The following is a 113,040-nucleotide window of genomic DNA, read 5'->3' as shown; positions in this document are numbered from 1 at the left end:
ACCGACGCGATCGCGGTGACGTACCGCAACCCGGCGCTCGCCGGCATCCCGCTGCTCGCCGCCTTCCTCGCGGCCGCGACGAACACCTATGCCGGTCTCGCCGCCTGGTACCTGCTGCCCCCGGCCGTCCTCTGGCTGGCCCTCGTCGGGCGGCAGGGCGTGCGGACGCTGCGGGCGTGGGGCGGGCTGGCGGCCGAGGGCCACCGCGACGCCGACCCGGGGACCTCCTTCGCCACGACCGGGCGCGTCGTCGGGGCGCTGGCCCTCGCCGCCGCCGTCGTCGTGCCGGCCCTCGTCCCGCACCTGCCGACGACGTTCATCGCGGACGGCCTGGCCCGCGGGGACGGGGGTGGCAACGGCGGCGCCGTCCGGCTCTCGACGAGCATCGACATCGCCCGCGACCTCGCCGACCGCTCCACCGACCCCGTCATCACCTACCGGACCTCGGCCGACGAGCCGGAGCCGCTGCGCGTCGGCTTGCTCGACACCTACCGTCGGGGACGCTGGGTCGACACCGACGACCCGGCCTACGTCCCGCCGGACGGCCAGCTGCCGGGGTCGGGGGCCGCTCCGGACGTCAAGCGGACGACCGAGCGCATCGAGGTGCTCTCCTCGTCGGTCGCGCCGCCGCAGGTCGCCCTGCCGGCCAACCCGGTCGGGGCCCCGTTCGCCGCCGGGACGTGGCAGGTCACCTCGGGCGGCGTCGTGGAGCTGACCCAGCCGGTCGGCGAGTACACCGTCGAGTACACGAAGCTGGCGCCCGAGCCGGAGCAGTTCGGCACGACGGTCGAGGGGGCCGCCCCGAACCCCGAGGACCTCGTCGTCGACCAGCGGGCGCAGTCCGCCGTGCGCGAGGTGCTCGACCGCGTGACCGGCGACGGCGACACCCCGCTCGAGGTCGCGACGAGCATCCAGGACTACCTGCGCGGCCCGGACTTCACCTACTCCGAGGACCTCGCCGAGGACACCGCCCAGGGGGCGGCGGCCGAGGAGCCGCTCGTGCGCTTCCTGCAGACCAAGCGCGGCTACTGCGTGCAGTTCTCCAGCGCGATGATCATGATGGCGCGCGAGAGCGGCATCCCGGCGCGGATGGCCGTCGGCTTCCTCCCCGGCACACCCGACGGCAGCGAGCGGGTCGTGCGCGTCAACGACGCGCACGCGTGGCCCGAGCTGTGGTTCCCCGAGCTCGGGTGGGTGCGCTTCGAGCCGACGCCCGGTGTGCGCAGCGGCCTGCCCCCGACGTGGACCCGCGACCGGACCGACGCGACGAGCACGGCCGCCCCGTCGGCCTCGGCCGGCGCGTCCTCCACGCCGTCCACCTCGGCGGGCCCCTCGCGCGACGTCACGGCCGAGGACCCGCAGGACACGGGCTCGACGACCTCCGCGACCGGGCCGCTCGACCTCGTGAGCCGCCACCTGACGAGCCTGCTCGTCGTCCTCGGGGTGCTCCTGGCCGCGGCGCTGCTGCCGGCCGGCGCGTGGTGGGCGCGCCGTCGGGCCCGCGCCCGGGCCCGCGACGACGCCGAGCGGGTCGAGGCCGAGTGGCAGTCGCTGCTGCTGCGGCTCGGTGACGTGGGCCTCGTGCCGACCGACGGCGCGACCCCGCGCCAGGCCTCCCAGCAGCTGGGGCGCGCCGCCTACCTCACCCCGGAGGAGGACGCCGCCCTCGACCGGGTCGTCGACGCGCTGGAGCGGGCCCGTTACGCGCGGCCCGGCGCTCCCCTGCCCGACGTCACCGAGGACGCGCGCACGGTGTGGCGCGCGGCCCTCGGCCGCCGCCGGCGCGGTGACCGGCTGCGGGCGCTGCTGCTCCCGGCCGAGGGGCGCCGCCAGTGGGCGAACGCCCTGCGGCTGCCGGGGCGCCGTCGCGACGACGACTCCGCCACGCCCGACCGCGAGGACGAGCGCACGCCGGTCGGCTGAGCCGGCCCGACCCCTGCGCGCACGACGACGGGGCCGCCTCCCGGGTGGGAGGCGGCCCCGTCGTCGTGGTGCGGCGGACCTCAGTCGAGGTAGTCGCGCAGCGCCTGGCTGCGGCTCGGGTGGCGCAGCTTGCTCATCGTCTTGGACTCGATCTGGCGGATCCGCTCGCGCGTCACGCCGTAGACCTTGCCGATCTCGTCGAGGGTCTTCGGCTGGCCGTCGGTCAGGCCGAAGCGCATCGAGACGACACCGGCCTCACGCTCCGAGAGGGTGTCGAGGACGCTGTGCAGCTGCTCCTGGAGGAGGGTGAAGCTCACGGCGTCGGCCGGGACGACCGCCTCGGAGTCCTCGATGAGGTCACCGAACTCGCTGTCGCCGTCCTCGCCGAGCGGGGTGTGCAGCGAGATCGGCTCGCGGCCGTACTTCTGGACCTCGACGACCTTCTCGGGCGTCATGTCGAGCTCCTTGGCCAGCTCCTCCGGGGTGGGCTCGCGCCCGAGGTCCTGGAGCATCTGGCGCTGCACGCGGGCGAGCTTGTTGATGACCTCGACCATGTGCACCGGGATGCGGATGGTGCGCGCCTGGTCGGCCATCGCGCGGGTGATCGCCTGGCGGATCCACCACGTCGCGTAGGTCGAGAACTTGTAGCCCTTGGTGTAGTCGAACTTCTCGACCGCACGGATGAGGCCGAGGTTGCCCTCCTGGATGAGGTCGAGGAAGAGCATGCCGCGGCCGGTGTAGCGCTTGGCCAGGCTGACGACGAGACGGAGGTTGGCCTCGAGGAGGTGGTTCTTGGCCTTCTTGCCGTCCTGGGCGATCCACCACAGCTCGCGCTTGAGCTTCATGTCGATCTTGGCGCCGGAGTTCAGCTGCTCCTCGGCGAACAGGCCGGCCTCGATGCGCTTGGCGAGCTCGACCTCCTGCTCGGCGTTGAGGAGGGCGACCTTGCCGATCTGCTTGAGGTAGTCCTTGACCGGGTCGGCGGTCGCGCCGGCGGTGACGACCTGCTGCGCCGGGGCGTCGTCGTCGTCGTTGGTCATGACGAAGCCGGCGTCCTCGGTCTCGCCCTCGGGCTTGGCGGTCGTGGACTCGCCGGTCTCGTCGGCCGCCTCGTCCTCGGTGGCCAGCTCGTCCTCGAGGTCGACGGGCGCGTCCTGCGCGGGGGCCTCGGTGGCGGCGGCCTTCTTGGCCGTCGTCTTCTTCGCCGGGGCGGCCTTCTTCGCGGGCGACGCGGCGGCCGAGGCGGCCTTCTTCGTCGTCGACGCGGCGGCGGTCTTCTTGGCCGCGCCGTCGGTGGCGGCGGCCTTCTTGGCGGCCGGCTTCGCGGCGGCCTTCTTCGTCGTCGCCGTCGAGGTCTTCTTCGCGGTGCGGGTCGCGGCCGCGGCGACACCGGCGGTGTCGTCGTGGCGGACCTCGATGCCCTGGTCACCGAGGGCGCGTAGGACGACGCGGCCACGAGCCGGCGTGACATCGGCGGCGCGCATCGCCTCGGCGACCTGCGTCCCGCTCACCGACCCGTTGGTCCGCCCCGCACGCACGAGGTTCTGGAGCGCCTCGTGGGCGAACTCGGGGGGGAGGGTGCTCGGTTCGGAGGGCTTCGAGGACACAGGCGACACCGACTACCTTTCGTCGCGGAGAACCGCTGGACCGGGACACGAAGGAGCCGGTGCTGCGGTGGTGAGGGTCCGGGGAGTGGCGCTCCGGCTGATCGGTTCGACCCCATCCGGCCCGGTGCGCTCTACCATTATAACTTTGCTCGACCGCTTCGCCCACATCCACCCGGTCGCACGCCGGCACCACGCGCTGCCACAGCGCCCGTCGGGGCGCTGCGGCACAGCGGAACCGGGCCGGATCAGCCCTTGACGGCGAGCACCGCGCACGGCGCGTCGAGCAGGATGCGCTGCGCGTTGGAGCCGAGGATCAGCTTGCCGACGGGCGTGCGGCGCCGCAGGCCGATGACGATGAGGTCGGCGCCGGTCTCGTTCGCGACCGCGATGAGGTCCTCGGCGGGCTCGTTGCCACGCACGAGCTGACGCACCTCCATCTCGGCGCCGGCGGCCTTGATCTCGTCGGTGGCCCGGCGCAGCTCCTCCTCCGCGGAGCGCGCGGTCTCGTCGTCGAGGCCTCCTCGGTGGGAGTTGATGACGACGAGTCGGCTCCCCCGCCCCTTCGCCTCCTCGACCGCGCGAGCCAGAGCGGCCCGCCCCTCCTTCGTCGGGACGAAGCCAACGACGATCGTCACGATGTCCTCCTCGGCGCTGCTGCGGTCAGTCAGTCGACCGTACCGCAGGGCGCGTCGGGTTCAGCCGCAAGCACGGCGCGGATGAGCGCCCCGACCTGCGCGACCTCCGTGAGGAAGCCGTCGTGACCCTGGTCGGACTCGATCGTGCTCGACCGGGTGCCCGGCCGGGCCCGCACGATGTCCTCCGACAGGCGCACCGGGTAGAGGCGGTCGGTGCTGACGCCGGCGACGTGGAGCAGGCCCGGGAACGCGCGCAGGGCGGCCGCGACGCCACCGCGCCCACGACCGACGTCGTGGCTGTTCATCGCCTCCGACAGCACGAGGTAGCTGTTGGCGTCGAACCGGCGCGCCAGCTTGGTCGCGTGGTGGTCGAGGTAGCTCTCGACGTCGTAGCGCCCGCCGCCGCCGAGCGGGTCCTCCCCGGCCCGCGGCCGACGGCCGAACCGCGCGTCGAGCTCGCTCTCGTGCCGGTAGGTCGTGTGCGCGATGCGCCGGGCGATGCCGAGCCCGGTGACCGGCGCGCGTCCGGTGTCGTAGTAGTCGCCGTCCTGGTAGTCCGGGTCGTGGCGGATGGCGAGCAGCTGCGGCTGGCACCACGCCACCTGGTCGGCGGTGGCCGCGGCGGTCGAGGCGAGGACCAGGGCACGCCGTACCCGGGCGGGGAACGAGGTCGCCCACTCCAGTGCCCGCATCCCGCCCATCGAGCCGCCGAGCACGAGGGCCCAGGCGTCGATGCCGAGGTGGTCGGCCAGGGCCGCCTCCGCCGCGACCTGGTCACGGATCGTGAGGAACGGGAAGCGGCCGCCCCACGCTCGCCCGTCCGGTGCCGTCGAGGAGGGGCCGGTGCTCCCCTGGCAGCCGCCGACGACGTTGGCCGCCACGACGAACCAGCGGTCGGTGTCGAGCGGCGCCCCGGGACCGACGAGCCCCGGCCACCAGCCCTCGGTGGGCTGCCCCGGCCCGGACGGACCGACGACGTGGCTGTCGCCCGTCAGCGCGTGCTCGACGAGGACGGCGTTGTCACCCTCCGGCGACAGGGTCCCCCACGTCTCGTAGGCGAGGGTCACCCCGGGCAGGACGCCCCCTCGCTCGAGCGGCAGGTCGCCGACCGCCGCGAAGCGACGGTCGCCGACGGGGTCGCCGGGACGCCAGACGGCGCCCGTCGACCGGGTCGGGGTGGCAGTCATCGATGGGACTCCTCGGCACTCGCGCTTGCCGCGGGGGCTGTGCCGCGGCCGGGTCATCACCCGGGGCACCCCACCGCGAGGAGGGTTGCCGCCCAGCAAACCGGGGTTTGGCACTGGGACTCATGACCTGCCCCGATGGTACCGGGAGGCGCCGACGGGTACCGGTGTTCGTCCGACAGCCGAACACCGCTCCTCCACCGGCCCGGTGCGCGCTCACCCGGCCCGCCCGAGCCGTCCGGCGACCGTCGCGTCCCCACCGGCCCGCGTCAGGGTCTCGGGGCGCAGCCCGTGCTCGACGACCCCGGAGAGGAGCTGCGCGAGGCGGTAGCCCGGCTCCACCCGCAGGGCCCGCTCGAGGGCGGCGCGCGCCACGGCGCCGTCGCCGAGCTGCCAGGCGAGCTGCGCCGCCGTCGTGCACACCGCCGCCGCGTCGTCCGGCCGGTCGTCGGGGACCGCACGGGCGAGCGCCAGCAGGCGCTCGAGCAGCTCGTGACGGCCCTCGGTCCCCCGCGGGACGTGGACCCACGACCCCATCCCCGCCCAGCGCGGCAGGTGCCGCTCGAGCAGGGCGACCACCACCGCGTCGAGCAGGCCACGGGGCACCACCCCCGGTGCGACCCAGGCGATCAGCGCGTCGCGCAGGCCGATGTCGCGCAGTCCCTCGACCGCCCGCGCCAGGACCTCCGGCGGGGGCTCGAGGCGGGGACGGCCGACCGCGTCCGGCCGGGCGAGCACGAGCGCCCAGGCCCGCACCGCCTCGCGCCGCACGCGGGCGCTGCCCCGGCGGGACCGGCGGTCGAGCGCCGGGAGCGGGAGCCAGGCCCCGACCGCCGACGCGCGCTCCGCGTCCGGGGCGACGAGGCCGTCGACCGCCGCACGGTCGGGCAGGGGCGCGAGGCCGCGGGCGACCAGCTCGGCCACCGCCGGCACCGCGTGCGGGGCCGGCAGCACCACGCCCTCGCGGGGGCAGCAGGCCCGCTCGCAGACCGGCGAGTACCGCCGTCCCCCGCGCACGACCGCGACGTCGGCCACCTCGGCGCCGTGCGACTCGAGGGCCTCGAGGAGCGCGAGCAGCAGGGGGTCGCAGGCGTGCTCCTCGTCCTCGTAGCCGACGAGGAGGACCGGCCCCGCGAGCTCCCGCCGCAGCGGCCCGAGGACGGCCTCGACCGTGTCCCCGACGTGGTCCTCGGGTGGGAGGTCGACCCGGGCGACGAAGTGGACCCGGCGCCGGTGGTCGAGGGCGACCGCCACGACGCTGCGCGTCGGGTGGTAGCCGAGCTGGTAGGGCAGGACGGCGAGCAGCTCGTCGGGCCCGTGGACGGTCGTGGTGTCGCTCATGCGACCACGCTGCCGCCGCGGGAGGCCGGTGCGACAGGGGCCGCCGGCGATCTGTGGACGACGGACCTCCACGGCCCCGCCTGTGGACGGCCGGCCCCGTGCCGCTCAGGGGACCGTGCCGGTCACCGCGTCAGCGGACGACGTCCCCCGGCACCGTCTGCGGGCCGCGACCGGTCTCGCGCTCCCACTCGAGGAACTTCTCGGTCTCCTCGACGAGCGTCGTCGCGACCCAGCCGAGCACCATCGCGTCGTCGGCGAGGCCGAGCACGCCGAGGACCGCCTCGGGCAGCAGGTCGACGGGCGAGACGACGTACGCGGCGCCGGCCGCGACGAGGCCGAGCTTGCCCATCGAGGTGCCGGTGTACTCGCCGGAGCGGATCGCGGTCACCATCCGCGGGACGGCGGAGGCACGCTCCCCGAGCGAGGGGCCGCCGTCCTTCGTCGCGAGGCGGATGGCGCGCCCGAGGGCGCCGACGTAGGCGAGGGTGCGGGCCTTGGCCATGGGTTCCTCCTGGGGTCGCGGGGTCAGGCCGGGCCGATGCGCCCGGCGACCGCCGGGAACTCGCGCTTGGCGTCGCTGGCGAGGCGGCGGAGCAGGACGACGTCGACCCCCGCGCCGACGACGCCGCCGACGACGGGGACGCCACGCCCGAAGCGCGAGAGCACGCCCTTGCCCGAGCTCGCGACGAGCTTGAAGAACACGCCCTTCTTGACGACCATCGCGGCCGGGCCGGGCAGGCGCTGGGCGGCGAGGTTGGCGAAGCCGCCGACGGGGGCGGCGACCCCGGCCTTGGCGAGGAGGTCGTCGGCGTCGGCGCCCGCGAGGGTCAGCAGCACCGCGGCCCGCACCTGCGGCTGCGCGATGTCGTGGCCACGCACGCGGGCGATGGCCGCGGTCATCCGCGTGGCGAGGGCGTAGTACGCGACGACGTTGGCGGGCAGGGCGATCGGCAGCGTGACGAAGCCGCCGAGGCCGGTGACGAAGCCCTCGGCGCCGGCCAGCCTCAGGTGCGACCGAACGATGCCGTCGACCGCCTTCTCGACGTCGCCGCCGGCCGAGCGCAGCGCGGCGTCGGCGGTCTTCGCCGCGGAGTCGAAGGGGCCGCGGCCGTCGATGCCGACGTCGAGGATCTGGTCGACGACGCGGACCGCCTGGCGCCCGACGACACCGTCGTCGGCCTTCGGGTCGTTGGCGCGCTCGAGCGCGGAGCGGGTGTCGCTCACGGCGTCCTTGGTGGTGCGGCCTCGGTCGAGCAGTCCCACGCGTGGTCCTCCTGGTGCCCCGGGGCGGACCGTCGGGTCCGCGCGTGTCCGGCTGTCGTCATCCTGCCACGCAGGCCGCTGACCAGCGGCGTCCCGGTCCCCGTCATCGGTGACGGTGTCGGCCCGTACGCTCGGCGCCATGCTGACGGGCGAGGTGGCGGTGCTCGTGGCGGGCACGGGCGGTCGCGCGGTCGCCGTGCTCCATCGCGACCGCGTCGTCACGGTCCCGGCTGCGCAGGCCCCCGAGGTCGTCGGCCGGCTCGAGGCGGAGCACCACCCCCGGTGGGTGTGGTGGTCGGCCCGGGAGGCCGCCACCGGCGTCGTCGCGGCCCGCGTGCACCTGGCCCGCGCCTGGGACCTCGCCGAGGCCCACCGGCTACTCCACGGCGGGTGGGACGCCTCCCCCGCGCTCGTCTGGGCCGCCGCCCACGGGCTGTCCGCCGCTTCCGTCCCCGCGCCGCCCGGGGGCGACCTCTTCGACCTCGTCGGCGCCGCCGACCTCCCGGCGGACGACGTGCTCGTCGACACCGCGGGCCACCTGCGCGCCGACCACGAGCGCTGGCTCGAGGAGCCCGGCCACCTCGCCGCCTGGGCGCACGCCGCGCTCGACACGGCACGCCTCCAGCTGGACCAGATGGCCTCGGTCTCGGCCCGGCTGGCCGCGACGACGGCCTCCGAGTCCGCCGCGGCCCTGCTCTGCCTCGAGCTCGAGCGCGACGGCCTCCCGCTCGACCGCGCGACGACGGAGGGCCTCGTCGCCGGCGCGGCCGGGCCGCGCACCGTCGGCGACGCGGACGGCGTCGCGGCGCGCCGGGCCCGCGACGCCACCGTCCTGCGCCACGTGCCGGGCCGCGAGGGCACCGACCTGCGCAACCCGGTGGCCGTCAAGGAGATGCTCGCGGGCGTCGGCGTCGACGTGCCGAGCACCCGCAAGTGGGTCCTCGAGGCCTACCGCGAGGTCCATCCGGTCGTCGAGGCGCTGCTCGCGTGGCGGCGGGACGAGCGCATCACCACCACGTACGGCTACTGCTGGCTCGACACGCACGTCGGGCCCGACGACCGGCTGCGCGGCCGGTGGACCGCCTGCGACGGCGCGGCCGGCCGGATGACGGCCGAGAACGGCCTGCACAACCTCCCGGCCGCGCTGCGCCCGGGGGTCGCCGCCCACCCGGGCCACGTCCTCGTCCGCGCCGACCTCGGGCAGGTCGAGCCGCGGGTGCTCGCGGTCGTCAGCGGCGACACCGCGTTCGCGGCGGCCACCCGGGCGGACGACCTCTACGCCCCGGTCGCCCAGCGGCTGGGCTCCGAGCGGGCCGTCGCGAAGATCGCGGTGCTCGCGGCGATGTACGGGCAGCGGAGCGGCGCGGCCGGCGAGGCGCTCAAGGGCCTCGAGGCCGCCTACCCGGTGGCCATGGGGATGCTCGACCGCGCCTACGACGCCGGGCGCCGGGCCGCCCCACTGCGCACGTACGGCGGGCGGCTGGTGCCGACGGCCCGGTTCGTCGCCGGCCGGCCGCCGGGCGCGGACCCGCAGGTCGACGCGGCGCGGGGTCGCTTCGCGCGCAACGCCGTCATCCAGGGCTCGGCCGCCGAGCTCTTCAAGGCGTGGGCGGCCACGGTCCGCGCCTCCGTGCGCGACCTCGGGGCGAGCGTGGTCCTGTGCCTCCACGACGAGCTGCTGCTCCACGTGCCCGAGGCGGCGGCCGGGGAGGCCTCCCGTCGGGTCGACGACGCGCTGACCGACGCCGCGCGCCGGTGGTCGGGCGGGGCGCCGGTGCGCTTCGTCGCCGACACCTCCGTGGTGCGGCGCTGGTCGGAGGCCAAGCACTGAGGCCGCCGGCCGGACGGGTCAGGCCGTGGGGCCCTGCGGGTCGTCCTCGTCGTCCGACACCGAGCGCAGGAAGTCCTCGAACTCGGCGCCGAGCTCGTCGGCGGACGGGATCTGCGAGGTCTCGGTCGCGAGCAGGCTGGGGCGCTCCTGGCCCTCGACGAAGGCGTCGTACTGCTGCTCGAGGGCGGTGATGACCTGGCGCGCCTCGTCGCTGTTGGCGACCTCGGCGGCGATGGCCTGCTGGTTGACCCGGGCTCGCTCGACGAGCTCGTCGTTCGGGAGGTTGAGGCCGGTCGCGTCGGTGATGGCGTTGAGCGCGGCGAGCGCGCCCTCGGCCCACTCGGCGGTCGCGAGGTAGTGCGGCACGTGCACCGCGAACCCGAGCGCGTCCTGGCCGGCCTCGCCGAGGCGCAGCTCGAGGAGGGCGCCGATGGACGCCGGCACCTGGACCCGCCCGAAGGGCGAGCGGGCCTCGCCGATCAGCGCGTCGTCGGTGGCGTGCGCCGTCATCCCGACCGGGCGGGTGTGCGGCACACCCATGGGGATGCCGTGCGTCGTGACGACGAGAGAGACCCCGAGCATCGCGATGAGCTCGCGGATGGCCTCGACGGTGCGCTCCCACTGGTAGTCGGGCTCGGGCCCGGTCAGCACGTAGTAGGTCTGCCCGTCGCGGTCGGTGAGCCGGTGCAGGAGCATCGCCGGGTCGTCGTACTCCGTCCAGCGGCTGGTGTCGAAGACCATCATCGGACGGCGGCCGCGGTAGTCGAGGAGCTGGTCGACGTCGAAGGAGGCGACGATCTCGGGGTCGCCGGTCTCGAGGAGGTGCGAGCCGAGGGTCGCCTGGACCTGCCCGGCGTCGACGAAGCCGCCGAGCAGCACGAGGAGGACGCCCGGGCGGGGGGCGTCGACAGCGGTCTCGAGGCGGTACAGGGCGGACGGGTCCATCACGGGAGAAGCCTTTCACGGTGGTGCGTCGTGAGGGTGGAACGTCCGGCCGGGGCGACGGATTCCCCCGCCGGCGCCGGCCGGGTCACTCCGTGACGGCGGCGATGGCCCGGCGCACGCGCTTCTCGGAGACCGAGCCCTTCGTGCCGAGGCTCTGCGCGAAGAGGCTGACCCGCAGCTCCTCGACCATCCACCCGATGTCGGTGACCTCGGGAGCGGCGCGGCGGGCGGCGGGCAGCGACTCGAGGAGGTCGGCGTAGGCGGACTCGACCGCGTCGACCTGCTTCTGGAGCACGGGCTCGCGCGGGTTGCCGGCGGCGCGCTCGAGGCGGTGCTGGGCGGCGCGGAGGTAGCGCTGGAGGTCGGGCAGGCGGGCGACCCCGGTCGCGGCGACGAACCCCGGGCGGACCAGGCCGTCGAGCTGGGCGCGGACGTCGGCGCGGGCCGCCCGGGTGGCGGTGGACGCACCGCCCGCGGCGAGCGCGTCGAGGGTGCGCCGCACCTGCGCGGCGAGGACGAGCACCGGCTCGACCGCCTCGACGACGGCCAGGACGCGCGTGGCCGCGTGGGTCCGGACGGCCGCGAGCGCCGCCTCGAACGCCTCCGGGGAGCGGACCGGTCCGCGGACGTGCTCGGCGACGAGGTCGTCGACGGCGGCGTCGAGGCAGTCCTGGAGCAGCGCGGGCACCGACCCGTGCGGGTTGTCGGCGAGCGCGAGCTTCTGGGCGTTGCCGAGCCGGCCGAGCACCCGCTTCCACGGGGCCGTCGTGTTGAGCAGCAGCAGGCGCCGGACGCCCGCGCGGTGAGCCGCCGCGGCGGAGCCGGCGTCGGGGAGGACGCGCAGCCCGACGGAGGCCTCTTCGTCGACGAGCGCGGGAAAGCCGACGACGGTCAGCCGCCCGGCGCGCCCCTCGAAGGTCTCGGGGATGGTGCCGACGTCCCACGTCGTGAGGCCGGTGCGCTCGATCGAGGCGCCGGCGCGGGCCATCCCCTCGCGCACCGCTCCCCCGGCCTGCTCGCGCAGCGCGTCGAGGTCCTTGCCCGCGGCGACGACGCGGCCGCCCGGGCGCTCGACCGAGAAGGTGACGCGCAGGTGGTCGGGCACGCGGGCGAGGTCGAACTCGGCCGCCTCGACGCGGACCCGGGTGCGCTCGAACAGGACCCGCGCCAGCTCCTCGACCATCGAGCCGCGCGCGGGGTCCATCTCGCGCAGCGCCGCGGCGGCGTGGTCGGGCGCCGGGACGAAGTGCACGCGGGTCGCCTTCGGCAGCGAGCGGACGAGCGCGACCGCCAGCTCGTCGCGCAGCCCGGGCACCTGCCAGTCGAACCCGTCGGCCGTGACCCGGTTGAGGACGGCGACCGGGACGTGCACGGTCACGCCGTCGGCGGCCTGCCCGGGCGCGAACTGGTAGGTGACGTCGAGCGCGAGGTCGCCCTGGCGCCAGGTGCGCGGGTAGTCGCTCGCCGACACCGACTCCCCCGCGTCGGAGGTGAGCACGTCCTCGGTGAGGTCGAGCAGGTCGGGGCGGCGGCGACGCTCGCCGCGCCACCAGCGGTCGAAGTGCCGCTCGGTGACGACGTCCGGCGGGATCCGGCTGTCGTAGAACGCGAAGACGATCTCGTCGTCGACGACGATGTCGCGGCGGCGCGCCCGCTCCTCGAGCTCGGCGACCCGGGCGAGGGTGCGTTGGTTGCGCTTCCAGAAGTCGTGCACCGGCTCCCAGTCGCCCTCGACGAACGCCGACCGCACGAAGATCTCGCGTGCGGCCTCGGGGTCGATCCGGGCGTACTGGACGGTGCGGTCGGTGACGAGCGGCACCCCGAACAGCGTCACGCGCTCGGTCGCGACGGCGGCGCCGGCCTTGCGGCTCCAGCGCGGCTCGCTGACCGTGCGCGTGACGACGTGCCTGCCGGCCTCCTCGGCCCACTCGGGGTCGATGGTGGCGACGGTCCGCGCCCACAGCCGCGAGGTCTCGACGAGCTCGGCGGCCATGACGTACTCGGGCTTGCGGCGGAAGAGGGTCGAGCCGGGGCTGATGCCGAACCGGGCTCCGCGGGCGCCGAGGTACTCGCGCTTGACCTCGTCGCGTACCCCCACGTGCGAGAGCAGGCCGGCGAGCAGCGCCCTGTGCACGGTGTCCCAGTCGGGGTTCTCGCCCTTGGCGGCGGTCGCGAGCTCGGGGTCGATGCGGGTCTGCCGGGTCGCGCGCCGGAGCTGGGCGTGCAGGTCCTGCCACTCGCGGATGCGCAGGTAGTGCAGGTACTCGTTCTTGCACATCCGCCGGAACGCGCTGTGCGAGAGCTCCTTCTGCTGCGTCTTGAGGTAGGTCCAGAGGTTGAGCAGCGTGGCGAAGTCGGAGCGCTCGTCCTTGAAGCGCGCGTGCTGCTGGTCGGCCTGCGCCTCCTTGTCGACCGGCCGCTCGCGCGGGTCCTGGATCGACAGGGCGGCGACGAGCACGAGCACCTCGCGGGTGCAGCCGAGCCGGCCGGCCTCGACGACCATCCGGGCCAGGCGTGGGTCGAGGGGCATCCGGGCGAGGGTGCGGCCGGTGGCCGTGAGCCGGCGGGCGCGCCCGCGGTGCCGACCGGGGCCGCGCTCGTCGGTGGAGAACGCCCCGAGCTCCTCGAGCAGGCGCACGCCGTCGGCGACCTGGCGGGCGTCCGGCGGGTCGACGAACGGGAAGCGCGCGACGTCGCCGAGGCCGAGCGAGGTCATCTGGAGGATGACGGCCGCGAGCGAGGTGCGCTGGATCTCGGGCTCGGTGAACTCGTCGCGCGCCTCGAAGTCCTCCTCGGAGTACAGACGGATGCAGACGCCGGGCGCGACGCGGCCGCAGCGGCCCGCCCGCTGGGCGGCGCTGGCCCGGCTGACCGGCTCGATCGGCAGCCGCTGCACCTTGGTGCGCTGGCTGTAGCGGGAGATGCGGGCGGTGCCGGTGTCGACGACGTAGCCGATGCCGGGCACCGTGAGCGAGGTCTCGGCGACGTTGGTGGCGAGGACGATCCGGCGCCCTCCGCCGCGGCGGAAGACCCGGTGCTGCTCGGCCGACGACAGCCGGGCGAACAGGGGCAGCACCTCGGTGCCCGGCAGCTTCAGGGCGTTCAACGCGTCGGCGGCGTCGCGGATCTCGCGCTCCCCCGAGAAGAACACGAGGATGTCGGTCGCGTCCGGGGCGGGCGGCGCCTCCGTCCACAGCTCCTCGACTGCCTGCACGACCCCGGTCACCTGGTCGCGCTCCTCGACGACGTGCGTGCCGTCCGGGGTCGTCTCGACGAGCGGGCGGTAGCGGACCTCGACGGGGTAGGTGCGCCCGGACACCTCGAGCACCGGCACCTCGCGGACGACCTCGCCGCGCTCGTCGGTGCCGAAGTGCCGGGCGAAGCGCTCGGGGTCGATCGTCGCCGAGGTGACGACGACCTTGAGGTCGGGGCGCCGCGGCAGCAGCTGCTTGAGGTAGCCGAGGATGAAGTCGATGTTGAGGCTGCGCTCGTGCGCCTCGTCGATGATGATCGTGTCGTACCGGCGCAGGTCGCGGTCGCGCTGCATCTCACTGAGCAGGATGCCGTCGGTCATCACCTTGACCCGCGTCGCGTCGCTGCTGTGGTCGCCGAAGCGCACCTGGTAGCCGACGGTGCCGCCGAGTTCGACCTCCATCTCCTCGGCGATGCGCTCCGCGACCGACCGCGCCGCGATCCGCCGCGGCTGGGTGTGCCCGACCTGGCGGCCCCCCGCCCCGCGGCCGAGCTCGAGGCACATCTTCGGGAGCTGGGTCGTCTTGCCCGACCCGGTCTCGCCGGCGATGACGACGACCTGGTGGTCACGCAGGGCCGCGAGGATCTCCTCGCGCGCGGCGACGACGGGCAGGTGCTCGGGGTAGTGCAGCTCCGCCGCGGCGACCGCCTCGAGCGCGGTCTCGGTGCGGGCAGGCATGCCCGACAGGATAGGTCGCCCTCACCGCGGGCTCCGACCGGACGTCCCCTGCCGCTGGGGTGCGCGCTCCTGCGGGACGACGTGCGGCAGGGCCTTCAGGGTCGCGTGCAGGCTCACCCCGGCGGTGTAGAGCCCGACCGTCCGGGCCCCGCCCGCCCGCACGAGCCGCAGCTCGCGTCCCGCGGCGGCCACCTTCGCCCGGACCACCCGGACACCGGCGGCCCGCAGCCGCGCCGCGGCTCCCCCGACGACCACCGGCGCGGACGGTGCCGCGTGGGCGACGGTGGGAGGCGCCAGCATGAGCCGGACCCGGGCGTCCTGCAGCCGGGTCCGCGCCGTCTGGCCCGCCCCCATGAGGATGCGCTCCTGGGTGCCCAGCGTCCTGGCCACGGCCACGCCGTCCGGGCCCACGACCGTCCCGACCTTCGCCGCCGTGGTGAACGACTGCCCGGCGACGCCGAGGACCCACGCGCCGGCCGCGACCCCCACGTCCCGCGCGCTCCCCTCGTCGTACCCGACGAGCAGCACCCCGTCGGCGAGCGTCCCGACGCCCTCGCCGACCACCCCGGCGGCCGCCAGCGGCGGCGCGAACCGCGTCGGCAGCGCGGCGAGCATCCCGACCCCGTGGCCGGCCGAGCTCGCTCGCCGCAGGCCGCGGTAGAGGACCGAGTCGCCGATGTCGTCGTCGGCGAGCGCACCGAGCACGGCGGCGCAGCGGGCGTCGGCGGCGCGCAGCCGGTCGAGGGCCGCTGCGTGCGCGGCCTCGGCGCGCAGGACGGTGGCCATCACGTCCTGCTGCGCCTGCCGGACCGCGAGCAGCACCGGGTCGGCCTCCGTGGCACCCGCCTCGACGAGGGCGACGGCGCGCTGCTCGAGCAGCCGGTAGGCGTCCCACGCGTCACCGTGCGCCGTGACCGCGTGCTGCACCACCGCCTGCTCCTCCTCGAGCACCGTCGCGTAGGCGCGCAGCGGGGCCACCGCCCCGAGGTAGCGGTGGGCCGCGCGCTCGAGCACGGCCGGCGCCGTCTCGATCCGGGCGCCGAAGGCCTCGCCGGCGGGCCCGTCCCAGACCGCTCCGTCGCGCAGCCGGGCGAGGTCGGCCGCCGTGTCGGCGAGCCGCCGACCGGTCGCGTCGCACGTCGAGGCGACCGCCCGCACCCCCTCCGCCGACCCCTCGACCGGACCCAGCGACATCACCACGTCGGGCCACCCCGCAGGCCGCGCGAGACCCCCGCCTCGAGGTCGAGGTAGGCGCCCCCCGCCGTCCCGGCCGCCTCGCCGAGGACGGTCAGCGCGTCCGCCATCCGCAGCCGCGCGTGCCGCCACCCGCCGAGCAGATCCTCGAGCGCGGCGCCGCTGCAGCCGGGCCCGAACGCCCATCGGTCCGCCGCGGGGTCCCCCATGAGCGTGAGCGACTCGGCGAGGTCGAGCAGGCGCTCCCCCACCTCCAGCACGCTCGGTGCATCCACCCGGTACGTCGTCATGCCCCGACGCTAGGCGGGGGCGGCGTCCCGCCCGCCGGGTTTTCCACAGGCCCCGGCGGGCGGAGGGTCGCTCAGCCCTGCGTGGCCCCGACGAGCTCGGGCGCCGCGTCCCCGGAGCCGTCACCGGCCGCCGCGGCGAAGCCGGCGTCGAGGTCGGCGAGGATGTCGGCGACCGACTCAATGCCCACCGCGAGGCGCACGAGACCGGGCGTGACACCGGCGGCCAGCCGGTCCTCGTCCCCGCCCTGGCTGTGCGTCGTCGACGCCGGGTGGATGGCGAGCGAGCGCACGTCGCCCATGTTCGCGACGTGGCTGTGCAGCGACAGGCCCTCGACGAAGCGGCGCCCGGCCTCGATGCCACCGCGGATCTCGAACGCGAGCACCGCCCCGGCGCCCAGCGGCGCGTACTTGTCCGCGAGCGCCTTCCCCGGGCTGCTGTCGAGCGAGGCCCACCGCACCGACTCGACCTGGGGGTGCTGCTCCAGGTGCTCGGCGACCCGGCGGGCGTTCTCGAGGTGGCGCTCCAGGCGCAGGCTGAGGGTCTCGATGCCCTGCCCGATGAGGAAAGCGTTGAACGGCGAGACCGCGGCGCCGAGGTCGCGCAGCAGCTGCACTCGCGCCTTGAGGATGTACGAGAGGTTCGCGCCGAAGGGGCTGCCGACGCCGAGGTCCGGGCCGAAGCGCAGCCCGTGGTAGCTCTCGTCCGGGGTGTTGTAGTTGGGGAAGCGCTCCGGGTCCGTCGTGTAGTCGAAGGTGCCGCCGTCGACGATGACGCCGGCGATGGACGTGCCGTGCCCGCCGAGGTACTTGGTCGCCGAGTGGATGACGACGTCGGCGCCCCACTCCAGCGGCCGGATGACGTACGGCGTCGCGATGGTGTTGTCGACGACCAGCGGCACGCCGACCTCGTGGGCGACCGCGGCGACGGCCTCGATGTCGAGGACCTCGGCCTTGGGGTTGGCGATGGTCTCGCCGAAGAACGCCTTGGTGTTGGGGCGCACCGCGTCGCGCCAGGCCTGCGGGTCGGTGTGGTCCTCGACGAAGGTGACGTCGATGCCGAGCTTGCGGAAGGTGAACTTCAGCAGGTTGACCGTGCCGCCGTAGAGCGCCGCGCTGGAGACGATGTGGTCACCGGCCTCGGCGATGTTGAGCAGGCCGAGCGTCGTCGCGGCCTGCCCGGACGCCACGAGCAGCGCCCCGACCCCGCCCTCGAGCGCCGCGATGCGCTGCTCGACGGCGTCCTGCGTCGGGTTCATGATGCGCGTGTAGATGTTGCCGAACTCGCGCAGCGCGAAGAGGTTCTCGGCGTGCGCGGTGTCGTTGAAGACGTACGACGTCGTCTGGTAGATCGGCAGGGCCCGGGCGCCGGTGGCGCTGTCGGGCTGCTGGCCGGCGTGCACCTGGCGGGTCTCGAAACCCCACTGGGACGGGTCGGTCATCGGTTCGCTCCTGACTCGTGGGTGCGACCGACCGGCGGGCCGGGCGCACGCGGACGTGTGCTCGGCGGGGTGCCCAGGGGCTCCCGCGCTTGCGCGCGACGGGTGCCGCACGCCTGGTCCTCACCCGGGGCACCCCACCGCGGAGGAGGGTTGCCGGCCAGCGAGCCGGGGCTTGGCGCTGGCGCTCATGACCTGCCGTCAGGATACGCACGGGCCGGCCCGCGGTCAGCCCCCTCCCCCGCCCGTCTCACCCCGCGAACGGGGCAGGATGACCCCATGACCTTCCACGCCGACGAGTACAAGGCCGCCGCGGGCCGCTACCGCGCCGGGATGCCCTACCGACGCACCGGCCGCTCCGGCCTCGACCTCCCCGCGATCTCGCTGGGCCTCTGGCACAACTTCGGCGACGACGTGCCGCTGGAGCGCCAGCAGGCGATCCTGCGGCGCGCGTTCGACCGGGGCGTCACCCACTTCGACCTCGCGAACAACTACGGCCCGCCCTACGGCAGTGCCGAGCGCAACTTCGGGACCCTCTTCGCCCGCGACTTCCGCCCCTACCGCGACGAGCTCGTCATCAGCTCCAAGGCGGGCTACGACATGTGGCCCGGCCCCTACGGCCAGGGCGGCGGCTCGCGGAAGTACGTCACCGCCTCGGCCGACCAGTCGCTGCGGCGCACCGGCCTGGACCACTTCGACATCTTCTACAGCCACCGCTTCGACGAGACGACCCCGCTCGAGGAGACCTGCGGGGCGCTGGACTCCCTCGTGCGTGCCGGCAAGGCGCTCTACGTGGGCATCTCGTCCTACTCGGCGCAGCGCACCCGCGAGGCCGTCGAGATCCTCCGGGCGATGGGCACGCCGCTGCTCATCCACCAGCCGTCGTACTCGATGCTCAACCGCTGGATCGAGGAGGAGGGGCTGCTGGACGCCCTCGGCGAGACCGGCGTCGGCTGCATCGCGTTCTCCCCGCTGGCCCAGGGGATGCTGACGAACAAGTACCTCAAGGGCATCCCCGAGGGTTCGCGTGCGTCGCAGGGCAAGTCGCTCGACCCGGCGCTGCTCACCGACACCGCGCTCAAGCACATCCGCGCCCTGGACCGGCTGGCGAAGACCCGCGGCCAGACCCTCGCGCAGATGGCCCTCGCGTGGGCGCTGCGCGACCCGCGCGTCACGTCGGTGCTCGTCGGCGCGAGCTCGGTCGAGCAGCTCGACGACAGCCTCGACGCCGTCAAGAAGCTGCGCTTCACGAAGGACGAGCTCGCGAAGATCGACAAGCACGCCCAGGACACGGGCATCAACCTCTGGAAGACCTCGAGCGACAAGTGAGTTGAGAGAGAACATGAGCGACGACTACATCCCGTCCCCCTCCGACTGGGTGCGCGAGCAGGTCGAGAAGATCGACGAGACCGGCGACACCCGTTCGGTCAGCGTGATGGACCGCCCGGTCGTCATGCTGACGATGCGCGGCCGCAAGACCGGCGCGGTGCGCAAGGTCCCGCTGATGCGCGTCGAGCACGACGGCACGTACGCCGCCGTCGCGAGCAAGGGCGGCGCGCCGGAGCACCCCGTCTGGTACGGCAACCTCCTCGCCGACCCGAACCTCACCCTCCAGGACGGCACCGAGTCCTGGGAGGCCGTGGCCCGCGAGATCGACGGCGCCGAGCGCGAGGAGTGGTGGGAGCGCTGCGTCGCCGCCTACCCGCCGTACGCGGAGTACCAGACCAAGACCGACCGCCTCATCCCCGTCCTGCTGCTGGAGCGCAAGGACGCCTGAGGCGCCGACGTCGCCCCGGCCATCGGCTCAGTCGGAGGTCGGGGCGACGTCCTGCTCGTGGACGGCCGCGTCGGCCCGGGCGCCGCGCTCGACGCGGCGGAACCACAGCAGGCCGAGCACCGGCAGGACGAGCGGCACGAACCCGTAGCCCTGGCCGAAGTGCGACCAGACGGTCTTGTCGGGGAAGGCCGAGGGGTCGAGGTAGGACGCGAGCCCGACGAGCAGCACGCCGGCGAGCTCGACCGCGCACGCGACGATGCCGACGCGCACCCAGCGACCACCGCGGGCGAGGCACCACGTCGCGAGCAGGTAGACGACGGCCGCGAGTGCCGACAGGACGTAGGCCAGCGGGGCACGGTCGAAGTACTCCGAGATCTGGAGCACCGAGCGCCCGGTGGCGGCGAGCGCCAGCACGCCGTAGACGACGACGAGCAGCACGCCGGGGCCGCCGAGGGCCCGGCGGTCGCGCAGGACGGGGTCAGTCATAGGACATCCAGATCTGGGCGAGCCGGGCGGACATGACGCCGACGGCGAACGCGCCGACCGCGATCGAGCCCATGGCCCAGCGGGACTTCTCCTTGATGGCGAGGAACGCCGTGCCCGGCGGGATCACCGGCAGGCTCACGAGGTAGGCGATGAACGTCGCCCGCTCGGCCGAGTCGGTGACGTGCCCGCTGCCGACGAGCCCCCCGACGAGCACGACGAGCAGCGCGAGCTCGAGCAGCCCCGCGATCCCGAGGAGCAGGTCGTCGATGAGGCGGTCCCGGACGGCGTAGACGACCGCCGCGCCGCAGAGGACCACCGAGAGGCCCACGACGACGTACGTCAGCGCTGCGATCACCGGCTCATGCTAGACGGGCCGCCATCCACGACGGCGCGGGTGCCCGTGCCGGCGCCCGGGTCGGGGTGCGACACTGCGGACATGGCAACGGCGCAGCTCGGTGACGTGGAGATCGCCTACGAGGTCGACGGGCCCGACGACGGGGTGCCGATGCTCCTCGTCATGGGTCTCGGGACGCAGCTCGTGGGCTGGCCGCAGGACCTCGTCGACGGCCTCGTGGCGCGCGGCTTCCGGGTCGTGCGGCACGACAACCGCGACATCGGCCTGTCGAGCTTCACCCCGGGCCCTCCGCCGGCGCGCTCGGCGGTCGTCCGCAGCTTCCTGCGCCCGGGCTCCGGCGGGGCCGACTACCTGCTCGCCGACATGGCCGACGACGCGGCCGCGCTCCTCGACCACCTCGGCATCGCGGCGGCGCACGTCGTCGGCGCCTCGATGGGTGGGATGATCGCGCAGCAGCTGACGATCGACCACCCCGAGCGGGTCCTCAGCCTCACCTCGATCATGTCCAACACCGGCAGCCGCCGGCACGGGCGCGTCCACCCGCGGCTGCTGCCGACGATGGCGATGTCCTTCACGCAGCCGCGGCCCACGGACGAGGAGGAGGCGGTGCGCCTCGGGGTCGAGGGCTGGCGCGTCATCGCCGGGCCGCTGTTCGACGAGGAGGAGATGACGGCGCAGGTGCGGGCCGCGGTGCGGCGCAGCGTCAGCCCGATCGGCACGGTCCGCCAGCTGCTGGCCATCCTCGACAGTCCCGACCGCACCGAGCGCCTGCACGAGGTCGACGTGCCGACGCTCGTCGTCCACGGCCTCGCCGACCGCCTCGTGCAGCCGAGCGGCGGCATCGCGACCGCGCAGGCCGTGCCGGGCTCGCGGCTGCTTATGTTCCCCGACATGGGGCACGACCTGCCGCGCTCCCGCCGGGTCGAGATCGTCGACGCCATCGCGCAGAACGCGGCCCGGGCGGCCGAGGTGCGCGCCGGCTCCTGAGCCCGGGTCGGTGCTCTCGGCTCGGTCAGCCGAGGGAGGCGCCGACGGCCTCGACGAGCAGCTGCACCGCGTCCTCGGTGACGACGAGCGGCGGCGCGAGCCGGATGGTCGAGCCGTGCGTGTCCTTGGCGAGGACGCCGCGGGCCAGCAGCCGCTCGCACAGCTCGCGCCCGGAGGGGCCGCCCGGCGAGACGTCGAGCCCGGCCCACAGGCCGCGCACCCGCAGGCCGTCGAGGCCCCGGCCGACGAACGGGCGCAGGCCCTCCTCCAGGACCGCACCCAGCCGGGTTGCGCGCGACTGGAACTCCCCCTCGGCGAGCATGAGGCAGACCTCGTGCCCGATCGCCGCGCCCATCGGGTTGCCGCCGAAGGTCGAGCCGTGCGAGCCGGGGGTGACGACGTCGAGCACGGCGTGGTCGGCGGTGATCGCGGACACCGGGTAGAGGCCGCCGCCGAGCGCCTTGCCGAGGACGTAGACGTCGGGACGGACGTCCTCGTGCTCGCACGCGAAGGTGCGACCGGTGCGTGCGAGGCCGGACTGGACCTCGTCGGCCACCATGAGGGCGCTGGCGGTGTCGCAGACCTCGCGGACCGCGCGCAGGTACCCCTCCGGCGGGATGACGACGCCGCCCTCGCCCTGGATGGGCTCCAGGAGGACCGCGACCGTCGTGTCGTCGACGGCCGCGCGCAGGGCGTCGACGTCGCCGTACCGCACCGTGCGGAACCCCGGTGTGTAGGGGCCGTACTCGTCGCGCGCGACCTTGTCGTCCGAGAAGCTGACGATGGTCGTGGTGCGTCCGTGGAAGTTGCCCTCCATGACGACGATGCTCGCGGTGTCCTCGGGGACGCCCTTGACCCGGTAGCCCCACTTGCGCGCGACCTTGATCGCGGTCTCGACGGCCTCGGCGCCGGTGTTCATCGGCAGGACGACCTCGTGACCGGTCAGCGCCGCGAGCTCCTGTGCGAACGGCCCGAGCCGGTCGTTGAGGAAGGCCCGGCTGGTCAGCGTGAGCCGGTCGAGCTGGGCGTGGGCGCGGGCCCGCAGCCGGGGGTGGCCGTGGCCGAAGTTGAGCGCCGAGTAGCCGGCCAGGCAGTCGAGGTAGCGCCGGCCCTCCACGTCGGTCACCCAGGCCCCCTCGCCGTGGGCCAGCACGACGGGCAGCGGGTGGTAGTTGTGCGCGGCGTAGCGCTCGGTGAGGGCGATGTGCGCGCCCGAGTCGAGCGGGGTGCGGTCTGACGTCATCGTCGAACCTCCTTCACCCCGACCCTAGCGACGCCGCCGGGTGGGGGCCGGGAGGCGGGCGCGGACGTCGGCGGGCTCACACCGTCCCGGGCGCGACGACGAGGTAGACCGAGGCGGCCAGCGCGACGACGACGGCGGCGAGCTTGTCCGCGGGCAGCGAGGTGCCGAAGTGCAGCCGGTCGACGAGGAGGATGCCGACCTGGAGCAGGACGATCCAGCCCATCGTCACGACCGCGAGCTCGGCGTAGCGCAGCGACGAGGCGTAGACCCAGAAGAGGACGACGAAGGCGAGCACACCGCCGACGAGCGCGACGGCGCTGCCGTCCTCGGCCCAGTGCTTGGCGGCGACCGCCCCGAGCAGGTCGAGGCCGGCGAGCACGGCCATCGCGGCGAGCGCGACGACCGGCAGCGGCCACGAGTCGGGGACGGGGAGCAACGGGACGGAGCGGATCGTGGGCATGGCGGTCTCCGGGGCGTGGTGGGCGACCCGGGGTCGGTCGCCCCTCGCCGGTCAGGAGGCGCGCGGGGGCCGCGCTGATACCTCGCGCGTCGGCCGTGCCGCGCTCAGGCGTCCCAGACCTCGGCGATCCGCGGGGCGATGCGGGTCCCGTGGGCGCGGGCCGCCTCGAAGGTCTCGGCGCCGCGCGTCATGTCCAGCGGGTTGGCGCCCATCGCCCAGAGGTCACGGGCGTCGGGGACGACGATCGCGGTGCGGCTCTCGGCCTTGAGGGCGCGCAGCTGCATCCGCGGGAGGTCGCGCAGGTGCGGGCCGACCGGGTACGGCGAGAGGACGAGGATGCGCCGGTGCCCACGCGCGAGGTCGACGTTCGCGATGCTGCGCAGACCGCCGTCGACGTAGCGCCGTCCAGCGACCTCGACGGCCGGGAACACGCCGGGCACGGCGCAGCTCGCGGCGACGGCTCGCTCCAGCGGTACTCCCCCGCGGCCGTCGAAGACGACCGAGGTGCCGGTCTCGGCGTCGACCGCGGTGACGAGCAGCCGGCCCTCCGGCCAGTCCTGGCCGACGAGGCCCAGCCCGACGGTCCCGAGCCACTCCTCCTCGGTCGGGGTGGCGGCCTCGAGCGCGGCCCGGGCGACGACGGCCCGGCCGCTGCGGCGGTCGGTGCTCAGGGTGGAGCGGACGTAGCGTCCGGCGTCCGCCGGCCCGAGACGGCCGTAGCTCGTCAGCGGAGCGCCCTCCCGGATGCGGTCGAACGCGCTGTCCTCGTCGGTGCCGAGGCGCAGGTGCGCCGCGACGATCGACCCGGCCGACGTGCCGACCATCGTGTCGGCGGTGCGGACGTCGACGCCGCCGTCGCGCAGGCCCAGGACGATGCCGGCCTCCCACGCGATGCCGGTGGCGCCGCCGCCGGCGAGGACGAGCGCACGCTCGACGCCGTCGGCCGGGGGCGTCCACTCCTCGAAGCCCCCGGTCGTCGGGTCGGCGACCCGGTGCGTCCCCTCGAGGGCCGGCCGGGTCGTGTCGTCCGCGACGGGGTCCGGGCCCGGTCCCGGGTCCGGGTCAGGCCCGCTCGCGTCCTCGTGGGTGCTCACGCCGTCCATTGTCGGTGGTCGCCCCCGGCCGGACCACCTCCGCCCGCCATGAAGGTCGTCACCGGACGAATCCTGAGGTCAGGCGACCTGTCCGGACCGCAGCCGGCGCACGGCGTCGAGGGGCAGACCGACGAGCTCGTCGCCCACCCTCACCTGACAGCGCACCGCCCCGACCAGCTCGACCTCGCCGACCAGCCCGGCCCAGGGCCCGGTCGAGACCTCGACCTCGTCCCCGACCCGCGGCGGCTCGGCGACCACCCGGGGCGCGAGCGAGGCCCGGCGCAGCTCGGCGAGCTCGGCCGCGTACCGCGGGGGCATCGGGGCCGGCCGGCCGCGGTAGGTCCACGTGAAGAGGTGGGCCGCGTCGAAGGTGCGCGAGCAGCGACCGCAGGACATCACGCGGGTCGGGGCCCGGTGGCGGCTGCGCTCGTGGCCGGCCGGGCAGCGCCCGACCCAGTCACCCGGGACGCGCGGCGCGTCGGCGGGGACGCACCGCTCCCCCGAGCAGCCGATGCGCACGGCGGTCGCGCGCCACACCTCGTCGTGCCCGTGCTGCGGCCCGACGAGCGCGTGCGCGATCTCGTGCAGCAGCGTGTCGCGCACCTCCTCCTCCGAGTGCAGCCCGGTGAGGGGCGCGCTGATGCCGATCTGCCGACGGGCGAAGCGGCACACCCCGGCCCGCGTCTTCGCGCGGTCGGCGACGACGGTCCAGCCGTCCAGGCCGTGCTCGCGGACGAGCCGCCGCCCCATCGCCAGCGCCTGCTGCAGGTCCATCGCCACCTCCTCGGTCGATCTCGTCGGGACGAGCCTAGGCAGCGCCACCGACAGCATGGCCGCGCCACCCCGGGCGGACGTCGCTCCTGTGGACGACGCGCCCTCCCGGTGTGGCCTGTGGACGGTGACCGGATCGGTGCGTCGCTCCGGCCCCGGCCGCTCACGCGCCTGCCTAGTCTCGTCACCGGCGCGCCGAGGGGTCAGCGTCCGAGGCGCAACGTCGCGCCGGGAGTAGTGGAAGGGGTACCCATGTCCGCCACCACCACCGAGAGCAGGCCCTCCGGGTCCGGCCTGCTGTCGCTGCTCGACCGGCACCACACGGTCGCGCCCCGCGACTACAACCGCTGGCTCATCCCGCCGGCGGCGCTGGCCATCCACCTGTGCATCGGGCAGGTCTACGCGACGAGCGTCTACAAGGCGTCGATGGTCGCCCACTTCGACAGCTCGCTCACCGCGGTAGGGCTCGTCTTCTCCATCGCCATCGTCATGCTCGGGCTCTCGGCCGCGGTGCTCGGCACGTGGGTCGACCGGGTCGGGCCGCGCAAGGCGATGTTCGCCGCCGCCTGCGCCTGGGCGCTCGGCTTCCTCGTCGGCGCGGTCGGGATGGCCACCTCCCAGCTGTGGCTGGTCTACCTCGGCTACGGCGTCATCGGCGGGACCGGGCTGGGCATCGGGTACATCTCGCCGGTGTCGACGCTCATCAAGTGGTTCCCGGACCGCCCGGGCCTCGCGACCGGTATGGCGATCATGGGCTTCGGTGGCGGGGCCATGGTCGCGTCGCCCCTGTCCCGGCAGCTCATGTCGTTCTTCGACGCCGACTACGACCCGTCGGTCTCGGGGTCGCTCGCGAACGGCACCGCCCTCACGGGGCTCTTCGTCAGCCTGGCGGTCATCTACTTCCTCGTGATGATGATCGGCGTCACGAACGTCCGTGTGCCGGCACCGGGGTGGGCCCCCGAGGGCTTCGACCCGTCGACGCTGTCCAACAAGGGCGATCTCATCACCGACCGCAGCGTGTCGGCGGCCAACGCCATCAAGACGCCGCAGTTCTGGCTGCTGTGGGTCGTCCTCTTCTGCAACGTGACCGCCGGCATCGGCATCCTCGAGCAGGCCGCGCCGATGATCCAGGACTTCTTCCGTGGCTCCGACGGCACCTCGTCGGTGGCGGTCGCGGCGGCCGGCGGGTTCGTCGGGCTGCTGTCGCTCTTCAACATGGCCGGACGCTTCGTGTGGTCGACGACCTCCGACAAGATCGGTCGCAAGCCGATCTACATGGTCTACCTCGGCGTGGGCATCGTCCTCTACCTCGTTCTCGCGCTGATCGGTTCGACCGCGACGGCGATCTTCGTGCTCGTGGCGGCGATCATCATCAGCTTCTACGGCGGTGGCTTCGCGACGGTGCCGGCCTACCTGCGCGACCTCTTCGGCACCTTCCAGGTCGGCGCCATCCACGGGCGGCTGCTCACGGCGTGGTCGGCGGCCGGTGTCGCCGGTCCGCTCATCATCAACGGCTTCCTCGACGCCGCGGGCACGCCCGGCAAGCTGACGGCGGCGGACTACCGGCCCGCGCTCTTCACGATGGTCGGGGTGCTGGCGGTCGGGTTCCTCGCCAACCTCATGGTGCGCCCGGTGGCGTCGAAGTTCCACGAGCCGGAGGGCCGGACGGCCGCCGCAGCCGAGGACTTCGCCGGCGACGAGGCCGAGGGCTCGACCGCGCGCGGCGGCTCGCTGCGGGTGTACCTGTCGTGGGGTGTCGTGCTCGTGCTGCTCGCCTACGGCGTGGTCCAGACCCTCATCACGGCGGCCAAGCTCTTCGCCTGACCTCCCCTCCCCGCTCCTCCCCGCGATCTGCGGGGGTCCCCGTGCCACCGCACCCGGACCCCCGCAGATCGCCACGAGAAGCGGACGAGCCGGTGCCGACTCACGACGGGACGGACGCGGGCGTCGTCAGTTCGAGTAGAGGCGGGCCTTGGCCTCGCGCACGGTGAGGGTCACCGGCGTTCCTTGCAGCTCGACCGTGCCGGGGATGTCGATCCACCCGCTGCCCCCGACGCGGAACTGCCCCGAGTAGACGATGTCGGCGCGGACCTGCTGCTCGCCCGGTCGGGTGTAGGTCTGCACGACGGTGCCGTCGGGGTAGGGCCCACCGAGGTCCTTCGTCGGACCGACCGCCCGCTCCCCCAGGTGGTAGGTGATCGACTCCAGGCGTGGCCGGATCTCGACCTCGTGACCGAGCAGCGTCGCCGGGTCCGGACGGTCGACCTCGTCGGGCCCGAACCCTACTTCGGGGAACTGCACCTCGAAGAACGTCGGCAGGTTGACGAGGGTGACGTCACCCTCCGGCTGGATGTTGACCGTCGGCTTCGTGAAGTCGGTGTCCCGGAACGCCCTTTGGATCATCGCCATTGTCAGTGCAGGTGACGCCCCGGGCACCATTTGCGGCAGGCAGGTAACCCCCAGTGACTCCCACTGTGAGGCCGGCGATCCGTTCGCGGCCGCAGTACGTCGCCAGACGAACATTGCGGGGCCGGCGCCTACCTCCGGGTTAGTTTCGGAGCAGGCGATGAAGGATGCACCGCATAGGTTGTCCGACCCGTCAGCTCCTGGCTCCAACTGACCGCAGACAGAGGCGAGTCCGTACTCAAACTTTGGACCGTCCGAGCCAGGCAACTGCTGGCTTGCGATCCTCTCGAGGTCGGTCCGGAACAGGTTGACCCGAACATTCGTGTCTCCGGTCTGCCCACCCCAACCGTCCGCCGCCGAGGCAATGGGCACTGCCATTCCGGACATGGCCGCGGTAAGCGTGACTACTGCGATATGCCGTCGACGAGCCACCGCCCCTCCTGCCACACAACTCGAGCGGCCCTCTTCAGCGTTTCGGCCGCTTGCCGATCCACAACCGCGCCTGAGGCGTCGACGATGTCGGACGCTGGCTGCTCTAGGCGGAGCTCAAAAACGACTTGAGCGTCGCTCGCGCTGAGACGTTTGACTTGGACCAGCTTGATGGGGGGCGTTGTGTAGCGACGACCCTTCGCTTTCAAGTCCGCTGCCTCACTCTGAAGGTTCTGGCAGGTGACGCACTGTTTCGTGGCGAGTCCATCCAGAACCGCCGGGTCGGGCGTCATCCAGGCTGTACTTGAAGCATCTAGATAGTGACGCAGGAGCGCCTCGGCGCCGGCGGGGGTCTGCTCCCGCGCAGCGGCCGGGATCTCGGGACCACTCGCGCTGGGCGAGGGAGTGGGGCTCGACGACGGGGACGCGCTCGGGCTCGCCGACGTCGCGCTCGGCGTCGGCGAGGGCGACGGCTCGTCACCGCCGGAGGAGTCGCACCCCGCGAGCAGCACCGACCCAAGCGCCGCCCCCGCGACGACCCAGCGCGATCCCCTCGTCATGCCTGCCTCTCCGGGCGCCCCCTCGGCGACCTGACCACAAGGTACCGAGCATCGGCGCGGAGGGCACGCGGTCATCCACAGGCCCGCGACGGCCGGACTCAGCGCGTGCGCGCCACGATCCCCTCGGCCCGGGCCGCGACCCACCCGAGCAGGGGCACGAGGTGCCCGGCGAGCTCCTCCCCCATCGGCGTCAGGCTGTACTCGACCCGCGGCGGGATGACGGGGAACGCCTCGCGGTGCACGAACCCGTCGGTCTCGAGCGTCCGCAGCGTCTGCGCGAGCATCTTCTCGCTCACGCCGTCAGCGCGGCGTCGCAGCTCGCTCCAGCGCAGAGGACCCTCGGTCAGCGACACGAGGACGAGCAACCCCCACTTGCTCGTGACGTGGTCGAGGACCGTCCGGCTGGGGCACCCGGCGGCGATGACACCGTCCGGATAGATCGCCCGCAGATCGCTGACCTCGTTGCTCACCGTCACGCCAGTACCTTACTCGAAAGTGCGTACTGTCCCTCGGGAAGCGACCGCCGCACGCTCCGGTTGCACCTATTGACCCCGCACCACCCAGAGAGGACCACCCCATGACCATCGTCGTCACCGGCGCCACCGGCCAGCTCGGCCACCTCGTCGTCGAGTCGCTCCTGCGCCGCGGCGCCTCCCCCGCCGACGTCCTCGCCACCGGCCGTGACGCCGACCGCCTCCGCGCCCTGGCCGACCTCGGCGTCCGCACGGCCGTCGTCGACTACGCGGACCCGGCATCCCTCCGCGACGCCTTCGACGGCGCCGACCGCGTCCTCTTCGTCTCCGGCAGCGAGGTCGGGCAGCGCATCCCCCAGCACACCAACGTCGTCGAGGCCCTGCGGTCCGCGGGCGTCGGGCTCGTCGCGTACACGAGCATCGCCGGTGCCGACACGTCGACGATGCAGCTGGCCGCCGAGCACCAGGCGACCGAGCAGATGCTCCGCGACGCGGGACTCCCCCTCGTCCTCCTGCGCAACAGCTGGTACCTCGAGAACTACACGCCGCAGGTGCCGACCTACCTCGAGCACGGCGCCGTCGTGGGAGCGGCCGGCGACGGCAGGGTGAGTGCCGCCACCCGCGCCGACTACGCGGACGCCGCCGCGGCCGTGCTCCTCGACCCCGACGCCGCCCCCGGCACCGCCTACGAGCTCGGCGGCGAGGGCTTCACCCTGGCCGAGCTCGCAGCGGCCGTTGCCGAAGCGTCCGGACGCGAGGTCGTGTACCGCGACGTCACCGAGGACGAGCTCGCCGGCATCCTCGTCGGCGCCGGCCTCCCCGACCCCGTCGCGCGCGTCTTCGCCGACTCGGACCGCGGCATCGCCCGCGGCGAGCTGGAAGTGACGAGCGGCGACCTCGAGCGCCTCATCGGCCGTGCACCCACCTCGATGCGGCAGGCCGTCGCCGACGCCGTGGCGGCGCAGCCGTGACCCGGCCCATCATCGGCGTCACCGGCTCCACCGGAGCGGTCGGTGGGCTCGTCGCGCGTGACCTCGCCGCGCGCGGGCTCCCCCAGCGACTCATCGTCCGGGACGCCTCTCGCGCACCGCAGCTGGACGGCGCCGAGGTGGCCACGGCCTCCTACCGGGACGGCGACGCGATGCGCGCCGCGCTCGACGGTCTCGACGTCCTCCTGCTCGTCTCGGCGTCCGAGTCCGAGGACCGGATGACCGAGCACGCGACCGCCGTCCGCGCCGCCGCCGAGGCCGGCGTCCGCCACGTCGTCTACACCTCGTTCCTCGGCGCGGCGGCCGACTGCACGTTCACGCTCGGCCGCGACCACTGGGCGACGGAGAACCTGGTCCGCGACAGCGGGATGGCCTTCACGTTCCTGCGCGACAGCCTCTACCTGGACTTCCTGCCCCTCATGGCGGGCGAGGACGGCGTCATCCGCGGACCGGCCGGGGACGGCCGGCTCGGTGCCGTCGCACGCGAGGACGTCGCCCGCGTCGCGACTGCCGCGCTGCTCGACCCGGAAACGCACGCGGGTCGCACCTACGACCTCACCGGCCCAGAGGCGTTGTCCTTCAGTCAGATCGCCGCCACCATCAGCGAGGTGACAGGGCGGGAGGTCAGCTTCCACGACGAGACGGTCGAGGAGGCGTACGCCAGCCGCGCTCCCTACGAGGCACCCGACTGGCAGCTCGACGCGTGGGTGTCGACGTACACGGCCGTCCGGGCCGGCGAGCTCGACGTGGTCACCGACGACGTCCGGCAGGTCACCGGAAGGGCGCCGGTCTCGCTACGAGAGCTCCTCTCCTACAGCTGAACCGGCGCCCCATCCGACGAGTTCGGTTGCGCCTCAGGCCACGCGGGTCTGCGGTGCGTTCTTCTCGGTCATCGCCGGGTCGCGCACGACGGAGTCGCCGAGCGCGTCGTCGATGGCCTTCATCGCCGACGGCTCGAGGGTGACGCCCGCCGCCTTGACGTTGCTCTCGACCTGCTCGGGCCGCGACGCACCGACGAGCGCGGCGGAAACGTTGTCGTTCTGCAGCACCCATGCGATGGCCAGCTGCGCCATCGTCAGGCCCGCCTCGTCCGCGATCGGCTGGAGCTTCTGCACGCGGGTCAGCAGCTCGTCGTCCATGAAGCGCTTGATCATGTCGGCGCCGCCCTTGTCGTCGGTCGCGCGCGACCCGGCCGGAGGGGCCTCGCCGGGCTTGTACTTGCCGGTGAGCACCCCCTGCGCGATCGGGCTCCAGACGATCTGACCGATGCCGAGCTCCTCGCAGGCCGGGACGACCTCGGGCTCGATGACGCGCCACAGCATCGAGTACTGCGGCTGGCTCGAGATGAGCTGGATGCCGAGGTCCTTGGCGAGGGCGTGGCCCGCGCGGATCTGGTCGGCGGTCCACTCCGAGACACCGATGTAGAGGGCCTTGCCCTGCCGGACGACGTCGGCGAACGCCTGCATCGTCTCCTCGAGCGGCGTCTCCGTGTCGTAGCGGTGCGCCTGGTAGAGGTCGACGTAGTCGGTCTGCAGCCGCTGGAGCGAGCCGTTGATCGACTCCATGATGTGCTTGCGCGAGAGGCCGGTGTCGTTCTTCCCGCCGGGGCCGGTCGGCCAGTAGACCTTGGTGAAGATCTCGAGGCTCTCGCGCCGCTCGCCCTTGAGGGCCTCGCCGAGGACGCTCTCGGCCTTGGTGTTGGCGTAGACGTCGGCGGTGTCGAAGGTGCTGATGCCGTGGTCGAGGGCGGCGCGCACGCACGCGGTGGCCGCCTCGTTCTCGACCTGCGAGCCGTGGGTGAGCCAGTTGCCGTAGGTGATCTCGGAGATCTTGAGACCGCTGTTGCCGAGGTATCTGAAGTCCATCCACCCACAGTAGGAGGGGTCCGCCCGCGCGAGGCTCGACAGGTGCGGGCGGACCCCCTACTTCGACGGTGTCGTCGTCGGGGTGGCCGCGGGCGAGGACACCACGGTCCGGGCCGGAGCGGGTGGCTGGGCGTCCGCGGGGGCGGCCCCGCCTGCGCCCACGTAGAAGCCCAGCAGGCCGGTGACCAGGGCGAGGACGATGCCGAGCCCGGTGAACAGGCGCGGTCGGGTCCCGTAGAGACCGGCCGGTCCGGGGACCGCGACGCCGTAGTCGTTCTCCCAGAACTGCCAGCCCTTCGGCGCCGCGGGCCACTCGGGCTCGGGGCGCCATCCGGGGTCGGGCAGCCAGCCCTCGGGCATGGGCGGCCAGGTGGGGGGCGTGACGAAGCGCATGTCAGGCGGACGCGCGGCGCTCGGTGCAGCACAGCGCCGCGAGGCGCTCGGCCAGCCCGGGCACGACCTCGAGGGCGACCGGCTCCATCGCCTTGTCCGCCCCGGCGGCGCCGAGCACCGTGCCGCGGCCGATGCGCCCGAGCAGCGACACGGCGTCGAGCCCGAAGTCGGCCCGGTGCAGGTCCTCACGGGCGACCTCGGCGACGGCGAGCAGGCAGACGTCGTCGTAGGGGCCCGAGGCCGTCGAGCGCAGCACGTGGACGCGCACCGACCCCGCACCGGGCGAGGCCGCGAGGGCCCGCCGAGCGGTTGCCACGAGCAGACCGGCGACGTGCTGGCGGTAGAGCTCGGCGCGGTGGGCGGCCGAGGCGCGCCGGATGGTCAGCGCGCGGTCGGCAGCCATCCGCACCTCCTCCGCCGGGAGCACGTGCTCGCCGGGCGCGAGGACGGCGACCTCGAGGACGGACCCCTCGGCGCCGAGGGCCTTGGCCCGGGCGCCCGGCTCGCGGGAGAAGACGCCGTCGACGTGCTCGGTGACGGTCGCAGGGTCGTTGGCGCACAGCGCCTTCCACCAGGCGTCCAGACGGCGCTCCTCGGCGCGGACCCGCTCCTCGGCGGCGCGGCGCGCGACGTCGATGTCAGAGTGGGCCCGGCGGCGCGCAACCTGGGCGGCCTGCCGGCGCTTGGACAGGTCGAACCACGGCACGCCTCGGACCGCGGCCTCCGCGTGACGGGCGACGATCGTCGACTCGTCGACGCGGTCGGGCCGCGGCGCGCAGGGGCGCTGGGCCGGCGCGAACCACGAGCGGTGGACGGACGTGAGGGCGTCCTCGGCGTCGAGGATCGACTCCGCGAGGGCCGACGTCGCGGCCGACGCGTGGGTGAGGGTGAGGCGACCGGCGCCGGGGTCCTGGGGCAGCTGGTGGCGGGCCACGGATCCCGTCGTCGTGGGCGCCGGGACGGTCGTGGAGGCCTCGCCCACCGGAGCGGGCGAACCCGCCGACGAGCGCTGCGAGAACGTCTCGCGGAACGCCGGGCTCGACACCCGGACGCGGGCTCCGTCCACCGTGACGACTGACGTGCTCACCTGAATCTCCTTCGCGGGGTTCCGTCCCTCTGCTGGTGGAAAATTACTGACCGAGAGCGGATCTCGACCGCGACTTGACCAACCCTTTAACAACCCGTGGCGCCCCCGTGACCGACACCGTTGTCACCCTCCACCGAACGGTCGAGGCCCTCCGTCCGTCCGTCCGATGGCCCTCGGCGGTCGGCCCGTGCTGGGCTGGGTAGTACGGATTCCGCACGCGTGGAACGTGCCCGTCCCGTCGTCGCGCAGGAGCAGGATGGAGGGGTGCGCGCGCTGTCGACGATGGTCCCGGAGAACCTCCGGTCGCTGCGTCACTACCCGCGCGGTCATCTCGCGGGCGACGTGCTGGCCGGTCTCCTGGTCGCGGCGCTGGCCGTGCCGCAGTCGCTCGGGTACGCGGCCGTCGCCGGGGTGCCGCTCGTCGTCGGGCTGTGGACGTTGCCGCCGGCGCTCCTCGCATACGCCGTCTTCGGTTCGTCCAAGGTGCTTTTCGTCGGTCCCGTGTCGACCGTGTCGGTGCTCTCCGGCTCCATCGTCCGGGTGCTGTCGGGGGGCGATCCTGCGACGGCGGTCGGCCTGACGTCGGGGCTCGCGGTGGTCGCGGGGCTCGTCCTCGTCGTCGCCGGCCTGCTGCGGCTGGGCTGGGTCGCGCAGTTCCTCAGCGAGCCCATCGTCACGGGCTTCGTCGCGGGGCTCGTCGTCCTCATCGTCGTCGGGGAGGTCCCGGCGCTGGCCGGCCTGCCCGCCCCCACGGGCTCCCTGGGCGACCGTCTCGTCTCGCTCCTGCACGGAATCGGTGGCTTCGACGGGTTGACGCTGGCCGTCGGCGCTGTCGCGCTGCTCGTGCTCTTCGGGGGGCAGCGCCTCGCGCCGCGGGTTCCGTGGTCGCTGGTCGTCCTCGTCGGTGGGGTCCTTTTGTCCTGGCAGGTCGGGCTGACCGGCCGCGGCGTGCGGACGGTCGGCAGCGTGCCCGGGGGCCTGCCCGTGCCCCGGCTGCCGGACGTCGACCCGCACCTGCTGTCCGGGCTCGTGACCGGCGGTGTCGCGATCGCGGCGGTGGCCGTCGCCGAGGGGCTCGCGGCGGTCCGCCTCTTCTCCGCCGAGGACGTCGACGCGGGCACCGACGACCGCGAGCTCGTGGCCCACGGGGCGGCCAACCTCGCCTCGGGGGCGTTCGGCGGGATGGGGGTCGGCGGCTCCCTGTCGAAGACCGCCGCCAACGCGAGCGCCGGCGCGTGGACGCAGCTGAGCGGCATCACCGCCGCGGTCGCCACGCTCGGCTTCCTCGTGGCCGCCACCGGTCTGCTGGCCGACCTGCCGCGCACGGTGCTGTCGGCGGTCGTCATCCGGGCCGTGTGGGGGCTGGTGCACCCGCGCGCATTCAGCCGCTACCGCAGGCTGCGGCGCAACGACTTCGTCGCCGCCGTCGTGGCCCTCGTGGGGGTGCTCGTCCTCGGGCCGCTCAACGGGCTGCTCGTCGCCGTGGCCCAGTCCGTGCTCGGGCTGGTCTACCGGTCCGTGCAGGTGCGGGTCGACGAGATGGGCCGCGTCGAGGACGAGAAGGCGGCGTGGGGGTCGCTGCGCTCGGACCCCACCCGGCGGACCTACCGCGGCGTCGTCGTCGTCCGGCCGGACGGACCGCTGTTCTGGGCCAACGCCTCGACGGTCCTGGCCCAGGTCGAGCGGATGGCCCTCGACCGGCGCGCCCGGGACGGCGGCGCCACGCTCGTCCTCGACCTCGAGGCGACGAACCAGATGGACGCCACGACGTGCGACCGCCTGGCGCACCTCGTCCGCGCGCTGCGCCGGCGCGACGTCGATGTGCACCTGGTGCGGGTGCTGTCTGACGTGCGCGGGGTGCTCGAGCGCTCCGGCCTCCTCGGCGAGCTCGGGCCGCACCACCTCTGGCACTCCATCGCCGCCGGCGTCAAAGCCGCGCGCGGCACCTTCGGCGGGTGAGCCCGATCACATTGCACCAGCCGAAAAACGTTGTGCGACCCGCGCTCCCACCGTTCGTGGGGGCAGCCGCGGACGGGTGGCCCATGCCCCGATCGTCCGAACGGCCATTGGATCCGAGTTCGACCGTGGCCGCTCGAGCGGACGACTAATTTCACTTTCAGATCGCGCTCCCTGCACTCAAGGTGCCTCGCGCGATCCCCGCCCTCGACGTGCTGGGGAGCCGTAGGCCGGGTGGCACCAGAAAAGAAGACGATTCGCCATGGGTACTTCCATGTCCCCGAGCCGCCGTCGCGCGGCCCAGTCCTTCGGCGCACTGCTGGCCGTGGCCTCGCTCGGCCTCGCCACGGCGGGAGTCGCAACCGCCCGCCCGGTGACCGACCGGCTCTCCCCGGTCAAGACCGTCGTCGGGGCTGCTCGCCCGCTCGGCTCGGTCGCGCCCCAGGTCCCGACCACGCCGACCCCCACCCCGACCAAGCCCGCCCCCACGCCGACCCCGACCAAGCCGGCCCCCACGCCCACCACCCCGGCGCCGACCACCCCGACCGTCTTCTTCGGTGCGGCGGGCGACGTCGACACCCTGACGTCCATCGCGGGCGAGACCGTCGGTCGGCACGCCTACGGCAACTTCCAGGGCGCGGTCCCCCAGGGTCGGATGATCACGGCCAACGCCTCCGGCGTCCCGTGGACCAGCGTCTCGAGCGCCGTCCCCGGGACCCCGATGTACAACAACATCGTGCGGTGGGCGCAGACCATCAAGGCGCGCCCCGGCAAGATCCTGTTCTCCTTCGGCCACGAGCCCGAGGTCGTCAAGAAGGCCGGCCTCGGCACCCCCGAGGAGTACCGCGCCGCCTACCAGCGCGTCTGGACGATCTTCCGCCAGCAGGGAGTCACCAACGTCAGCTGGGTGTACCAGACCACCGCGTGGGCCTACCGGGTCAACCAGACCGCGCTCGGGTCGGCGACCACCTGGTACCCGGGTGACGCCTACGTCGACGTCGTCGGCGGCGACGCGTACAACTGGAACACCTGCGGCCTGCCCGGCCAGAACAAGAGCGTGCCGCTGAGCACGATCGCCGGCGGGATCCTCACGTTCGCCAAGGCGCACAACAAGAAGGCGTCGCTGCCCGAGTTCGCCGCCACCTCGGCGCCCGACCGCGCGCAGTGGCTCAGCGACGGGTACAAGTGGCTCAAGGCCAACAACGCCTACTTCGTGGCTGCGTACTACTTCAACCGCCCGCCGACCAACCCGGACAACATGGACTGCGTCTGGTGGCTGAACACCCCGTCCGAGTACGCCACGTACAAGGCGATCATCCAGGACACCTGGACCGTCAGCTAGGTCCAGCCCGGTCCGACCGATCCAGCCCACGGAGACCCCTCTGGTGTCTCCGTGGGCTGGGTCGCGTTCGGGGACAGTCGTTCTCGCCCGGACGGACCTCGACTCAGGCGGTGTGACTGAGGCGACATCAGAATGCCTTTCCAACTACTACGTGTAGTAGTAGTTTCAGTGGTGCAAGACCACCCGGCACCACAGACCACGGGCCCCCACTCCGGGCCCACCCGAAGGGACGCGAACGACATGCGCAAGGCATTCGACAAGCTCATCTCCTGGACCGGCATCATCGTCGCCACGGTCCTCCTCGTCGCCGCGGGCCTGCTCACGTGGGCCTCGACCTTCGCCACCAGCACCGTCCACGACCAGCTGGCCGCCCAGCAGATCACGATGCCCGTGGCCGCCGCCCTGACGACGCCGCAGATGAAGGCCGAGCTCACGCAGTACGCCGGCCAGGAGCTGACCACCGGCGCGCAGGCCAAGGCGTACGCCGACTACTACATCCAGGCCCACATGGACGAGGCCTCTCAGGGCAAAACGTACTCGCAGGTCTCCGGTGAGTACATGGCCGCCCTCAAGACCGCCCCGACCGCGCAGGCCACGCAGGACCTCGGCCAGCTGCGCCAGACCCTCTTCATGGGCACGACCCTGCGCGGGATGCTCCTCAACGCCTACGCCTTCGCCACCATCGGTGCGATCGCGATGTGGGCCGCCATCGCCGCCTTCGCCGGCTCCCTGGTGATGTTCGTCCTCGGCGGCCTCGGCCTCCGGCACGCACACAAGGTGAACCTCGTCGAGGCCCCCGCCATCGAGAAGATCCACTCCCACGCCTAAGGTCGCAAACCCCCTGCTACGCGATCTCGACAACGAGGCCCCGGTCGGACCACCCGACCGGGGCCCCACCCTGTCGGTAACGCCGGGGCCGGTGCCGGACACGTGGGGTGTGTCAGGCTCACCGCCGTGGGAGGGGACGCATGAGCACGCCCGAGGTCCGCTTCGCGGAGCTCTTCGACGCGACGCACGTCGCGCTGCTCGGCTACGCCGTCCGCCGGGTCGCGGACCCCGCCGACGCCGCGGACGTCGTCGCCGAGACCTTCCTCGTCGCCTGGCGCCGGTTGGACGACGTCCCGCCCGGCGACCAGGCCCGCCCGTGGCTCTTCGGCGTCGCCCGGCGGGTGCTGGCCAACCACCACCGCGGTGAGCGCCGCCGGGTCGCCCTCGCGGACCGGCTGCGCGACTCGCTGCACCAGTCGGTGCCTCCGCCCGAGGTCCGTGAGCCCAGCATCGTCGAGCGGGCCGTAGAGCGGCTCGGTGCCGACGACCGCGAGCTGCTCCGCCTCCTCGCGTGGGAGGAGCTCGTACGGGACGAGATCGCGCTGGTGATGGGGCTGTCCCGGGCGACGGTCTGGGTGCGCCTGCACCGGGCTCGTGTGCGCTTGCGGGAGGCGATGCAAGAGCTCGAGACGCACTCCGACTCTTCTCCGGTGCAACGAAACCCGACTGCCGGACATGAACCCCGCAGATGGGCGACCGCCCGTCCCGGCCCCGAGGAGACATCGTGAACGACCACGAGGTGATGACCGCCCTGGGCAGTGCCCGCCCGGTCGACGACGAGACGCTCTCCGCGGTGGCCGACCGGCATGCGCTGCAGGCGCTGCGAGAGGGGATCACCATGACCGACCGCCACGCTCCCCCGACCGTCGAGACGCCGCGGAGGGGCCGGCGTCTCGGCGGTCGGGGACTCACCGCAGGCACCCTGGGGCTCGTCCTCGTCGGGGGCGGCGTCGCCGTCGCGGCGAGCACCTGGGACCGCGGTCCCCTGCTCGACGGGATCAGCTGCGCGACGGCCCTGGAGGTCCGCGACGGCGAGGTCACGCTCGTCGGCTCGGTCTCCGGTCCGTCGCGCACCGGTGACGACGTGGTCGACTGCGCCGCTCTTCGGTCGGACGCGGGGATGCCACCGCTCGCCGACCCGGAGGCGCTGACGATCGGCGGCGCCCGGTACGTCGTGGCGCGGGCGGGGGTGCCGGCAGCCGTGCGGGCGTCGTCCGATCCCGCCGCGGGGAAGGTCGACCGAGCGGCCCTCGTCTCGCTCGATGCTGCCCTGGCCGACTGGGTCGACGGGCCCCAGGGCGGGTGCTTCACGGGTGTCGAGGCGGAGCGCTATGCGCGGGGTGCACTGGGCCGCGCGGGCCTGCCGCAGTGGATGGTCCGCGTCGTGGCGTCGGGGTCCGCCGGGCCCTGCGCCGGGGTGGAAGTAGGCGCGGACGGACACTCGGTCGAGGTGACGCCGGGTGCGCGCGAGCGCATCGAGCACGGCTCCGGCACGGTCGACGAGACGGTGCTCGACGCAGCGGAGGGGCTGCGCCGAGCCGTCGCGGGACGGTGCCTCGGCGTCAGGGAGGCGGAGGCCGTGGCACGCGGCGTCGTCGGGTCGACCGGGCGGGTGGTCGCGGTGGCGGACGAGTCGCTCGCCTGTGCGGACGTCGACCTCGTCGTCGGCGGGGCGATGGAGGTCACCGTCCGCGGTCCGGCGACACCCTAGTTCTGAGGACGCCTTCCAGCGCGGCGTGGACACACGTGCCGCGACGACAGCGCGAGGCCCCGGTCATGGGATCCGACCGGGGCCTCGGGCCGGGTCGGGCTGGTCAGAGGCCGACCTTCTTCACGGCATAGTTCGCCTGCTTCGAGGTGTAGCCCTCGAATTCGAGCTGCTCGATCAGCCCGCTCCTGGAGAAGTTCGTCATGTCGAGGTACGACTGCGCTGACTCGACAGCCTCGGCATTCCAGTCCACCTTCATGGTCGCCATCGCGGCCTCGATGTCTGACTTCTTGTACCCCTCGAACTTCAGCTGCTCCATCAGGCTCTTCTTGCTGAAGCCCGACATGTCGAGGTACGACTCGGCTGTCCCCTTCGCGTTCTCCTGAGCCAGGGTCAGTGACGGCGCGGCCGGCTTCGGCTTCGGCTTGGGCGCGGCCTTGGACGGCGTGGGTGTGGGCGACGGGGAAGTCGTCTCCACGACGCTCTCCGCGGTCGGTGAGGCCGTGGCAGCGGGCGCCTCGGAGGACCGCGGCGAGGCGGACGAGCTGGACGAGGTGCTCGCCGTCAGCGCGGAGTCCTGCTGCGGACCGTCATCGCCCAGTGCCGAACCGAGCGCGGACACGAAGATGACGCCACCCACGAGCCCGGCCGGGATCATCAGCCGCTTCTTCTTGAACCACGGCTTGGGCGACGGCACAGCGTCACCCTGCTGCACGGCGGAGCTGACCGAGGCCGCGGCGGGCGTCGCGCCCGGAGCGAAGTGCTCGGTCCACTGGGCGCCGTCCCAGTACCGCTGCCGGCCGTCCTCCTGCGGGTACCAACCGGCTGGTGAGTTCGTCATGTCGTGCTCTCTGTCTCGGACGTCGGGAGACACGCGTCGGCCCCCCGGGGTTCACGACGTTTCCCCCGCGTGAACTCCGGTGACCGTACATAACGGCTGGTCGAACAGCCAGAGGCGACTGCCCGAATCGTCCGAACGACCGATGCCGGGCCGGGTTCCGCGCGGCACGGGGACTGTCGGTGGTCATCTCTACGATTGGAGGCAGCAGGAGGGAGGGCGCCATGGGGGTCGCCGCAGGGGTCGCGAGTCGATCGGCCGCGGCCTCGGTCACGGCCTTCCGGACGTCCCTCGCTGACGTGCCTGTCGAGGAGCTGGACGACCGCGAGCGCATCGACCTCCTGACCGAGCTCGAGCGGCTCAAGGGCGCCGTCGCGGCGGCCCAGGCCCGAGCCACCGACGCCTTCCGTCGCTCACACGAGGCGGCGGCTCCCCAGGACGCTGGGCGCTCCGTCGGCTCGCAGGTCGCCCTCGCTCGCCACGAGTCCCCCACTCTCGGTAACCGGTTCGTCGGGATGTCCCGCGCGCTCGTCCACGAGATGCCCGCGACGATGGCCGCGCTGACCGACGGCGCCATCGGCGAGCGCCACGCCCTCGAGGTCGTCCGCGAGACGGCCACGCTCACCCGCGAGGACCGCGCCGAGGTCGACCGCCGCCTCGCCGGCGTCCTCCCCCGGCTCGGGCCACGGGCCGCCGGCCGCGCCGCGCGACGGGTGGCCGCCGAGCTCGACGCCGCCTCCGTCGTCCGCCGCATGGAGGCAGCGGCCGCATCCCGACGCGTCTCTGTGCGGCCCGCACCGGACGGGATGGCATGGCTCACCGTGCTGGCCCCGCTGCGCGACGCCGTCGGCGCCTACGCCGCGGTGCGCGCCCGTGCCCAGCTGGTCGTCGGTGGCGGGTGCGACGACGAGGCACCGCACGGGCGTGGCCTCGGGGCGGTCATGGCCGACACCGCCACGCGGCTGCTCGCCGGTCTCGCGGTCGGGCAGGTCCAGCCGGTCGAGGTCCACCTCGTGATGACCGACCGCTCCCTCTTCGGGACGGGCGACCCCGCCGCCTCCGTCGACACCCCGGCCCGCATCCCGGGCCACGGCTCGGTCCCCGCACCCGTCGCGCGCCGGTGGGTCCGCGACGCCGGCGACGCCTCCGTCTGGCTGCGACGCCTCTACGTGAGCCCCGACGCCCGCGACCTCGTCGCGATGGATGCCCGCCGCCGGCTGTTCACCGGTCTCCTGCGCCGGATGGTCGTCCTGCGCGACGACGTCTGCGCCACGCCCTGGTGCGACTCCCTCGTCGCCCACGCCGACCACGTCCACCCCGTGCGCGACGGTGGGCCGACGAGCCTCGTCAACGCGGCGGGACTCTGTGCCCGGTGCAACCTCGTCAAGGAGTCGCCCGGGTGGCAGGTGGTCGTCGTCCGCGGGTCACCCCACGAGCTCGAGGTCCGTACACCGACCGGACACCGCCACCGCACTCTGTCCCCGCCCCTCCTCGGATGGGGCTCCGACCCCCCGCCCGACGATGAGTCCGTGCTCGAGCGTCACTGGGCCGCCCTCCTCGATGCCGCCTGACCTCCACGCCCCGTCGCTCGGCCGTTCGGTCACCCCTCGCCACGGATGCCCGACGCCCGCCACGACGCGCTCCTACCCTGTCGGGGTGCCGACCGGGGGTGACGACGAGCTGGCGCGCCTGGCGCGCGAGGTCCCGGCCGTGGCCGAGCTCCTCGACGAGCACGCCGGGGCCGGGGCCGTCGTCCCCGTCGTCGAGATCCCCAGCAGCGCCGATCGGCAGCGCGGCCCACGCACCCCGCTCCTCGTCGGCCTGCTGCTCGTCGTCCTCCTCGCGCTCAAGCTCGGCTGGCCCCAGCTCGTCACCTTCGCCGACTACCTCGTCAACGGCGACCCCACCTTCCGGGTCGGTGTCGGCGTCTCTCCGGTCGCCACTCCCGAGGGCGGCCGGATGCGCCCCGCCGTGCCGCTGCCGGACCCACCGGACCTCGACAGCTACGCGTTCATCGACGAGGTCGACAGCGGCGAGCCGGTCACCTTCGACCCGTGCCGTGCCATCCACTACGTCATCCACGGCCCGTACGACCTCGGTGACACCGGCCGCGATGCCATCACCGACGCCGTGACCGAGGTGTCCGCGGCGACCGGGCTGGCCTTCGTCTTCGACGGCTACACCGACGAGAAGCCCTCCCCGTCGCGCACCCTGCGGACGCCCCAGTACGACCGGCAGTGGGCCCCGGTGCTCATCTCCTGGAGCGACCCGAAGGAGACCCCGCGTCTCGAGGGCGGCATCGTCGGGCTCGGTGGCCCGCGGGAGTCCGACCGCCCGACCACCCGCCGCAGCTGGGTCACCGGCGCCATCGAGCTCGACGCCCCGACGCTCGGCAGGTGGATCAACGACCCGCAGCGCCGCGGGGACGCACACGGCGTCATCGTCCACGAGCTCGGCCACGTCCTCGGGGCCGACCACCCCCAGGCCGACGACCAGCTGATGAGCGCGAGCAACGGGCCGGGCACCCTCCAGGACGGCGACCGCTACGCCTTCGCGAAGCTCGGCAGCGGCCCCTGCCTGCGGTGAGCGCCCGCCTCCGAGCCGAGATGGCTACCGTGTGGGTGTGCACCGGATGATGCCCGCCCGCCAGCGGCCGACCCTCGAGCAGGTCGCCGCCCGCGCCGGCGTCTCCCGGGCCACGGTGTCGCGGGTGGTCAACGGCTCCCCGACGGTCGAGGAGGCGATGGCCGAGCGCGTCCGCGCCGCCGTCGACGAGCTCGGCTACGTCCCCAACCCGGCTGCGCGAGCGCTGATGACGCGCCGCGCCGACGCCGTGACGCTCGTCGCGGCCGAGGCGACGAGCCGCGTCTTCGGGGACCCGTTCTTCGCCGCCGTCGCGCGTGGGGCCAGCCAGGAGCTGGCGCGCTCCGGGCTGCACATGGTGCTCTCGATGGTGCAGACCGACGAGGACCTCGACCGGCTGGCCGGCTTCCTGCGCGGCGGGCACGTCGACGGCGCGCTCGTCATCTCCGAGCACGGCGACCACGACGTCGTCGGGCTCGTCGAGGGCTGCGGCATCACGGTCGTCGCCGGCGGCCGTCCGGTGGCCGCGCACCCCGGCGTCGCGCACGTCGACCACGACAACGTCGAGGGCGGCCGGCTCGCCGCGCGTCACCTGCTGGCGAGCGGGCGCCGGTGCATCGCGACCGTCGCCGGCCCGCAGGACATGACGGCCGGGACGGACCGGCTCGCCGGCTTCCGCGAGGCGCTGGGCGAGGCGTTCGACGAGGAGCTCATCGAGGTCGGCGACTTCACGACGACGGGCGGTGCGCTGGCGACATCCGTTCTGCTGCAGCGCCGCCCGGACGTCGACGGCCTCTTCGTCGCCAACGACCTGATGGCCCTCGGCGCGCTGACGGCGCTGCGGGATGCGGGGCGCTCCGTTCCGGGCGACGTGGCGGTCATCGGCTTCGACGACGCCGACGTCGCGGCGGTGGCCGCTCTCCCGCTGACGACCGTGCGCCAGCGGACCGAGACCCAGGGCCGGCTGATGGCGCAGCTGTTGCTCCAGCGCCTCGGCCGGCCGGTGCCCGACGCGCTGCCGGAGCTGGCAGCGGCCGAGGCCTCCGGGTCGGTCGTGCTGGGTGTGGAGCTGGTCGTCCGCGACAGCGCCTGAGCGGGAACCTGCTCGGCGCTGCCGCGGACGGGTCCGGGCTCAGACGGTGCGGCTCACGGGTACTCGCTGACGTACGCCGGGGTGCCGGTGTTGCTGTTATCCACCTGGCTGCCGACGTCGTTGACGACATGGCGGGTCGTGCCTGCGCCGAGGTTGACGGTCAGCAGGTGGTGCAGCCGCACCCCCGGGGTGGTCGGCACCTGGAAGCCGTGCTCCGTGACGATCGACGGGTTGTTGCGGTTGTAGACGTACGACCCGCCGCCCCAGAGCTCGTGGGTGCGGACCTTCGGCGAGACGACGTAGCCGGCGTAGCCGAGGGTGCCGTCGGGCTGGGTCCAGTCGGCCTGCGTGGGCGGGTCGTACGGAAGCTCGTTCTGGTAGAGGACGGTCCGTCCACGCTCGCCGTTCCAGATGGTGTTGTGCTGCTGGAAGTGCTCGACGAACAGGCCGGTCGCGGTGACGTCGTCGCCGTTGACGATCAGGCCGTTGGTCCCGGTGTTGACGGCCCAGCGCTCGTCGTCACCGAGGACGCCGCCGGTGAAGTCCTCGACGCCGTGGTCGGCGCGCCACACCCAGGTGTGGTCGACGAGCACGTGGTCGGCGTCGATCTGGAGCGCGACCTTCACCTTGCCGATGTGCGGGCCGCCGACGCGGAAGTAGACGTCGCTGAGGGTCAGCGGGTCCTTGGCGCTCGAGCCACGACCGGAGCGGTCGCCGCCCTTGCCCTTGTCGTGGTCGTCGACGTGGAGGAGGTTGCGCGACAGCTTGGTTCCCGCGTCGATGGTGACGCCGGCGATGACCGTGCCGGCACCGTCGGCGACCTCGAGGGGCGTCGCGCCCTTCTGCGCGGTGAGGGTGGCGTGGCCCATCCCGAGGACGACCGTGCCGGGGCGCTTCACCTCGATGCTGCGGTCGACGTCGTAGATGCCGGGGGTGAGCAGCAGGTGCTGCCCCTTCGCGAGCGCCTTGTTGATGTCCTTGACCGACTCGCCGGGCTTCGCGACGTGGAAGGCGCTGAGCGGCAGCGTCTTCCCGGGCGTCAGTCCGTTCGCCCAGCTGCGGCCGCGGGTGTCGGTCTGCGCCGACGGCACGCGTACGGCCCAGCGGGTGCCGTCCATGAAGAGGTACGGCTTCTCGCGGCTGACCGGCGTCTTCTCGAGCGTCGTGTACGGCGGGTTCGGGAAGGCGCTGTCGTCGGGGGCGCCCTCGACGCCGGCGAAGACCTGGTTCCAGACGCCGTTGCTCCAGGTGCCCACGGTGCTGTTGCGGGTCAGCCACTGCTGCTGCGAGCCGTTGATGACGGTCTCGGCGGACGTGTCGGCGATGAACCCGCCGCTGGCGTACTGCGGCCCGGCGGTGCAGTAGTCCATCAGGCTGAGGTTGCCGCCCTTGATCGCCACGCGGCGCATCGATACGGCCTGGCTGACGGCCCAGAAGTTGGCCGACTGACGGCAGCCGTCCTGGCCGGTGCCGTTGACGTCGATCGTCAGGTTGCTCAGGGTGCGCCAGAAGTTGTTGAGCGCGATGCAGTTGCTCGTGCCGCCGTCGTCGAGGCAGCGGTTGTAGACCTCGATCTTGCCCATGACGTGCACGTCGTCGGGGCTCGCGCCGAGGCCGGCGACCTCGGTGTTGTAGCCGACCTTGAGCTGCAGCGGCTCGGTGGCGGTGCCGTAGGTACCGGGCTTGAAGAGGATGCTCCAGCGGCCGGTGCCCATCTCGTCGTCGGTCTGGGCGTTGCTGATCGTGTCCACTGCGGCCTTGATGTCGGCCGTGGCCATGCTCGGGTCGAGGACGAGCACCTTGCTGCCGAGGTCCATGCTCGGGGCCGGGGGCTTCGGCTTGGCCGGCGACGCGGCGGCGGGCGCCAGCTGGGCCGCCGTGCCGGTCAGAGCGAGGAGGCCGGTCACAACGCCGGCGACGGCGCGGCGGGTGGCTCGGGTGGTCCTCGCGGGCGAGGGTGAGGTCATGTCGCAGTCCGTTCGCGCCGGGGCTCGCTCGTCGGTGAGAGAGCGCTCTCTGACGCGTACCCAACCACACCCCCGCTCCCCCGACAACCGCAGCGGCGAGGGTTCGACGGAGGCGAGGCACGCCCCTGTGGAAAACCTCGCAGGAGGAGCGGCCGACCGGGTCATAGTGGCCGGCGACGACGACGGAAGGACCCCAGATGGCCGAGCCGGTGCCACTCGAACCCACCGATGCCGAGCTGCTCGACTCGGCCCTACAGGCCCTGGCCGACGGCCCGTTACCGGCGGACGAGGTGGCGCGCCGCATGCGGCGCCGCTTCCGTCTGCGCGTCGTCGATGCTCGGCTCGTCGAGATGATCGGCGAGCGCACCCCGCTCATGGTCGGCCGCCCCGACGGTTCGGTCATCCGGCTGATCGACCTGCTCGAGGGGTCCGTGTTCACGGTGCGCATGGCCGCGTGCGACGGCACGCGACGTGACCTGTGGGCATCACTCGCCCTGGCCCCGCTCATCGCGTGGATGGACCGCGAAGGACTCTTCCTGACCTCGGGCGAGCCCCTCTCCCGCGGGTCCTTCGGCCACGAGACGATCGTCGGGCCGACCGGGTGGCTGCCTGCGGTTGCGCCCGGGTCGCTGGTGTCGCTCACGGTCATCGGAGGCCGCGTCGAGGTCGCCGCGGTCGTCGACGGCGCCCAGTTGAGCGCCGCAGCGGAAGGCCGTGTGCGCCGGTCGCTGAGCCGGCACTACCGGACAGCCACCTGGTGGACGGAGGAGGACCTCGCGGAACGCCTCTACGACCTGACGACCGCTGTCGCCACCGCGCTCGTCGAGGACCCTGCGCTCCTGCGTCGTCCCACCCTGCCCCTCGACGAGCTGCTCTACGTCGCCGTGCGACAGTGCGAGCAGGACCACCACCTCCGGGACGTGTCGGCGTGGAGCGGAGGCGACAACGTCAGCTTCTCCATCTCGGGGATGCCTGAGGCCCTGCACGGCGAGATCACCCGGCGCGCTCGGCACTACGGGATGTCCGACGACCAGTACCTGATCCTCGCCATGGGCCACCTCTGCTGGCGCACTCCGTTCGCCGAGGACCTGGGTGGAGAGTTCGGTTGGGAACCTGCGAGATGGCCCCGGCCCGATGATCCGGACGGACGACCTCGGCTCCGGCCCGTCTGACTCCCGCCACTCAGAGCGACGTCGTCGGCACCGGATCGTGCTGTGCACTGGCACGAGCGGCGACCGCCCGTGCCAGCGAGGTGCCCTGCTTCAGGCTGAGTCCCATCGCTTCGTACGACACGTGGACGCTCACGCTCCGTGTGGCGACGGGCGACTTCTGGCCGGGACCCACCCTCGTCCCGGCGACGGCCCAGAGGCCCACCACCCTGCGCCCCGCCCCGAACGTGTCGACGACCTCGGCTCTGCCGGCCTCCCGCGCCGCGACGAACATCGGATGCGCCTGCTCCGTCGCGCCGGTGTGCTCGATCATCTGTATGACCACCACGTCGCGCCCCTTGGTCTTCATCGACCACTCACAGCCCATGCCGCGAGCCCGGGACGTGAGGCGCAGACCCTCGTCGAGTGGAAGGTCATTCAGGGCGACGTCGGAGCACGCGAGTCGGTCGACGGGCGTCGTCACCGCAGACGGAGCGGCAGCGGCGAGGCGCGACGACACCGTCGAGACCGCGGAGCCGAGTGCACCGTTCGCGGCGGTCCACCAGACAAGACCGCACATCACCAGGCCGAGGAAGGCTCTGCCCCGCCCGTGTGATCGGCGAGGAGCCCGCCTCGTCGGACGCCTGTTGACGGTGTGTGCTGTGGTCCTCCTCGGGGCCGGCCATCTCTTCACAGAACCGTGCGCTGCTGTCCGCGCGCTGGAGGGGAGGACGCGGTGCGGGTCCCGCAGCTCGCGCCCGATGGCCAAGAGAAGCGCGGGGTCCGTCGTGGTCGAGGGGAACTCCGTGCGGACCTGGACATCCAATCGGGCGCGGCCCTCGATCACCATCTCCGGCCGTCGTCGGAGCCAGGACGCCAGGCGGTCGACGGGCACCACCCAGACACCGTGGACGACACGTGGCTCGCCGAAGTCGGCGGCACGGGTCCCAGCGAGCGCAATGACAGCGGTGACGGTGACACCGACCCGCCGCGCGACCTCGATGGCCATGGACCGGACGACGGCGAACTCCCGGTCCCTACGTCGATGACGACGCGAGCCGTCCGCTGTGAAGGAATGCTGGAAGACGCTGCCCTGCCACTCGCTCAGGTGGCCGGCCCAGTTCTTCGCATCGATGAGGACCACGCCCGCGGCTCCCACCACGAGGTGGTCGATGTTGGACTCGGCGACGCCCGGCATGAGCAACCGGTCATGCAGCACCAACCAGTCCGACGGGAGCATCGAGAGTGCGGCGGCAACCCGTCGCTCACCCTCCGCTCCTGCGGCCCACGCACCGGCCGACGCCTTGCCGCGCGCACGCAGATCCGCGGCGCGTTGGTCCGCGCTCCACCCCTCGACACCCACCCCGAGCCTCCCCTCGACCGAGGAATCGTCGCAGCCAGAACCGTTGGCTCGCAGGTGTTCAGACGAACGTTCATCCCTGTCGGCGCTTTCCTCTACATTGGGTGCAGCTCACGAGAGGCAGCGACAAGCCCTGGCTTGCTGTCCGGCAACCCCCTCCGCGGGGGTGCCCCAGGTGACGAGATGGTCATCCGATGACAACAGCGGATCTCCACGGTCAGGCCGAGGGGTCCGTGTGACCCCGAGGAGCCACCGTGCCCGTTTCCGGCAACCCCCACCACCCCGCCCAGCTGCCGACCGGATGGACGGCTGACGCACTCGACGCGCTGCCAACGGCCCTGCGGCTGTCTGCGTTCGTCAACGGCCGACCACAGATCACGCAGCTGTCGGACTCCTCGAGCACCCGCCGGTCCGGTTCGGGAGGGACCGGCCCCAGCGCGACGAGCTCGAGAACCGGTGCGACCGGTGCCGGCGGATCCTTGAACGAGGACATTGCCGACTGCCGGTGCCCGAGGACCGCAGCCCAGACGACGGCGGCGAGGGTAGAGCCGAGCAGCCCCGACCCGACGGCCGTTCCCAGCACATGGAGGCCCACCCCCACGGCGGAGAAGACGACGGTCCACGCGATGCCCCGACGCCTGGACGACGTGCTCACTCTGGTTTCCTCTCGGTCGACGCGACGAGGGCCCGGGCGGAGTGGTCTCTGCCCGGGCCCTCGTCGTGTGGCTGGTGCGTCAGCTGCAGCCGCTGGTGGAGCCGCAGCCCTCGCAGACGTAGCAGGAGCCGGCGGGGCGCATCTTGGTCCCGCAGGTCATGCACATCGGGGCGTCGGCGGCCTTCGAGTTGCCGAACGCCGCGAGGAGGTCGGCCGAGGAGTGGATCTCCGAGGAGACCTCACGGGCCGAGGCCGCACCCGAGCCCGAGGCCACCGTGGCCGCGGAGCCCGCGTCGGCCGAGGCCGGAGCGGACGAGGAGGCGGGCTCCTCGGCCTTTTTCGACGTGGCGCCGATGCCGACCGAGAGGGACTCGATCTCCTCGACGAGCTCCTCGTCGGACTCGCCGGACTCCGGTGCGTAGGAGCCCGTCTCGAGCTGGCGAGCCCGCTCCTCCGCCGTGTGGATGCCCATGTACGAGCGGGTGTCGAAGTCCAGGTGGTCAAGGGCCAGCCGGCGGAACACGTAGTCCATGAGCGACTGCGCCATCCGCACGTCCGGGTCGTCCGTCATGCCGGCCGGCTCGAAGCGCATGTTCGTGAACTTCTCGACGAACGTCTCGAGCGGCACCCCGTACTGCAGCGCGACCGAGGTGACGATCGAGAAGGCGTCCATGACACCGGCGAGCGTGGAGCCCTGCTTGCCGAACTTGAGGAACACCTCGCCGAGGCGACCGTCCTCGTACGTGCCGGCGGTGAGGTAGCCCTCGGCCCCGCCCACGGCGAACGACGTCGTCTGCGAGCTGCGGCGCTTCGGCAGACGCTCACGCGTCGGTCGGTAGACGACCTTCTCGACGATCTCGGTCGTCGCGGCGGCGACGGCGGCCGAGGCCTTGTCGGCGGCGGCGTCCTTGGCGGTCGAGCCACCGTCGGACAGCGGCTGACCGACCTTGCAGTTGTCGCGGTAGACGGCCAGCGCCTTGAGGCCCAGCTTCCAGCCCTGGACGTAGACCTCCTCGATCTCCTCGACGGTCGCCGTCTCCGGCAGGTTGACCGTCTTGCTGATCGCGCCGGAGAGGAACGGCTGCGTGGCGGCCATCATCCGGACGTGGCCCATCGGGGAGATGGCGCGCGCACCCATCGCCGTGTCGAAGACCTCGTAGTGCTCGGTCTTCAGGCCCGGCGCGTCGATGACGTGGCCCTTGTCGGCGATGTACTCGACGATCGCCTCGACGGTCTCCTCGGTGTAGCCGAGCTTGCGCAGGGCCCGCGGGATCGTCAGGTTGACGATCTGCATCGAGCCGCCGCCGACGAGCTTCTTGAACTTGACGAGCGAGAAGTCCGGCTCGATGCCGGTCGTGTCGCAGTCCATCATGAAGCCGATGGTCCCGGTGGGCGCGAGCACGGAGGCCTGCGCGTTGCGGTAGCCGTTCTTCTCACCGAGCTTGACGACGTCGTCCCAGGCCTTCGTGGCGACCCGGTGGATGTCCTTGTCCATCGTGGAGATCGTGCGGACCGCGTCGTTGGCGGCGGCGTGCTTGCGCATGACGCGCTTGTGGGCGTCCGCGTTGCGGGCGTAGCCGGCGTACGGGCCGACGACCGCGGCGAGCTCGGCAGAGCGCTTGTAGGCGGCACCGGTGAGCAGCGAGGTGATCGTCGCGGCGAGCGCGCGGCCACCGTCGGAGTCGTACCCGTGGCCCGTGGCCATGAGCAGCGCGCCGAGGTTGGCGTAGCCGATGCCCAGCTGGCGGTAGTCACGGGTCGTGGCGCCGATCGACTCGGTCGGGAAGTCCGCGAAGCAGATCGAGATGTCCATCGCCGTGATGACGAGCTCGACGACCTTCTGGAAGGTGACGGCGTCGAAGGTGTCGTCGTCCTTGAGGAACTTCAGGAGGTTGAGCGAGGCGAGGTTGCACGAGGAGTTGTCGAGCGACATGTACTCCGAGCACGGGTTGGACGCGGTGATGCGGCCGGTCTCGGGGTTGGTGTGCCAGTCGTTGATCGTGTCGTCGTACTGGATGCCCGGGTCGGCGCACTCCCACGCGGCCTTGGCGATCTTGCCCATGAGCTCGCGGGCGTCGACGGTCTCGATGACCGAGCCGTCCATCCGCGAGGTGAGGCCGAACTCGGTACCGTCCTGGACGGCGCGCATGAAGGCGTCGTTGACGCGGACCGAGTTGTTCGCGTTCTGGTACTGGACGGAGGTGATGTCCTTGCCGCCGAGGTCCATGTCGAAGCCGGCGTCGCGCAGGGCGCGGATCTTGTCCTCCTCGCGCGCCTTGGTCTCGACGAACTCGACGATGTCCGGGTGGTCGACGTCGAGGACGACCATCTTCGCCGCGCGGCGGGTGGCGCCACCGGACTTGATGGTGCCCGCGGACGCGTCGGCGCCGCGCATGAAGGAGACCGGGCCGGAGGCGGTGCCGCCGGAGGAGAGGAGCTCCTTGGAGGAGCGGATGCGCGAGAGGTTGAGGCCCGCGCCCGAGCCGCCCTTGAAGATGAAGCCCTCCTCCTTGTACCAGTTGAGGATGGAGTCCATCGAGTCGTCGACCGAGAGGATGAAGCAGGCGCTGACCTGCTGCGGGCTCTTGGTCCCGACGTTGAACCAGACCGGCGAGTTGAAGCTGAACACCTGGTGCAGCAGGGCGTAGGTCAGCTCGTGCTCGAAGATCTCGGCGTCGTCGGCGTTCGAGAAGTAGTCGTAGTCCTTGCCCGCCTTGACGTAGGTGAGGACGACGCGGTCGATGAGCTGCTTGAGCCCGGTCTCGCGCTCGGGGGTGCCGACCGCGCCGCGGAAGTACTTCGTCGTGACGATGGTGGAGGCGTTGACGCTCCAGAAGTCGGGGAACTCGACCCCGCGCTGCTCGAAGATCGTCTCGCCGGTCTTCCAGTTCTGCTGGACGACGTCGCGCTTCTCCCAGGTCACCTCGTCGTAGGGGTGCACGCCCGGGGTGGTGTAGATCCGCTCGATCTTCACCCCCTTGCCCTTGGCGGCCTTGCGGGCACCTGCACGTGCTCCGGCGACATCGGTCATGCCTCTTCCCTTCCTTCTGCCCCCTCTCGCGGGGGCGGTGGTGACCTGCTGGTGCTGTTCTACTGCTGGGGTGTGACAGGCGCGGTGGCCTGCGGTTCCTGCGCGGTCGCCTCGCGTTCGGCGCGCAGGAGGGTGATGGCCGACTCGAAGTCCTCGAGGGAGTCGAAGGCCTGGTAGACGGAGGCGAAGCGCAGGTAGGCGACCTCGTCGAGCTCGCGCAGCGGCTCGAGGACGGCCAGGCCGACCTCGTGCGCGTCGATCTCGGCCGAGCCCGCGCTGCGGATCGACTCCTCCACCTTCTGGGCGAGGATGGCGAGGTCGTCCTCGGTGACCGGGCGGCCCTGGCAGGCCTTGCGGACACCGACGAGGACCTTCGCCCGGCTGAACGGCTCGGTGGCGCCGGAGCGCTTGACGACGCTCAGGCTGGCGGTCTCGACGGTCGTGAACCGGCGGCCGCACTCCGGGCACTGGCGGCGGCGGCGGATGGCCGCGCCGTCGTCGGTCGTGCGGGAGTCCATGACCCGGGAGTCGGTGTGCCGGCAGAACGGACAGTGCATGACGGCGGGCCTCCCCCTGTGGACGAAACGGTGGACTCTCGTGTGAACAACCTGTGGAGAACCGGCATTTCGTGTGCACAAGATGTGGACGAACTACAGCGGTGTAACCACTAGATGTTGTGGCTCATCGTGCCATCCGTGTGACCCGCGACGCAACAGGGGGAGGTCGAAGATCGGTCGTTCGGCTGTTTGCGCAGGTCAGCGGGGGTGTGGACCCCGTGGCGAGCCCTCTCGCCGGCGTGTCGCACCACCACCAGTGGGACGGATGTGACGCCGGAGGCACCAGATCTGGGGGTCACTCCCCCGGCGCGGCGCCCTGGTGCACCAGCGCCGCGATGACCGCGCCGTGCCAGTCGCTCGGCCCCGCGCTCCCCCGCGCGCCGGCCCCGCAGCCGCACTCCCAGTGCCACCGGCCACGGGCGTCGCAGCCGACGACCGGGTGGTGGCTGCGGCGGGCGGTCCGCCGACGGAAGGTGCTCATGGCCCTCAGGAGGCCCCGGCGCGCGCGGTGATACGGGCATCGTCCGTTCGGCCAGGCCTGCTCCGCCGAACACCCGGGACGCGCCGACTTTGCCATTCCTTGACCAAACCCTGATGCGACTCTGGTGAATGTCAGGGAGAAGTCGGGGGCAACGCGTCTGGGAGGACACGTGATGGGTTACACCATGGAAGGTCCTCTGGGCCGCTACACCGAGGGCGCGACCTCGCGCCGCGAGCCGGGCCACGGCCCGGCCTCGCCGCTGCTCGACCTCCTCCTCGTCGGCGTCGCGGCGCTCGGGCGTCGCACCCAGGCCGCGCACGACGACGAGGACCACCGGCTGCGCCGCCACTGACACCGGGGGCTCACCCGGGCGGGTGCAGGAGGCCCGCCAGCTCCTCGACGCCGTCGACGAGCCGCGGCCCCGGCCGCGCCCACAGCCCGTCCGCGTCGACCGCGTGGACGACGACGCCGTCGGGCAGCACCCCCGCGGCGACGAGCACGTCGGCCTGGCGCTGCGCCCCCTCGCGGTCGTAGCCGCACGGCGCGACGACGACGACCTCCGGCCTCGATGCGGCGAGGTCCTCCCACCCGATGGCGACCGACCGCTCCCCCGCCGCCCCGAGGACGCACTCGCCGCCGGCGAGCCGCACCATCTCGGGGATCCAGTGCCCCGGCGCGAACGGCGGGTCGGTCCACTCGAGGACCGCGACGCGCGGCCGCCGGCGTCCGGCGACGCGGGCACTCACGCCGTCGAGGCGCTGCCGCAGCGTCGTGACGAGGCGTGCTGCCTCCGCCTCGCGGCCGACGGCCGCCCCCACCGCGCCGACGGAGGCGAGGACCTCCTCGAGCGTGTGCGGGTCGACCGTGAGCACCTCGGCGCGGCAGCCGAGGTGGCGCAGCGCGGCGTCGACGGTCGAGACGTCGAGCGCGCAGACGGCGCAGAGGTCCTGGGTGACGACGAGGTCGGCGTCGAGGTCCGACAGGGCGCCGGCGTCGAGGTGGTAGAGGTCCTCGCCGCGCTCGACGGCGGCGCGCACCGCGGCGTCGATCTCGCCCGGGGCCAGGCCCTCGGGCAGCGCGGAGGTGGAGACCACCCGGCGCGACCGGGCCTCCCGCGGGAAGTCGCACTCGAAGGTCACGCCGACGACGTCGTCCCCCGCCCCGAGGGCGAACAGGATCTCGGTGGCCGAGGGGATGAGGCTGACGATGCGCACGCCCCGACCCTACGGAGGTGGTGGCGCGGTGTCGGTGCGCGGTGCTTGGCTGCGGCATGACCACCTGGGAGACCCACCCCGTCACGCCCGACCGCTTCGCGGACTTCGCGGACGTCGTCAACCCCAACCGGCGTGCGACGCACTGCTGGTGCCTCTCGCACCGGCTGCGGCAGCGCGAGATCGACGAGCTCGGCGACGGCAGCCGCGAGCAGGCCGCCCGACGCCTCTGCGAGCGTGCGGTGCCGCCGGGGGTCGTCACCTACCGCGACGGCGTCCCGGTCGGGTGGTGCAACATCGGCGCGCGCAGCGACATCCCGCGCCTCGTGCACTCGACGAGGATCCACCCGGTCGACGACGTCCCGGTGTGGAGCATCGTCTGCGTCGTCGTCCGCGGCGGCCACCGGCGCCAGGGGGTGACGGCGCACCTCATCGAGGGCGCCGTGGCCTGGGCGGCCGAGCAGGGGGCACCGGCGGTCGAGGCCCACCCGGTCGACCCCGGCGAGCGGCGGATGGACCTGACGATGGCGTTCGTCGGGACCCGGGCGATGTTCGAGCGGGCCGGCTTCGAGGAGGTCGGCGTCACGGACGCCACCGCGAGCGGGATGCCGCGCCTGGTCATGCGGCGGACCCTGGCCTGACTCTCGGCCCGTCAGCGCCGGGGACGGCCGATCCCCCCACCCGGACCCGGTCGGGGGTCGGAGTGGGGGGACCTGCGGTGCCCCAGCGACGTGAGGGCCGCGGCCTCCCTGCAGACGACAGCCAGCGCCGCCCGCTCCGTCGTCGCGTCGGTGGAGAGCCAGCGACGACGAGGGGGTGCGACCCGGGGACCCTCTGTGTATCCCCGGGCCGCACGTCTCATTCCCCGGGGCTCTGGCTGTGGTGCACGAGTGCCGCCGTGTAGGCACCGTGCCAGCCGCCCGAGGTGGCGGACCCGCGCGCTCCGCAGCCGCACGACCAGAGCCACCGGCCCTGGCCGCCGCACTGGACGACCGGGTGGTGGGTGAGGCGGTAGGAGCCGCGACGACGTGTCCGCATGCCCTGAAGTCTGTTCGTGCACAGGGGGGTCGCGCAGCGCCGGAGCGCGCCCGCGGGCCGATGGGCCCCGGAGGTCCGACAGGTCGGGGGATGCCCCCTCCCCCGTTCGGCCGAGCGTGGCGCGCTTTGACAGGGGTGAGCGGCCGGCGCCGACCCGGCACAGCACGGAGGGCGCCGTCTCCTCTGCACGGGAGACGACGCCCTCCGGCGTCCGAGTCGGGTCGAGGGACTCGGGGATCGTGGTGCGCCCGACCGGGCGCCCCCGCGGCGGCTCAGCCCGCGGGGACGACCAGCTGCTGGCCGGCGCGGACCTGCGCGGTGCTCAGCCCGTTGGCGAGCTGGATGGCGACGATGCCGTCGCTGATGGACATCGAGGGCAGCTCACGGGACGCGATCTCGGACAGCGTCTGGCCGGGCGACACCGACACGGTGTGGGCCGGCTCGACGGCGCCCGCGCCCCCGAGGCCGCGCAGGCCGAGGGCCGCCGCCAGCGCGAGGGTGGCGAGCACGAGCAGCACGAGGCGGCCGCGGCGGGTGATCCGCAGCGCCGGCTCTGCGGCGCGGGCCGCGCTCCCTCCGGTGGCGCCGCCCTCGAGGACGACGAGCCGCGGGCGGCGCGCCGGCACGGGGCGGGTGTGGCCGAGGTCGGTGGGGTCCCAGGCGATCGCGCTCATCATGTCCTCCATCCCGGCGGCCGGGGCCACCGTCGAACCGGTGTTCGATAGAACGTCTGTACGAGTTATAGCACGCACGTTCGAGGCGGACAAGACACGCGTCGAACACATGTTTGAGTTCGAGGCCCGTCGCTCGTAGGATGTCCGCATGCAGATCAGACTGCATGTCACCACCGACAGACCGTCTGACCTGCGAAAACACCGGTCAGGCCCCCCGTCGGCACGGGGCGGCCGCAGCGAAGGGGTCGAGATGGCACGTCCGAGGAACGCCGACATCCACGAGATGCCCGACCGCGGCGACGGCGGGGACCTCACCCACCGCCAGCGCAAGATCCTCGAGGTCATCCGCAACGCCGTCGACCGGCACGGCTACCCGCCGAGCATGCGCGAGATCGGCGAGGCCGTCGGGCTCACCTCCCCCAGCTCGGTCGCCCACCAGCTCTCGGCGCTCGAGCGCAAGGGCTTCCTGCGCCGCGACCCCAACCGGCCGCGCGCCATCGAGGTCGTCTCCCCCGACCGCCAGGGCTCCGGCTACCGCCGCCCCGAGGCCGACGAGATCGTCGACGTCACCGGCGAGGGCGACGAGCGCCCCGAGGCCTCCTACGTCCCGGTCCTCGGCCGGATCGCCGCCGGTGTCCCGATCACCGCCGAGGAGGTCGTCGAGGACGTCTTCCCGCTGCCCAAGCAGATCGTCGGCGAGGGCAGCCTCTTCCTGCTCAAGGTCGTCGGCGACTCGATGGTCGACGCAGCCATCTGCGACGGCGACTGGGTCGTCGTGCGCCAGCAGCCGACCGCCGAGAACGGCGACATCGTCGCGGCGATGCTCGACAACGAGGCGACCGTCAAGACCTTCAAGCGGCGCGACGGCAAGGTCTGGCTCATGCCGCACAACCCGGCCTTCGAGCCGATCGACGGCGACCACGCGACGATCCTCGGCAAGGTCACCGCGGTCCTGCGCCGCGTCTGAGGGAGGCCGGCGTCAGTCCTCGACCTCGGCGATGTGGACGACCGCGTCGCCGGAGTTGACCAGCGGCGCCTCGGTGCGCCCGACGACGACGCCGGAGCGGTCGGCGTGCACCAGCCGCACCCGCTTGCCGAGCGAGTCGAAGAGGCCACCGAGGCGCGCCCCGCGCTCGACGCGCTCCCCCAGCGCGACCTCGAGGTGGAGCATGCCGGTGCCGCGCGCCCGGACCCATCCGCTGCGGAACGAGACCGCCGACGGCGCCGGCGGGTCCTCGGCGACCGGCTCGGTCATCCCGAGCGCGGCGAGCACGCGGCGCACGCCGAGCACGCCGGCGTCGACGGCCCAGCGGTCCATCCGCCAGGCCTCGCCCGCCTCGTAGAGCAGGACGGTCGCGCCCCGCTCGCGGGCGGCGTAGCGGAGCGAGCCGTCGCGCAGCTTCGCGTTGAGCATGACGGGGGCCGCGAAGGCCTCGGCGAGCGCGCGGGTGCGCGGGTCCTCGAGGTCGGCGCGGACCTGCGGCAGGTTGGTGCGCCGGTCCGAGCCGGTGTGCAGGTCGATGCCGACCTCGCACTTGTCGACGACCTCGGTCATGAACAGGTGCGCGATGCGCCCGGCGAGCGAGCCGCGCGGCGACCCCGGGAAGGAGCGGTTCAGGTCGCGGCGGTCGGGCAGGTATCGCTGCCCGGCCGAGAAGCCGAGGACGTTGACGATGGGGACGGCGATCAAGGTGCCGCAGAACGTCTTCGGGTCGAGGCCGGCGACGACCTGACGCACGACCTCGACCCCGACCGCCTCGTCGCCGTGGATGGCGGCGTCGACCCAGACGGTCGGTCCCTCCTCGCGCCCGTGGACGACGCGGACGGGCAGCTCGACGTCGGCGCCGGTGACCAGACGGGTGATCGGCAGCGACACCGACTGCGTGCGCCCGGCGCGCACGCGCACGTGGCCGATCTCGAAGGAGGGGCGCAGGGGGCGCCGGGCCATCAGGCCCTCCCCCGGTTGCGCCGGCGCATCGCGAGGGGCGGACGGCCGCCGAGGTAGGAGCGGCCGGGGTCGACGGCGAAGCCCTGGCGCAGCGCCTCGCGGCCGACGAGCATCCGGAAGCCCATCTCGTCGCGGCGCGCGAGCGTCATCTCGGCGGCGACCGTGCGGCCCATGAGGACGAGGTCCATCGCGACGACGAGCCGCTCCTCGGCGTGGCCCGAGGACGAGCGGACCTCGCGCACGTCGAGCACCGGGCACTCGCACTGGACGGCGTCGGCCTCCGAGCGCTGCCACGGCTGGATGCGGAAGCGGGCCCACCGCTCGCCGTCGCGCTCGAGGTCCTCGAGGTCGAAGGCGTGGATGGACGAGGACCGCGCGCCGGTGTCGAGCTTGGCCTTGACCCACGGCACGCCGACCGCCGGGAGGCTGACCCACTCTCGCCAGCCCGCGAGGGTGTAGGAATGGCTGTCCGTCATCCGTCCTCTCCCGTCGGGAAACCATGAAGCTCGCGATCCTCTCCCGCGCGCCTCGCTCGTACAGTACGCAGCGCCTGCGCACCGCCGCCCAGGACCGTGGCCACCAGGTCAAGGTCCTCAACACCCTCCGCTTCGGCATCGACCTGTCCGGGGACGAACCGGACCTCCAGTTCCGGGGCAAGCGGCTCTCGACGTACGACGCGATCCTGCCGCGGATCGGCAACTCCATCACCTACTTCGGCACCGCCGTCGTGCGGCAGTTCGAGCAGATGGACGTCTACACGCCCAACACCTCGTGGGGCATCGCGAACTCGCGGGACAAGCTGCGCGCCACCCAGATCCTGTCGCGGCACAACATCGGGATGCCGCCGACGACCTTCGTCCGCGACCGCGCCGACGTCATCCCCGCCATCGAGCGGGTCGGCGGTGCGCCGGTCGTCATCAAGCTGCTCGAGGGCACCCAGGGCATCGGGGTCATCCTCGCGCCGGAGATGAAGACCGCCGAGGCCATCATCGAGACGCTGCAGTCGACGAAGCAGAACGTCCTCATCCAGCGGTTCGTCAAGGAGAGCAAGGGCCGCGACATCCGCGCGCTCGTCGTCGGCGACCGCGTGGTCGCCGCGATGCGCCGGGTGGCCAAGGGCGACGAGTTCCGGTCCAACGTGCACCGCGGCGGGTCGGTCGAGCCGGTCGAGCTCGACCCCGACTTCGAGCGCGCCGCCGTCCGCTCCGCGCAGATCATGGGCCTGCGGGTCGCCGGTGTCGACATGCTCGAGAGCGACGAGGGGCCGCAGGTCATGGAGGTCAACTCCTCCCCCGGCCTCGAGGGCATCGAGACCGCGACCAAGCTCGACGTCGCGGGCGCGATCATCGACCACATCGACAACCAGGTCGCCTTCCCCGAGATCGACGTGCGCCAGCGCCTCACCGTCTCGACGGGCTACGGCGTGGCCGAGATCGCGGTGCACGAGGCGTCCGACCTCGTCGGGAAGTCGTTGGGCGACAGCGGTCTTCGCGAACGCGACATCACCGCGCTGACGCTGCACCGCGGGACGATGGTCATCCCCAACCCCAACAGCCACCACGTGCTCGAGGCCGGCGACCGGATGCTCTGCTTCGGCAAGCTCGAGGAGATGCGCTCGATGATCCCGAGCCGCCGCCGGCGCACGCGCAAGGTCAAGCGCCTGCCGAAGGAGCCGATCCACGACGTGCGCCCCGAGTGAGGCGAGGCGTCAGCGCCCGTCGGGGTGCGGGCGCTGCCAGAACGCGGTGTCGACGCGGCGGCCGAGCTTGTAGCCGACCTCGCGCAGCGTGCCGACGTGCTCGAACCCGTGGGCCCGGTGCAGCGCCTCGCTCGCCGGGTTGGGCTGCGCGATGACGGCGACGCAGGTGTGCACGCCGTCGGCGTCGACCCGACGCAGCAGCTCGGCGTAGAGCCGGCGGCCGAGGCCCTGCCCCCGGGCGGCCTCGGCGAGGTAGACCGACACCTCGCGGGTGCCGTCGTACGCGGCGCGCGGCCGGTAGGTGCCCGAGAACGCGTAGCCGAGCACCTCGCCGTCGAGCGCGACGGCGACGAGCACGTGGTCGCCGGGGCGCGTGGACGCGACGCGGTCGGCGTAGTGGTCGTCCGGGCGCGGCTCGAGGTCGAACGTGGCGACGGTGTGGCGAACGGCGTCGTTGTAGATGACGGTCATTCCCGGCAGGTCCGCCGGTGTGGCGGAACGGATCTCGGCCGCGGTCACGCGGCCGCCCCGTCGCGCAGCAGCTGCTCGAGCGTCGGGGCGAGGGGCGCGTCGACCCGCAGGGCCATGTGCTCGTCACCGCGCGTCGGCCCCCGCGTCACGGCAGCCACCGGGATGCCCCGGCGCGCCGCGTGCCGGACGAACCGCAGCCCCGACATCACGGCGAGCGAGGAGCCGAGGACGAGCAGCGCGGGCGCGGCGTCGGTCAGCGCGAAGCACGCGTCGACCCGCTCGCGCGGCACCGAGCCGCCGAAGAACACGACATCGGGCTTGAGGGTGTCGGCGCCGCAGACGAGGCAGAGCGGGAGCCGGAAGCCGGCCACGGCGTCCTCGGGCAGGACGACGTCGCCGTCGGGGCGGATCTGGCTGCTCACCTGCGAGCCGTCCGGCGCCTCTCCGCGCACCCGCTCCTCGAAGCCGGGGTTGGCGGCGGCCATCCGCGCCTGGAGCTCCTCGCGGCCGGAGCGGTCGCCGCAGGTGAGGCAGACGACCTCGGCGAGGGTGCCGTGCAGCTCGGTGACGTCGAGCGAGCCGGCCGCCTGGTGCAGGCCGTCGACGTTCTGGGTGATGACCGGGCCGAGCAGCCCCGCCTCCTGGAGGGCGGCGACGGCGTGGTGGCCACGGTTGGGCTCGGCGCGCGAGAAGCGCTGCCAGCCGACGAACGAGCGCGCCCAGTACCGCTGCCGGTTCTCGCTCGAGGCGCAGAACTCGCCGTGCTGCATCGGCATGACCCGACGGGTGCCGTCGCGGCCGCGGTAGTCGGGGATGCCGGAGTCGGTGGACATCCCGGCCCCGGAGAGGACGAGGGTGCCGGGGTGCGCGCGCAGCAGGTCGGCGAGCCGCGCGACGGCGGCGGGCTCGCGGGCCTCCGGCGGCAGCGGCCGGGTCGCCCAGTCGGGGGTGCGGCCGACCTCGTCGCGACCGGCGAGCCGCAGCGTCGCGACGGGGGGCGCGCTGGGGGTCTCCGGCATGGCGCCAGTATCCCCCGCGCCGCCGACACCGCCCCGGGGAGCCGCCGCGGATGACGCCGCGTTGCGAGACCCGGGCGGTCGATAACGCTCGCTTATAGGATGGGTCCCATGATCGACGCCGCCGGCCTCCGCGTCATGCGGGCCATCTCCGAGCAGGGCAGCTTCACCGCCGCCGCCGCCTCGCTGGGCTACACCCAGCCGGCCATCTCGCAGATGGTCCGCCGCCTCGAGCAGCGCACCGGCACGGTGCTCGTCGAGCGGGTCGGGCGCAACGTCCGCCTCACCGAGGCCGGCCGGGTGCTCGCCCGCCACGCCGGCCCGGTGCTCGCCGCGCTCGACGCCGCCGAGGAGGAGGTCGCGGCCATCGCCGGGCTGCGCAGCGGCCGGGTGCGGCTCATGGCCTTCCCGTCGGCGTCGGCGACCCTCGTGCCGCGGGCGCTCTCGCTCGTCAAGCAGCGCTTCCCCGACGTGCACATCACCTTCACCGAGGCCGAGCCGCCCGAGAGCATCGCCGCCCTGCGCGCCGGCGAGTGCGACCTCGCCATCGCCTTCGCCTACGAGGGCACCGACGCGACGCGGGGCGAGGAGGACCTCGACGCGTTCGTCGTCACGCCGCTGCTCGAGGACGAGGTGCGCCTCGCCATGCCGCGCGAGCACCCCGCTGCGCACGAGGCGACCGCCCACCTCGCCGAGCTCGCGCAGGAGCCGTGGATCGCCGGCTGCCCGCGCTGCCGGGGCCACCTCGTCCAGCTCGCCGACGCCGCCGGGTTCCGCCCGGACGTCGCCTACGAGACCGAGGACTACGTCGCCGTCATGGGCCTGGTCGCCGAGGGGCTCGGCGTGGCGCTCATCCCCGACCTCATCCTGCGCACGGTCCACCACGACCAGGTCGTCGCCCTCCCGATGGAGCCGGCGTCGCGCCGCACCATCACGGCCCTGACGACCCCCGACCTCGGACGGGTGCCGGCGGTCCGGGCCACGCTGGAGGCGCTCATCGAGAGCGCCGGGTCGCAGTCGACGGCGCCGACGGTCCGCCAGCCGGAGCCGACCTTCTCGATCTGACGCCGGCTCAGCGTGCGGTGACGACCCGCAGGGCGCCGCGGCGCTCGACGAGGGCGACGCCGCCACGCTGGTCGGTGCGGTAGACCGCCGAGCCGAGCCGGCGCAGCAGCGCGAGGTGCGCCGGCGCCGGGTGCCCGTAGTCGTTGTCCGCGCCGACGCTGACGACCGCGACCGGCGCGCGGACGGCAGCCATCAGCCCCTCGTCGAGGTTGGCCGAGCCGTGGTGCGGCGTCTTGACGAGCTCGAACCCGCGGGCGGCCGCCGCCATCGCCGGGTCGCGGCGCAGGCGCACGAGGAGGTCGTGCGCCGCCTCGCGCTCGACGTCGCCGAGGAGCAGCGCATCGACGTCCCCGGTGCGGGCCGCGAGGACGACGCTGCCGTTGTTGGGCACCGACCCCTCGGCGATGCGGCGCCACGGGCTCCAGACGACGGCGTCGACCTCCCCGAGCCGGACCCGGTCGCCGGCGTGGAGGACGCCGACCGGGATGCCCGCCGCGGCCGCCGTGCGCCGGACGGTCGCGGCCGCCGACGCGGGCTCGGCGACCGGGCCGACGAGCACCTGCCGCACGGTGCGGCCACGCAGGGCGCCGGCCAGGCCGTCGACGTGATCGGCGTGGAAGTGCGTGAGGACGACCGCGTCGAGGGTCGTGACGTCGAGCCGGTCGAGGCAGCCGTCGACGAGGGCGGGGTCGGGCCCGACGTCGACGAGCACTCCGCGCCCCGGACCGCTGCGCAGGACGACCGCGTCGCCCTGCCCGACGTCGCAGACGACGACCCGCCAGCCCTCGGGCGGCCACGTGACGAGCCGGGTCGGCAGGAAGGAGGCCAGGGCGAGGAGCGCCACGCCGAGCACGGCCACCGGCCGGCGCGCGACGCCCGCGACGAGGGCGCGACCGGTGAGGACGACGAGCAGGAGCAGGCCGGCCAGCAGCAGGGCGCCGGGCGGCCCGTCCGGCCATGGCAGCGTGCCACCCGGCACCTCGGCGGCCACCCGCGCGACGCGCGCGATGCCGGTCGTGGGCACCACCCCGACCCACGCGACGAGCTCGGCGCCGCGCCCCCAGACGAGCGAGACGAGGGAGGCGACCACCCCCGCGACGGTGGCGGGCGGGACGAGCGGCGCCGCGAGGAGGTTCGCGAGCACACCGACGACGCTCACCGACCCCTGGAGCAGCACGACGACCGGGGCCGTCATCACCTGCGCGGCGACGGGCACGGCGAGCGCCGGGCCGAGCGGCGTGAGCCGACGAGGCAGCCGGCGCCCGACGGCCTCGCCCCACGGCCGGGTGAAGAGGAGCAGCCCCAGCGTCGCGAGGGTCGAGAGGACGAAGCCGTACGAGCGCGCGAGCCACGGGTCGAGGACGAGGACGACGACGACCGCGCCGGCGAGCACCGGCAGCCCGGCCGAGCGCCGCGACCGGCTGAGCCCGAGCAGCCCGATCGCGCCCATCGAGGCCGCGCGCACGACGCTCGGCTCGGGGCGGGCGAGGACGACGAACCCCGCGAGGGCCAGCCCCGCGAGCACCGGCCGCAGGGGCCGCGGCACGCCGACGACGGCGCACAGGCCGAGGACGAGCCCGGTGACGACGGCGACGTTGCTGCCGGAGACGGCCGTCAGGTGCGTCATCCCCGTGGCCCGCATCGCCTCGGTGAGGTCCGGCGGGGTGCGGCTCGTGTCGCCGATGACGAGGCCGGGCAGCAGCCCCCGCGCGTCGGCCGGGGCGTCGTCGACGGCGTGGCGCAGGCCGGTGCGCAGCCGCTCGGCGCCCCGCGCGACCGCCCCCGGCGGTGCGAGCGACACCAGCCGCCCGGAGACCGCGAGCGTGGCGACCCGGTCGTCGGCCGGCTCCATCGGCCCGAGCCGTCCGCGGACCCGGACGGTCTCGTGCCACCGCGGCGCGAGGAGCACCTCGCCCCCGACGAGGAGGACGGGCGCCGACGTCGCGACGGTCCGCCCGCGACCGGTCAGCCGCTGCACGGTGCCGGCGCGGACGAAGCGCGCCGACCCGTCACGCGCGGCCACGCGGATCGCCTCGCCGGTGACGAGCACGTCGGCGGTCACGACCGCGCGCCCGGTCGCGAGCTCGCGCACACCGCCCTGCTCGCGCGCGACCGTCGCCGCCACGGCCGACACCTGCAGCAGGGTGACGAGGACGACGGCGAGCGTGACCGGCCACCGCCACACCGCGGCACGCCCGTCCGGCCGGCGAACGGCCAACACCCACCCGTGGAGGGCCAGGCAGGCCGCCATCCCGACGCCGACGACGACCAGCCGTGCGCCCCAGCCGAGCCCGAGCGTCGCGGCGGCCACCGCCCACGCGACGAGGGCCGGGCCGAGCAGCCGCAGGTCCCCCGCGTCGGCGATGGGCGTCCCGGGCTGCGTCACGGCACGACCAGCGGCCGCAGCTGCTCGAGCAGCTTCTCGCCGATGCCGCTCACCTCCGCGAGCTCGTCGACGCTCGAGAACCGGCCGTGCGCGGTGCGCCACTCGACGATCCGCTGGGCGAGGACCGGCCCGATGCCCGGCAGGCCATCGAGCGTGCCCGCGTCGGCGGTGCTCAGCGACACCGGCGCGGCCGGAGCGCCGGCCACACCCCCGCTCGCACCCCCGCCCGGCGACGCAGGTGGTGCGACCGGTGCCTCTCCCTCCGCCGGCACCCGCACCTGCTCGCCGTCGACGAGCACGCGCGCGAGGTTGACGGCCGAGAGGTCGGCCCCACCCGTCGCGCCCCCGGCGGCGTCGACCGCGTCGGCCACCCGGGAGCCGGCCGGCAGGGACCGCACCCCCGGGCGGCGGACGCGGCCGACGACGTGCACGACGACCTCGCCGGGCGGCGACGGCGACACGGACGACGTCGGCACCCCGACGTCGACGGCCCCCGCCGTCACCCCGACCGGGCCGGCCCGCGCCCCGCCCCCGGGCGCGACGACGTCGCCGTCCGACCCCGCGCTCGCGACGCGCAGCCCGAGGACGACCGCGGCGAGCAGCGCGAGGACGACGACCCCGAGCACGGCCGAGCGCCCCGGCTGCCACCGCGCCCCCTGCAGCGTGGTCGGCAGCCGCACGCGTCGCCGGTCCTCGACCCGGTCGTCGGCGTCGTCGTGGACGCCTCCGTCATCGGCCTCCGACGTCGCGGACGGCACCTCGGGCACCCATCCGGCCGACCGCGAGCGAGAGCGCAGCCACGCGCTCGCCCGGGGCGAGAGGGCGTCGGGGTCGGGGCGCTGGCGCATCCCCCGACGCTAGGCAGCCCGCGCTCCCGGGACACCGGGCCGCCGGCGATCTGTGGACGACGGTCCGCGACCGACCCGCCTGTGGACGACCTGCCGCCGAGGAGACGGACGTCAGCCGCTCCGGCGCCCCCGGACCCGACCCCACGCCGCCCGCATGTTGCGCCGGTGCCGGGCCAGGACGAGCACCGACACGAGCAGCAGCCAGACCCCCTCGTCACGCGCCAGCCCGACCATCCCCGTCGACGCGAGCCCGGCCGCGGCGACCGCCCCGAGCACCGCGAGGAAGCCGGTGGCGACGACCGAGGCCTCCCCCACCCGGCGCAGCGCGGCCAGCGCGAGAGCGAACACGACCACCGCCGCGAACGCCACCCACGGCGCCACCGCGAGGATCCCTCCGAGCGCGCAGGCGACGCCCTTGCCGCCACGCCCCCCGAGGAACGGGCTGTAGACGTGCCCGAGGACGACGCCGCCGGCGACGACGAGGGCCGGCTGCGTGCCGGCCCACAGCAGGACGAGGAGCGTCGGGACGAAGGCCTTGAGGACGTCGAGGACGAGCACGAGCGCGCCCCACCGCCGGCCGAGCACCCGTCCGGCGTTCGTCGCCCCGGGGTTGCCCGACCCGGCGTGCCGCAGGTCGGCCCCGAGCGCCCGCGCCACGACGGTCGCGACGTTGGCCGAGCCGACGAGGAACCCGAGCGCCGCGAGCGCGACGAGGGCGAGGACGGCCATCAGGACACGCGCGGCACGACGGCGACCGCGAGCGTGCCCGGGCCGACGTGCGCGCCGACGACGGCGCCGAGCTCGACGACCCGCACGCCCGCGTCGGGCATCCGGCCGCGCAGCCGTCCCGCGAGGCTCTCGGCGCGCTCGGCGGAGTCCAGGTGGTGCACGGCGAGGTCGACACCGGGCGCTCCGGCCGCCACGGCGGCCTCGGCCGCCTCGACCGCGATCTCCTCGAGCCGGGCGATGGCGCGGCTCGACGTGCGCACCCGCTCGAGCGGGACGATCTGGCCGTCGCGCAGGCCGAGGATCGGCTTGATCGACAGCGCGGACCCCACGAGCGCCCCGGCCCGCCCGATCCGGCCGCCGCGCCGGAGGTACTCCAGGGTGTCGACGTAGAAGACGACCGTGGCGCCCTCGCACGTGCGCCGCACCGTCTCGGCCACCTCGTCGAGGGAGGCGCCACCGACGGCCGCCCGCGCCCCGGCGAGCACGGCCTCGCCCATCGCCATCCCGAGGGCGCGGGAGTCGACGACGCGCACCGGCACCGGGGCGGTCCCGGCGGCGAGGCCCGCGCCGGCGACCGTGCTCGACAGCTCCCCGGACAGGTGCACCGACACGATGCCGTCCGCGCCGTCGCGGGCCGACGCCTCGTAGGCCTCCGCGAACGCCGCCGGCGCCGGGCGCGAGGTCGAGACGGGCGTGAAGGAGTGCAGCGCCGCGGCGACCTCGTCGGAGCCGACGTCGACGCCCTCGCGGTGCTCGTGCCCGCCGATGACGACGTGGAGCGGCACGACACGCACCGGCAGCCCCTCGAGGTCGCCCGGCGAGAGGTAGGCGGTGGAGTCGGTGACGATCGCGGTGGTCACCCTGCGCAGGCTAGCGCCCCCCCACGCCCCGGGAACCGGCCTCACCAGGGCAGCGGGACGTCGAGGTCGCGCGGGTCGTCGGCCGGCACCCAGCCCCGCCCCGGCTCCTCGACGTACTCGACGCCCGGCCCGTCCGCCGCGAGCGCGGCGACGGCGGCGAGCAGCCGCTCGACGTGCTCGTCGGTCGTCGCGAGGCCGGCGCTCGCGCGCACGGCGGTCACCGCGCCGTCAGCGTCCCGGGCCAGGAGCGCGTCGACGAGCCGGTGCGCGCAGAACTTGCCCGCCCGCACCCCGATGCCGTGCTCGGCGCTCAGGGCGGCCGCGACGAGGTGGCTGTCGAGGCCGTCGACGGTGAAGGCCGCGACCGGCACGCGCGGGTGGTCGGCACCGAAGAGCGAGTGCACGCGCACGCCCGGGATGCCCGCGAGCCCCTCGAGCAGCCGGGCCCCGAGCCGCGCCTCGTGCGCCTCGACCGCCGCCCGGTGGGTGCGCAGCGCCGCGCACGCGGCCGCCAGCGCGACCGCCCCGAGGACGTTCGGGCTGCCGCCCTCGTGGCGCGCGGCGCCCGCCGCCCACGTGACGCCGTCCGCCGAGACCGCCGCGCTGGCCCCTCCACCAGCGAGGTGGGGCTCGGCGGCGTCGAGCCAGTCGGCCCGCCCGACGAGGGCGCCGGCGCCGTAGGGGGCGTGCAGCTTGTGCCCCGAGAAGGCGACCCAGTCGACGTCGAGCGCGGTGAGGTCGACCGGCCGGTGCGCGACGAGCTGCGCGGCGTCGAGGAGCACCCGGGCACCGTGCCGGCGGGCGACGGTGACGACGCGCTCGACCGGCCACAGCTCGCCGGTCACGTTGGACGCCCCGGTGACGACGACGAGCGGGGTCGGCCCGCCCGCGAGACCGGCGAGGGTCGACTCGAGGCGACCGAGCGCCTCCTCCGGGGAGGCGGGCACCGGGAGCCGGTGCGTGGCGGCGGCCGGCCACGGCAGCAGCGAGGCGTGGTGCTCGGTGTCGAACACGACGACGGGCGTCCCCGCGGGCAGCGCGCGGGCGAGGAGGTTCGTCGCCTCGGTCGTGGTCCGCACGAGGACGACCAGGTCGTCGGCGCGGGCCCCGACGAAGCGTGCGACCTCGTCACGGGCGGCCTCGTAGTGGGCGCTCGTGACCCGCGAGAGCCATCCGGTGCCGCGGTGCACCGAGCTGTAGGTGCGGGTGGCCGTCGCGACCGCGCGGACCACCGACTCGAGCGCCGGGGTCGAGGCGGCGTGGTCGAGCTGGGCGTACTCGACGAGCGCCCCGGACACGACGGGCACGGGGTCCGGCGCGACGACGGCGGGGAGGGACCGGGTCAGCAGGGAGGGGCCGGCGTGGCCGACGGCGACGAGGGCGGTGTGGTGCGTGGACATCGGGGCTCCTGAGGGCCTCGTGGACCCTCGGGACGCCCGGGATCCGCGCTTGCCGACGCCGCTGCGGCGCCGACCAGGTCGTCACCCGGGGCACCCCACCGCGGAGGAGGGTTGCCGGCCAGCGAGCCGGGGCTTGTCACTGGCACTCATGACCTACGCCGACGAGTGTGACGAACGCGCCCGCGACCCGTCATCCCGGGTCCACGACGTGGGACGGCCCCGCCGCTCCGGGTGGCCTCAGGCGTCGTCGGCGGCGTGCACGCGCCGGCCGTCGACGAAGGTCTGCAGCACCCGCGTGGCCCCGATCTCCTCGGGCGGCCCGGCGAACGGGTCGCGGTCGAGGACGTCGAGGTCGGCGAGCGCGCCCTCCCGGATGCTGCCCGTCCCCTCGTGCCGGTTCACGAACGCCGAGCCGGCGGTGTACGCGGTGAGCGCGGTCGCGAGGTCGAGCCGCTGCTCGGGCAGGAACACCGGGTGCTCCGGCTCGCCCTCGCGGTGCGCCTCGGGGATCTGCCGGGTCACCGCGACGTGGATCGCGGCGAGCGGGTCGGCGGTCGAGACGGCCCAGTCGGAGCCCATCGCGAGCGTCGCCCCGGAGCGGTGCAGGTCGCCGAACGGGTACTGCCACGAGGTGCGCGGCTCGCCGAGGAAGGGGATGGTCAGCTCGACCATCTGCGCCTCGAGCGCGGCCCAGAAGGCCTGGAGGTTGGCGACGACGCCGAGCTCGCGGAAGCGGTGGACGTCGTCGGGGTGGATGACCTGGACGTGGGCGATGTGGTGGCGCGCGTCGCGGCGGCCGTTGGCGGCGATCGCGCCCTCGACGGCGTCGAGGCACTCGCGCACGGCGCGGTCGCCGATCGCGTGGAAGTGCAGCTGGAAGCCGGCGGCGTCGAGCTGCACCGCGGCGGGCATCAGCGTCTCGACGGGGACGAAGGAGATGCCCGAGTTGTCGGTGTACCGGCCGTGCCCGTCGCAGTACGGGTCGAGCATCGCGGCGGTGAAGTTCTCGGGCACGCCGTCCTGCATGATCTTGACGCTCGTCGCGCGGAACCGGTTCGTGGACAGGGCGTCCCGCCGCTCGATGATCTCGGGCACCTGCTCCAGCCCGGTGTTGCGGTCCCACCAGAGCGCGCCGACGACGCGGCCGGTCAGCCGCCCGGACTCGTCGGCCGCCCGGTACGCCCGCGCCGGGTTCCCGCCGTCGCCGTAGTCGCCGATGATCGCGTCCTGCCAGGCCGTCACGCCGAGCGCGTGCAGGTGCGCCTGGGCGCGCAGCAGCCCCTCGAGCCGCTCGTCGTCGGTCGTCTCCGGGGCGATGCTGCCGACGAGGGCCATCGCGCCCTCGTGGAGGGTCCCGGTCGGGTGGCCGTCGGCGTCGCGCTCGATGCGCCCGTCGCGCGGGTCGGGGGTGTCGCGGTCGATACCGGCGCGCCGCAGCGCCTCGGAGCTGACCCAGGCGCTGTGCACGTCGCGGTTGGGCAGGAACGCCGGCCGGGCTCCCACGACGGAGTCGAGCTCGGCCGCCGTCGGGGTGCCCCCGGGGAAGGCGGTCATCGACCACCCGCCGCCGAGCACCCACTCCTCGTCCGGGTGCTCGCGGACGTGGCGGGCGATCCGCTCGAGGTAGGCGCGCGCGGTCGAGAGCCCGTCGAGGTCGCAGCGCCCCATGTGGACCCCGGCCCACACCGGGTGGACGTGCGCGTCCTGGAAGCCGGGCAGGAGCATCCGGCCGCGCAGGTCGACGTGCTCGGTCCTCGACGTCGCGAGGTCGAGCACCTCCTCGTGCCCGACGGCGACGACGCGCCCGTCGTCGACGGCGACGGCGGTCGGGCGCGAGCGCACCGCCCGCGCCGTGAAGACGGGCCCTCCCGACAGGATGAGGTCGACCACCGCCGCGCGCGTCCCGGGTCAGGCGGGGACGACGTTGACGAGCTTCGGGGCGCGGACGATGACCGTGCGCACCCCGTTCTCGAGGCTCGCCTGCACCTTGGGGCTCGCGAGGGCGAGCTCGCGCAGGGCGTCCTCGGTGATGTCGCTCGGCACCTCGAGGCGGTCCTTGACCTTGCCGCGCACCTGGACGACGCAGGTCACCGTGTCGTCCACCAGCAGCGCCGGGTCGGCGACCGGGAAGGGCTCGTGCGTCAGGGACCCGGTGTGCCCCAGCCGCATCCACAGCTCCTCGGCGAGGTGCGGGGCCATCGGGGCGACCATGAGCACGAGGGCCTCGGCGGCCGCGCGCGGCACACCGCCCTCGAGCTTGGTCAGCGCGTTGTTGAGCTCGGTCAGGCGCGCGATGGCCGTGTTGAAGCCGAGCGCCGCGTAGTCGGTGCGGACGGCGTCGATGGTCCGGTGCAGGACGCGGTTGGTCGCGTCGTCCGGCGTGGCGTCGGTGACGACGACCTCGCCGGTCTCCTCGTCGACGACGTTGCGCCACAGCCGCTGGAGGAAGCGCTGGCTGCCGACGACGGCCCGGGTGTCCCACGGCTTGCTCTGCTCGAGCGGGCCGAGGCCCATCTCGTAGAGCCGGAAGGTGTCGGCGCCGTACATCTCGTACATCTCGTCCGGGCTGACCATGTTCTTGAGCGACTTGCCGATCTTCCCGAACTCGCGGGTGACCGGCTCGCCGTTCCAGGTGAAGGTGCCGCCGGGGCCCTCGACGACCTCCTTGGCCTCGACCGGTTGGTCGCGCGCGTCGCGGTACGCCGGCGCCTGGATGTAGCCCTGCGCGAAGTACGTCCGGAAGGGCTCGCTCGAGCGCAGGTGGCCGAGGTCGTGGAGGACCTTGTGCCAGAAGCGGGCGTAGAGCAGGTGCAGCACCGCGTGCTCGACGCCGCCGACGTAGAGGTCGACGCCGCCGGGGTCGCGCGTGCCGGCCGGGGCGCCGGGGACGGGGGTGTCGCGCGGGCCCATCCAGTAGTCCTCGTTGGCGGGGTCGACGAGCGCGTCGCCGTTGGCCGGGTCGAGGTAGCGCAGGTAGTACCAGCAGGAGCCCGCCCACTGCGGCATGACGTTGGTGTCGCGGCGGAAGCGTCGGGTGCCGCGGCCGTCGCCGAGGTCGAGCTCGACCTCGACCCACTCCGTGTCGCGCGCCAGCGGCGGCTCGGGCTCGCTGTCGGCGTCGTCCGGGTCGTAGACCTTCGGCGAGTAGTCCGGCACGTCCGGCAGCTCGACGGGCAGCTGGTCAGCGGGCACGCCGTACGCGATGCCGTCCTCGTCGAACAGCACGGGGAACGGCTCGCCCCAGTAGCGCTGGCGCGCGAAGAGCCAGTCGCGCAGCTTGTAGGTGACGGCGCCGCGGCCGTACCCCTTCTGCTCGAGCCAGGCGGTCATCCGCTCCTTGGCGTCGGCCACGCCGAGGCCGTCGAGGCTGATCTCATCGTTGGCGGAGTTCGTCGCCGGGCCGTCGCCGGTGTAGGCGGTCGACTCGTCGTGGTCTGCCGGCGGCTGCACCGTCCGGACGATGGGGAGCTCGTAGGTGGTCGCGAAGTCCCAGTCGCGCTCGTCCTGCGCGGGCACGGCCATGATCGCGCCGGTGCCGTAGCCCATGAGGACGTAGTCGGCGACGAAGACCGGCACGCGGGCGCCGTTGACCGGGTTGGTCGCGTACCCGCCGGTGAAGACACCGGTCTTGGTCTTGCCCTCGGCCTGGCGCTCGAGGTCGGTCTTCGCACCGGCCTCGGCGCGGTAGGCGGCGACCGCCTCGGCCGGGGTCGCGTGCCCGCCGGTCCACGCGTCGCGGGTGCCCTCGGGCCAGCCGCCGGCGGGGACGAGGGTGTCGACGAGGGGGTGCTCGGGGGCGAGCACCATGAAGGTCGCGCCGAAAAGGGTGTCGGGTCGGGTCGTGAACACCTCGATGCCCTGCGCGTCCGGGGCGGTCTCGACCGGGAACGTCACGTGGGCGCCCTGGCTGCGGCCGATCCAGTTGCGCTGCATCGTCTTGACCTTCTCGGGCCACTCGACGCCGTCGAGGTCGTCCGCGAGCCGGTCGGCGTACTCGGTGATCCGCATGACCCACTGGCGCAGCTGGCGCTTGAAGACCGGGAAGTTGCCGCGGTCGGAGCGGCCCTCGTTCGTGACCTCCTCGTTGGCCAGCACCGTGCCGAGGCCGGGGCACCAGTTGACGGTGGCCTCGACCGACTGCACGAGGCGCTGGGCGTCCAGCAGCGCGGCACGCTCGGTGTGCGAGAGGTCGTCCCACCCGCGGCCGTCGTCGGCGGGTAGCGGGCGGGTGCCGTCGCGGTACTCGGCGACGAGCTCGTCGATGGGGCGGGCGCGGCCGGTGCCGCCGTCCTCGCGGGGTGCGTCGTGGTCGTACCAGGAGTTGAAGATCTGCAGGAAGATCCACTGCGTCCAGCGGTAGTAGTCCGGGTCGATCGTCCGGATCGCGCGGCGGTCGTCGTGCCCGAGGCCCAGGCGGCGCAGCTGGCGCGCCATGATGGCGATGTTCTCCTCGGTGGTCTTGCGGGGGTGCTGCCCCGTCTGGACCGCGTACTGCTCGGCGGGCAGGCCGAAGGCGTCGTAGCCGAGGCAGTGCAGGACGTTCTTGCCCAGCATCCGGTTGTAGCGCGCGAAGACGTCGGTGGCGATGTAGCCCAGCGGGTGGCCGACGTGCAGGCCGGCGCCGCTCGGGTAGGGGAACATGTCCAGGACGAGGAGGTGGCCGCCCTCGTACCCGGCGACGGCGTCGGGCTCGGCCCACGGGCCGGCGGGGTTGGGGGCGTGGAAGGTGCCACGCTCGGCCCAGCGGTCCTGCCAGGCGACCTCGATGCGGCCGGCCAGCTCGGCGGTGTAGCGGTGCGGGGTGTCGCTCATCTCGTCCTCGTCGTCGTCGTGTCCTGCGGCCATGAAAAAACCCCTCGCACAGGAGGGGTCGCCGCGCGGGCCGGGTGGGCCGCGCGGCTACGGAAGGAGCAGGAGCCTCGGCACGCGCTCAGGGTACCGCAGGGCGGTGGGCCGCTGCCGGGACACCCGGGTCAGTGCATCGCGTGGACGACGGCGTGGCCGCGGCCCCGGCTCATCAGCCAGCGGTTGACCGGGACCGTGACGACGAAGGCCAGCGCGAGCGACCCGGCGAGCGAGACCCAGAAGAGGACCGTGCCGAGGCCGGCGTCCATCGCGCCGGGGACGAGGACCATCGCCCCGTTGTCGATGACCTCCATGACGAGGATGGAGACGGTGTCGGCGGCAAAGGCCACCCCGAGGGCGGCGCCGAGCGCCAGGCCGGCGGCGCGGACCGAGCGGACGGTCAGGGCGTAGCCGGTGGCGAACGCGAGGACGACGGACAGGACCACGACCGAGCCGGTGCGGAGGCCGAAGGCGGTGCCGATGACCATCCCGGCGACCTCACCGATGGCGCAGCCCGTGAGGCAGTGCAGCGTCGCGGAGGCCGCGTCGCCCCAGCTCGTCGGGCCGTGGTGGGCGCGTGCGTGGGTGCTCATGATGGCGACAACAAGATACCCCCTGAGGGTATTCCTAGATCAGCAGGCCGGCCACGATGAGTGCCTGCGCGAGGTGGTAGGTGACGATGACGGCGAGGCGCGCCCCGGGACGTGGGGTGACGAACCGGTCGAGCGCGAGCAGGGTGTCGCTGGCGACGAAGAGCGTGACGCCCGCGGCGACGAGCGGGCTGCCGGTGGCCCATCCCGTCACCGCCATCGCCGCGATGACCGCCATGTAGACGCCGACCGCGGCGCCGAGCCCTGCTCCCCCGTCGCGTGCCGCGGCGGGGAGGATGCGCCGGCCGGCCACGAGCGCGACCGCGACGGTGGCGGCGCCGGCCGCGGCGAGCGTCGGGTGGTCGAGGCCGCCGCGGAGGAAGGCGAGGACGTACGCGAGGTGGCCGACGAGGAAGGCCGCGAGGCCCGCGACGAAGCGTGGCTCGGAGTCACCGAGGAGGAGGACGTCGCCGACCCCGCCCAGGACGAGCGCGGCGAGCAGGGCCGGGCCGGCGGGGTGGTCGAGGGCGCCGGCCGCGAGCGCGACGGCCAGGAGGCCGACCATGACCGCCGGCTTGGCCCACCGCTCGACGCCGGCGCGCTGCGTGGCGACCGCCCACCAGTCGGCGAGCGCGACGACGGCGGTGAGGACGGCGGCGACGGCGAGCACGGCCGCATCCTGCCAGCGGCGGGGCGGGCCGTCGGCCAGCGGAACCGCGGTCCGGCCCGTCGCCGATCCTGAGAGCGACCGGTCGACAGGTGCTCTCCCAGCCTCCTGCCTCTCCGGAAGGTTTCCCTTTCGACCCGCAAGGTTTCCCTTCCACCCGCAAACATGTGGTTGCACCGCGGAAGGTTTCCCTGTTCTCGCGGAACGTTTCCCTTCCATCCGGCAAGGTTTCCCTTGCGCTCCGCAGGGATGTGGTTGCGGAGGCAAGCAAATGGTTGCGGCTGGAAGGTAAACCTTCCGCGATGGCAGGAGGCTGGGAGAGCACCTGTGGACCGGTCGCTCTCAGGATTCCGGGGCCTGTGGATGACGCCCGCGGCGGCCGGGGCCGGGCGGGCAGGATCGGTGTCGTCCCCACGGAGCGGAGGAGACCGATGGACGAGCCAGGTGCGAGCGGGGCCGGCGCAAGCGAGGCCGGCGCGACCGAGTCCGGCGCGAGCGAGGCCGGCGCGAGCGGGGCCGGCGCGAGCGAGCAACCCGCGGGACCGCCCCCGACGAGCGAGCCGCCCACGACATCACCGCCGGCGCTCGACGTGGCAGAACCCGGGCCGCCGACGCCCGCGCCCGGCCTTGCCCGGGGCCGCCTGTCGTGGACGACGCGCCGGGGCATCCCGCCCGAGGACACCGCCGAGCACGCGCCCTGGCTGCGCCTGCACGAACACCTCGCGCTACGCCACGGCGTCCGGGCCGACGGTCCACGCCGCTGGGAGCGCCCGGACGCCGACGACCCGCTCCACCTCCCGGCGCTGCTGCGCCAGGCGAGCGCCCAGCTCGACCGCGACCTCGCCCGGGCCCTCGAGGAGATCTCCCCGGTCCTGACCCCCGAGGGGTTCGACGCTCTCCGCCGGGTCGTCGCCAAGCCCTCGGACGGGGTCAACCTCGCCGAGTACCTCGGGCGCTCCGAGGCCGCCGTCAGCCGCCTCCTCACCACCCTCACCGCCCACGGTCTGGTTCGCCGGGAGCAGGGATGGCGCGACTTCCGCACCCGCCGCACCGTCGCGACCGACGAGGGCCGCGAGCTTGTGGCCCGCGTCGAGCAGGACGTCGAGATGCTCCTGGACGCCGCGCTCATCGCCCTCGAGGACGAGGAGCGCCACCACCTGCGTCTGCTCCTGCGCGAGCTCGCCGACCGCCCGATCAAGCGGCCGGCCCGCCGCCCCCGCCGGACCGCGCGCACCCGCCCGGCCCCGGACGCCGCCTGACGACGCGACGAGACCCTCAGCGCGTCTCGAGCACCCCGTCGTCGAGGCGCCCGAAGCGGGTCGTCGCGACGTCGTACGCGTAGCTCTGCACGACCCGCCACGGACGGCGCGACCCCTGCCGCGGCAGCAGGTGCGCCCCCCGCCGCACGTACCCCGACGTGAGGTCGAGCAGCGGCCGGTCCTCCCCGCCGGAGCCGTCCCACCGCGGCACCGCGACCGTCCGCCCCCGGCTTGTGAGGTGACCCAGCAGCTGGCACATCCACCGCGCCGTGAGGTCGGCGCGCAGCGTCCAGCTGGCGTTCGTGTAGCCCACGGCCAGGAACAGGTTGGGCACGTCCGAGAGCATGCAGCCCTTGTAGACGTGACGCGACGGCACGTCGACGACCTCCCCGTCGACGACCAGCTCCGCTCCCCCGGCGAGCTCCAGCCGCAGCCCGGTGGCGGTGACGACGACGTCGGCCGGCAGCACCCGGCCGTCCCCGGTCCGCACACCCTCGGCGACGAACGCGTCGACGGTCGAGGTGACGACCTCGGCCCGGTCCCCCGACAGCACGTCGAGCAGGTCCCCGTCGGGCGCCACGCACACGCGCTGGTCCCACGGGTCGTAACGCGGCGAGAAGTGCGTGTCGACGTCGTACCCGGCGGGCAGCCGTTCCTGCAGCCGCTTGCGCAGGACCTTCCGCCCGGCCGTCGGCCACCGCCGCAGCGCCTGGTAGCTGGCCGTCGCGAGCGCCACGTTCTTGCCCCGCACCAGATGGTGCGCCGCCCGCGCGGGCAGCACGCGGCGCGCGACGTCGGCCACCCGGTCGGCGCCCGGCAGCGCGGCGACGTAGCTCGGGCTGCGCTGGAGCATCGTCACGTGCGCCGCGCCCTGCTCGACGAGCGCCGGCACGAGCGTGATGGCCGTGGCCCCGCTGCCGACGACGACGAAGCGCCGGCCCGCGACCGGCATCCCCTCCGGCCAGTGCTGCGGGTGCACGACCTCCCCGCCGAACGACTCCTGGCCCGGGAACTCGACGACGTGCCCCGCGTCGTACGCGTAGTAACCCGTCGCGAGGTGCACGAAGCGCGCCCGGTGCTCGAGCACCTCCCCGTCGGACCACCGCGCGGTCACCGTCCACCGCTCCTCGTCCGGGGACCACGCGAGCCGCGTCACCCGCTGCCCGAGATGCGTCCGCTCGGTCACGCCGTACTCGTCGGCGGTCGCCCGGACGTACTCGAGGATCTCCGACGCGGGCGCGATCGAGCGGCGACCGCGCCACGGCCGGAACGGGAAGCCCAGCGTGTACATGTCCGAGTCCGAGCGGATGCCGGGATACCGGAAGAGGTCCCACGTGCCCCCGGTCGCCTCGCGCGCCTCGAGCACCGCCCAGGTCAGCTCGGGCCGCTCGGTCGCCAGCCGGCAGGCGGCGTCGATGCCGGAGATGCCGGCGCCGACGACCAGCACGTCGACGTCGAGCGGGGGCGGTCGCATCGGGTCCGGTGACACTCGCTCAGGCTAGGCCCGCCGTCGGCGCGCCGTGCGTCGAGGGTTGCCGCGCACCCCGGAACGTGCTCAGGGCCGCGTGCGACGATGAACGACATGACCACCCTCTCCGACTTCACCGCCACCACGCTCACCGGCGAGGAGCGCCCCCTGTCGACGTACGCCGGCGACGTCGTGCTCGTCGTCAACACCGCGAGCAAGTGCGGCTTCACGCCGCAGTACGCCGGTCTCGAGGCCCTCTACGACGAGCTCAAGGACGAGGGCTTCGTCGTGCTCGGTTTCCCGTGCAACCAGTTCGGGTCGCAGGAGCCGGGCAGCTCGGACGAGATCGGCGAGTTCTGCCAGATGAACTACGGCGTCTCCTTCCCGATGTTCGGCAAGGTCGACGTCAACGGCGACGACGCGCACCCGCTCTTCGAGTGGCTGAAGTCCGAGAAGAAGGGCCTGCTCGGCGGGCGCATCAAGTGGAACTTCACGAAGTTCCTCGTCGCCCGGGACGGCACGGTCGTCAAGCGCTACGCCCCGAACACCGAGCCGGCCGACCTCGCCGGTGACGTGCGCGCCGCCCTCGCCGCCCCCGCCCCGGCGTCACCGGACGGCGCGTGAGCGCCCTCGCGGCGCTCGTCCCGGTCGTCGTCCTCGGAGGCTTCCTCGCCTTCGTCTGGCACCGCCTGGCCGTCGCCCCGCGCTGGGGCCGGCGCTGGGTGCCGTGGCTGCTCGCGCTGGTGCTCGCGGCTCTCGTCGCGGCGGTGCTGGAGCAGTTCGACGTCTGGGGCGGCGCGTGGAGCGCCGGGACGATGCGGCCGGTCGCCTGGACCGGCGCCGCGTTCCTCGCGACGTGCCTCTACCTCTTCCTCGGCCTCGTGCCGGTGGCCCTCGTCAGCGGCGCGATCTGGCTGCTGCGGTGGCGCCACGACCACGGGCGCGACGCCCGGCGCCGGTTCAACCGGGTCGCCGCGCCGCTCGTCGCCGCCCTCGCCGTCGGCCTGACCGGCTACGGCGCCTGGGAGGCCTCGCGCCCCTCGGCCACGGCCTTCGAGGTCGCCTCCCCCGAGCTGCCCGCCCAGTTCGACGGGGCCAGGGTGGCGCTGCTCACCGACCTGCACGCCGGCGCCGTCCGCAGCGCCGGGTTCACCCGCACGGTCGTCGACCTCGTCAACGCCCAGCGGCCGGACGTCGTCGTCATCGCCGGTGACCTCGTCGACGGCACCGCCGCCCGCTACCGCCAGGAGATCGCGCCGCTCGCCGACCTCGAGGCCCCGCTCGGCGTGTACGTGACGACCGGCAACCACGAGATGTACCGCGACACCGCCAACTGGGTCGACGAGTTCCGCCGCCTCGGGCTGACCGTCCTCGCCAACGAGCACACGCCGCTCGAGCGTGACGGGGCGTCGATCACCCTCGCCGGCGTCCACGACTACTCGGGCACCGGCCCGTTCACGCCCGACCCCGACGCCGCCCTCTCGGGGGTCGACGCCGCCGGCTTCACCCTCTACGCGGCGCACCAGCCGCGCCAGGCCTTCGCCGTCGAGGGTCGCGGGGTCGACCTCCAGCTGTCCGGGCACACCCACGGCGGGCAGCTGTGGCCGATCCGCTACCTCGTGCCGCTCCAGCAGCCGATGGTCGACGGCGAGGCGACGGTCGCCGGGACGCGGGTCATCACCTCGCGCGGCGCCGGCGCGTGGGGGCCGGCCGTCCGGGTGCTCGCGCCGCCGGAGGTGCCGATCATCACGCTGAGGCGCTCGTGAGCGACGCCGGCACGGTCGTCGGCGACGACGGGCTCGCGCGTCCCGTCTGGGCCGCGAGCGACCCGCTGCTGCAGCACTACTACGACACCGAGTGGGGCATGCCGGTGCGCGACGAGCGCGGGCTGTTCGAGCGCCTCTCGCTCGAGGCGTTCCAGTCGGGGCTGTCGTGGGCGACCATCCTGCGCAAGCGGCCCGCCTTCCGGGCGGCGTTCGACGGATTCGACCCCGAGGTGGTCGCCCGCTACGGCGACGACGACGTCGCCCGGCTGATGGCCGACGCGGGCATCGTCCGCAACCGCGCCAAGGTGCTCGCGACGATCACGAACGCGCGCGCGACGCTCGACCTGCGCGACGACCCCGACGGCGACCTCGCCCGCTTCGTCTGGTCGTTCCGGCCGGCCGACACCCCCCGCCCGCAGACCCCCGCCGACGTGCCCACGAGCTCGCCGGAGTCCCTCGCCCTCTCGAAGGCGTTGAAGCGCAAGGGGTTCGTCTTCGTCGGCCCGACGACGATGTACGCCCTGATGGAGGCCGTCGGCATCGTCGACACCCACCTGCTCGGCAGCCACCGGCGCGGCACGAGCGGCGTCTGGCCGGGCTGACCGACCCTGCCCCCCGCACGACCGCGGCCCGGCCCTCCGTGCAGGAGGACCGGGCCGCGGCGTTCGTGCGGGACCCCGTGGGGGTCGGCGGCGCAGGTCAGCGGTGCAGGTCGAAGCGGTCGTTCTCCATGACCTGGACCCACGCGCCGACGAAGTCGTCGACGAAGCGCTGCTCGCCGTCGGCGCTGCCGTAGACCTCGGCGATGGCCCGCAGCTGCGGGTGCGAGCCGAGCACGAGCTCGACCGCGGTCGCCTGGCGGCCGTCGCTGCTGTCGTAGACGTTCGCGGTGTCGCGCGAGGTGCTCCACGTGACACCCGGCTCGAGGACCGCCGCGAGGACGTCGTTGGTCAGCTGCCCGGGGCGCTGGGTCAGCACGCCCACCGAGGTGTTGCCGTACGTCGCCCCGATGGCGCGCAGGCCACCGACGAGCGCGACCATCTGCGGCGCCGAGAGCCCGAGGACGTTCGCGCGGTCGAGCAGCAGCCCCTCCGGCGCGATCTTCTCCTCGTGGCGCAGGTAGCCGCGGAAGCCGTCGGCACGCGGCTCGAGGTAGGAGTACGACTCGACGTCGGTCAGCTCCTGCGTCGCGTCGGTGCGGCCCGGCGTGAACGGCACGGTGAGCTCGCGGCCGGCGTCGCGCGCCGCCTTCTCGATGCCGGCGGAGCCGCCGAGCACGATGAGGTCGGCGAGCGAGACGGTGCGCCCGCCCTTGCCGTCGAAGTCGCTCTTGACGCGACCGAGCACCTCGAGCACCGAGGCGAGCTCGGCCGGCTCGTTGACCTCCCACGAGCGCGCCGGCTCGAGGGCGATGCGGGCACCGTTCGCGCCGCCGCGCATGTCGGTCTTCCGGAACGAGGCCGCGGAAGCCCACGCCGTCTTGACGAGCTGCTGCACCGTGAGGCCGGAGGAGAGCAGGGCCTCCTTGAGGTCCGCGATGTCGGCGTCGGTCAGCGCCTCGCCGGACGCGGCGGGCACCGGGTCCTGCCAGAGCTGCGCCTCGGGCACCCACGGGCCGAGGAAGCGGTCGACCGGGCCCATGTCGCGGTGGAGCAGCTTGTACCAGGCCTTGGCGAAGGCGAGGCGGAACTCCTCGAAGTTCTCGTGGAAGCGCCGCGAGATCTTCTCGTACTCCGGGTCGAAGCGCAGCGACAGGTCGGTCGTGAGCATCGTCGGCTTGCGGCGCGCGGGCGTGCCGTCGGGGTCCGGGACCGAGTTCTCGGCGTCCTTGGCCTCCCACTGCCACGCACCGGCCGGGCTCTTGACGAGCTCCCACTCGTAGCCGAAGAGGTTGTCGAAGTAGAGGTTCGACCACTCGGTCGGCTTCTGGGTCCACGTGACCTCGAGGCCCGAGGTGATGGCGTCCATGCCCTTGCCGGAGCCGTACTCGCTCTTCCAGCCCAGGCCCATCGCGTGCACCGGGCAGCCGTTGGGCTCGGTGCCGACGAGGTCGGGGTCGCCCGCGCCGTGGGTCTTGCCGAAGGTGTGGCCGCCGGCGATGAGCGCAACGGTCTCCTCGTCGTTCATCGCCATCCGCTTGAACGTCTCACGGATGTCGCGGGCCGCCTTGACCGGGTCGGGCTCGCCGTTGGGGCCCTCCGGGTTGACGTAGATCAGGCCCATCTGGACCGCGCCGAGGGGGTTGGAGAGCTCGCGCTCGCCGCTGTAGCGCTCGTCGCCGAGCCAGGTGTCCTCGGTGCCCCAGTTGACCTCCTCGGGCTCCCAGACGTCGGTGCGGCCGAAGGCGAAGCCGAAGGTCTCGAAGCCCATGTCCTCAAGCGCGACGTTGCCGGCGAGGACGAGCAGGTCGGCCCAGGAGACCGCCTGGCCGTACTTCTGCTTGACCGGCCACAGCAGGCGACGGGCCTTGTCGAGGTTGGCGTTGTCCGGCCAGGAGTTCAGGGGCGCGAAGCGCTGCTGGCCGCGCCCGCCACCGCCGCGGCCGTCCTCGACCCGGTAGGTGCCGGCGGCGTGCCAGCTCATCCGGATGAAGAGCGGGCCGTAGTGGCCGTAGTCGGCCGGCCACCAGTCCTGCGAGGTGCGCATCACCTGGACGAGGTCGGCCTTGAGCGCGTCGACGTCGAGGCCGGAGAAGGCCTGCGCGTAGTCGAAGTCGGCGCCGAGCGGGTTGCCCTTCGGGCTGTTGGTGTGCAGGACCGAGAGGTCGAGCAGGTTGGGCCACCAGTCCTGGTTGGTGCGGGGGGCGCCCTTCTTCGGGGTGGGAGCGTCGATCGCCGGGTTCTCGCTCTCGCTGCCCTGCGCGGTCACGCCCTGCTGCTGGTCGGTCACGTCAGTCCATCTCCTGTTTCGGTGGGTGGTGCTGGTGCTGGTGCGGGTCGGGTGGTCGGGGGTCAGGCGGGCCGGGCCGCGGCGCAGTCGGGGCAGGTGCCCCAGTAGACGACCTCGGCCTCGTCGATCGCGAAGCCGTGGTCGTCGTCGGCCGTGAGGCAGGGGGCCTCGCCGACGGCGCAGTCGACGTCGGCGACGGCGCCGCAGGTGCGGCACACGACGTGGTGGTGGTTGTCGCCGACGCGCGCCTCGTAGCGCGCGACGGAGCCGGCGGGCTGGAAGGCGCGCACGAGGCGGGCCTGCGTCAGCGCGTGCAGCGAGTCGTAGACGGCCTGGTGCGACACGGCGGGCAGCGGCCCGCGGACGGCCCGCAGGATGCTTCCGGTGTCGGCGTGCGGGTGGGCGTGGACGGCGGCGAGGACCTCGAGCCGCGGCCGGGTGACCCGCAGACCGGCGTCGCGGAGCATCCCGGGGAGGTCCGTGTCGGCTGCCATGCCTGCCACCCTGCCGACTTTTCCTGAACGTGTCAAGACAAGCGTGTTCTGCTCCGGGGAACGCCCCGCGTCCGGCGGATGAACCGGCCCGGAGACGCAGGAACGGGCCGGCATGTCGCCGGCCCGTCCTGGTTCCACTGGTGGAGCTGAGGGGACCCCGTCGCTCGTTCCTCGCTCCTCCTCGAATCACTCCGTTCGATCGCACGACAAAGGGCCCGGCGGAAAGCGTGCCGGGCCCTACGTCGTGCGGTGGAGCTGAGGGGATTCGAACCCCTGACCCCCTCCATGCCATGGAGGTGCGCTACCAACTGCGCTACAGCCCCGAGTGGGTGTTCCCCCGAGGGGGCGTCGTGAAGTTTACAGATGCGGTGCCCCACTCCCAAATCGGCCTCACGGGGGCGAGGTCCCGGGCCGTGACGGCGCCCCGGAGGAGGCGTTCCAGGCCTGCAGCCGCCAGCCCTGGCGGCCCTCGACGAGCTCGGCCCAGTGACAGTTGCCGAGCGAGCCGAGCACCCGCCAGGCGAGCTCCTGCTCGAGCCCGAGCAGCCACGCGACGGCCGCCCGACCGGCGGCGCCGTGGGTCGAGACGACGACGCACTCCCCCGCCGCCATCGAGCCGACGAGCGCCTGCAGGCCCTCACCGACGCGGGCGACGACGTCGGCCATCGACTCGCCGTCGCCGCCGCGCGGGACGTCCTCGCCGCGCAGGACGGCGGCGCGCTCCTCCGGCCAGCGCTCGGTGACCTGGTCGTTGGTCAGGCCCTGCCAGGCGCCGGCGTGGATCTCGCGGAAGCGGGCGTCCTCGACGAGCGGGACGCCGCACGCGCGCGCGACGCTCTCGCCGGTGCGCCGGGCGCGCTGGAGGTCGGAGGTGACGACGCGCGAGGGGCGCAGCGGCGCGAGGGCCGGCCCGACCGCCGCGGCCTGCTGCTCACCGAGCTCGGACAGGGGGCTGTCGAGCTGCCCCTGCCAGATGCCGGCGGCGTTGTGGGTCGTCTCGCCGTGCCGCAGCACGACGAGCCGGCGCCGGCCGAGCCCGTCCGGGCTCACCGGCCGCCCTGCTCGGTGCCGACGACACCGAGGTCGAGGGCGGGGCAGTCGCGCCAGAGGCGCTCGAGCTCGTAGAACTCGCGCTCCTCGTCGTGCTGGACGTGGACGACGATGTCGCCGAAGTCGATGAGGACCCAGCGGCCCTCGCGCTGGCCCTCGCGGCGGATCGGCTTGACGCCGCGCTCGCGCAGGACGTCCTCGACCTCGTCGACGATCGAGCCGACCTGCCGCTCGGACTCGGCGGAGACGATGACGAAGACGTCGGTCAGCGCGAGCTGCTCGGAGACGTCGATGCCGGAGATGGTGGTCGCGAGCTTGTCGGAGGCCGCGGTGGCGGCCGCCTTCGCGAGCTCGAGCGAACGGTCGGACGCGGTCACGGTGCTCCTCGGTAGAGGTGGTACTTGCTGATGTACTGGACGACGCCGTCGGGGACGAGGTACCAGACCGGCTGGCCGGCCCGGACCCGGTCCCGGCAGTCGGTGGAGGAGATGGCCATGGCGGGCACCTCCTGGAGGGTGACGCGCTCCCCCGGCAGCCCCAGCTCGCTGAGGACGTACCCGGGGCGCGTCACGCCGACGAAGTGGGCGAGCTCGAAGAGCTCGTCCGCGTCCTTCCACGACAGGATCTGGGCCAGGGCGTCGGCGCCGGTGATGAAGAACAGCTCGGCGTCGGGGCGCTGGGCCCGCAGGTCACGGAGGGTGTCGACGGTGTAGGTGGGTCCCTCGCGGTCGATGTCGACGCGGGAGACGGTGAAGCCGGGGTTCGAGGCGGTCGCCACGACGGTCATGAGGTAGCGGTGCTCCGCGGGCGAGACCTCCCGCGCGTCCTTCTGCCACGGCTGGCCGGTGGGGACGAAGACGACCTCGTCGAGGCCGAGCAGCGTCTGGACCTCGGAGGCGGCGACGAGGTGGCCGTGGTGGACGGGGTCGAACGTCCCGCCCATCACCCCGAGGCGCACCGGGCGGTCGCTCAGTGGTGCCCCGGGTGCTCGGGCCAGTGCGTGTCCTCGTGCGCGCCGGCGTCGCCGGCGGCCGTGCGGCTGCCGGCGGGGGTGCCGTCGCCGTACTCGGGACGGGCGTACTTGTTGTGCGTCCCGCGGAAGGACCAGGTGACCCCGAGGAGGAAGGCGAAGGTGAGCAGCGCGATGATCCCGATCATCCACGGCGGGATGGGGAGCTCGCGGTGGGCTTCCTCGGCGGCGATCAGGAACGCGGTGCTCGACATGAGGGACAGCGTACCGTCCCCGTTGTCCACGGATTTCGTCCACAGGGGTGTGCACGAGCGGCGCTCCCCGCACCGCCGCCTGTGGACGACGGGGCCGCGGGGTGGGACGCCGACGGAAAGGCCGGCGAAGCGGTTGCACACCCACCCGTCCGGGGACTAGAACAGTCGCACGCCCCTTCGGCGGCCGAGGTCCGGCAAGGCCTACGGTCCGAGGCCGTCCCGGGGGTGGGTCGATCGGATAACGGCACGCCGTTCCCGGTCCGGGTCCTCCCGGTCCGGAACATCTGGACCTCTCGGGGGACGGATGCCGCGCGCGACGGCGCGGGTGCTGCGGCCGACGGCCCGGAGTCGAAGACCGTCCCCTCGGGGACGGCGCCACCGTCGCGTGGCACCTCTGTGCGGTTCGCCGTGGGGACTGACCGGCTCGAGTCCGACCGGCGGCACGGCCGTCGGCGCAGGGCCCCCGAATCTCATACTCGGGGGCCCTTCGCCTTCCGCGCGCACGCACAGGCGGATCACGGCGAGGCACAGGTCCCGCACGGGCTCGGCCTCTACCCTGAATGGCATGCCGCTCTCCCCCGTCCTCACGGTCGTCGTGCCGATGTACGACGAGCAGGAGGTGCTGCCGCTGTTCGTCGAGCGGCTGCGCCCCCTCGCCGAGTCCTGGGGCGTCCCCTACGAGGTCCTCTGCGTCGACGACGGCTCGACCGACGCCACGCCGGTCCTCCTCCAGCGCCTGCGCCGGGAGTGGCCGCAGCTGCGCGTCGTGCGCCTGCGGGCCAACTCCGGGCACCAGGCCGCCATCTCCGCCGGGCTGTCGCTGGCCCGCGGCGACTACGTCGTGACGATCGACGCCGACCTCCAGGACCCGCCCGAGACGATCGGCGAGATGCTCCGCGTGGCGCGCACCGAGGGCGTCGACGTCGTCTACGGCGTGCGTGAGGACCGCTCGAGCGACACCGCCTTCAAGCGCCTGACCGCCCGCGCCTTCTACCGCTCCATCCGGGCTCTGTCCGACGTCGACGCGCACGTCGACGCCGGTGACTTCCGGCTGATGTCCCGCGCCACCGTCGAGGCGGTCAACGCCCTGCCCGAGGGCAACCGGGTGCTGCGCCTCGTCGTGCCGGCGCTCGGCTTCCCCAGCGCCTCGGTCGGCTACCGGCGGGCCGCTCGCGCAGCGGGCGAGTCGAAGTACCCGCTGGCCAAGATGATCCGGCTCTCGGTCGACGCGGTCACCGGCTTCTCGATCGCCCCGCTGCGCTTCGCGACGTGGCTCGGGCTGCTCGGCGGCCTCGCCGCGCTCGTCGTCCTCGTCTACGCGCTCGTCGCGATGCTGCTCGGCAACACCCTCCCCGGCTGGACCTCGACCGTCGTCATCGTCGCGGCGGTCGGCGCCGTCCAGCTGCTCGCGCTCGGCATCCTCGGCGAGTACGTGGGGCGGACCTACTCCGCGCTCCAGGCGCGCCCGGCGTACTTCGTCGCGCACGACAGCCTCGAGCAGGACGCCGCGCGCGGCGACGAGGAGCATCCGCTCCCCCGCCCGGCGGCCTCGGGTCAGACGCGGACCTGACCGTCCCCCTCGACGACCCACTTGGTGGACGTCAGCTCGGGCAGGGCCATCGGGCCGCGGGCGTGCAGCTTCTGCGTCGAGATGCCGATCTCGGCCCCGAACCCGAACTCGCCGCCGTCGGTGAAGCGGGTGCTCGCGTTGACCATGACCGCGGCGGCGTCGACCTCGGCGGTGAAGCGACGCGCGGCCCCGCGGTCCTCGGTGACGATGGCCTCGGTGTGGCCGGAGCCGAACCGGCGGATGTGCGTCAGCGCGGCATCGAGGTCGTCGACGACGCCGACGGACATCTCGAGGCCGTGGAACTCCGTGGCGAAGTGCTCGTCCGTGGCGGCGTCGTGGGCCACCCCGGCCGCCCGCGCGCCGGCCGAGGCGCGCTCGTCGGTGTGCAGCACGACCCCCTCGGCCGCGAGCGCGGCGAGCGCCTTGGGCAGGAAGGCGTCGGCGACGGCGCGGTGGACCAACAGCGACTCGGCCGCGTTGCAGACGCTCGGGCGGTGCGTCTTGGCGTTGACCGCGATGGCCAGGGCCTTGTCGAGGTCCGCGGCGGCGTCGACGTAGACGTGGCAGTTGCCGATGCCGGTCTCGATGACGGGCACGGTCGAGCCGGTGACGACGGCCTGGATGAGGTCGGCGCCGCCGCGCGGGATGAGCAGGTCGACGAGACCGCGGGCCGTCATCAGCGCGGTGACGACCGAGTGGCCGCCGTCGAGCAGGGCGACCGCGTCGGCGGGCAGGCCCTGGCGCTCGAGCGCGGCCCGCAGGACGGCGACGGTGGCCAGGTTGGTCTCGGCCGCGGCGCTGCCGCCCCGCAGGATGACCGCGTTGCCGGACTTCAGGCCGAGGCCGGCGGCGTCGACGGTGACATTGGGCCGGGCCTCGTAGATCATCCCGACGACACCCATCGGCACCCGCACCTGGCGGATCTGCAGCCCGTTGGCCAGCGTCGAGCCGCGGACGACCTCGCCGACCGGGTCGGGCAGGGCGGCGATGTCGCGCAGCGCCTGGGCGACGGCCGCGACGCGCGGGGGGTCCAGTCGCAGCCGGTCCTGAAGGCTCTCGGGCATCCCGTGCTCGCGCCCGCGGGCGAGGTCGCGCTCGTTGGCGGCGACGACCTCGTCGGTGGCGGCGTCGAGGGCGTCGGCGAGCGCGTGGAGGGCGGCGTCCTTCTCGGCGCGCGAGAGCAGGGCGAGGCGGCGGGAGGCGGTGCGGGCGGCCTCGGCGAGGACGCGGACCTGCTCGACGTCGGCGGCGCTGGGCCCCTGGTCGGCCCCGGTGGCGGTGCGGTCGGACATGCGCCAAGGGTAGGCCCGGCCCCCGACGGGGGTCGCGGCACTTCCGGCGGGCGGGACGGTGACAGGATGGAGGGCGTGACGACCATCCTGTCCATCCAGTCCTCCGTCGCGTACGGCCACGTCGGCAACTCCGCGGCGGTGTTCCCCCTGCAGCGGCTCGGCGTCGAGGTGTGGCCCGTCCACACGGTGCACTTCTCGAACCACACCGGCTACGGCGCGTGGCGCGGCCCGCTCATGCCGCCGGAGGACGTCCGCGAGGTCGTCACCGGCATCGAGGAGCGCGAGGCCCTCGGCGAGGTCGACGCGGTGCTGTCGGGCTACCAGGGCGGCGAGCAGATCGGCGAGGTCGTCCTCGACGCCGTCGCGCGCACCAAGGCCGCGAACCCCTCGGCGATCTACGCCTGCGACCCGGTCATGGGCAACGCGAAGTCGGGCTGCTTCGTGCACCCGGCCATCCCGGTCCTGCTGCGCGAGAAGGTCGTCCCGCAGGCCGACCTCATCACGCCGAACCAGTTCGAGCTCGGCTTCCTCACCGAGACCGAGCCGGGCGACCTCGACTCCACGCTGGCCTCCGTCGAGGCCGCGCGGGCGATGGGCCCCTCGACCGTGCTCGTCACGTCGGTGCTGCGGCCCGACCGTCCCGAGGACACCATCGAGATGCTCGCGGTGCACGAGGACGGCGCGTGGATCGTCCGCACCCCGCACCTGCCGCTCAAGGCCAACGGGTCGGGCGACGTGACGGCGGCGCTCTTCACGGCGCACCTGCTCGAGACCGGCGACGCCGGCGTCGCGCTCGGGCGCACCGTGTCGTCGGTGTTCGACCTGCTGCAGCGCACCCTCGACTCCGGCCGGCGCGAGCTCCAGCTCGTCCAGAGCCAGGAGGAGATCGCGCACCCGCGGATGCAGTTCGAGGTCGAGCGCATCCGCTGACGCGTCCGCAGCCGCATCACGGACCTCACGCGTATCGGGTGACCCGATACCGCTGCGCTTCACCCCGGAACGGTTCCGGGGTACGGCGCGGTCGTATCGGGTGACCCGATACGCGTGCGACAGGTGGGGTCAGAGGACGACGAGGTCGTCGCGGTGGACGACCTCGCGCTCGTACCCCGGGCCGAGCTCGCGGGCGAGGTCGCGCGTCGAGCGGCCGAGCAGCCGCGGCAGCTCCGTCGAGGCGTAGGTGACGAGCCCGCGGGCGATGACGCGGCCGTCCGTGGCGCAGACGTCGACCGGGTCGCCCGCGGCGAACGAGCCGACGACCTCGGTGATACCGGCCGGCAGGAGCGAGGTGCGCCGCTCGGTCACCGCGGTGACGGCGCCGTCGTCGATGACCAGCCGCCCCTTGGCCGACGTGGCGTGGGCCAGCCAACGCTTGCGCGAGGCCCGCGTCGCGGCGGCCGGCGCGAAGACGGTGCCCACGTCGGCGCCGTCGAGGCCGGCGGCGACGTCGGCGAGCCGGGTCAGGAGGGTCGGGATGCCCGCGGCGCCGGCGATGCCCGCGGCCTCGACCTTGGTCACCATCCCGCCGCTGCCGACGGCCGAGCCGGTGCCGCCGATCGTCACGGCCTCGAGGTCGGCGTCCGTCGCGACGAGCGGGACCCGCTGCGAGCCGCCCTTCGACGGCGGGCCGTCGTAGAGGCTGTCGACGTCGGTGAGGAGGACGAGCCCGTCGGCGCCCACGAGGTCGGCGACGACCGCGGCGAGGCGGTCGTTGTCGCCGAAGCGGATCTCCTGCGTGGCCACCGTGTCGTTCTCGTTGACGATCGGGACGATGCCGAGCTCGAGCAGCCGCTCGAGGGTGCGCCGGGCGTTCGTGTAGTGGCTGCGGCGGGTCGTGTCGTCGGCGGTGAGCAGGACCTGGCCCACGGTCAGGCCGTGCCGCGCGAAGGCCGCCTGGTAGGCCGCGACGAGCGCACCCTGGCCGACCGACGCGGCGGCCTGCTGGGTCGCGAGGTCGGTGGGGCGCCGGTCCAGCCCGAGCGGGCCGATACCGGCGGCGATGGCGCCCGAGGACACGAGCACGACCTGGTGCCCGGCGGCGCGGCGCCCGGCGAGGACGTCGACGAGCGCCCCGAGCGCGTCGAGGTCGAGGCGCCCGCCGTCGGCGCTCGTCAGGGACGAGGAGCCGACCTTGACGACGAGGCGGCGGCCCGCCCCCACGGCACGGCGCAGGGCGGCGGCAGCGGTGGCGGGCACGGGCGTCAGTCCTCGTCCCGGGCCGTGGCCCAGTGGCCGGCGCGGCGCTCGGCGGCGAGCTCGTCGCGGGCCGCGGTCTGCGCGTCCTTGCGGCCGTGGAACTCGTCGCGCTTCTCGGCGCGGGTCTTGCGCCCGGAGTCCTCGAAGCGCACGTCGGTGCCGCGCGGGCCGGCCAGCAGCTCGGCGCCGCTCGCCATCGTCGGCTCCCAGTCGAAGACGACCGCGTCCTCGAGCGGGCCGATGAGGACGGTCGAGCCCGAGACGGCGCCGGCCTTGAGCAGCGCCTCCTCGACCCCGAGCCGGCTCAGCCGGTCGGCGAGGTAGCCGACGGCCTCGTCGTTGGAGAAGTCGGTCTGGCGCACCCAGCGCGTCGGCCGGTCCCCGAGGACGCGGAAGACCTCGCCTTCCGGCGTGTCCTCGCGGCGCACGTGGAAGCCGCTGTCGTCGACGGCCTTCGGGCGGATGACGGCGCGCGGCCGCTCGACGACGGCGGCCTCGAGCTCGGCGCGGGCCTGCGCGACGTGGCGCGCGAGGGCGAAGGTCAGCTCCCGCAGGCCGGTGTGGGCGACGGCGGAGACGACGAACACCTCGAGGCCGCGCTCCTCGAGCATCGGCTTGACCATCTCGGCGAGGTCGCGGGCCTCGGGCACGTCGGCCTTGTTGAGCACGACGATGCGCGTGCGCTCGGACAGCGGGCGGCCGCCGAGGCTGTCGTCGGAGACGTACGCGGCGAGCTCGGCCTCGATGACGTCGAGGTCGGTCATCGGGTCGCGGCCCGGCTCGAGGGTGGCGCAGTCGACGACGTGGACGAGCACCGAGCAGCGCTCGACGTGGCGAAGGAACTCCAGGCCGAGGCCCTTGCCCTCGCTCGCGCCGGGGATGAGGCCGGGGACGTCGGCGATCGTGTAGCGCTCCGAACCGGCCGTCACGACACCGAGGTTCGGCACGAGCGTCGTGAACGGGTAGTCGGCGATCTTGGGGCGGGCAGCCGAGACGACGGAGACGAGCGAGGACTTGCCGGCGCTCGGGAAGCCGATGAGCGCGACGTCGGCGAGCGACTTGAGCTCGAGGACGACGTCGAGGGCCTCCCCCGGCTCGCCGAGCAGCGCGAAGCCCGGCGCCTTGCGGCGGGCGCTGGCGAGCGCCTTGTTGCCCAGGCCGCCGCGGCCGCCGCGGGCGACGACGTAGGTGGCGTCGAAGCCGACGAGGTCGGCGAGCACCTCGCCGTCGGCGCCCTTGACGACGGTGCCCTCGGGGACGGAGAGGACGAGGTCGGCGCCGTCGGCACCGTTGCGCTCGTCACCGGCCCCCGGCTTGCCGTTCTCGGCCCGGCGGTGCGGCGTGTGGTGGTAGTCGAGGAGCGTCGTGGCCTGCGGGTCGACCGCGATGACCACGGAGCCACCCCGGCCGCCGTTGCCGCCGTCGGGACCGCCGAGCGGCTTGAACTTCTCGCGCTTGACGGATGCCACCCCGTGCCCACCGTTGCCGGCGGAGACGTGGAGGACGACGCGGTCGACGAAGGTCGCCATCGCGGTGGGGCTCCTGACTGTGGGATGCGACGAGGGGCGGGCCGATCGCGGCCCGCCCCTCGGGTGGTGCGTGGTGCCGGGCCCGGGGGCCCGGCGAGGCGTCACACCGCGACGGTCTCCACCGGCGTGATGTTGACGGTCTTGCGGCCGCGCTTGGTGCCGAAGGTCACCGCGCCCGGGACGAGCGCGAACAGCGTGTCGTCGCCGCCACGGCCGACGCCGTCGCCGGGGTGGAAGTGGGTGCCGCGCTGGCGGACGATGATCTCGCCGGCCTTGACGACCTGGCCGCCGTAGCGCTTGACGCCGAGGTACTGGGGGTTGGAGTCACGACCGTTGCGGGTCGAGGACGCACCCTTCTTGTGTGCCATGTCTGTGGTTCCTGTCCGTGAGGTCCGAGCGAGGTGCTCAGGCGTCGATCGCGGTGATCTTGACCTGGGTGAGCGGCTGGCGGTGGCCCTGGCGCTTCCGGTAGCCGGTCTTGTTCTTGTACTTGAGGATCGTGATCTTCGGGCCCTTGGCGGCCTTCACGACCTCGGCCGTCACGGTGACCTTGGCGAGCTTCGCGGCGTCGCTCGTGACGGTCCCACCGTCGACGAGGAGCGGGGGGGGCCCCCCTCAAAACCGGGGGGCCCCCCCCGCCGCGGTCCGGGTCGTGCCTGCCGGGCTCGGTCAGGCGTCGCCGTCGGCTGCGGCCTCGACCGCCGCCGGCGGGGGGCCGGCCGGGGCGACGACGCGTCCGCGCTTGCGCCGGGTCCGCGGCGCCGGCGCGGCGGCCGGGGCCTCGACGACGGGCGCCGGGGCCGGCTCGGCGACGGGCGCGGGCGCCTCGGCCACCGGGGCGGTCTCGGCGGGCTGCTCGGCCACCGGCTGCGGGTCGGCGTCGGGCGCGGTGACGGCCGCCACCTCGGCGGCGATCTCCGTGGCGACGTCGGCCGGGTCGGTGTGCTTGAGCGCGGCGGCGTGGGCGGCCGCGGCGATCTGCGCGGCGGTCGGGCCGCCGGCCGGGCGCGCGGGCTCGGGCGCGGGCGCCTCCTTCGCCGGCTGCGGGGAGCCACCGGACGAGGACCCGTTGCCGCCCCGGCGACCGCGGCCCGACGAGCGGCCGGAGTCGCCGCCGGAGCCGTTGCCGCCACCGTGGCCGCCGCCGGAGCGGTCGACCGGCTCGGTGTGGACGACGATGCCGCGCCCGCTGCAGTGCTCGCACTGCTCGGAGAAGACCTCGATGAGGCCGGAGCCGACGCGCTTGCGGGTCATCTGGACCAGGCCGAGGGAGGTGACCTCGGCGACCTGGTGCTTGGTGCGGTCGCGCCCGAGGCACTCGAGCAGGCGCCGGACCACGAGGTCGCGGTTGGACTCCAGCACCATGTCGATGAAGTCGATGACGATGATGCCGCCGATGTCGCGCAAGCGGAGCTGGCGGACGATCTCCTCGGCGGCCTCGAGGTTGTTCTTCGTCACCGTCTCCTCGAGGTTGCCCCCGGAGCCGACGAACTTGCCGGTGTTGACGTCGACGACGGTCATCGCCTCGGTGCGGTCGATGACGAGCGAGCCGCCCGAGGGCAGCCAGACCTTACGGTCCATCGCCTTGGCGATCTGCTCGTCGATGCGGTGGGCCGCGAAGACGTCGTCGTCGGAGGTCCACCGCGAGACGCGCGCGGCCAGGTCGGGCGCGACGTCCTCGACGTACTCGCTGACCTCGCCCCAGGCCTTCTCGCCGGAGACGACGAGCGAGGAGAAGTCCTCGGTGAAGACGTCGCGGATGACGCGGATGGTGAGGTCGGGCTCGCCGTGCAGGAGCGCGGGCGCTCCCCCGCTGCCGGACTTCTTCGCCTTGGCGGACGCCGCCTTCTTCTCGATGCGCTCCCACTGCTTCATGAGGCGCTCGACGTCGGCCTTGAGGTCGGCCTCGGAGGCACCCTCGGCGGCGGTGCGGACGATGACGCCGGCGCCGTCCGGCACGACCTCCTTGAGGATCGCCTTGAGGCGGGCGCGCTCGGTGTCGGGGAGCTTGCGCGAGATGCCCGTCATCGAGCCCTCGGGCACGTAGACGACGTAGCGGCCGGGCAGGCTGATCTGCGAGGTGAGCCGCGCGCCCTTGTGGCCGATCGGGTCCTTGGTCACCTGGACGAGGACGGTGTCGCCGGAGGAGAGGGCGTTCTCGATGCGCTTGGCCTGGTTGACCTCGAGCCCGGCGGCGTCCCAGTTGACCTCGCCGGCGTAGAGCACGGCGTTGCGGCCCTTGCCGATGTCGACGAAGGCGGCCTCCATCGAGGGCAGGACGTTCTGGACGCGGCCGAGGTAGACGTTGCCGGCCATCGACGCGGTGGTCTCGCGGGAGACGTAGTGCTCGACGAGCACGCCGTCCTCGAGGACCCCGATCTGGGTGCGGCCCTCGCGGCCCCGGACGACCATCGTCCGCTCGACGCTCTCGCGGCGGGCGAGGAACTCGGCCTCGGTGATGATCGTGCGGCGCCGGCCGGCCTCGCGGCCCTCGCGGCGGCGCTGCTTCTTGGCCTCGAGGCGGGTCGAGCCCTTGACGGCCGTCGGCTCGTCGCGCTCGGCGCGCGGCTCGCGGACCTTGGTGACGGTGCCGGGCGGGTCGTCGCCCTCGCCGCCCGCTCCCCCGCGGCGGCGGCGGCGACGGCGGCGGCTCGAGGAGGAGTCGCCGTCGCCCTCGGCCTCGGTGTCGTCGGCGGCCTGGCGACCCCCGCGGCCACCGCGGGCCGGGGCGTCGTCGTCGGCGGCGGGGGTCTCGGTGTCCTTCTCGGCGGCGGGCGCCTGCTCGTCCTCGCCCTTGCCGCGGGCGCGGCGGCCGCGGCCACCGCGACGACGGCGGCCGCGGGAGCCGCCCTCGCCCTCGTCGGTGGCGTCGGCGGGGGCGGGACGCTCGGCGGTGGTCTCGTCGGAGGCCTGCTCGGCGGCGGCGGGGGCCGTCTCGGCCGGCTCCTCGGCGCGCTCGGCGGGCGCCTCGGCCGGGGCCTGCGCGGGCGAGGTGGCCCGGCGGCGGCGCGGGGCGACCGTGACCTCGGGGGCCTGGAAGACCAGGCCGAAGGCGGGGCCGGCGGGCGCGGGCTCCTCGGCGGCGGGCGCCTCGGCCGTCGGCTCGGCGGCCGCGTCCTCCTCCTCGGGCTCCTCGACGGGGACGAGCTCGGGCAGGGGCTCGGCGACCGGCTCGACGACGAGGTCGAGGGTCTGCGCGGCCGCGGCCTTCTTCGAGGTCTTCTTGCGGGCGGCGGCCTTGCGCTTGGGCTTGGCCGGGGCCTCGTCCTCGGCGGCCGCGGGGGCGTCAACCGGGGCGTCCGCGGCGGGGGCGGCGTCCGTCGCCTCGACGGCGGGCGCCGGCTCCGGGGCGGCGGCCTTCTTCGTGGCCCGCTTGCGCGGGGCCCGCTTCTTCGGCGCGGGCGCCTGGGCGGCCTCGTCGCCGCTGCTCGCCTCGACGGGCGTCGCGTCGGCGTCGGTGGTGGTGGTCGGGTCGGTCTCGGAAGCCATGACGGCCCCTTTCGTCACCCGCGGGCCGTCGACCACACCGGGGACGCCCTGGGGCGGCTCCTCGCCGGCCGTGCGGTGCACGATCGGATCGTATGGGCCGAGCGGCCCGCACGGAAGTCAGCTGCTGCCTCGATCGGCTCGCGCGGGGGGCGCGTCACCTCTCGGGGCCGACGGCCTCCCGGTCGGCGGCCAACGGGTCGGCCACCCCGGCACGGTCCTCACGGAGCGGGCCCTGCGCCAGTCGGGTCACCAGTGGTGGAACCGGTGGTGCGAACCCCGTCACCGCGTGGAGTGCGGTCAGGATGTCATCGGGGCGTACGGACGGTGTGGTGTGCCGTACGACCATCCGCAGTATCGCACACCCCTCCTCGTCGGACCCGGCGACATGCAGGTCCAGGACCGCCTCGCGGGTGTCGAACGTGCGGGGGCCGGACTTGAAGGTGCGGGTGGTCTCGGCCCGCTCGGCGGCGAGGTACGCCGCGACGACCGGCTCCAGCTCCTCCGGCGTGCTGCCCCGCAGGCGCAGGTCCCACTCGCTCGCCTCGAGCCGGTCGGCGAGCGCGCCGGGTCCGGCCTCGACGACCTCGAGGACGTCGAGGTCGACGGGCAGGGCCTCGTCGAGCGCCGCCCGGACGGCCTCGGGGTCGACCCGCTCGGTGACGCGGATCTCGAAGTACTCGGCCTCGCTCGCGGTGCCGGTCGGCGCCGCGTTGGCGTAGGAGATGAGCGGGTGCGGGTGGAAGCCCGCCGAGAAGGCCATCGGCACGCCGGAGCGGCGCAGCGCCCGCTCGAGCGCCCGCGAGAAGTCGCGGGTCGACGAGAAGCGCAGCCGGCCGCGCTTGGCGTAGCGGATGCGGAGCTTCTGGACCGCCGGGGGCGGCGGGGGTCCGTCGGGGGTGCGCTGGCGGGCCATGGTGCCCCAGCGTAGGAGGCGGCGGCCGGTCGACCGAACCGGCCCCGTCGGCGTCGACGGAGACCGTGGATCGAGGAGGCCCGAGGTCCGCTGGTCACGGATCGAGTGGCGAGCGGGGGTTCTCGCCACGCCATCCGCAGCACTATCGTGCCTCCATGCCGAGCACCGACCGCGCCCGACTCGCCCGTCTCCTCGCCGCCGAGCAGGAGCAGTACACCGCGGACCACCCGCGCAGCCGCGCGCTCTACGAGGCCGGCGGCAACCTCTTCGGCCGCGTGCCCATGACCTGGATGAACAAGTGGAGCGGCGGCTTCCCGCTCTACCTCGACCACGCCCGCGGCAACCGGATCACCGACGTCGACGACCACACCTACGTCGACTTCGCGCTCGGCGACACCGGTGCGATGGCCGGCCACTCCCCCGCGCCCACCGCGGCGGCCGTCGCCCGGCGGATGGGCGAGCTCGGCGGCATCACGACGATGCTGCCCAGCGAGGACGCGCAGTGGGTCGGCGAGGAGCTGACCCGGCGCTTCACGATGCCGCTGTGGAGCTTCACCCTCTCGGCGACCGACGCCAACCGGTGGGCGGTGCGTCTGGCCCGGCTCGCGACCGGCCGCTCGAAGATCCTCGTCTTCGGCTACTGCTACCACGGGTCGGTCGACGAGACGTTCGCGGTCCCCGGCCCCGACGGCACGACCGTCTCGCGCCCCGGGAACGTCGCTCCCCCGGTCCCGCTCGAGATGACGACCCGGGCGGCGACGTGGAACGACCTCGCGTCGGTCGAGCGCGAGCTCGCCCACGGCGACGTCGCCGCGATCCTCACCGAGCCGGCGCTGACGAACATCGGCATCGTCCTGCCCGAGCCGGGCTTCCTCGAGGGGCTGCGCGAGCTCGCCACGAAGCACGGCGCGCTGCTGATGATCGACGAGACGCACACGTTCTCGGCCGGCTGGGGCGGCGCGACCCGGGCGTGGGACCTGCAGCCCGACATCTTCGTCATCGGCAAGTCGATCGGCGGCGGCATCCCCTGCGGCGCCTACGGCATCAGCGAGGAGGTGGCGCGCGCCGTCACCCGGCACACCGAGACCGGCGAGGCCGACATCATCGACGTCGGCGGTGTCGGCGGGACGCTCGCCGGCAACGCCCTCTCGACGGCGGCGATGCGGGCGACGCTCGCGGAGGTCCTCACCGAGGAGGCCTTCGAGCACATGACCTCGCTCGCGAGCGCCTTCACCGAGGGCGTGCAGGCGACGCTCGACGAGTACGACGTGCCGTGGTCGGTGAGCCGGCTCGGGGCGCGCTCGGAGTACCGGTTCGCCCGTCCCGCACCGCGGTCCGGCGAGGAGGCCGCCGCAGCCCACGACGACGACATCGACGCGTACATGCACCTGGCGACGGTCAACCGCGGCATCCTCATGACGCCGTTCCACAACATGGCGCTCATGTGCCCGGACACGACCCGGGAGGACGTCGACCTGCACACCCGGACCTTCCGCGAGGTCGTCGGCGCGCTCTACGCCTGACCCCGCGCACGCACGAGGGCCCGGCCGCACGTGGCGGCCGAGCCCTCTGCTGCGCACCCGGGGGCAGGCCGGGTGTCAGTGCCGCCGTGAGGCGGTGGCGAGGTAGCGCGCCGTCGGCGCACCCACCCCGGTCACGTCGTCCCAGCCACGACCGGTCGTCAGGCTCGAGTCCTGGTCGAAGGTCCGGACGCTGGGGACGAGCCCGTCGTCGGCGTTGAGGCCGTTGACGTAGTCGACGCGCACGTTGCCGCGGTCGCCCTGGTGACGGACGTCGTAGAAGACGCCCGAGGTGCGGGCCAGGCGGTAGAGCGACGGGTTGGCGAAGCCGATGCGGCCACGGTGCTGCTGCACGGTGGCCTGGAGGCCGGCCATGAGCGGCGACGCGAGGCTGGTGCCACCGATCCGGTACTCGCCGTAGCGGACTCCCTGGCCGAAGCGCGTCGGCGCGTCGAAGACCTGGGTCTCACCGACGAGCATGCCGGTGGTCGGGTCCGCGTCCATCGCGACGTCGGGGACGCCGCGCATCGCGCAGCCGGTCACCGTGTGCTGCTGGTAGAACGGCTTGGTGAAGCGGTCGCTGCACCCGCCGCCGGCGCCGTAGAGGTAGCCGACCGGCGCCCACGCACCGTTCGAGAGCGTGTACTTCTCGGTGCCCCAGCCGGTCTCGAACTGGCGGCGGCCCTGCTTGTCGATGGCGAGGGCCGTGCCGCCCACTGCCGTGACGTAGGGGTCGGCCGCGGGCCAGTCCGGCGACACGACACCGGTGTTCGCGCCCTCGTCGCCGTCGTCACCCGAGGAGAAGTAGGTGCCGATTCCCTGGACGGCGCCCTGGAGGATGACCGACTCGTAGGCCTGGACGAGCGCGTCGTCGATGGTCGGCGTCTTCACGCCGTCGACGACGACGTAGGTCGGCTCGCCCCACGAGTTGGAGATGAGCGAGGCCTTGTTGTCGTGTACCACGCGGGCGATCGAGTTCAGCAGGTCGTCGTCGTAGCAGCTGGCCGCGCCGTAGTAGGCGACCGTCGCGTCGGGCGCCATCCCGTGGACGGCCTCGACGTCGAGGGTCTCCTCGCCGTACCAGCCGTTGCCACCGCACTCCTCGACCTTCGTGGGGTCGTACGTGGTGTCGTTGGCCTGCGTGAACTGGTTGCGGCGGAAGGCCTTGTCCCCGTGGCGGGTCGCGTAGGTGTTCGCGTCCTCCTCGATGGTGGGCGCCGCGAACGCGTCGGTGATGGCCACCGTCTCGCCCTTGCCGGTCAGGTGCGACGCGGTGATGCCGTACGCCGAGCGCAGCTGCTTCGGGGTGTAGCCGCACACCGAGTAGGGCAGGTGCTTGCCCTCGAACGCCGGGTCGGTCCGGTCGACCTTCTGGCCGTAGTACGCGCCGCAGGTCGTCGAGTTGACGAAGCCGGCGGGCGGCCCGAGGTCGCTCGGCGAGGCCGTCGAGGTGGACGCCGTGCCCCGGCCACCCTCCTGCGCGGGCCGGGTCCGGTGCGTCACGGTGTCGAGTCCCGTGACGGCGAGGACCTGCGCGCCGAGGGCGTCGGGCACGGTGACGGCGCTCGTCGGGGCCGTGCCCGTGGCACCGTCGAGCGTGAAGGTGCGCAGGTTCGCCGTGAAGGCCGACGAGACCGCCTCGCGGCTGCCGGAGACCTCGACGAAGTGGCGGTCGGTGCCGACGGTGTCGACGTGCAGGCCCGCGCCGCGGGCCCATCCGCTGACGGCGTCGACGGTCGCGGCGGTGGGCGCGTAGCGCGCCGCGTACTGCGCGGTGTCGAGGTAGTGCCCGTACTGCGCCGAGGACGGGTCCGAGACCGCGGCCGCGAGCCGGCGCAGGCCGGCCCCGTCGCGGGGCGCGAGCCAGACCTTGACCCGGGTCGTCGGGCCGGACGTCGCCGCACCGGAGCGCTGGGCCTGCGCCCGCGTGGTCCACGCCGGGGCGGGGCTGACCGTGTGCCGGCCGGTGCCGTGCGGTGCAGCGGCGGCCGCGCCGGCGCCGAGCGCCCCGGCTCCGGTCGCGGCGAGGACGGCGGCGCCGACGAGCGCCACCGTCCCACGAGTGGTTCCTGTCACGGGATACCTCCTGGGAGACCTGTCACGGGGCGGTGGCCCCGTGACGCGCAGCCTCACCCCGCGAGCCCGCTTCGCACCCTGACGGATGTCACGGATCGCCCTCCGGCGCAGGGCGGCCCCGCGCCGGCGTCCTCAGCAGGTCCTCAGCCGGCGTCAGCGGCTGCGCATCCGCCGGGCGGTCTCGACCTGGTCCCAGACGGTGACGGCGACGACGCCGAGCACGGTGGCGACCCGCAGGTCGCGGCCCGCGGTCGCCCATCCGCCGTCGACGAGCGCGGCGACGAACGCGGGGTCGTAGAGCCGGTCGGTCTGCGCGAGCCCGACGAGCAGCGCCGCGACCGCGAGGTCGAGGGCGACGCCCACGCCGACCGTCGTCCACGTCCAGCGGCGAGCCCGGAGGGCGACGAGCACGAGCGCCGCGTGGGCGGCCAGCAGGACGAGGAACAGCGGCAGCCATCCCGACCAGAGCGCGGGGTCGAGCACCGGCACGGCCTCCCCGCGCACCCGGACCGGCGAGCTCGTCTCCTGCCAGCCGACCGCGAGGGCCATGACGACGAGGGCGACGACCGAGAACACGGCCTCCGACCGCCCGACCGACCGTCGCGAGGACGGGGCGTCGGGGAGCTGGTCGGGCGTCCAACCCATGACTCCCGCGCCGGGCTGCGCGCGCTCCAGGATGGCGAACACGAGCGTGGTCCAGAACACGACGTGGAACGCCGTGGTCAGCCCGGCCAGGGCGGCGCTCCCGAAGGCCGGCCCGACGCCGTCGGTCGCGACGTCGTCGACGAACAGCCGCACGACGAGGGTCCCCACCGCGGCGATCGGCGAGATGACGGTGACGAGCAGGGTGACGAGCCGGCGCCACTCGGGGTAGACCGCCGGCCCGATGAGGTGCAGCGGACGGCCGGTGTAGCCCGCGGCGAGGCGGACCGGGTCACCGAGCTCGACGAGGACGGCGCGCTCGGCCTCCTCGCGGTCGGTCGCGGCGTCGGTGTCGAGGCGGGCCTCGACCATGTCCTCGATGGTGCCGCGCAGCTCACGGTCGACGTCGTCGCGCTGGTCCTGCGCGAGCTCGCGGACGGTGGCGGAGACGTAGCGGTCGGTCAGGCTCCCCATGGTGGGCTCCTCCGGTCGGTCGGGTCAGGCGAGGTCGGTGATGGCGGCGTCGAGCGCGCGCCAGTCGGCACGGAGGGCGGCGAGGACGTCCTCGCCGGAGGGGCTCGTCCGGTAGAACTTCCGCGGGCGGGACTCCTCGGTGTTCCACTCCGCCGTGAGCAGGCCCTGCTTCTCGAGCCGGCGCAGCAGCGGGTAGAGCGTGTTGGCGTCGACCTCGAAGCCGGCCCGGCCCAGCGTCTCGAGGAGCGCGTAGCCGTAGCCCGCGGTCCGCAGGCTCGCCAGGGCGGCGACGACGACCGTGCCCCGACGCAGCTCCTGGAGGTGCCCCGCGAGGGTCGGGTCGTCGGGTGAGGTCATGCCGACACGATAGTGTGTGTCGCACACCATCGTCAACGACACACGCTCACCGATCCCCCGGTGCCCCGGTCAGTCGCCGAAGCGCTCCCGGATGGCGACGAGCTCGAGGGCATGGGCGTCGAGGTCCCGGTCCTCCTCGCTGACCGGCGTCCAGGTCGGCGCCGGGACGGCCCGCCGCTCGGCGTCGAGGGCCACGAACACGGTGCGGCAGTAGGTGGTCAGCTCGAGGGAGCCCTCGCCGTCGGCGGGGTCGCCGGAGCGCACGTGGACGCCCACGTGCATCGACGTGCGGCCGGTGTGCAGCAGCCGCGCCTCGACCTCGACGAGGTGGCCGATGCGCAGCGGCCGGTAGAAGCGCACCCCGCCGGTGAAGATCGCGACGTTGTCGGCGCTGCCCGTCCACCGGGTGGCGAGGACGTGCGCCGCCTCGTCGATCCAGCGCATGACGATGCCACCGTGCACCTTGCCGCCCCAGTTGACGTCGGTGGGCGCGGCGAGGAAGCGCATCGTGACGCGCGGGGCGGTGCCGGCGTCCGAGTAGACCTGGCCGGCCATCGCGGCCTCGACCTCGGCGCGGAGCTCGGCCCGGCGCACCGCCCAGCGCTGCTGCAGCTCCTCCCCCAGCGTTGCCGGGACGAGCGGCGGCACGGGGGTCGAGCGGCCCTCGGCGTCGACGGCGACGAAGACGATGAGGCAGCGCGTGGCCGGCTCGAGCCGACGGGTGCGCGGGGCGCCCGAGGCGACGTCGACCGTGATGTGCATCGACGAGCGGCCGGTGTGGACGACGGTGGCCGTCACCTCCACGAGGTCACCGACCTCGACGGGACGGGTGAAGCGGACGTTGCCGACGTACGCCGTGACGCAGTACGTGCCGCTCCAGCCGGCGGCGCCCGCGTAGCCCGCCTTGTCGATCCACTCGAGCACCCGGCCGGCGCTCACCGAGCCGGAGTGCCCGGCGTCGGTCGGCGCGGCGAGGAAGCGCAGCGTGATGGCGCGGGGCGGGGTCGGTCGCTCGTCCACGGCGTCATCCTGACAGGGGCGCCGGCGGCGCGTCAGCCGTCGACGACGGTCGGGACGCGCCCGTCGGCCGCGAGCGCGCGCAGGCGGCCGACCTGGTCGGGGGTCCCGAAGACGATGAGCGTCGCGCCGGCGGCCAGCACGGTCTGCGGGGGCGGTGACGGCGTGAACGGCCCCTTCCGCGGCGCGCGCACGGCGAGCAGCTGGCACCCGCACGTCCCCGGGACGTCGACCTCGGCGAGGGTGCGGCCGACGACGGCGTCGGTGTCGGCGAGGCGGACCTGCTCGATGCGCACGTCGAGGTCGTCGTCGTGCATCACCTCGTCGAGGAACTCCGCGACGTCGGCGTGCAGGGCGAAGGAGGCCATCCTCCGGCCGCCGATGAGCTGCGGGTTGACCGCCCGCGTGGCGCCGGCGAGGACGAGCTTCTCCTTGGAGCCGAGCGTGCGGGCCCGGCTGATGATCACGAGGTCGCGGCGCAGGGCGCGGGCACGGTCGATGCCGGCGGCCCGCAGGGTGTCGTCGCTCGCGGCGTCCCCGTGGACGAACGGGCCGGTGTGGCCCTCGAGCCGGGTGGCGTCGGTGTCGACGACGACGACCGCGTGGCCGCGGTCCAGCAGGTAGCGGGTCGCGGAGCGCCCGACCCGGCCGAACCCGCAGACGATGACGTGGTCGCGCAGCCGCGCGATGTCGCGCTCCATCCGGCGCCTCCCGAGGTGCTCGCGCAGGTGACCCTCGGTGACGGCCTCGACGAGGACCCCGAGCTTGTACAGGACGGTCCCCACCCCGAGGAGGATGAGGACGATGGTGATGGCCTCCCCGGTGGGGCCGACGGGCCGGACCTCGCGGAAGCCGACCGTCGCCACGGTCGGCACCGTCTGGTAGAGCGCCTCGAGCAGAGTGAAGCCGAGGACCAGGTAACCCAGTGTCCCGACGACGATGACGACGGCGAGCGCGGTGAGCGCCACCGCGATCCGTCGGACCGCGTCACCCGCCGAGTCGGTGCCGAGCAGCAGCGAGCGGCGTCCGCTGCTGCTGCTGGGCCGGCCCACGTCGTCATCGTGGCACCGGCGGACAGGTGCGCGCCGAGGGTTGCGGCCGACGCCACGGGTCGGCTCGGTCAGTCCCCCGCCCGGCGCCGGGCGGGCACACTCCCCCCATGGAGTTCACGACGCAGCTGGAGGCCACGGGCGGGACGACGACGGGGTTCGTCGTCCCCGACGAGGTCGTCGAGGCGCTCGGCGGCGGGCGACGCCCCAAGGTCGCGGCGACGGTGGCCGGCCACACGTGGCGCACGAGCATCGCCGCGATGGGCGGGCGCTTCCTCCTCGGCGCGAGCGCCGCCGTCCGGGAGGCCGCGGGCATCGCGGCCGGCGAGACGCACACCGTCACGGTCGTCCTCGACGACGCGCCGCGCACCGTCGAGGTCCCCGAGGACCTCGCCGCGGCCCTCGCCGCCGACGCGGACGCGGCCCGGGCGTGGGAGGCGCTGACCTACAGCGCGCAGCGCCGGCACGCCGAGGCCGTCGTCGCGGCGAAGAAGCCCGAGACGCGGGCCCGGCGGGTCGAGACGGTCGTCGCGAGCCTGCGCGCCTGACCGCCGCCGACGAGCCCGCACGTGCGGGGTTATCGCTGTCCGTCCCGGCCGGCGCCCGCGCCAAGCCCGCACGTGCGGGGTTATCGCTGTCCGTCACGGCCGGCGCCCGCGCCAAGCCCGCACGTGCGGGGTTATCGCTGTCCGTCCCGGCCGGCGCCCGCGCCAAGCCCGCACGTGCGGGGTTATCGCTGTCGCACCCAGCTCCGGACTTTCCACGCCGTCACCGTGATGACGGGGAAGATCCCTCGGGACGCGGATGCATCCGCGTCGTCCCGGAAGTTCCGCGCCGTCACGGTGACGACGCGGATCCTCGCGGTCAGTGGGTGTGGGCGGCCTCGGCCATCCGCTCGCGGCCGGAGCCGAGGACGGTGAGGGGCAGGAGCGTCTTGCCGGTCGGACCGATCTCGATCTCGGTGTTCATCTGCGGGCAGACGCCGCAGTCGAAGCACGGCGTCCAACGGCAGTCGTCGACCTCGACCTCGTCGACGGCGTCGAGCCAGTCCTGCCAGAGCCACTCCTTGTCGAGGCCGGAGTCGATGTGGTCCCACGGCAGGACCTCCGACTCCTCGCGCTCGCGGGTCGTGTACCAGGCGACGTCGACGCCCTGCGGCGGCAGCTCGCGCTCGGCGGCGTCCATCCACCGCTCGTACGAGAAGTGCTCGGACCAGCCGTCGAACCGACCGCCGTCGCGCCACACGGCCTCGATGACGCGGCCGACCCGGCGGTCGCCGCGCGAGAGCAGGCCCTCGACGATGCCCGGCTTGCCGTCGTGGTACCGGAACCCGATCGAGCGGCCGAACTGCTTGTCCGACCGGATGGCGTCGCGCAGCTTCTGCAGGCGCGCGTCGGTCTCGTCGGCGCCGAGCTGGGCGGCCCACTGGAACGGCGTGTGCGGCTTGGGCACGAACCCGCCGATGGACACCGTGCAGCGGATGTCGCGGCGGCCGCTGACCTGGCGGCCGGTCTCGATGACCCGCTTGGCGAGCTCGGCGATCTGGAGCACGTCCTCGTCGGTCTCGGTCGGAAGGCCGCACATGAAGTAGAGCTTGACCTGCCGCCAGCCCGCGCCGTACGCGGCGGCGACGGTGCGGATGAGGTCGTCCTCGCTGACCATCTTGTTGATGACCTTGCGGATGCGCTCGGAGCCACCCTCGGGCGCGAAGGTCAGGCCGGAGCGGCGACCGTTGCGGGTCAGCTCGTTCGCGAGGTCGATGTTGAAGGCGTCGACGCGCGTGGACGGCAGCGACAGACCGGTGTTCGTGCCCTCGTAGCGGTCGGCGAGGCCCTTGGTGACGTCGGCGATCTCGGAGTGGTCGGCGCTCGACAGCGAGAGCAGCCCGACCTCCTCGAAGCCGGTCGCGGCCAGGCCGCGCTCGACCATCTCGCCGATGCCGGTGATGGAGCGCTCGCGCACCGGGCGGGTGATCATCCCGGCCTGGCAGAAGCGGCAGCCGCGGGTGCAGCCACGGAAGATCTCGACCGACATCCGCTCGTGCACCGACTCGGCGAGCGGCACGAGCGGCTGCTTCGGGTAGGGCCAGGCGTCGAGGTCCATGACGGTGTGCTTCGACACGCGCCACGGCACGCCGGGACGGTTGGGGGCGACGCGCTGGATGCGGCCGTCCGGCAGGTACGAGACGTCGTAGAAGCGCGGGACGTAGACGCCGCCGGTGCGCGCGAGGCGCATCAGGAGCTCGTCGCGGCCGCCCGGGCGACCTTCGCGCTTCCAGTCACCGATGATGTCGGTGACCGCGAGCACGGCCTCCTCGCCGTCGCCGACGACGGCGCAGTCGACGAAGTCGGCGACCGTCTCGGGGTTGAACGCGGCGTGCCCGCCCGCGAGCACGATCGGGTGGGTCTCGTCGCGGTCGGCCGCGTGCAGCGGGATGCCCGCGAGGTCGAGCGCGGTGAGCATGTTCGTGTAGCCGAGCTCGGTCGAGAACGACATCCCGAGGACGTCGAAGTCGCCGACCGGCCGGTGGGCGTCGACCGTGAACTGCGGGACGCCGTGCTCGCGCATCAGGGCCTCGAGGTCGGGCCAGACGGCGTAGGTGCGCTCGGCGAGGGCGTCCTCGCGCTCGTTGAGCACTTCGTAGAGGATCATGACGCCCTGGTTCGGCACGCCGACCTCGTACGCGTCGGGGTACATGAGCGCCCAGCGGACGGTCGCGTCGCCGGCGACCTCCCAGGGCTTGACCGTCGAGTTCAGCTCGCCCCCGACGTACTGGATGGGCTTGCTCACCTGCTCGAGCAGCGGCTCGAGGGCGGGGAAGACGGACTCACCGGGCATCCCCCAAGGGTAGGTCGGGCGCGAGCGGCACCCAAACCGGCGTCGCGACGGGTGTCGAGGTGGCGCCGGGCGTGCGAGGCTCGCCCCATGAGCGAAGAGCAGCACGTCGACCTCGTCGTCCTCGGCCTCGGCCCCGGTGGTGAGTCGGTCGCCACCGAGGCGGCGAAGGCCGGCCTGTCCGTCGTCGGCGTCGACGAGCGCCTCGTCGGCGGCGAGTGCCCGTACTTCGGGTGCATCCCGAGCAAGATGATGATCCGTGCCGCGAACTCGCTCGCCGAGGCCCACCGGGTCGGGACGCTGGCCGGCGCCGCGACCACCTCCCCCGACTTCTCGGTCGTCGCGCGCCGCATCCGGGAGGAGGCCACCGACGACTGGGACGACACCGTCGCGGTGCAGCGCCTCGAGGACGCCGGGGTCACGTTCGTGCGGGGGCACGGGCGGCTCGCGGGCGAGGGCGTCGTCGAGGTCGGCGGCACCCGGTACGTCGCGACGGTCGGCGTCGTCCTCAACACCGGCACCGCCCCCGCCGCCCCGCCGGTCGAGGGCCTGGCCGGCACCCCGTACTGGACCAACCGCGAGGCGCTGCAGGCCACCGAGGCCCCCGCCTCCCTCGTCGTTGTCGGGGGCGGCGCGATCGGTGCCGAGCTCGCGCAGGCCTTCGCGCGCTTCGGCACGCGCGTCTCCCTCGTCGAGATGGCGCCGCGCATCCTCGCGCTCGAGGAGCCCGCGGCCTCCGAGGTCGTCACCACCTCCTTCGCGGCCGACGGCATCCAGGTCCTGGCCGGGGCCTCCATCCGGTCGGTCGCCCACGCCGACGGTCGCTTCACCGTCTCGGTCACCGACGCCGACGGCACCGACCTCGACCTCGACGCCGACCGGCTGCTCGTCGCCGCCGGCCGCCGCCCGAACCTCCACGACATCGGCCTCGAGACAATCGGGCTCGACCCCGCCGCCCGCTCGCTGGAGACCGACGAGCGGATGCGCGCGGGCGAGAAGCTGTGGGCCATCGGCGACATCACCGGCAAGGGCGCCTTCACCCACATGTCGATGTACCAGGCGGGCATCGCCGTGCGGGACATCACGGGCACGGACGGACCGTGGGCCAGCTACCACGCCGTCCCCCGCGTCACCTACACCGACCCCGAGGTCGGCGCCGTCGGGATGACCGAGCAGCAGGCGCGCGACGCCGGGGTCGACGTCCGGGTCGGGCAGGCACCGCTCGGCGAGAGCTCGCGCGGCTGGATCCACGGCCCCGGCGGCGAGGGCGTCATCGTCCTCGTCGAGGACCGGGCGGCCGGCCACCTCGTCGGCGCGACCTCCGTCGGGCCGATGGGCGGCGAGGTCCTCTCGATGCTCGCGACGGCGGTGCACGCCAAGGTGCCCACGGCAGTGCTGCGCGAGCAGGTGCTCGCCTACCCGACCTTCCACCGCGCCGTCTCCACCGCGCTCGCCGACCTCGGCTGACACCCCCCTCCTCCCCTCTGTCCAGCGGAGTCGAGTGCGGAAGTGGTCGCCCCGGCTGCCACCTCCGCACTCGGCTCCTGGAGGTGGTGGAGCCGGCCGTGACCCGCTGACCCTGCAGCCGCACGCGCGAGACGGTCGCCGCACCGAGCCGTCGCCATCTCGCCTCTGCGGCGTGGTCTCACCCTGCCGACCCGCCACACCACCACGGCACGGCGGGACGGCCCCGGCGCGCCGGACGCACCACGGCACGGCAGCGACCGCGGCGGGTGGCGGGCCACGTCCGAGACACGACTTCGTCCACGAAACCCCGGCTCCGAGCTCGTGTCTCGTCGACATTTCGGGGTGACCCCGAAATGTTGGGATCGGTGGGGCCGGCGGTGACACACTGCCGCCGGAGCCGGACAGGAGGGGGACATGGAGACACCGAGCGACCAGCCCCCGCCGGGCGACGAGGAGCGCTTCCGCGCCGCGTTCGCGGCGTGGTACCCCGAGGTCCTGCGCTTCGTCAGCCGTCGCGTGCACCCCACCCACGCCGAGGACGTCGTCGCCGAGACCTTCCTCGTGCTGTGGCGGCGGGTCGCCGACCTGCCGGCCGACCCCGGTGACGGACGGGCCTGGGCCTTCGGCGTCGCCCGCGGGGTGCTGCTCAACGACCGGCGCGGTGTCCGGCGGCGCGAGGCGCTGGCCGTCCGGCTGGCCGACGAGGCCGGGCGCAGCCGTCCCTTCGGCGGCGAGGACCCCGACCTCGTCGCCCGCCGCCTCGACCTCGTCGCCGCCTGGCCGCGCCTGACGACCGGTGACCAGGAGGTGCTCGCCCTCGCCTACTGGGACGACCTCACGTCGCCGGAGGCCGCGAGCGTCCTCGGCATCTCGCCGGTCGCCTTCCGGCTGCGACTCACCCGCGCCCGACGCGCCCTGCGCCGCCACCTCGACCTCGTCGGGACCCGTTCCGCCCGAACCCGACCCGTCCCCGAAGGGAGCCCGTCATGAGCCGCTCCGACCTCGACGCCACGACCCGCGCGGCCCTGACCGCCCTCGACCCCGCCCCGCGCGAGCTCGACCCGGCCCAGCAGCGCCGCGCGGCCGCGACCCTCGAGCGGGTCCTGGCCGCTCCCCCGGCGCCGGTGCCGCCGCGGCCGGCCCCACGCCGACGCACCGGGCGCCGCCTCGCCCTGACCGGGGCCCTCGCGGCGGCGACCACCGTCGTCGGGGTCGTCGGCGCCCAGGTGCTCACCGGCGGCGACTCCGCCTACGCGACGTGGACGGCCACCCCGCACCGCCCGACGACCCCCGAGCAGCTGGCCGCCGCCGACGACTGCCGCGACTCGCTCGTCGACACCCTCCGGGGTGACGGGCCGGACCCGACCGGCGTCAGCCGCAGCACGATCGAGCGCGCCCCGGTCGTCGCCGCCGAGCAGCGGGGCGACTGGACCCTCGTCGTCCTCGGCGACGACCGCGGCTTCGACGCCACCTGCATCACCGAGGACCGGTTCCTCGGGGGCACGGAGTTCGGCTCGATGGGCTACGGGCCGGGCTCCCCCATCCCGGGGCCGCGCGAGGTCGCCGTGACGAGCGGCGGCTCGGGCGGCTCCTCGGGGCGGATGGTCTCGGTGCTCGTCGGGCTCGTCGGCCCGCAGGTCGCCGCCGTCACCGTCCACACGCCGGACCACGGCGACGTCGTCGCGACCGTCGCCGGCGGCCACCTCGCGGCGTGGTGGCCCGGCCCGGTCGGGGTGACGCCGGACGACCCCACCCTCGACACCACACCCCCGGCCACGGTCACCTACACCGACGGCTCGACCCGCGAGGTCCGCCTCGGCGTCGGCGAGCGCGGCTGACGAGCCCCGCATCCCTCGGGTCGAGTGCGGAAGTGGTCGCCCCAGCTGCCACTTCCGCACTCGACTCCGGAAGGAGGGAGGGACCCCCGGGGGGAAGGAGGGGGGGAAGGGAGGGGTCAGCCGGAGTAGTGGCTGTCGAGGACGTCCTTGTACCGCTCGGCGACGACCTTGCGCTTGAGCTTGAGGCTCGGCGTCAGCTCGCCCTGCTCGACGGTGAGGTCGCTCTCGAGGATGGTGAACTTCTTGATCGTCTCCCACCGGTTGAGGCCGGCGTTCAGCTGGTCGACGTAGCCCTGGACCATCTCGCGGCAGGCGTCGGAGGTGACGACGTCGCGGTAGGAGGCGCCCTCCATCCCGTTCTGCGCGGCCCAGCCGGCGATGGCGTCCGGGTCGAGCGTGATGAGCGCGGAGACGAAGTTGCGGTCGGCCCCGTGGACGATGAGCTGGCTCGCGTACGGGCACAGTCCCTTGAAGGTCGACTCGATGACCGCCGGCGCGACGTACTTGCCGCCGCTGGTCTTGAAGAGGTCCTTCTTGCGGTCGGTGATCCGCAGGAAGCCGCGCTCGTCGAGCTCGCCGATGTCGCCGGTGTGCAGCCAGCCGTCGGGGTCGATGGTCTCGGCCGTGGCGTCGGGGTTGTTGTGGTACCCCTCCATGTTCCCCGGGCCGCGCAGCAGCACCTCGCCGTCCTCGGCGATGCGCACCTCGATGCCGGGCAGCGGCCAGCCGACCGTGCCGTAGCGGTAGGCCCGGGTGCGGTTGACGAACGACGCGGCGCTCGTCTCGGTCATCCCGTAGCCCTCCGCGATGAGCATCCCCATCGCGTCGAACCAGCGCGCGACGTCCTGGTTGAGCGCCGCGGAGCCGGAGATGAAGAAGCGGATGTTGCCGCCGAAGCGCTCGCGGATCTTGCTCGCGACGAGCTTGTCGAGCAGGGCGTGCTTGCGCGCCAGCAGGCCGGAGGGCTGCTTGCCCTGCTCCCGCAGGATGCTCACCTCGCGGCCGGTCGCGGACGCCGCCCGGAAGAGCTTGAGCTTGAGGCCGCCCTCGGCCTCCATCATCATCTGGATGCGCGCGTACGCCTTCTCGAAGATGCGCGGCGCGGCGCCCATGAAGGTCGGCTTGACGACCGCGAGGTTGTCGACGATCTTGTCGATCCGCCCGTCGATGGCCGTCGCGAAGCCGATCTGCAGCGGCAGGGTCAGCAGGTTCTTGCCGAAGACGTGCGCGAGCGGCAGCCAGAGGTACTGGACGTCGTCCTCGGTGAGGATGTCGATGGCCTCGGTCGCGGCGCCCTCGTAGGTCCAGGCGCTGTGCAGCAGGCGCACGCCCTTCGGGCGGCCCGTCGTGCCGGAGGTGTAGATGATGGTCGCGAGCCGGTCCGGGGTCAGCGCGTCGATGCGCGCGTCGACCGCGCCGGGGTCGCCCTGGAGGTACTCCCGACCCAGCTGGCGCAGCTCGTCGAAGGTGAGCGTCCAGTCGTCGCCGTCGGGGCGGCCCTCCATGAGGACCACGCGCCCGACCCCGGGGGTCCGCTCGCGCACCGAGCGCAGCTTCTCGAGCTGCTCGGTGTTCTCCGCGAACACGACCCGCGTGCCGGAGTCGGCGAGGATGAAGGCGACGTCGTCGGCGATCGTCGTCGGGTAGATGGTCGTCGTCGCGGCGCCCGCGACCATGACCGCGAGGTCGGCGAGGGCCCACTCGTAGCGGGTGCCGGAGGCGATGGCCACGCGGTCCTCGGGCTCGACCCCGAGCGCGACCAGCCCGGCGCCGAGCTCGCGCACGACGACGTCGAGCTCGCGCCACGAGGTCGTCAGCCACTCGTCACCCGCCTCGGACACCTTGGCGTGGAGGAAGGCCGGCCGGTCGCCGGAGGCGGCGACCCGGTCGCGGAACAGGTGCGCGACGCTGCGGGCACGGTGCTCCAGGACCGCGTGGTCCACGGGCTCGTCGGCGGGGCTGTGGATCTGCGGGGTCACCCGGTGCATGGTGCATCGTCCTCGGCATCGGTGGCGTGGTCGCAGAATCCTGTCACACGAGCCGCCCCGAGGGAACGGGTTCGTTACCGGCGGGTCACTTTCCTTCTCACGGCGCGCGCGAGCCGCCCTGCGCGGCGTCGACGAGCCCGACCGCGAGCCACGAGGCGAGCATCGACGAGCCGCCGTAGGAGACGAAGGGCAGCGGCAGCCCGGTGACCGGCAGGAGACCGAGGTTCATCCCGACGTTCTGGACCACCTGGACCGCCAGCCACGTCGCGACGCCGACCCCGACGAGGCGGCCGAAGGGCTCTTCGCAGCGCGCGGCGACGACGAGCACCCGGACGACGAGCACGCCGAGCAGCACGACGAGGCCGGCCGCCCCGACGAACCCGAGCTCCTCCCCCGCCACCGAGAACACGAAGTCGTTGAGCTGGAAGGGGACGAACCCGCCCTGGGTGCGAGGCCCCTCCATGAAGCCCTGCCCCCACAGGCCACCCCCGGCGACGGCGAGGCGGACCTGGCCGACCTGGTAGCCGGCGCCGAGCGGGTCGGCGGACGGGTCGAGGAAGGTGAGCAGCCGCGCCCGCTGGTAGCCCGAGAGCAGCGGCGTCGTCCAGGCGGCGACGCCGAGCCCCAGGGCGGCCACCACGAGCAGCGCGACCCAGCGCAGCCGCAGCCCGGCGACGACCACCACGACGACGCCGCCGGCGATGAGGACGACCGCGCTCCCGAGGTCCGGCTGGAGCGCCACGAGGCCGACCGGCACGGCGAGGACGAGCACGGCGAGCCCGACCTCCCGGCCCCCGGGCGGCGCGCCGCGCGAGGGCCACGGGGTGAGGACGGCGGCGAGGGCCAGCACGATCCCGACCTTGGCGAGCTCGGCCGGCTGGAGGGTGAAGCCGCCGACGAGCGGGATCCAGGAGCGGGCGCCGTTGACCGTCGTGCCGAGCGGGGTCGGGACGAGCAGCAGGAGGACGACGGCCGCTCCCCACGTCCACGGCGCCGCGACGCGCAGCCGCCCCCGCCCGGCCCGCGCGACGAGCACCGCGAGCGCCAGCCCGACGGCCGCCGTGACGAGGTGACGCACGAGGTAGGCGGACCCGGCGGTGCGGACGGTGGCCGACCACACGAGCAGCGCGCCGACGAGCGATGCCCCGCCGGCGGCGACGAAGAGCCCGACGTCGTGACCCGCCGCGTCGTGACCCGCCGCCCGGCCGTCCCGGCGCACGGCCGGGACGCCGGTCAGGCGGGGACGATGTTGGCGAGGACCTCGCGGCACCGCTCGACGTCCCCCGCCATCGCGTCCTTGAGCTCCTCGACGCTCTCGAAGCGCAGCGTCGGGCGGATGTGCTCGACGAACTCGACCATGACGGTCTCGTCGTAGAGGTCGAGGTCGTCGCGGTCGAGGACGTACGCCTCGACGGTGCGCCGGTCGCCGGTGTCGAAGGTGGGGTTGGTGCCGACGCTCACGGCGGCCGGCATCGTGCGGTCCGGGGCGTCGTCGGGCACGTCGAGCCGGGTCAGCCAGCCGGCGTAGACGCCCTCGGCGGGCACGAGCCCGAGGGAGTCGGGCGAGAGGTTGGCCGTCGGGTACCCGAGGCCGCGGCCCCGGTGGTTGCCGTGCACGACCTCGCCGACGACCCGGTGCGGACGGCCGAGGATGCGCGCGGCCTCGGCGACGCGGCCCTCGCCGAGCTCGCGCCGGATGACGGTCGAGCTGAAGCGCTCGCCGTCGCCGACGTCGTCCAGCGCGATGACCTCGAAGCCGAACTGCTCCCCGAGGTCGACGAGGGTGCCGACGTCGCCGGCGTTGCGGTAGCCGAAGCGGGTGTCCATCCCGACGACGACGCAGCGGGCGTCGAGGCCACGGACGAACACGGAGCGCACGAAGTCCTCGGGCGTCTGCTGCGCGAACTCGGTCGTGAAGTCGAGGACGAGCAGGCCGTCGACGCCGGTGTCGGCGATGAGGTCGTCACGCACCCGCCCGGGGGCGATGAGCTCGGGGGCGCGCTCGGGGTGCAAGACCGCCACCGGGTGGGGGTCGAAGGTGATGGCGACCGAGGGCAGGCCGAGCCGGGCGCCGGCCTCGACGAGGGCCGAGATCACCGCCTTGTGGCCGCGATGCACGCCGTCGAAGTTGCCGAGCGTGAGCACGCAGGGGCGCAGGGCCTCGGGCGTGGCGGCGGGGTCGGTCCATCGGTGCACGGGTGACACTCTACGAACTCGCGGGGGCGAAGGTGACGAGGGACCGCGCGGTGGGGCGCGCCTCGTCGAGCAGGGCGACGAGCGTGCCGTCCGGGGCGAACGCCGCGACCGGGCCCGTGCGCCCCGGCGTGAGCGACGGGATGCGCTGACCGTAGCCGAGGGCGCGGGCCTCGTCGGCGTCGAGGGAGCGCGAGGGGAACGTGGCCCGGGCGGCCTCGGCCAGCGGAAGGACCGGCATCGGCTCGCCCTGGCGCGCCTCGAGGTCCGCGAGCGGGTGGGCGTCGGCCAGGGTCAGTCCGCCGACGCGGGTGCGGCGCAGGGCGGTGAGGTGGCCGGCGCTGCCGAGCGCGGCACCGAGGTCGCGCGCGAGGGCCCGCACGTAGGTGCCGGAGGAGACCGTGACCTCGACGTCGACGTCGAGCACGGCGGTGCCGTCGGGCGCCGTGCCCACCCGGGCCTCGACGACGACGAAGCGCGACACCGTGACCGGCCGCGC

At 74.0% G+C, this 113,040-nt stretch carries 102 protein-coding genes, 1 tRNA gene, 1 pseudogene and 4 riboswitches (2 of these 108 only partly in view); of the genes and pseudogenes, 34 read left to right on the top strand and 70 right to left on the bottom strand.

Translation table 11 applies throughout. The annotated features are described in order from the left end of the window. Positions 1–1,923: the 3' portion of a transglutaminase TgpA family protein gene (locus IG69_RS0110635; protein ID WP_157577498.1), read on the top strand. It extends 402 nt beyond the left edge of the window; 1,923 of the gene's 2,325 nt are visible here — the last part of the coding sequence; its start codon lies beyond the left edge, outside the window; its stop codon occupies positions 1,921–1,923. An 80-nt stretch (positions 1,924–2,003) separates the two neighbouring features. On the opposite strand, the gene IG69_RS0110630 is transcribed toward IG69_RS0110635, so the two are convergent. The 6 genes from IG69_RS0110630 to IG69_RS0110605 all read right to left on the bottom strand — a co-directional run bounded on the left by IG69_RS0110630 (position 2,004) and on the right by IG69_RS0110605 (position 7,953). Further along, on the bottom strand, positions 2,004–3,530 hold the full coding sequence (locus IG69_RS0110630) for an RNA polymerase sigma factor (RefSeq protein ID WP_030528144.1): 1,527 nt from the start codon (positions 3,528–3,530) through the stop codon (positions 2,004–2,006). A gap of 245 nt (positions 3,531–3,775) precedes the next feature. Continuing rightward, on the bottom strand, positions 3,776–4,165 hold the full coding sequence (locus IG69_RS0110625) for a universal stress protein (RefSeq protein ID WP_030528143.1): 390 nt from the start codon (positions 4,163–4,165) through the stop codon (positions 3,776–3,778). 29 nt (positions 4,166–4,194) lie between these two features. After that, positions 4,195–5,352 carry a homoserine O-acetyltransferase MetX gene (gene metX, locus IG69_RS0110620; RefSeq protein ID WP_051750424.1) on the bottom strand — a complete coding sequence of 386 codons (1,158 nt, stop codon included), beginning with the start codon at positions 5,350–5,352 and terminating at the stop codon, positions 4,195–4,197. A gap of 16 nt (positions 5,353–5,368) precedes the next feature. After that, positions 5,369–5,480: riboswitch (SAM riboswitch) on the bottom strand. 85 nt (positions 5,481–5,565) lie between these two features. Next, positions 5,566–6,690, bottom strand: coding sequence for a DUF4192 domain-containing protein (locus IG69_RS0110615; protein WP_030528141.1), 1,125 nt, complete (start codon positions 6,688–6,690; stop codon positions 5,566–5,568). A gap of 130 nt (positions 6,691–6,820) precedes the next feature. Continuing rightward, positions 6,821–7,192, bottom strand: coding sequence for a YkvA family protein (locus IG69_RS0110610; RefSeq protein WP_030528140.1), 372 nt, complete (start codon positions 7,190–7,192; stop codon positions 6,821–6,823). A 23-nt stretch (positions 7,193–7,215) separates the two neighbouring features. After that, on the bottom strand, positions 7,216–7,953 hold the full coding sequence (locus IG69_RS0110605; RefSeq protein ID WP_242525598.1) for an EcsC family protein: 738 nt from the start codon (positions 7,951–7,953) through the stop codon (positions 7,216–7,218). Between the two features lie 139 nt (positions 7,954–8,092). Between IG69_RS0110605 and IG69_RS0110600 the strand changes: the two genes are divergently transcribed. Beyond that, the gene (locus tag IG69_RS0110600) at positions 8,093–9,784 is read left to right on the top strand and encodes a DNA polymerase (RefSeq protein WP_084696722.1); all 1,692 of its coding nucleotides are present in this window, start codon (positions 8,093–8,095) and stop codon (positions 9,782–9,784) included. A gap of 18 nt (positions 9,785–9,802) precedes the next feature. Here IG69_RS0110600 and IG69_RS0110595 read toward each other — a convergent pair whose 3' ends face one another. The 5 genes from IG69_RS0110595 to IG69_RS0110575 form a co-directional block, all read right to left on the bottom strand. Beyond that, positions 9,803–10,729: a proteasome assembly chaperone family protein gene (locus IG69_RS0110595; protein ID WP_157577520.1), complete on the bottom strand. Its 927-nt coding sequence runs from the start codon at positions 10,727–10,729 to the stop codon at positions 9,803–9,805. Between the two features lie 85 nt (positions 10,730–10,814). Continuing rightward, the gene (gene hrpA, locus IG69_RS0110590) at positions 10,815–14,660 is read right to left on the bottom strand and encodes an ATP-dependent RNA helicase HrpA (protein WP_030528136.1); all 3,846 of its coding nucleotides are present in this window, start codon (positions 14,658–14,660) and stop codon (positions 10,815–10,817) included. Positions 14,661–14,681: 21 nt separating this feature from the next. Beyond that, positions 14,682–15,854, bottom strand: a complete 1,173-nt coding sequence (locus IG69_RS0110585; protein WP_157577496.1) for a hypothetical protein — start codon at positions 15,852–15,854, stop codon at positions 14,682–14,684. Then, positions 15,854–16,144, bottom strand: a complete 291-nt coding sequence (locus IG69_RS0110580; RefSeq protein WP_030528134.1) for a hypothetical protein — start codon at positions 16,142–16,144, stop codon at positions 15,854–15,856. The genes IG69_RS0110585 and IG69_RS0110580 overlap by 1 nt, the downstream gene beginning before the upstream one ends. Before the next feature lie 71 nt (positions 16,145–16,215). After that, positions 16,216–17,583 (bottom strand): bifunctional o-acetylhomoserine/o-acetylserine sulfhydrylase, encoded by a 1,368-nt coding sequence (locus IG69_RS0110575; RefSeq protein ID WP_051750423.1) that lies wholly within the window; start codon positions 17,581–17,583, stop codon positions 16,216–16,218. 80 nt (positions 17,584–17,663) lie between these two features. Beyond that, positions 17,664–17,776, bottom strand: a riboswitch (SAM riboswitch). Between the two features lie 83 nt (positions 17,777–17,859). Here IG69_RS0110575 and mgrA point away from each other — a divergent pair. Together mgrA and IG69_RS0110565 are read left to right on the top strand one after the other, a co-directional pair. After that, on the top strand, positions 17,860–18,909 hold the full coding sequence (mgrA, locus tag IG69_RS0110570; protein ID WP_030528132.1) for an L-glyceraldehyde 3-phosphate reductase: 1,050 nt from the start codon (positions 17,860–17,862) through the stop codon (positions 18,907–18,909). A gap of 13 nt (positions 18,910–18,922) precedes the next feature. Further along, positions 18,923–19,357: a nitroreductase family deazaflavin-dependent oxidoreductase gene (locus IG69_RS0110565; protein WP_030528131.1), complete on the top strand. Its 435-nt coding sequence runs from the start codon at positions 18,923–18,925 to the stop codon at positions 19,355–19,357. A 27-nt stretch (positions 19,358–19,384) separates the two neighbouring features. Here the strand turns inward: IG69_RS0110565 and IG69_RS0110560 are convergent, their stop codons facing one another. Next, positions 19,385–19,843, bottom strand: a complete 459-nt coding sequence (locus tag IG69_RS0110560; RefSeq protein ID WP_036829674.1) for a hypothetical protein — start codon at positions 19,841–19,843, stop codon at positions 19,385–19,387. Next, a complete protein-coding gene (locus IG69_RS0110555) occupies positions 19,836–20,198 on the bottom strand; it encodes a hypothetical protein (RefSeq protein WP_030528129.1) in 363 nt (120 codons plus the stop codon). The genes IG69_RS0110560 and IG69_RS0110555 overlap by 8 nt, the downstream gene beginning before the upstream one ends. Positions 20,199–20,279: 81 nt before the next feature. On the opposite strand from IG69_RS0110555, the gene IG69_RS0110550 reads away from it, so the two are divergent. Next, complete coding sequence (locus IG69_RS0110550; RefSeq protein WP_030528128.1) at positions 20,280–21,185, top strand: alpha/beta fold hydrolase; 906 nt, start codon at positions 20,280–20,282, stop codon at positions 21,183–21,185. 25 nt (positions 21,186–21,210) lie between these two features. Here IG69_RS0110550 and rocD read toward each other — a convergent pair whose 3' ends face one another. The 4 genes from rocD to IG69_RS0110530 all read right to left on the bottom strand — a co-directional run bounded on the left by rocD (position 21,211) and on the right by IG69_RS0110530 (position 24,756). After that, entirely contained in the window at positions 21,211–22,428 is a 1,218-nt protein-coding gene (gene rocD / locus IG69_RS0110545; RefSeq protein ID WP_030528127.1) for an ornithine--oxo-acid transaminase, read from the bottom strand. Positions 22,429–22,504: 76 nt separating this feature from the next. Further along, entirely contained in the window at positions 22,505–22,888 is a 384-nt protein-coding gene (locus IG69_RS0110540; RefSeq protein WP_030528126.1) for a hypothetical protein, read from the bottom strand. A gap of 104 nt (positions 22,889–22,992) precedes the next feature. Further along, on the bottom strand, positions 22,993–23,982 hold the full coding sequence (locus IG69_RS0110535) for a patatin-like phospholipase family protein (RefSeq protein ID WP_051750422.1): 990 nt from the start codon (positions 23,980–23,982) through the stop codon (positions 22,993–22,995). A 78-nt stretch (positions 23,983–24,060) separates the two neighbouring features. After that, the gene (locus tag IG69_RS0110530; protein ID WP_030528124.1) at positions 24,061–24,756 is read right to left on the bottom strand and encodes a SprT-like domain-containing protein; all 696 of its coding nucleotides are present in this window, start codon (positions 24,754–24,756) and stop codon (positions 24,061–24,063) included. A 249-nt stretch (positions 24,757–25,005) separates the two neighbouring features. Between IG69_RS0110530 and IG69_RS0110525 the strand changes: the two genes are divergently transcribed. Then, positions 25,006–26,577, top strand: coding sequence for an OFA family MFS transporter (locus IG69_RS0110525; RefSeq protein WP_030528123.1), 1,572 nt, complete (start codon positions 25,006–25,008; stop codon positions 26,575–26,577). Between the two features lie 126 nt (positions 26,578–26,703). Here IG69_RS0110525 and IG69_RS0110520 read toward each other — a convergent pair whose 3' ends face one another. Both IG69_RS0110520 and IG69_RS23275 read right to left on the bottom strand, forming a co-directional pair. After that, complete coding sequence (locus IG69_RS0110520) at positions 26,704–27,156, bottom strand: hypothetical protein (protein WP_030528122.1); 453 nt, start codon at positions 27,154–27,156, stop codon at positions 26,704–26,706. A gap of 407 nt (positions 27,157–27,563) precedes the next feature. Further along, the gene (locus tag IG69_RS23275) at positions 27,564–27,965 is read right to left on the bottom strand and encodes a DUF6318 family protein (RefSeq protein ID WP_425414805.1); all 402 of its coding nucleotides are present in this window, start codon (positions 27,963–27,965) and stop codon (positions 27,564–27,566) included. Between the two features lie 28 nt (positions 27,966–27,993). Between IG69_RS23275 and IG69_RS0110510 the strand changes: the two genes are divergently transcribed. After that, positions 27,994–28,182, top strand: coding sequence for a hypothetical protein (locus IG69_RS0110510; protein WP_030528120.1), 189 nt, complete (start codon positions 27,994–27,996; stop codon positions 28,180–28,182). 64 nt (positions 28,183–28,246) lie between these two features. Here IG69_RS0110510 and IG69_RS0110505 read toward each other — a convergent pair whose 3' ends face one another. Then, positions 28,247–28,624, bottom strand: a complete 378-nt coding sequence (locus IG69_RS0110505) for a winged helix-turn-helix transcriptional regulator (RefSeq protein WP_030528119.1) — start codon at positions 28,622–28,624, stop codon at positions 28,247–28,249. Between the two features lie 101 nt (positions 28,625–28,725). Between IG69_RS0110505 and IG69_RS0110500 the strand changes: the two genes are divergently transcribed. After that, a complete protein-coding gene (locus tag IG69_RS0110500; protein ID WP_030528118.1) occupies positions 28,726–29,592 on the top strand; it encodes an SDR family oxidoreductase in 867 nt (288 codons plus the stop codon). Beyond that, a complete protein-coding gene (locus tag IG69_RS0110495; RefSeq protein WP_030528117.1) occupies positions 29,589–30,431 on the top strand; it encodes an SDR family oxidoreductase in 843 nt (280 codons plus the stop codon). Before IG69_RS0110500 ends, IG69_RS0110495 begins: the two co-directional genes overlap by 4 nt. Positions 30,432–30,464: 33 nt before the next feature. Here the strand turns inward: IG69_RS0110495 and IG69_RS0110490 are convergent, their stop codons facing one another. The 3 genes from IG69_RS0110490 to IG69_RS0110480 are packed head-to-tail and all read right to left on the bottom strand — an operon-like array spanning position 30,465 to position 32,955. Then, entirely contained in the window at positions 30,465–31,475 is a 1,011-nt protein-coding gene (locus IG69_RS0110490; protein WP_030528116.1) for an aldo/keto reductase family protein, read from the bottom strand. A gap of 57 nt (positions 31,476–31,532) precedes the next feature. Further along, a complete protein-coding gene (locus IG69_RS0110485) occupies positions 31,533–31,835 on the bottom strand; it encodes a hypothetical protein (RefSeq protein ID WP_157577494.1) in 303 nt (100 codons plus the stop codon). Between the two features lie 34 nt (positions 31,836–31,869). Beyond that, entirely contained in the window at positions 31,870–32,955 is a 1,086-nt protein-coding gene (locus IG69_RS0110480) for a hypothetical protein (RefSeq protein ID WP_157577492.1), read from the bottom strand. Between the two features lie 264 nt (positions 32,956–33,219). On the opposite strand from IG69_RS0110480, the gene IG69_RS0110470 reads away from it, so the two are divergent. The 5 genes from IG69_RS0110470 to IG69_RS0110450 all read left to right on the top strand — a co-directional run bounded on the left by IG69_RS0110470 (position 33,220) and on the right by IG69_RS0110450 (position 38,792). Then, positions 33,220–34,914, top strand: a complete 1,695-nt coding sequence (locus tag IG69_RS0110470) for a SulP family inorganic anion transporter (RefSeq protein ID WP_084696720.1) — start codon at positions 33,220–33,222, stop codon at positions 34,912–34,914. A gap of 259 nt (positions 34,915–35,173) precedes the next feature. Next, positions 35,174–36,253 (top strand): glycosyl hydrolase, encoded by a 1,080-nt coding sequence (locus IG69_RS22115; RefSeq protein WP_157577490.1) that lies wholly within the window; start codon positions 35,174–35,176, stop codon positions 36,251–36,253. A gap of 240 nt (positions 36,254–36,493) precedes the next feature. After that, a complete protein-coding gene (locus IG69_RS0110460; RefSeq protein WP_030528111.1) occupies positions 36,494–37,081 on the top strand; it encodes a hypothetical protein in 588 nt (195 codons plus the stop codon). Positions 37,082–37,221: 140 nt separating this feature from the next. Next, a complete protein-coding gene (locus IG69_RS0110455) occupies positions 37,222–37,809 on the top strand; it encodes an RNA polymerase sigma factor (protein ID WP_030528110.1) in 588 nt (195 codons plus the stop codon). Then, the gene (locus IG69_RS0110450; RefSeq protein WP_030528109.1) at positions 37,806–38,792 is read left to right on the top strand and encodes a hypothetical protein; all 987 of its coding nucleotides are present in this window, start codon (positions 37,806–37,808) and stop codon (positions 38,790–38,792) included. The genes IG69_RS0110455 and IG69_RS0110450 overlap by 4 nt, the downstream gene beginning before the upstream one ends. A 103-nt stretch (positions 38,793–38,895) precedes the next feature. Here IG69_RS0110450 and IG69_RS21000 read toward each other — a convergent pair whose 3' ends face one another. Further along, a complete protein-coding gene (locus tag IG69_RS21000) occupies positions 38,896–39,630 on the bottom strand; it encodes an Ltp family lipoprotein (protein ID WP_051750421.1) in 735 nt (244 codons plus the stop codon). 296 nt (positions 39,631–39,926) lie between these two features. Here IG69_RS21000 and IG69_RS0110440 point away from each other — a divergent pair, with 296 nt between their 5' ends. The 3 genes from IG69_RS0110440 (at position 39,927) to IG69_RS0110430 (ending at position 43,303) form a co-directional block, all read left to right on the top strand. Beyond that, complete coding sequence (locus tag IG69_RS0110440; RefSeq protein ID WP_169742052.1) at positions 39,927–41,198, top strand: HNH endonuclease; 1,272 nt, start codon at positions 39,927–39,929, stop codon at positions 41,196–41,198. Positions 41,199–41,283: 85 nt separating this feature from the next. Continuing rightward, positions 41,284–42,213: a hypothetical protein gene (locus tag IG69_RS20995; protein ID WP_051750419.1), complete on the top strand. Its 930-nt coding sequence runs from the start codon at positions 41,284–41,286 to the stop codon at positions 42,211–42,213. A 46-nt stretch (positions 42,214–42,259) separates the two neighbouring features. Beyond that, on the top strand, positions 42,260–43,303 hold the full coding sequence (locus IG69_RS0110430; RefSeq protein WP_030528105.1) for a LacI family DNA-binding transcriptional regulator: 1,044 nt from the start codon (positions 42,260–42,262) through the stop codon (positions 43,301–43,303). Between the two features lie 53 nt (positions 43,304–43,356). Here IG69_RS0110430 and IG69_RS0110425 read toward each other — a convergent pair whose 3' ends face one another. Continuing rightward, positions 43,357–45,270 (bottom strand): glycosyl hydrolase family 28-related protein, encoded by a 1,914-nt coding sequence (locus tag IG69_RS0110425; protein WP_030528104.1) that lies wholly within the window; start codon positions 45,268–45,270, stop codon positions 43,357–43,359. 197 nt (positions 45,271–45,467) lie between these two features. Here IG69_RS0110425 and IG69_RS0110415 point away from each other — a divergent pair, with 197 nt between their 5' ends. Continuing rightward, complete coding sequence (locus IG69_RS0110415) at positions 45,468–46,442, top strand: hypothetical protein (RefSeq protein WP_030528103.1); 975 nt, start codon at positions 45,468–45,470, stop codon at positions 46,440–46,442. A gap of 10 nt (positions 46,443–46,452) precedes the next feature. On the opposite strand, the gene IG69_RS20990 is transcribed toward IG69_RS0110415, so the two are convergent. From IG69_RS20990 to IG69_RS0110385, 4 genes are all read right to left on the bottom strand, one after another. Then, a complete protein-coding gene (locus IG69_RS20990; RefSeq protein WP_157577488.1) occupies positions 46,453–47,781 on the bottom strand; it encodes a nuclease-related domain-containing protein in 1,329 nt (442 codons plus the stop codon). Positions 47,782–47,887: 106 nt separating this feature from the next. Beyond that, positions 47,888–47,988: riboswitch (SAM riboswitch) on the top strand. Positions 47,989–48,512: 524 nt separating this feature from the next. Beyond that, positions 48,513–51,464, bottom strand: coding sequence for a vitamin B12-dependent ribonucleotide reductase (locus tag IG69_RS0110400; RefSeq protein WP_030528100.1), 2,952 nt, complete (start codon positions 51,462–51,464; stop codon positions 48,513–48,515). A gap of 59 nt (positions 51,465–51,523) precedes the next feature. Further along, the gene (gene nrdR / locus IG69_RS0110395) at positions 51,524–52,021 is read right to left on the bottom strand and encodes a transcriptional regulator NrdR (protein WP_030528099.1); all 498 of its coding nucleotides are present in this window, start codon (positions 52,019–52,021) and stop codon (positions 51,524–51,526) included. 295 nt (positions 52,022–52,316) lie between these two features. Next, a complete protein-coding gene (locus IG69_RS0110385; protein ID WP_030528098.1) occupies positions 52,317–52,502 on the bottom strand; it encodes a hypothetical protein in 186 nt (61 codons plus the stop codon). A gap of 184 nt (positions 52,503–52,686) precedes the next feature. Here IG69_RS0110385 and IG69_RS0110380 point away from each other — a divergent pair, with 184 nt between their 5' ends. After that, entirely contained in the window at positions 52,687–52,854 is a 168-nt protein-coding gene (locus IG69_RS0110380; RefSeq protein ID WP_157577486.1) for a hypothetical protein, read from the top strand. A gap of 10 nt (positions 52,855–52,864) precedes the next feature. Here IG69_RS0110380 and IG69_RS0110375 read toward each other — a convergent pair whose 3' ends face one another. Continuing rightward, entirely contained in the window at positions 52,865–53,716 is an 852-nt protein-coding gene (locus tag IG69_RS0110375; protein ID WP_030528096.1) for an ABC transporter substrate-binding protein, read from the bottom strand. A 56-nt stretch (positions 53,717–53,772) separates the two neighbouring features. Between IG69_RS0110375 and IG69_RS0110370 the strand changes: the two genes are divergently transcribed. Beyond that, positions 53,773–54,354, top strand: coding sequence for a GNAT family N-acetyltransferase (locus IG69_RS0110370; RefSeq protein ID WP_030528095.1), 582 nt, complete (start codon positions 53,773–53,775; stop codon positions 54,352–54,354). 217 nt (positions 54,355–54,571) lie between these two features. Here the strand turns inward: IG69_RS0110370 and IG69_RS22110 are convergent, their stop codons facing one another. Continuing rightward, on the bottom strand, positions 54,572–54,751 hold the full coding sequence (locus tag IG69_RS22110) for a hypothetical protein (protein WP_157577484.1): 180 nt from the start codon (positions 54,749–54,751) through the stop codon (positions 54,572–54,574). 272 nt (positions 54,752–55,023) lie between these two features. After that, positions 55,024–55,425, bottom strand: coding sequence for a LysM peptidoglycan-binding domain-containing protein (locus IG69_RS0110365; RefSeq protein WP_030528094.1), 402 nt, complete (start codon positions 55,423–55,425; stop codon positions 55,024–55,026). A gap of 250 nt (positions 55,426–55,675) precedes the next feature. On the opposite strand from IG69_RS0110365, the gene lexA reads away from it, so the two are divergent. Further along, positions 55,676–56,392, top strand: a complete 717-nt coding sequence (gene lexA / locus IG69_RS0110360; protein WP_030528093.1) for a transcriptional repressor LexA — start codon at positions 55,676–55,678, stop codon at positions 56,390–56,392. A 12-nt stretch (positions 56,393–56,404) separates the two neighbouring features. On the opposite strand, the gene IG69_RS0110355 is transcribed toward lexA, so the two are convergent. Both IG69_RS0110355 and IG69_RS0110350 read right to left on the bottom strand, forming a co-directional pair. Continuing rightward, a complete protein-coding gene (locus IG69_RS0110355) occupies positions 56,405–57,373 on the bottom strand; it encodes a succinylglutamate desuccinylase/aspartoacylase family protein (protein ID WP_030528092.1) in 969 nt (322 codons plus the stop codon). Next, on the bottom strand, positions 57,373–57,849 hold the full coding sequence (locus IG69_RS0110350; protein ID WP_030528091.1) for an ATP-dependent zinc protease family protein: 477 nt from the start codon (positions 57,847–57,849) through the stop codon (positions 57,373–57,375). Before IG69_RS0110350 ends, IG69_RS0110355 begins: the two co-directional genes overlap by 1 nt. A gap of 23 nt (positions 57,850–57,872) precedes the next feature. Here IG69_RS0110350 and IG69_RS0110345 point away from each other — a divergent pair, with 23 nt between their 5' ends. After that, positions 57,873–59,072: a RimK family alpha-L-glutamate ligase gene (locus IG69_RS0110345; protein WP_030528090.1), complete on the top strand. Its 1,200-nt coding sequence runs from the start codon at positions 57,873–57,875 to the stop codon at positions 59,070–59,072. Positions 59,073–59,081: 9 nt separating this feature from the next. Here IG69_RS0110345 and IG69_RS0110340 read toward each other — a convergent pair whose 3' ends face one another. Together IG69_RS0110340 and IG69_RS0110335 are read right to left on the bottom strand one after the other, a co-directional pair. Next, a complete protein-coding gene (locus tag IG69_RS0110340) occupies positions 59,082–59,591 on the bottom strand; it encodes a GNAT family N-acetyltransferase (RefSeq protein ID WP_030528089.1) in 510 nt (169 codons plus the stop codon). Then, positions 59,588–60,562, bottom strand: coding sequence for an NAD-dependent protein deacetylase (locus IG69_RS0110335; RefSeq protein WP_084696715.1), 975 nt, complete (start codon positions 60,560–60,562; stop codon positions 59,588–59,590). The genes IG69_RS0110340 and IG69_RS0110335 overlap by 4 nt, the downstream gene beginning before the upstream one ends. 108 nt (positions 60,563–60,670) lie before the next feature. On the opposite strand from IG69_RS0110335, the gene IG69_RS0110330 reads away from it, so the two are divergent. Then, the gene (locus IG69_RS0110330; RefSeq protein ID WP_030528087.1) at positions 60,671–61,624 is read left to right on the top strand and encodes a LysR family transcriptional regulator; all 954 of its coding nucleotides are present in this window, start codon (positions 60,671–60,673) and stop codon (positions 61,622–61,624) included. Positions 61,625–61,631: 7 nt separating this feature from the next. On the opposite strand, the gene IG69_RS0110325 is transcribed toward IG69_RS0110330, so the two are convergent. The 9 genes from IG69_RS0110325 to IG69_RS20160 form a co-directional block, all read right to left on the bottom strand. Beyond that, a complete protein-coding gene (locus IG69_RS0110325; RefSeq protein ID WP_030528086.1) occupies positions 61,632–64,010 on the bottom strand; it encodes a ComEC/Rec2 family competence protein in 2,379 nt (792 codons plus the stop codon). Further along, the gene (locus tag IG69_RS0110320; RefSeq protein ID WP_084696714.1) at positions 64,007–64,858 is read right to left on the bottom strand and encodes a ComEA family DNA-binding protein; all 852 of its coding nucleotides are present in this window, start codon (positions 64,856–64,858) and stop codon (positions 64,007–64,009) included. The genes IG69_RS0110325 and IG69_RS0110320 overlap by 4 nt, the downstream gene beginning before the upstream one ends. A 111-nt stretch (positions 64,859–64,969) precedes the next feature. After that, positions 64,970–65,587, bottom strand: coding sequence for a glycerol-3-phosphate acyltransferase (locus IG69_RS20985; protein WP_051750417.1), 618 nt, complete (start codon positions 65,585–65,587; stop codon positions 64,970–64,972). Then, positions 65,587–66,447, bottom strand: a complete 861-nt coding sequence (locus IG69_RS0110310) for a DegV family protein (protein ID WP_030528083.1) — start codon at positions 66,445–66,447, stop codon at positions 65,587–65,589. Before IG69_RS0110310 ends, IG69_RS20985 begins: the two co-directional genes overlap by 1 nt. Positions 66,448–66,488: 41 nt before the next feature. Further along, entirely contained in the window at positions 66,489–67,847 is a 1,359-nt protein-coding gene (locus IG69_RS0110305) for an aminotransferase class V-fold PLP-dependent enzyme (protein ID WP_030528082.1), read from the bottom strand. A gap of 40 nt (positions 67,848–67,887) precedes the next feature. Then, positions 67,888–68,001, bottom strand: a riboswitch (SAM riboswitch). A gap of 83 nt (positions 68,002–68,084) precedes the next feature. Then, complete coding sequence (locus IG69_RS0110300) at positions 68,085–69,737, bottom strand: amidohydrolase (protein ID WP_030528081.1); 1,653 nt, start codon at positions 69,735–69,737, stop codon at positions 68,085–68,087. 18 nt (positions 69,738–69,755) lie between these two features. Beyond that, positions 69,756–72,659: a leucine--tRNA ligase gene (gene leuS, locus IG69_RS0110295; RefSeq protein WP_030528080.1), complete on the bottom strand. Its 2,904-nt coding sequence runs from the start codon at positions 72,657–72,659 to the stop codon at positions 69,756–69,758. A 161-nt stretch (positions 72,660–72,820) separates the two neighbouring features. After that, complete coding sequence (locus tag IG69_RS0110290) at positions 72,821–73,285, bottom strand: DUF4396 domain-containing protein (protein WP_030528079.1); 465 nt, start codon at positions 73,283–73,285, stop codon at positions 72,821–72,823. A 34-nt stretch (positions 73,286–73,319) separates the two neighbouring features. Then, on the bottom strand, positions 73,320–73,952 hold the full coding sequence (locus IG69_RS20160; RefSeq protein ID WP_051750416.1) for a lysoplasmalogenase: 633 nt from the start codon (positions 73,950–73,952) through the stop codon (positions 73,320–73,322). Between the two features lie 428 nt (positions 73,953–74,380). Here IG69_RS20160 and IG69_RS20155 point away from each other — a divergent pair, with 428 nt between their 5' ends. Continuing rightward, positions 74,381–75,208, top strand: coding sequence for a MarR family winged helix-turn-helix transcriptional regulator (locus IG69_RS20155; protein WP_036829666.1), 828 nt, complete (start codon positions 74,381–74,383; stop codon positions 75,206–75,208). Positions 75,209–75,224: 16 nt separating this feature from the next. Here the strand turns inward: IG69_RS20155 and IG69_RS0110275 are convergent, their stop codons facing one another. Then, complete coding sequence (locus tag IG69_RS0110275; protein ID WP_245616121.1) at positions 75,225–76,697, bottom strand: flavin-containing monooxygenase; 1,473 nt, start codon at positions 76,695–76,697, stop codon at positions 75,225–75,227. Positions 76,698–76,790: 93 nt separating this feature from the next. On the opposite strand from IG69_RS0110275, the gene IG69_RS0110270 reads away from it, so the two are divergent. From IG69_RS0110270 to IG69_RS0110260, 3 genes are read left to right on the top strand one after another with little or no spacing between them, the layout of a single operon-like run. Then, positions 76,791–77,300 (top strand): glutathione peroxidase, encoded by a 510-nt coding sequence (locus IG69_RS0110270; protein WP_030528075.1) that lies wholly within the window; start codon positions 76,791–76,793, stop codon positions 77,298–77,300. Next, positions 77,297–78,442 (top strand): metallophosphoesterase, encoded by a 1,146-nt coding sequence (locus IG69_RS0110265; RefSeq protein ID WP_030528074.1) that lies wholly within the window; start codon positions 77,297–77,299, stop codon positions 78,440–78,442. The genes IG69_RS0110270 and IG69_RS0110265 overlap by 4 nt, the downstream gene beginning before the upstream one ends. Next, positions 78,439–79,044, top strand: coding sequence for a DNA-3-methyladenine glycosylase I (locus IG69_RS0110260; RefSeq protein WP_030528073.1), 606 nt, complete (start codon positions 78,439–78,441; stop codon positions 79,042–79,044). Before IG69_RS0110265 ends, IG69_RS0110260 begins: the two co-directional genes overlap by 4 nt. A gap of 97 nt (positions 79,045–79,141) precedes the next feature. On the opposite strand, the gene katG is transcribed toward IG69_RS0110260, so the two are convergent. From katG to IG69_RS0110225, 7 genes are all read right to left on the bottom strand, one after another. After that, complete coding sequence (katG, locus tag IG69_RS0110255; RefSeq protein WP_030528072.1) at positions 79,142–81,331, bottom strand: catalase/peroxidase HPI; 2,190 nt, start codon at positions 81,329–81,331, stop codon at positions 79,142–79,144. A 62-nt stretch (positions 81,332–81,393) separates the two neighbouring features. Further along, positions 81,394–81,825: a Fur family transcriptional regulator gene (locus IG69_RS0110250; RefSeq protein WP_030528071.1), complete on the bottom strand. Its 432-nt coding sequence runs from the start codon at positions 81,823–81,825 to the stop codon at positions 81,394–81,396. Positions 81,826–82,075: 250 nt separating this feature from the next. Continuing rightward, positions 82,076–82,148, bottom strand: a tRNA-Ala gene (locus IG69_RS0110245). 67 nt (positions 82,149–82,215) lie between these two features. Next, the gene (locus IG69_RS0110240; protein ID WP_030528070.1) at positions 82,216–82,875 is read right to left on the bottom strand and encodes a histidine phosphatase family protein; all 660 of its coding nucleotides are present in this window, start codon (positions 82,873–82,875) and stop codon (positions 82,216–82,218) included. Beyond that, positions 82,872–83,252 (bottom strand): ribosome silencing factor, encoded by a 381-nt coding sequence (gene rsfS / locus IG69_RS0110235; RefSeq protein ID WP_030528069.1) that lies wholly within the window; start codon positions 83,250–83,252, stop codon positions 82,872–82,874. The genes IG69_RS0110240 and rsfS overlap by 4 nt, the downstream gene beginning before the upstream one ends. Continuing rightward, positions 83,249–83,833, bottom strand: coding sequence for a nicotinate-nucleotide adenylyltransferase (gene nadD / locus IG69_RS0110230; protein ID WP_256437909.1), 585 nt, complete (start codon positions 83,831–83,833; stop codon positions 83,249–83,251). The genes rsfS and nadD overlap by 4 nt, the downstream gene beginning before the upstream one ends. 11 nt (positions 83,834–83,844) lie before the next feature. Further along, positions 83,845–84,099 (bottom strand): hypothetical protein, encoded by a 255-nt coding sequence (locus tag IG69_RS0110225; protein ID WP_030528067.1) that lies wholly within the window; start codon positions 84,097–84,099, stop codon positions 83,845–83,847. 565 nt (positions 84,100–84,664) lie between these two features. Between IG69_RS0110225 and IG69_RS0110220 the strand changes: the two genes are divergently transcribed. Beyond that, positions 84,665–85,669 (top strand): glycosyltransferase family 2 protein, encoded by a 1,005-nt coding sequence (locus IG69_RS0110220; protein WP_051750415.1) that lies wholly within the window; start codon positions 84,665–84,667, stop codon positions 85,667–85,669. Here the strand turns inward: IG69_RS0110220 and IG69_RS0110215 are convergent. Beyond that, positions 85,654–86,961, bottom strand: coding sequence for a glutamate-5-semialdehyde dehydrogenase (locus IG69_RS0110215; RefSeq protein ID WP_030528065.1), 1,308 nt, complete (start codon positions 86,959–86,961; stop codon positions 85,654–85,656). The genes IG69_RS0110220 and IG69_RS0110215 overlap by 16 nt on opposite strands. 75 nt (positions 86,962–87,036) lie before the next feature. Between IG69_RS0110215 and pdxY the strand changes: the two genes are divergently transcribed. Next, positions 87,037–87,891, top strand: a complete 855-nt coding sequence (pdxY, locus tag IG69_RS0110210) for a pyridoxal kinase PdxY (protein ID WP_242525589.1) — start codon at positions 87,037–87,039, stop codon at positions 87,889–87,891. Positions 87,892–88,020: 129 nt separating this feature from the next. Here pdxY and proB read toward each other — a convergent pair whose 3' ends face one another. The 6 genes and pseudogenes from proB to IG69_RS0110180 form a co-directional block, all read right to left on the bottom strand. Next, complete coding sequence (gene proB / locus IG69_RS0110205) at positions 88,021–89,154, bottom strand: glutamate 5-kinase (protein WP_051750414.1); 1,134 nt, start codon at positions 89,152–89,154, stop codon at positions 88,021–88,023. 5 nt (positions 89,155–89,159) lie between these two features. Next, entirely contained in the window at positions 89,160–90,683 is a 1,524-nt protein-coding gene (obgE, locus tag IG69_RS0110200) for a GTPase ObgE (RefSeq protein ID WP_030528062.1), read from the bottom strand. Positions 90,684–90,784: 101 nt separating this feature from the next. Continuing rightward, positions 90,785–91,051 (bottom strand): 50S ribosomal protein L27, encoded by a 267-nt coding sequence (rpmA, locus tag IG69_RS0110195; protein WP_030528061.1) that lies wholly within the window; start codon positions 91,049–91,051, stop codon positions 90,785–90,787. Positions 91,052–91,088: 37 nt separating this feature from the next. Then, positions 91,089–91,289 (bottom strand): annotated as a pseudogene (gene rplU / locus IG69_RS0110190) (50S ribosomal protein L21); the annotation flags it as partial. 63 nt (positions 91,290–91,352) lie between these two features. Further along, entirely contained in the window at positions 91,353–94,172 is a 2,820-nt protein-coding gene (locus IG69_RS0110185) for an Rne/Rng family ribonuclease (RefSeq protein ID WP_084696744.1), read from the bottom strand. 154 nt (positions 94,173–94,326) lie between these two features. After that, positions 94,327–95,085 (bottom strand): TIGR03936 family radical SAM-associated protein, encoded by a 759-nt coding sequence (locus tag IG69_RS0110180; protein WP_030528058.1) that lies wholly within the window; start codon positions 95,083–95,085, stop codon positions 94,327–94,329. A gap of 155 nt (positions 95,086–95,240) precedes the next feature. On the opposite strand from IG69_RS0110180, the gene IG69_RS0110175 reads away from it, so the two are divergent. Beyond that, complete coding sequence (locus IG69_RS0110175) at positions 95,241–96,608, top strand: transaminase (protein WP_030528057.1); 1,368 nt, start codon at positions 95,241–95,243, stop codon at positions 96,606–96,608. A gap of 75 nt (positions 96,609–96,683) precedes the next feature. Here IG69_RS0110175 and IG69_RS0110170 read toward each other — a convergent pair whose 3' ends face one another. The 5 genes from IG69_RS0110170 to IG69_RS0110150 all read right to left on the bottom strand — a co-directional run bounded on the left by IG69_RS0110170 (position 96,684) and on the right by IG69_RS0110150 (position 102,223). Next, on the bottom strand, positions 96,684–98,681 hold the full coding sequence (locus IG69_RS0110170) for a S53 family peptidase (protein ID WP_211250993.1): 1,998 nt from the start codon (positions 98,679–98,681) through the stop codon (positions 96,684–96,686). 153 nt (positions 98,682–98,834) lie between these two features. Then, entirely contained in the window at positions 98,835–99,797 is a 963-nt protein-coding gene (locus IG69_RS0110165) for a permease prefix domain 1-containing protein (RefSeq protein ID WP_030528055.1), read from the bottom strand. A 24-nt stretch (positions 99,798–99,821) separates the two neighbouring features. Further along, positions 99,822–100,154 carry a PadR family transcriptional regulator gene (locus IG69_RS0110160; RefSeq protein WP_030528054.1) on the bottom strand — a complete coding sequence of 111 codons (333 nt, stop codon included), beginning with the start codon at positions 100,152–100,154 and terminating at the stop codon, positions 99,822–99,824. A 69-nt stretch (positions 100,155–100,223) separates the two neighbouring features. Further along, a complete protein-coding gene (locus IG69_RS0110155) occupies positions 100,224–101,174 on the bottom strand; it encodes an acyl-CoA thioesterase (protein WP_030528053.1) in 951 nt (316 codons plus the stop codon). A 32-nt stretch (positions 101,175–101,206) separates the two neighbouring features. Then, positions 101,207–102,223, bottom strand: coding sequence for a potassium channel family protein (locus tag IG69_RS0110150; RefSeq protein WP_211250992.1), 1,017 nt, complete (start codon positions 102,221–102,223; stop codon positions 101,207–101,209). A 107-nt stretch (positions 102,224–102,330) separates the two neighbouring features. Here IG69_RS0110150 and IG69_RS0110145 point away from each other — a divergent pair, with 107 nt between their 5' ends. Further along, entirely contained in the window at positions 102,331–102,768 is a 438-nt protein-coding gene (locus IG69_RS0110145) for a YdeI/OmpD-associated family protein (protein ID WP_030528051.1), read from the top strand. A gap of 316 nt (positions 102,769–103,084) precedes the next feature. Here the strand turns inward: IG69_RS0110145 and IG69_RS0110140 are convergent, their stop codons facing one another. Beyond that, positions 103,085–105,058: a TIGR03960 family B12-binding radical SAM protein gene (locus IG69_RS0110140; protein WP_030528050.1), complete on the bottom strand. Its 1,974-nt coding sequence runs from the start codon at positions 105,056–105,058 to the stop codon at positions 103,085–103,087. 87 nt (positions 105,059–105,145) lie between these two features. Here IG69_RS0110140 and IG69_RS0110135 point away from each other — a divergent pair, with 87 nt between their 5' ends. The 3 genes from IG69_RS0110135 (at position 105,146) to IG69_RS0110125 (ending at position 108,360) form a co-directional block, all read left to right on the top strand. Further along, complete coding sequence (locus tag IG69_RS0110135) at positions 105,146–106,522, top strand: dihydrolipoyl dehydrogenase family protein (protein WP_030528049.1); 1,377 nt, start codon at positions 105,146–105,148, stop codon at positions 106,520–106,522. 414 nt (positions 106,523–106,936) lie between these two features. Then, positions 106,937–107,512, top strand: coding sequence for an RNA polymerase sigma factor (locus tag IG69_RS0110130; protein WP_030528048.1), 576 nt, complete (start codon positions 106,937–106,939; stop codon positions 107,510–107,512). After that, positions 107,509–108,360 (top strand): hypothetical protein, encoded by an 852-nt coding sequence (locus IG69_RS0110125; protein WP_030528047.1) that lies wholly within the window; start codon positions 107,509–107,511, stop codon positions 108,358–108,360. The genes IG69_RS0110130 and IG69_RS0110125 overlap by 4 nt, the downstream gene beginning before the upstream one ends. 116 nt (positions 108,361–108,476) lie before the next feature. Here IG69_RS0110125 and IG69_RS0110120 read toward each other — a convergent pair whose 3' ends face one another. The 4 genes from IG69_RS0110120 to truB all read right to left on the bottom strand — a co-directional run. Then, the gene (locus tag IG69_RS0110120) at positions 108,477–110,348 is read right to left on the bottom strand and encodes an AMP-dependent synthetase/ligase (protein WP_030528046.1); all 1,872 of its coding nucleotides are present in this window, start codon (positions 110,346–110,348) and stop codon (positions 108,477–108,479) included. 97 nt (positions 110,349–110,445) lie between these two features. Further along, the gene (locus tag IG69_RS0110115; RefSeq protein WP_051750413.1) at positions 110,446–111,567 is read right to left on the bottom strand and encodes an FtsW/RodA/SpoVE family cell cycle protein; all 1,122 of its coding nucleotides are present in this window, start codon (positions 111,565–111,567) and stop codon (positions 110,446–110,448) included. 14 nt (positions 111,568–111,581) lie between these two features. Then, positions 111,582–112,544: a bifunctional riboflavin kinase/FAD synthetase gene (locus IG69_RS0110110; RefSeq protein ID WP_030528044.1), complete on the bottom strand. Its 963-nt coding sequence runs from the start codon at positions 112,542–112,544 to the stop codon at positions 111,582–111,584. A gap of 10 nt (positions 112,545–112,554) precedes the next feature. Further along, positions 112,555–113,040, bottom strand: partial view of a tRNA pseudouridine(55) synthase TruB gene (gene truB, locus IG69_RS0110105; protein ID WP_030528043.1) — the 3' portion only. 444 nt of this gene lie beyond the right edge of the window; 486 of the gene's 930 nt are visible here — the last part of the coding sequence; its start codon lies beyond the right edge, outside the window; it ends in the stop codon at positions 112,555–112,557.

This window comes from Phycicoccus jejuensis, assembly GCF_000720925.1.
Classification (GTDB): domain Bacteria; phylum Actinomycetota; class Actinomycetes; order Actinomycetales; family Dermatophilaceae; genus Phycicoccus; species Phycicoccus jejuensis.
Note: the sequence above shows the minus strand (reverse complement) of the source record. Positions and strands in the feature narration are given on the sequence as shown.

Bases quoted from the DNA above. Each gene is read 5' to 3' on its own strand.
- IG69_RS0110120 (WP_030528046.1), bottom strand. From the start codon at position 110,348: ATGCACCGGGTGACCCCGCAGATCCACAGCCCCGCCGACGAGCCCGTG.
- IG69_RS22115 (WP_157577490.1), top strand. From the start codon at position 35,174: ATGGGTACTTCCATGTCCCCGAGCCGCCGTCGCGCGGCCCAGTCCTTC.
- IG69_RS0110530 (WP_030528124.1), bottom strand. From the start codon at position 24,756: ATGGACCTGCAGCAGGCGCTGGCGATGGGGCGGCGGCTCGTCCGCGAG.
- IG69_RS0110305 (WP_030528082.1), bottom strand. From the start codon at position 67,847: ATGTCCACGCACCACACCGCCCTCGTCGCCGTCGGCCACGCCGGCCCC.
- IG69_RS0110485 (WP_157577494.1), bottom strand. From the start codon at position 31,835: ATGCCCGAGGGCTGGCTGCCCGACCCCGGATGGCGCCCCGAGCCCGAG.
- obgE (WP_030528062.1), bottom strand. From the start codon at position 90,683: ATGGCGACCTTCGTCGACCGCGTCGTCCTCCACGTCTCCGCCGGCAAC.
- rpmA (WP_030528061.1), bottom strand. From the start codon at position 91,051: ATGGCACACAAGAAGGGTGCGTCCTCGACCCGCAACGGTCGTGACTCC.
- IG69_RS0110140 (WP_030528050.1), bottom strand. From the start codon at position 105,058: ATGCCCGGTGAGTCCGTCTTCCCCGCCCTCGAGCCGCTGCTCGAGCAG.
- IG69_RS0110540 (WP_030528126.1), bottom strand. From the start codon at position 22,888: ATGCCCACGATCCGCTCCGTCCCGTTGCTCCCCGTCCCCGACTCGTGG.
- leuS (WP_030528080.1), bottom strand. From the start codon at position 72,659: ATGAGCGACACCCCGCACCGCTACACCGCCGAGCTGGCCGGCCGCATC.
- IG69_RS0110335 (WP_084696715.1), bottom strand. From the start codon at position 60,562: ATGCCGGAGACCCCCAGCGCGCCCCCCGTCGCGACGCTGCGGCTCGCC.
- IG69_RS0110600 (WP_084696722.1), top strand. From the start codon at position 8,093: ATGCTGACGGGCGAGGTGGCGGTGCTCGTGGCGGGCACGGGCGGTCGC.
- IG69_RS0110610 (WP_030528140.1), bottom strand. From the start codon at position 7,192: ATGGCCAAGGCCCGCACCCTCGCCTACGTCGGCGCCCTCGGGCGCGCC.
- IG69_RS0110215 (WP_030528065.1), bottom strand. From the start codon at position 86,961: ATGTCCGACCGCACCGCCACCGGGGCCGACCAGGGGCCCAGCGCCGCC.
- IG69_RS0110615 (WP_030528141.1), bottom strand. From the start codon at position 6,690: ATGAGCGACACCACGACCGTCCACGGGCCCGACGAGCTGCTCGCCGTC.
- IG69_RS0110580 (WP_030528134.1), bottom strand. From the start codon at position 16,144: ATGACGACGTACCGGGTGGATGCACCGAGCGTGCTGGAGGTGGGGGAG.
- IG69_RS0110250 (WP_030528071.1), bottom strand. From the start codon at position 81,825: ATGGCAGCCGACACGGACCTCCCCGGGATGCTCCGCGACGCCGGTCTG.
- IG69_RS21000 (WP_051750421.1), bottom strand. From the start codon at position 39,630: ATGACGAACTCACCAGCCGGTTGGTACCCGCAGGAGGACGGCCGGCAG.
- hrpA (WP_030528136.1), bottom strand. From the start codon at position 14,660: ATGCCTGCCCGCACCGAGACCGCGCTCGAGGCGGTCGCCGCGGCGGAG.
- IG69_RS0110550 (WP_030528128.1), top strand. From the start codon at position 20,280: ATGGCAACGGCGCAGCTCGGTGACGTGGAGATCGCCTACGAGGTCGAC.
- IG69_RS0110400 (WP_030528100.1), bottom strand. From the start codon at position 51,464: ATGACCGATGTCGCCGGAGCACGTGCAGGTGCCCGCAAGGCCGCCAAG.
- IG69_RS0110145 (WP_030528051.1), top strand. From the start codon at position 102,331: ATGGAGTTCACGACGCAGCTGGAGGCCACGGGCGGGACGACGACGGGG.
- IG69_RS0110220 (WP_051750415.1), top strand. From the start codon at position 84,665: ATGCCGCTCTCCCCCGTCCTCACGGTCGTCGTGCCGATGTACGACGAG.
- IG69_RS0110565 (WP_030528131.1), top strand. From the start codon at position 18,923: ATGAGCGACGACTACATCCCGTCCCCCTCCGACTGGGTGCGCGAGCAG.
- IG69_RS0110575 (WP_051750423.1), bottom strand. From the start codon at position 17,583: ATGACCGACCCGTCCCAGTGGGGTTTCGAGACCCGCCAGGTGCACGCC.
- IG69_RS0110460 (WP_030528111.1), top strand. From the start codon at position 36,494: ATGCGCAAGGCATTCGACAAGCTCATCTCCTGGACCGGCATCATCGTC.
- IG69_RS0110355 (WP_030528092.1), bottom strand. From the start codon at position 57,373: ATGGCCCGGCGCCCCCTGCGCCCCTCCTTCGAGATCGGCCACGTGCGC.
- IG69_RS0110125 (WP_030528047.1), top strand. From the start codon at position 107,509: ATGAGCCGCTCCGACCTCGACGCCACGACCCGCGCGGCCCTGACCGCC.
- IG69_RS0110350 (WP_030528091.1), bottom strand. From the start codon at position 57,849: ATGACGGACAGCCATTCCTACACCCTCGCGGGCTGGCGAGAGTGGGTC.
- IG69_RS0110290 (WP_030528079.1), bottom strand. From the start codon at position 73,285: ATGAGCACCCACGCACGCGCCCACCACGGCCCGACGAGCTGGGGCGAC.
- IG69_RS0110430 (WP_030528105.1), top strand. From the start codon at position 42,260: ATGATGCCCGCCCGCCAGCGGCCGACCCTCGAGCAGGTCGCCGCCCGC.
- IG69_RS0110135 (WP_030528049.1), top strand. From the start codon at position 105,146: ATGAGCGAAGAGCAGCACGTCGACCTCGTCGTCCTCGGCCTCGGCCCC.
- IG69_RS0110595 (WP_157577520.1), bottom strand. From the start codon at position 10,729: ATGGACCCGTCCGCCCTGTACCGCCTCGAGACCGCTGTCGACGCCCCC.
- IG69_RS20155 (WP_036829666.1), top strand. From the start codon at position 74,381: ATGGACGAGCCAGGTGCGAGCGGGGCCGGCGCAAGCGAGGCCGGCGCG.
- IG69_RS0110270 (WP_030528075.1), top strand. From the start codon at position 76,791: ATGACCACCCTCTCCGACTTCACCGCCACCACGCTCACCGGCGAGGAG.
- IG69_RS0110185 (WP_084696744.1), bottom strand. From the start codon at position 94,172: ATGGCTTCCGAGACCGACCCGACCACCACCACCGACGCCGACGCGACG.
- IG69_RS0110345 (WP_030528090.1), top strand. From the start codon at position 57,873: ATGAAGCTCGCGATCCTCTCCCGCGCGCCTCGCTCGTACAGTACGCAG.
- IG69_RS0110425 (WP_030528104.1), bottom strand. From the start codon at position 45,270: ATGACCTCACCCTCGCCCGCGAGGACCACCCGAGCCACCCGCCGCGCC.
- IG69_RS0110380 (WP_157577486.1), top strand. From the start codon at position 52,687: ATGGAAGGTCCTCTGGGCCGCTACACCGAGGGCGCGACCTCGCGCCGC.
- IG69_RS0110520 (WP_030528122.1), bottom strand. From the start codon at position 27,156: ATGATCCAAAGGGCGTTCCGGGACACCGACTTCACGAAGCCGACGGTC.
- IG69_RS0110500 (WP_030528118.1), top strand. From the start codon at position 28,726: ATGACCATCGTCGTCACCGGCGCCACCGGCCAGCTCGGCCACCTCGTC.
- IG69_RS0110130 (WP_030528048.1), top strand. From the start codon at position 106,937: ATGGAGACACCGAGCGACCAGCCCCCGCCGGGCGACGAGGAGCGCTTC.
- rocD (WP_030528127.1), bottom strand. From the start codon at position 22,428: ATGACGTCAGACCGCACCCCGCTCGACTCGGGCGCGCACATCGCCCTC.
- IG69_RS0110165 (WP_030528055.1), bottom strand. From the start codon at position 99,797: ATGGGGAGCCTGACCGACCGCTACGTCTCCGCCACCGTCCGCGAGCTC.
- IG69_RS0110455 (WP_030528110.1), top strand. From the start codon at position 37,222: ATGAGCACGCCCGAGGTCCGCTTCGCGGAGCTCTTCGACGCGACGCAC.
- IG69_RS0110160 (WP_030528054.1), bottom strand. From the start codon at position 100,154: ATGACCTCACCCGACGACCCGACCCTCGCGGGGCACCTCCAGGAGCTG.
- nrdR (WP_030528099.1), bottom strand. From the start codon at position 52,021: ATGCACTGTCCGTTCTGCCGGCACACCGACTCCCGGGTCATGGACTCC.
- IG69_RS0110180 (WP_030528058.1), bottom strand. From the start codon at position 95,085: ATGGCCCGCCAGCGCACCCCCGACGGACCCCCGCCGCCCCCGGCGGTC.
- IG69_RS0110330 (WP_030528087.1), top strand. From the start codon at position 60,671: ATGATCGACGCCGCCGGCCTCCGCGTCATGCGGGCCATCTCCGAGCAG.
- IG69_RS0110385 (WP_030528098.1), bottom strand. From the start codon at position 52,502: ATGAGCACCTTCCGTCGGCGGACCGCCCGCCGCAGCCACCACCCGGTC.
- IG69_RS0110490 (WP_030528116.1), bottom strand. From the start codon at position 31,475: ATGGACTTCAGATACCTCGGCAACAGCGGTCTCAAGATCTCCGAGATC.
- IG69_RS0110320 (WP_084696714.1), bottom strand. From the start codon at position 64,858: ATGCGCCAGCGCCCCGACCCCGACGCCCTCTCGCCCCGGGCGAGCGCG.
- IG69_RS0110370 (WP_030528095.1), top strand. From the start codon at position 53,773: ATGACCACCTGGGAGACCCACCCCGTCACGCCCGACCGCTTCGCGGAC.
- IG69_RS22110 (WP_157577484.1), bottom strand. From the start codon at position 54,751: ATGCGGACACGTCGTCGCGGCTCCTACCGCCTCACCCACCACCCGGTC.
- IG69_RS20985 (WP_051750417.1), bottom strand. From the start codon at position 65,587: ATGGCCGTCCTCGCCCTCGTCGCGCTCGCGGCGCTCGGGTTCCTCGTC.
- IG69_RS0110225 (WP_030528067.1), bottom strand. From the start codon at position 84,099: ATGTCGAGCACCGCGTTCCTGATCGCCGCCGAGGAAGCCCACCGCGAG.
- metX (WP_051750424.1), bottom strand. From the start codon at position 5,352: ATGACTGCCACCCCGACCCGGTCGACGGGCGCCGTCTGGCGTCCCGGC.
- mgrA (WP_030528132.1), top strand. From the start codon at position 17,860: ATGACCTTCCACGCCGACGAGTACAAGGCCGCCGCGGGCCGCTACCGC.
- IG69_RS0110365 (WP_030528094.1), bottom strand. From the start codon at position 55,425: ATGAGCGCGATCGCCTGGGACCCCACCGACCTCGGCCACACCCGCCCC.
- IG69_RS0110175 (WP_030528057.1), top strand. From the start codon at position 95,241: ATGCCGAGCACCGACCGCGCCCGACTCGCCCGTCTCCTCGCCGCCGAG.
- lexA (WP_030528093.1), top strand. From the start codon at position 55,676: ATGGCACGTCCGAGGAACGCCGACATCCACGAGATGCCCGACCGCGGC.
- IG69_RS0110560 (WP_036829674.1), bottom strand. From the start codon at position 19,843: ATGACTGACCCCGTCCTGCGCGACCGCCGGGCCCTCGGCGGCCCCGGC.
- IG69_RS0110585 (WP_157577496.1), bottom strand. From the start codon at position 15,854: ATGTCGCTGGGTCCGGTCGAGGGGTCGGCGGAGGGGGTGCGGGCGGTC.
- IG69_RS0110415 (WP_030528103.1), top strand. From the start codon at position 45,468: ATGGCCGAGCCGGTGCCACTCGAACCCACCGATGCCGAGCTGCTCGAC.
- IG69_RS0110525 (WP_030528123.1), top strand. From the start codon at position 25,006: ATGTCCGCCACCACCACCGAGAGCAGGCCCTCCGGGTCCGGCCTGCTG.